The sequence below is a fragment of the Rhodococcus sp. CH91 genome, assembly GCF_022554085.1.
Lineage (GTDB): Bacteria > Actinomycetota > Actinomycetes > Mycobacteriales > Mycobacteriaceae > Rhodococcus.
In genome coordinates, this window is the sequence record NZ_JAKFYR010000012.1 from 1 (window position 1) to 115,343 (window position 115,343).

Annotated in this window: 106 protein-coding genes and 1 tRNA gene (1 of these 107 running past the window's edge); 44 read left to right on the top strand and 63 right to left on the bottom strand. The window is 68.2% G+C overall.

Going from position 1 to position 115,343, the window contains the following annotated elements; all coding sequences use genetic code 11:
• Positions 1 to 427 precede the first annotated feature (427 nt).
• Positions 428 to 1,708, bottom strand: coding sequence for a UDP-N-acetylglucosamine 1-carboxyvinyltransferase (murA, locus tag MOM01_RS19620; protein ID WP_241387117.1), 1,281 nt, complete (start codon positions 1,706 to 1,708; stop codon positions 428 to 430).
• Positions 1,709 to 1,765: 57 nt separating this feature from the next.
• Here murA and MOM01_RS19625 point away from each other — a divergent pair, with 57 nt between their 5' ends.
• Positions 1,766 to 2,338 carry a cob(I)yrinic acid a,c-diamide adenosyltransferase gene (locus tag MOM01_RS19625; RefSeq protein WP_241387118.1) on the top strand — a complete coding sequence of 191 codons (573 nt, stop codon included), beginning with the start codon at positions 1,766 to 1,768 and terminating at the stop codon, positions 2,336 to 2,338.
• Positions 2,339 to 2,348: 10 nt separating this feature from the next.
• On the opposite strand, the gene MOM01_RS19630 is transcribed toward MOM01_RS19625, so the two are convergent.
• The 21 genes from MOM01_RS19630 to argS form a co-directional block, all read right to left on the bottom strand.
• Complete coding sequence (locus tag MOM01_RS19630; protein ID WP_241387119.1) at positions 2,349 to 2,783, bottom strand: DUF2550 domain-containing protein; 435 nt, start codon at positions 2,781 to 2,783, stop codon at positions 2,349 to 2,351.
• Between the two features lie 39 nt (positions 2,784 to 2,822).
• Positions 2,823 to 3,191 carry a F0F1 ATP synthase subunit epsilon gene (locus MOM01_RS19635; RefSeq protein WP_241387120.1) on the bottom strand — a complete coding sequence of 123 codons (369 nt, stop codon included), beginning with the start codon at positions 3,189 to 3,191 and terminating at the stop codon, positions 2,823 to 2,825.
• A 6-nt stretch (positions 3,192 to 3,197) separates the two neighbouring features.
• Positions 3,198 to 4,646: a F0F1 ATP synthase subunit beta gene (atpD, locus tag MOM01_RS19640; protein WP_241387121.1), complete on the bottom strand. Its 1,449-nt coding sequence runs from the start codon at positions 4,644 to 4,646 to the stop codon at positions 3,198 to 3,200.
• A 6-nt stretch (positions 4,647 to 4,652) separates the two neighbouring features.
• A complete protein-coding gene (locus MOM01_RS19645; protein ID WP_241387122.1) occupies positions 4,653 to 5,627 on the bottom strand; it encodes a F0F1 ATP synthase subunit gamma in 975 nt (324 codons plus the stop codon).
• A 48-nt stretch (positions 5,628 to 5,675) separates the two neighbouring features.
• A complete protein-coding gene (gene atpA, locus MOM01_RS19650) occupies positions 5,676 to 7,319 on the bottom strand; it encodes a F0F1 ATP synthase subunit alpha (protein WP_241387123.1) in 1,644 nt (547 codons plus the stop codon).
• 60 nt (positions 7,320 to 7,379) lie between these two features.
• A complete protein-coding gene (locus MOM01_RS19655; RefSeq protein ID WP_241387124.1) occupies positions 7,380 to 8,195 on the bottom strand; it encodes a F0F1 ATP synthase subunit delta in 816 nt (271 codons plus the stop codon).
• Positions 8,196 to 8,200: 5 nt separating this feature from the next.
• Complete coding sequence (locus MOM01_RS19660; RefSeq protein WP_241387125.1) at positions 8,201 to 8,764, bottom strand: F0F1 ATP synthase subunit B; 564 nt, start codon at positions 8,762 to 8,764, stop codon at positions 8,201 to 8,203.
• A gap of 13 nt (positions 8,765 to 8,777) precedes the next feature.
• Positions 8,778 to 9,026 (bottom strand): ATP synthase F0 subunit C, encoded by a 249-nt coding sequence (locus tag MOM01_RS19665; RefSeq protein ID WP_006552591.1) that lies wholly within the window; start codon positions 9,024 to 9,026, stop codon positions 8,778 to 8,780.
• Between the two features lie 90 nt (positions 9,027 to 9,116).
• A complete protein-coding gene (gene atpB / locus MOM01_RS19670) occupies positions 9,117 to 9,815 on the bottom strand; it encodes a F0F1 ATP synthase subunit A (RefSeq protein WP_241387222.1) in 699 nt (232 codons plus the stop codon).
• Between the two features lie 408 nt (positions 9,816 to 10,223).
• Positions 10,224 to 10,703 carry a hypothetical protein gene (locus MOM01_RS19675; RefSeq protein WP_241387126.1) on the bottom strand — a complete coding sequence of 160 codons (480 nt, stop codon included), beginning with the start codon at positions 10,701 to 10,703 and terminating at the stop codon, positions 10,224 to 10,226.
• A 10-nt stretch (positions 10,704 to 10,713) separates the two neighbouring features.
• Positions 10,714 to 11,919, bottom strand: a complete 1,206-nt coding sequence (locus tag MOM01_RS19680) for a glycosyltransferase family 4 protein (protein ID WP_241387127.1) — start codon at positions 11,917 to 11,919, stop codon at positions 10,714 to 10,716.
• A 19-nt stretch (positions 11,920 to 11,938) separates the two neighbouring features.
• Positions 11,939 to 12,601, bottom strand: coding sequence for an L-threonylcarbamoyladenylate synthase (locus MOM01_RS19685; protein ID WP_241387128.1), 663 nt, complete (start codon positions 12,599 to 12,601; stop codon positions 11,939 to 11,941).
• A gap of 51 nt (positions 12,602 to 12,652) precedes the next feature.
• Positions 12,653 to 13,576 carry a peptide chain release factor N(5)-glutamine methyltransferase gene (gene prmC / locus MOM01_RS19690; RefSeq protein WP_241387129.1) on the bottom strand — a complete coding sequence of 308 codons (924 nt, stop codon included), beginning with the start codon at positions 13,574 to 13,576 and terminating at the stop codon, positions 12,653 to 12,655.
• 235 nt (positions 13,577 to 13,811) lie between these two features.
• Positions 13,812 to 14,891, bottom strand: coding sequence for a peptide chain release factor 1 (gene prfA, locus MOM01_RS19695; protein WP_241387130.1), 1,080 nt, complete (start codon positions 14,889 to 14,891; stop codon positions 13,812 to 13,814).
• A gap of 89 nt (positions 14,892 to 14,980) precedes the next feature.
• A complete protein-coding gene (rpmE, locus tag MOM01_RS19700) occupies positions 14,981 to 15,214 on the bottom strand; it encodes a 50S ribosomal protein L31 (protein WP_241387131.1) in 234 nt (77 codons plus the stop codon).
• A gap of 121 nt (positions 15,215 to 15,335) precedes the next feature.
• Positions 15,336 to 17,273, bottom strand: a complete 1,938-nt coding sequence (gene rho, locus MOM01_RS19705; RefSeq protein ID WP_241387223.1) for a transcription termination factor Rho — start codon at positions 17,271 to 17,273, stop codon at positions 15,336 to 15,338.
• A gap of 472 nt (positions 17,274 to 17,745) precedes the next feature.
• Entirely contained in the window at positions 17,746 to 18,675 is a 930-nt protein-coding gene (thrB, locus tag MOM01_RS19710) for a homoserine kinase (RefSeq protein ID WP_241387132.1), read from the bottom strand.
• 37 nt (positions 18,676 to 18,712) lie between these two features.
• Complete coding sequence (thrC, locus tag MOM01_RS19715) at positions 18,713 to 19,804, bottom strand: threonine synthase (protein ID WP_241387133.1); 1,092 nt, start codon at positions 19,802 to 19,804, stop codon at positions 18,713 to 18,715.
• Positions 19,801 to 21,087: a homoserine dehydrogenase gene (locus MOM01_RS19720; protein WP_241387224.1), complete on the bottom strand. Its 1,287-nt coding sequence runs from the start codon at positions 21,085 to 21,087 to the stop codon at positions 19,801 to 19,803. The genes thrC and MOM01_RS19720 overlap by 4 nt, the downstream gene beginning before the upstream one ends.
• Before the next feature lie 38 nt (positions 21,088 to 21,125).
• Entirely contained in the window at positions 21,126 to 22,547 is a 1,422-nt protein-coding gene (lysA, locus tag MOM01_RS19725) for a diaminopimelate decarboxylase (RefSeq protein WP_241387134.1), read from the bottom strand.
• On the bottom strand, positions 22,544 to 24,196 hold the full coding sequence (gene argS, locus MOM01_RS19730) for an arginine--tRNA ligase (RefSeq protein WP_241387135.1): 1,653 nt from the start codon (positions 24,194 to 24,196) through the stop codon (positions 22,544 to 22,546). Before argS ends, lysA begins: the two co-directional genes overlap by 4 nt.
• 157 nt (positions 24,197 to 24,353) lie before the next feature.
• On the opposite strand from argS, the gene MOM01_RS19735 reads away from it, so the two are divergent.
• The 3 genes from MOM01_RS19735 to MOM01_RS19745 all read left to right on the top strand — a co-directional run bounded on the left by MOM01_RS19735 (position 24,354) and on the right by MOM01_RS19745 (position 26,088).
• Complete coding sequence (locus MOM01_RS19735; RefSeq protein ID WP_241387136.1) at positions 24,354 to 25,172, top strand: DUF3105 domain-containing protein; 819 nt, start codon at positions 24,354 to 24,356, stop codon at positions 25,170 to 25,172.
• A 2-nt stretch (positions 25,173 to 25,174) separates the two neighbouring features.
• Positions 25,175 to 25,891, top strand: coding sequence for a DUF305 domain-containing protein (locus MOM01_RS19740; RefSeq protein WP_374112339.1), 717 nt, complete (start codon positions 25,175 to 25,177; stop codon positions 25,889 to 25,891).
• A gap of 121 nt (positions 25,892 to 26,012) precedes the next feature.
• A tRNA-Arg gene (locus MOM01_RS19745) sits at positions 26,013 to 26,088 on the top strand.
• 62 nt (positions 26,089 to 26,150) lie between these two features.
• Here MOM01_RS19745 and MOM01_RS19750 read toward each other — a convergent pair.
• From MOM01_RS19750 to MOM01_RS19775, 6 genes are all read right to left on the bottom strand, one after another.
• A complete protein-coding gene (locus MOM01_RS19750) occupies positions 26,151 to 26,510 on the bottom strand; it encodes a nuclear transport factor 2 family protein (protein ID WP_241387137.1) in 360 nt (119 codons plus the stop codon).
• Positions 26,507 to 27,505, bottom strand: a complete 999-nt coding sequence (locus tag MOM01_RS19755) for an MBL fold metallo-hydrolase (protein ID WP_241387138.1) — start codon at positions 27,503 to 27,505, stop codon at positions 26,507 to 26,509. The genes MOM01_RS19750 and MOM01_RS19755 overlap by 4 nt, the downstream gene beginning before the upstream one ends.
• A gap of 53 nt (positions 27,506 to 27,558) precedes the next feature.
• The gene (locus MOM01_RS19760; RefSeq protein ID WP_241387139.1) at positions 27,559 to 28,704 is read right to left on the bottom strand and encodes a 3'(2'),5'-bisphosphate nucleotidase CysQ; all 1,146 of its coding nucleotides are present in this window, start codon (positions 28,702 to 28,704) and stop codon (positions 27,559 to 27,561) included.
• Complete coding sequence (gene cysC, locus MOM01_RS19765; protein ID WP_241387140.1) at positions 28,701 to 30,539, bottom strand: adenylyl-sulfate kinase; 1,839 nt, start codon at positions 30,537 to 30,539, stop codon at positions 28,701 to 28,703. The genes MOM01_RS19760 and cysC overlap by 4 nt, the downstream gene beginning before the upstream one ends.
• Entirely contained in the window at positions 30,539 to 31,462 is a 924-nt protein-coding gene (gene cysD, locus MOM01_RS19770) for a sulfate adenylyltransferase subunit CysD (RefSeq protein ID WP_374112344.1), read from the bottom strand. Before cysD ends, cysC begins: the two co-directional genes overlap by 1 nt.
• Positions 31,463 to 31,549: 87 nt before the next feature.
• Complete coding sequence (locus MOM01_RS19775; RefSeq protein ID WP_241387142.1) at positions 31,550 to 32,485, bottom strand: helix-turn-helix domain-containing protein; 936 nt, start codon at positions 32,483 to 32,485, stop codon at positions 31,550 to 31,552.
• A gap of 82 nt (positions 32,486 to 32,567) precedes the next feature.
• Here MOM01_RS19775 and MOM01_RS19780 point away from each other — a divergent pair, with 82 nt between their 5' ends.
• The 4 genes from MOM01_RS19780 to MOM01_RS19795 all read left to right on the top strand — a co-directional run bounded on the left by MOM01_RS19780 (position 32,568) and on the right by MOM01_RS19795 (position 36,284).
• Entirely contained in the window at positions 32,568 to 33,734 is a 1,167-nt protein-coding gene (locus MOM01_RS19780; protein WP_241387143.1) for a hypothetical protein, read from the top strand.
• On the top strand, positions 33,731 to 34,522 hold the full coding sequence (locus tag MOM01_RS19785) for an SDR family oxidoreductase (RefSeq protein WP_241387144.1): 792 nt from the start codon (positions 33,731 to 33,733) through the stop codon (positions 34,520 to 34,522). Before MOM01_RS19780 ends, MOM01_RS19785 begins: the two co-directional genes overlap by 4 nt.
• Before the next feature lie 11 nt (positions 34,523 to 34,533).
• Complete coding sequence (locus MOM01_RS19790) at positions 34,534 to 35,682, top strand: sulfotransferase family protein (protein WP_241387145.1); 1,149 nt, start codon at positions 34,534 to 34,536, stop codon at positions 35,680 to 35,682.
• 74 nt (positions 35,683 to 35,756) lie between these two features.
• Positions 35,757 to 36,284, top strand: a complete 528-nt coding sequence (locus tag MOM01_RS19795) for a MarR family winged helix-turn-helix transcriptional regulator (RefSeq protein WP_241387146.1) — start codon at positions 35,757 to 35,759, stop codon at positions 36,282 to 36,284.
• Positions 36,285 to 36,350: 66 nt separating this feature from the next.
• Here the strand turns inward: MOM01_RS19795 and MOM01_RS19800 are convergent, their stop codons facing one another.
• From MOM01_RS19800 to MOM01_RS19835, 8 genes are all read right to left on the bottom strand, one after another.
• Entirely contained in the window at positions 36,351 to 37,127 is a 777-nt protein-coding gene (locus tag MOM01_RS19800) for an enoyl-CoA hydratase (RefSeq protein WP_241387147.1), read from the bottom strand.
• Positions 37,124 to 38,032 (bottom strand): 3-hydroxyisobutyrate dehydrogenase, encoded by a 909-nt coding sequence (gene mmsB / locus MOM01_RS19805; RefSeq protein ID WP_241387148.1) that lies wholly within the window; start codon positions 38,030 to 38,032, stop codon positions 37,124 to 37,126. Before mmsB ends, MOM01_RS19800 begins: the two co-directional genes overlap by 4 nt.
• Positions 38,029 to 39,093, bottom strand: a complete 1,065-nt coding sequence (locus MOM01_RS19810) for an enoyl-CoA hydratase/isomerase family protein (RefSeq protein ID WP_241387149.1) — start codon at positions 39,091 to 39,093, stop codon at positions 38,029 to 38,031. The genes mmsB and MOM01_RS19810 overlap by 4 nt, the downstream gene beginning before the upstream one ends.
• Positions 39,090 to 40,244 (bottom strand): isobutyryl-CoA dehydrogenase, encoded by a 1,155-nt coding sequence (locus MOM01_RS19815; protein WP_241387150.1) that lies wholly within the window; start codon positions 40,242 to 40,244, stop codon positions 39,090 to 39,092. The genes MOM01_RS19810 and MOM01_RS19815 overlap by 4 nt, the downstream gene beginning before the upstream one ends.
• 9 nt (positions 40,245 to 40,253) lie before the next feature.
• The gene (locus tag MOM01_RS19820; RefSeq protein WP_241387151.1) at positions 40,254 to 41,786 is read right to left on the bottom strand and encodes a CoA-acylating methylmalonate-semialdehyde dehydrogenase; all 1,533 of its coding nucleotides are present in this window, start codon (positions 41,784 to 41,786) and stop codon (positions 40,254 to 40,256) included.
• A gap of 167 nt (positions 41,787 to 41,953) precedes the next feature.
• Positions 41,954 to 42,502: a DUF1360 domain-containing protein gene (locus tag MOM01_RS19825; RefSeq protein ID WP_241387152.1), complete on the bottom strand. Its 549-nt coding sequence runs from the start codon at positions 42,500 to 42,502 to the stop codon at positions 41,954 to 41,956.
• A gap of 122 nt (positions 42,503 to 42,624) precedes the next feature.
• The gene (locus tag MOM01_RS19830; protein ID WP_241387153.1) at positions 42,625 to 43,395 is read right to left on the bottom strand and encodes an SWIM zinc finger family protein; all 771 of its coding nucleotides are present in this window, start codon (positions 43,393 to 43,395) and stop codon (positions 42,625 to 42,627) included.
• Positions 43,396 to 46,203: a DEAD/DEAH box helicase gene (locus MOM01_RS19835; RefSeq protein ID WP_241387154.1), complete on the bottom strand. Its 2,808-nt coding sequence runs from the start codon at positions 46,201 to 46,203 to the stop codon at positions 43,396 to 43,398. It abuts the gene before it with no gap.
• Positions 46,204 to 46,251: 48 nt separating this feature from the next.
• Here MOM01_RS19835 and MOM01_RS19840 point away from each other — a divergent pair, with 48 nt between their 5' ends.
• Positions 46,252 to 47,181 carry an NADP-dependent oxidoreductase gene (locus MOM01_RS19840; RefSeq protein ID WP_241387155.1) on the top strand — a complete coding sequence of 310 codons (930 nt, stop codon included), beginning with the start codon at positions 46,252 to 46,254 and terminating at the stop codon, positions 47,179 to 47,181.
• 49 nt (positions 47,182 to 47,230) lie between these two features.
• Positions 47,231 to 47,938, top strand: a complete 708-nt coding sequence (locus MOM01_RS19845; RefSeq protein ID WP_374112340.1) for an HNH endonuclease family protein — start codon at positions 47,231 to 47,233, stop codon at positions 47,936 to 47,938.
• Positions 47,939 to 47,967: 29 nt separating this feature from the next.
• On the opposite strand, the gene MOM01_RS19850 is transcribed toward MOM01_RS19845, so the two are convergent.
• A complete protein-coding gene (locus MOM01_RS19850; RefSeq protein WP_241387156.1) occupies positions 47,968 to 48,750 on the bottom strand; it encodes an enoyl-CoA hydratase/isomerase family protein in 783 nt (260 codons plus the stop codon).
• A 92-nt stretch (positions 48,751 to 48,842) separates the two neighbouring features.
• Here MOM01_RS19850 and MOM01_RS19855 point away from each other — a divergent pair, with 92 nt between their 5' ends.
• Positions 48,843 to 49,661: a shikimate 5-dehydrogenase gene (locus tag MOM01_RS19855; RefSeq protein ID WP_241387227.1), complete on the top strand. Its 819-nt coding sequence runs from the start codon at positions 48,843 to 48,845 to the stop codon at positions 49,659 to 49,661.
• A gap of 28 nt (positions 49,662 to 49,689) precedes the next feature.
• Here the strand turns inward: MOM01_RS19855 and MOM01_RS19860 are convergent, their stop codons facing one another.
• The gene (locus MOM01_RS19860) at positions 49,690 to 50,541 is read right to left on the bottom strand and encodes a DUF5995 family protein (protein WP_241387157.1); all 852 of its coding nucleotides are present in this window, start codon (positions 50,539 to 50,541) and stop codon (positions 49,690 to 49,692) included.
• A gap of 39 nt (positions 50,542 to 50,580) precedes the next feature.
• Entirely contained in the window at positions 50,581 to 51,441 is an 861-nt protein-coding gene (locus tag MOM01_RS19865) for a sulfurtransferase (RefSeq protein WP_241387158.1), read from the bottom strand.
• 183 nt (positions 51,442 to 51,624) lie between these two features.
• Here MOM01_RS19865 and MOM01_RS19870 point away from each other — a divergent pair, with 183 nt between their 5' ends.
• Positions 51,625 to 52,098 carry an acyl-CoA thioesterase gene (locus MOM01_RS19870; protein WP_241387159.1) on the top strand — a complete coding sequence of 158 codons (474 nt, stop codon included), beginning with the start codon at positions 51,625 to 51,627 and terminating at the stop codon, positions 52,096 to 52,098.
• A 29-nt stretch (positions 52,099 to 52,127) separates the two neighbouring features.
• Here the strand turns inward: MOM01_RS19870 and MOM01_RS19875 are convergent, their stop codons facing one another.
• Positions 52,128 to 52,601, bottom strand: a complete 474-nt coding sequence (locus tag MOM01_RS19875; protein WP_241387160.1) for an Lrp/AsnC family transcriptional regulator — start codon at positions 52,599 to 52,601, stop codon at positions 52,128 to 52,130.
• Positions 52,602 to 52,767: 166 nt separating this feature from the next.
• On the opposite strand from MOM01_RS19875, the gene pdhA reads away from it, so the two are divergent.
• The 5 genes from pdhA to MOM01_RS19895 all read left to right on the top strand — a co-directional run bounded on the left by pdhA (position 52,768) and on the right by MOM01_RS19895 (position 57,523).
• A complete protein-coding gene (gene pdhA / locus MOM01_RS19880) occupies positions 52,768 to 53,868 on the top strand; it encodes a pyruvate dehydrogenase (acetyl-transferring) E1 component subunit alpha (protein ID WP_241387161.1) in 1,101 nt (366 codons plus the stop codon).
• Positions 53,865 to 54,848 (top strand): alpha-ketoacid dehydrogenase subunit beta, encoded by a 984-nt coding sequence (locus MOM01_RS19885; RefSeq protein ID WP_241387162.1) that lies wholly within the window; start codon positions 53,865 to 53,867, stop codon positions 54,846 to 54,848. The genes pdhA and MOM01_RS19885 overlap by 4 nt, the downstream gene beginning before the upstream one ends.
• A gap of 9 nt (positions 54,849 to 54,857) precedes the next feature.
• Complete coding sequence (locus MOM01_RS19890; protein ID WP_241387163.1) at positions 54,858 to 56,150, top strand: dihydrolipoamide acetyltransferase family protein; 1,293 nt, start codon at positions 54,858 to 54,860, stop codon at positions 56,148 to 56,150.
• Positions 56,151 to 56,231: 81 nt separating this feature from the next.
• Positions 56,232 to 56,366 carry a hypothetical protein gene (locus tag MOM01_RS23205; protein ID WP_277610009.1) on the top strand — a complete coding sequence of 45 codons (135 nt, stop codon included), beginning with the start codon at positions 56,232 to 56,234 and terminating at the stop codon, positions 56,364 to 56,366.
• Positions 56,363 to 57,523: a YeiH family protein gene (locus MOM01_RS19895; protein ID WP_241387164.1), complete on the top strand. Its 1,161-nt coding sequence runs from the start codon at positions 56,363 to 56,365 to the stop codon at positions 57,521 to 57,523. The genes MOM01_RS23205 and MOM01_RS19895 overlap by 4 nt, the downstream gene beginning before the upstream one ends.
• 106 nt (positions 57,524 to 57,629) lie before the next feature.
• Here the strand turns inward: MOM01_RS19895 and MOM01_RS19900 are convergent, their stop codons facing one another.
• From MOM01_RS19900 to MOM01_RS19910, 3 genes are read right to left on the bottom strand one after another with little or no spacing between them, the layout of a single operon-like run.
• On the bottom strand, positions 57,630 to 59,054 hold the full coding sequence (locus MOM01_RS19900) for an NAD(P)(+) transhydrogenase (Re/Si-specific) subunit beta (RefSeq protein ID WP_241387165.1): 1,425 nt from the start codon (positions 59,052 to 59,054) through the stop codon (positions 57,630 to 57,632).
• A complete protein-coding gene (locus MOM01_RS19905) occupies positions 59,054 to 59,383 on the bottom strand; it encodes an NAD(P) transhydrogenase subunit alpha (RefSeq protein WP_241387166.1) in 330 nt (109 codons plus the stop codon). Before MOM01_RS19905 ends, MOM01_RS19900 begins: the two co-directional genes overlap by 1 nt.
• Positions 59,384 to 60,511, bottom strand: coding sequence for a Re/Si-specific NAD(P)(+) transhydrogenase subunit alpha (locus MOM01_RS19910; RefSeq protein ID WP_241387167.1), 1,128 nt, complete (start codon positions 60,509 to 60,511; stop codon positions 59,384 to 59,386).
• 451 nt (positions 60,512 to 60,962) lie between these two features.
• Here MOM01_RS19910 and MOM01_RS19915 point away from each other — a divergent pair, with 451 nt between their 5' ends.
• Genes MOM01_RS19915 through MOM01_RS19935 form a run of 5 tightly spaced genes read left to right on the top strand, consistent with a single transcriptional unit; the run spans position 60,963 to position 63,975 of the window.
• Positions 60,963 to 61,718 carry an SIR2 family NAD-dependent protein deacylase gene (locus tag MOM01_RS19915; RefSeq protein ID WP_241387168.1) on the top strand — a complete coding sequence of 252 codons (756 nt, stop codon included), beginning with the start codon at positions 60,963 to 60,965 and terminating at the stop codon, positions 61,716 to 61,718.
• A 33-nt stretch (positions 61,719 to 61,751) separates the two neighbouring features.
• Entirely contained in the window at positions 61,752 to 62,192 is a 441-nt protein-coding gene (locus MOM01_RS19920; RefSeq protein WP_241387169.1) for an HIT family protein, read from the top strand.
• Positions 62,193 to 62,236: 44 nt separating this feature from the next.
• Positions 62,237 to 63,031 (top strand): maleylpyruvate isomerase family mycothiol-dependent enzyme, encoded by a 795-nt coding sequence (locus MOM01_RS19925; RefSeq protein ID WP_374112345.1) that lies wholly within the window; start codon positions 62,237 to 62,239, stop codon positions 63,029 to 63,031.
• Between the two features lie 3 nt (positions 63,032 to 63,034).
• A complete protein-coding gene (locus MOM01_RS19930) occupies positions 63,035 to 63,688 on the top strand; it encodes a Type 1 glutamine amidotransferase-like domain-containing protein (protein ID WP_241387171.1) in 654 nt (217 codons plus the stop codon).
• Positions 63,685 to 63,975 carry a GNAT family N-acetyltransferase gene (locus tag MOM01_RS19935; RefSeq protein ID WP_241387172.1) on the top strand — a complete coding sequence of 97 codons (291 nt, stop codon included), beginning with the start codon at positions 63,685 to 63,687 and terminating at the stop codon, positions 63,973 to 63,975. Before MOM01_RS19930 ends, MOM01_RS19935 begins: the two co-directional genes overlap by 4 nt.
• Before the next feature lie 25 nt (positions 63,976 to 64,000).
• On the opposite strand, the gene MOM01_RS19940 is transcribed toward MOM01_RS19935, so the two are convergent.
• Positions 64,001 to 65,539 carry a carboxylesterase/lipase family protein gene (locus MOM01_RS19940; RefSeq protein ID WP_241387173.1) on the bottom strand — a complete coding sequence of 513 codons (1,539 nt, stop codon included), beginning with the start codon at positions 65,537 to 65,539 and terminating at the stop codon, positions 64,001 to 64,003.
• Positions 65,540 to 65,629: 90 nt separating this feature from the next.
• Entirely contained in the window at positions 65,630 to 66,028 is a 399-nt protein-coding gene (locus tag MOM01_RS19945) for a non-ribosomal peptide synthetase (protein WP_241387174.1), read from the bottom strand.
• Between the two features lie 257 nt (positions 66,029 to 66,285).
• On the opposite strand from MOM01_RS19945, the gene MOM01_RS19950 reads away from it, so the two are divergent.
• Together MOM01_RS19950 and MOM01_RS19955 are read left to right on the top strand one after the other, a co-directional pair.
• Positions 66,286 to 67,293: an alpha/beta hydrolase gene (locus tag MOM01_RS19950; protein WP_374112341.1), complete on the top strand. Its 1,008-nt coding sequence runs from the start codon at positions 66,286 to 66,288 to the stop codon at positions 67,291 to 67,293.
• Between the two features lie 113 nt (positions 67,294 to 67,406).
• The gene (locus MOM01_RS19955; RefSeq protein ID WP_241387176.1) at positions 67,407 to 68,864 is read left to right on the top strand and encodes a T3SS (YopN, CesT) and YbjN peptide-binding chaperone 1; all 1,458 of its coding nucleotides are present in this window, start codon (positions 67,407 to 67,409) and stop codon (positions 68,862 to 68,864) included.
• On the opposite strand, the gene MOM01_RS19960 is transcribed toward MOM01_RS19955, so the two are convergent.
• Positions 68,855 to 69,370, bottom strand: coding sequence for an O-acetyl-ADP-ribose deacetylase (locus MOM01_RS19960; RefSeq protein WP_241387177.1), 516 nt, complete (start codon positions 69,368 to 69,370; stop codon positions 68,855 to 68,857). The two genes, MOM01_RS19955 and MOM01_RS19960, sit on opposite strands and share 10 nt — an antisense overlap.
• Before the next feature lie 60 nt (positions 69,371 to 69,430).
• Here MOM01_RS19960 and malQ point away from each other — a divergent pair, with 60 nt between their 5' ends.
• A complete protein-coding gene (malQ, locus tag MOM01_RS19965; protein ID WP_241387178.1) occupies positions 69,431 to 71,554 on the top strand; it encodes a 4-alpha-glucanotransferase in 2,124 nt (707 codons plus the stop codon).
• A gap of 61 nt (positions 71,555 to 71,615) precedes the next feature.
• On the opposite strand, the gene MOM01_RS19970 is transcribed toward malQ, so the two are convergent.
• Both MOM01_RS19970 and MOM01_RS19975 read right to left on the bottom strand, forming a co-directional pair.
• On the bottom strand, positions 71,616 to 73,406 hold the full coding sequence (locus MOM01_RS19970; RefSeq protein ID WP_241387179.1) for an AMP-dependent synthetase/ligase: 1,791 nt from the start codon (positions 73,404 to 73,406) through the stop codon (positions 71,616 to 71,618).
• Entirely contained in the window at positions 73,399 to 73,875 is a 477-nt protein-coding gene (locus MOM01_RS19975) for a MarR family winged helix-turn-helix transcriptional regulator (RefSeq protein ID WP_241387180.1), read from the bottom strand. Before MOM01_RS19975 ends, MOM01_RS19970 begins: the two co-directional genes overlap by 8 nt.
• A 139-nt stretch (positions 73,876 to 74,014) precedes the next feature.
• Between MOM01_RS19975 and MOM01_RS19980 the strand changes: the two genes are divergently transcribed.
• The 3 genes from MOM01_RS19980 to MOM01_RS19990 are packed head-to-tail and all read left to right on the top strand — an operon-like array spanning position 74,015 to position 80,813.
• Positions 74,015 to 75,502 (top strand): DUF2397 domain-containing protein, encoded by a 1,488-nt coding sequence (locus MOM01_RS19980; RefSeq protein ID WP_241387181.1) that lies wholly within the window; start codon positions 74,015 to 74,017, stop codon positions 75,500 to 75,502.
• Positions 75,499 to 76,632, top strand: a complete 1,134-nt coding sequence (locus MOM01_RS19985; protein WP_241387182.1) for a TIGR02678 family protein — start codon at positions 75,499 to 75,501, stop codon at positions 76,630 to 76,632. The genes MOM01_RS19980 and MOM01_RS19985 overlap by 4 nt, the downstream gene beginning before the upstream one ends.
• The gene (locus MOM01_RS19990) at positions 76,629 to 80,813 is read left to right on the top strand and encodes a TIGR02680 family protein (protein ID WP_241387183.1); all 4,185 of its coding nucleotides are present in this window, start codon (positions 76,629 to 76,631) and stop codon (positions 80,811 to 80,813) included. The genes MOM01_RS19985 and MOM01_RS19990 overlap by 4 nt, the downstream gene beginning before the upstream one ends.
• A 56-nt stretch (positions 80,814 to 80,869) precedes the next feature.
• On the opposite strand, the gene MOM01_RS19995 is transcribed toward MOM01_RS19990, so the two are convergent.
• On the bottom strand, positions 80,870 to 82,054 hold the full coding sequence (locus tag MOM01_RS19995) for a thiolase family protein (protein ID WP_241387184.1): 1,185 nt from the start codon (positions 82,052 to 82,054) through the stop codon (positions 80,870 to 80,872).
• 166 nt (positions 82,055 to 82,220) lie between these two features.
• Entirely contained in the window at positions 82,221 to 83,111 is an 891-nt protein-coding gene (locus MOM01_RS20000) for a hypothetical protein (protein ID WP_241387185.1), read from the bottom strand.
• Between the two features lie 317 nt (positions 83,112 to 83,428).
• Between MOM01_RS20000 and MOM01_RS20005 the strand changes: the two genes are divergently transcribed.
• Positions 83,429 to 83,725, top strand: coding sequence for a chorismate mutase (locus MOM01_RS20005; RefSeq protein ID WP_241387186.1), 297 nt, complete (start codon positions 83,429 to 83,431; stop codon positions 83,723 to 83,725).
• Positions 83,726 to 83,799: 74 nt separating this feature from the next.
• Here MOM01_RS20005 and MOM01_RS20010 read toward each other — a convergent pair whose 3' ends face one another.
• A complete protein-coding gene (locus MOM01_RS20010) occupies positions 83,800 to 85,224 on the bottom strand; it encodes an aldehyde dehydrogenase family protein (RefSeq protein WP_241387187.1) in 1,425 nt (474 codons plus the stop codon).
• A 313-nt stretch (positions 85,225 to 85,537) separates the two neighbouring features.
• Between MOM01_RS20010 and MOM01_RS20015 the strand changes: the two genes are divergently transcribed.
• From MOM01_RS20015 to MOM01_RS20040, 6 genes are all read left to right on the top strand, one after another.
• Complete coding sequence (locus tag MOM01_RS20015; RefSeq protein WP_241387188.1) at positions 85,538 to 91,033, top strand: glutamate synthase-related protein; 5,496 nt, start codon at positions 85,538 to 85,540, stop codon at positions 91,031 to 91,033.
• Positions 91,030 to 92,793, top strand: a complete 1,764-nt coding sequence (locus MOM01_RS20020) for a sulfite reductase subunit alpha (protein WP_241387189.1) — start codon at positions 91,030 to 91,032, stop codon at positions 92,791 to 92,793. The genes MOM01_RS20015 and MOM01_RS20020 overlap by 4 nt, the downstream gene beginning before the upstream one ends.
• 185 nt (positions 92,794 to 92,978) lie before the next feature.
• Entirely contained in the window at positions 92,979 to 93,653 is a 675-nt protein-coding gene (locus tag MOM01_RS20025; protein ID WP_241387228.1) for an energy-coupling factor ABC transporter permease, read from the top strand.
• Positions 93,650 to 94,018 (top strand): PDGLE domain-containing protein, encoded by a 369-nt coding sequence (locus tag MOM01_RS20030; protein WP_241387190.1) that lies wholly within the window; start codon positions 93,650 to 93,652, stop codon positions 94,016 to 94,018. Before MOM01_RS20025 ends, MOM01_RS20030 begins: the two co-directional genes overlap by 4 nt.
• Positions 94,015 to 94,773, top strand: a complete 759-nt coding sequence (gene cbiQ / locus MOM01_RS20035; RefSeq protein ID WP_241387191.1) for a cobalt ECF transporter T component CbiQ — start codon at positions 94,015 to 94,017, stop codon at positions 94,771 to 94,773. Before MOM01_RS20030 ends, cbiQ begins: the two co-directional genes overlap by 4 nt.
• The gene (locus MOM01_RS20040; protein WP_241387192.1) at positions 94,770 to 95,522 is read left to right on the top strand and encodes an energy-coupling factor ABC transporter ATP-binding protein; all 753 of its coding nucleotides are present in this window, start codon (positions 94,770 to 94,772) and stop codon (positions 95,520 to 95,522) included. The genes cbiQ and MOM01_RS20040 overlap by 4 nt, the downstream gene beginning before the upstream one ends.
• Before the next feature lie 22 nt (positions 95,523 to 95,544).
• On the opposite strand, the gene MOM01_RS20045 is transcribed toward MOM01_RS20040, so the two are convergent.
• Positions 95,545 to 95,919, bottom strand: coding sequence for an ArsR/SmtB family transcription factor (locus MOM01_RS20045; protein ID WP_241387193.1), 375 nt, complete (start codon positions 95,917 to 95,919; stop codon positions 95,545 to 95,547).
• 100 nt (positions 95,920 to 96,019) lie between these two features.
• Here MOM01_RS20045 and MOM01_RS20050 point away from each other — a divergent pair, with 100 nt between their 5' ends.
• Together MOM01_RS20050 and MOM01_RS20055 are read left to right on the top strand one after the other, a co-directional pair.
• Entirely contained in the window at positions 96,020 to 98,062 is a 2,043-nt protein-coding gene (locus MOM01_RS20050) for an elongation factor G-like protein EF-G2 (protein WP_241387194.1), read from the top strand.
• Positions 98,063 to 98,083: 21 nt separating this feature from the next.
• Complete coding sequence (locus MOM01_RS20055) at positions 98,084 to 98,872, top strand: PIG-L family deacetylase (protein ID WP_241387195.1); 789 nt, start codon at positions 98,084 to 98,086, stop codon at positions 98,870 to 98,872.
• 7 nt (positions 98,873 to 98,879) lie between these two features.
• Here the strand turns inward: MOM01_RS20055 and MOM01_RS20060 are convergent, their stop codons facing one another.
• On the bottom strand, positions 98,880 to 99,377 hold the full coding sequence (locus tag MOM01_RS20060; RefSeq protein WP_241387196.1) for a beta-class carbonic anhydrase: 498 nt from the start codon (positions 99,375 to 99,377) through the stop codon (positions 98,880 to 98,882).
• A gap of 192 nt (positions 99,378 to 99,569) precedes the next feature.
• On the opposite strand from MOM01_RS20060, the gene MOM01_RS20065 reads away from it, so the two are divergent.
• Complete coding sequence (locus tag MOM01_RS20065) at positions 99,570 to 99,764, top strand: hypothetical protein (RefSeq protein WP_241387197.1); 195 nt, start codon at positions 99,570 to 99,572, stop codon at positions 99,762 to 99,764.
• Positions 99,765 to 99,771: 7 nt separating this feature from the next.
• On the opposite strand, the gene MOM01_RS20070 is transcribed toward MOM01_RS20065, so the two are convergent.
• Positions 99,772 to 100,932 (bottom strand): iron-containing alcohol dehydrogenase, encoded by a 1,161-nt coding sequence (locus tag MOM01_RS20070; RefSeq protein WP_241387198.1) that lies wholly within the window; start codon positions 100,930 to 100,932, stop codon positions 99,772 to 99,774.
• A gap of 89 nt (positions 100,933 to 101,021) precedes the next feature.
• Complete coding sequence (locus MOM01_RS20075) at positions 101,022 to 102,428, bottom strand: ADP-ribosylglycohydrolase family protein (protein WP_241387199.1); 1,407 nt, start codon at positions 102,426 to 102,428, stop codon at positions 101,022 to 101,024.
• Between the two features lie 62 nt (positions 102,429 to 102,490).
• Between MOM01_RS20075 and MOM01_RS20080 the strand changes: the two genes are divergently transcribed.
• Complete coding sequence (locus MOM01_RS20080; protein ID WP_241387200.1) at positions 102,491 to 103,156, top strand: NUDIX hydrolase; 666 nt, start codon at positions 102,491 to 102,493, stop codon at positions 103,154 to 103,156.
• 8 nt (positions 103,157 to 103,164) lie between these two features.
• On the opposite strand, the gene MOM01_RS20085 is transcribed toward MOM01_RS20080, so the two are convergent.
• Both MOM01_RS20085 and MOM01_RS20090 read right to left on the bottom strand, forming a co-directional pair.
• The gene (locus MOM01_RS20085) at positions 103,165 to 104,082 is read right to left on the bottom strand and encodes a pseudouridine-5'-phosphate glycosidase (protein WP_241387201.1); all 918 of its coding nucleotides are present in this window, start codon (positions 104,080 to 104,082) and stop codon (positions 103,165 to 103,167) included.
• 21 nt (positions 104,083 to 104,103) lie between these two features.
• The gene (locus MOM01_RS20090; RefSeq protein WP_241387202.1) at positions 104,104 to 104,661 is read right to left on the bottom strand and encodes a TIGR03086 family metal-binding protein; all 558 of its coding nucleotides are present in this window, start codon (positions 104,659 to 104,661) and stop codon (positions 104,104 to 104,106) included.
• A 37-nt stretch (positions 104,662 to 104,698) separates the two neighbouring features.
• Here MOM01_RS20090 and MOM01_RS20095 point away from each other — a divergent pair, with 37 nt between their 5' ends.
• Both MOM01_RS20095 and MOM01_RS20100 read left to right on the top strand, forming a co-directional pair.
• Positions 104,699 to 105,529 (top strand): helix-turn-helix domain-containing protein, encoded by an 831-nt coding sequence (locus tag MOM01_RS20095; protein ID WP_241387203.1) that lies wholly within the window; start codon positions 104,699 to 104,701, stop codon positions 105,527 to 105,529.
• Between the two features lie 156 nt (positions 105,530 to 105,685).
• A complete protein-coding gene (locus MOM01_RS20100) occupies positions 105,686 to 105,961 on the top strand; it encodes a hypothetical protein (protein ID WP_241387204.1) in 276 nt (91 codons plus the stop codon).
• Between the two features lie 88 nt (positions 105,962 to 106,049).
• On the opposite strand, the gene MOM01_RS20105 is transcribed toward MOM01_RS20100, so the two are convergent.
• Positions 106,050 to 106,829, bottom strand: coding sequence for a maleylpyruvate isomerase family mycothiol-dependent enzyme (locus MOM01_RS20105; RefSeq protein ID WP_241387205.1), 780 nt, complete (start codon positions 106,827 to 106,829; stop codon positions 106,050 to 106,052).
• A 67-nt stretch (positions 106,830 to 106,896) separates the two neighbouring features.
• Between MOM01_RS20105 and MOM01_RS20110 the strand changes: the two genes are divergently transcribed.
• The gene (locus MOM01_RS20110; RefSeq protein WP_241387206.1) at positions 106,897 to 107,325 is read left to right on the top strand and encodes a PPOX class F420-dependent oxidoreductase; all 429 of its coding nucleotides are present in this window, start codon (positions 106,897 to 106,899) and stop codon (positions 107,323 to 107,325) included.
• Positions 107,326 to 107,576: 251 nt separating this feature from the next.
• The gene (locus MOM01_RS20115) at positions 107,577 to 109,181 is read left to right on the top strand and encodes an MFS transporter (RefSeq protein ID WP_241387207.1); all 1,605 of its coding nucleotides are present in this window, start codon (positions 107,577 to 107,579) and stop codon (positions 109,179 to 109,181) included.
• A gap of 12 nt (positions 109,182 to 109,193) precedes the next feature.
• Here MOM01_RS20115 and MOM01_RS20120 read toward each other — a convergent pair whose 3' ends face one another.
• Positions 109,194 to 109,676, bottom strand: a complete 483-nt coding sequence (locus MOM01_RS20120; protein WP_241387208.1) for a flavin reductase family protein — start codon at positions 109,674 to 109,676, stop codon at positions 109,194 to 109,196.
• A gap of 290 nt (positions 109,677 to 109,966) precedes the next feature.
• On the opposite strand from MOM01_RS20120, the gene MOM01_RS20125 reads away from it, so the two are divergent.
• A complete protein-coding gene (locus MOM01_RS20125) occupies positions 109,967 to 110,617 on the top strand; it encodes a DedA family protein (RefSeq protein ID WP_241387209.1) in 651 nt (216 codons plus the stop codon).
• Positions 110,618 to 110,621: 4 nt separating this feature from the next.
• Here the strand turns inward: MOM01_RS20125 and MOM01_RS20130 are convergent, their stop codons facing one another.
• The 4 genes from MOM01_RS20130 to ribB all read right to left on the bottom strand — a co-directional run.
• On the bottom strand, positions 110,622 to 111,371 hold the full coding sequence (locus tag MOM01_RS20130) for an energy-coupling factor transporter transmembrane component T family protein (RefSeq protein ID WP_241387210.1): 750 nt from the start codon (positions 111,369 to 111,371) through the stop codon (positions 110,622 to 110,624).
• Complete coding sequence (locus tag MOM01_RS20135; RefSeq protein WP_241387211.1) at positions 111,368 to 113,365, bottom strand: ABC transporter ATP-binding protein; 1,998 nt, start codon at positions 113,363 to 113,365, stop codon at positions 111,368 to 111,370. Before MOM01_RS20135 ends, MOM01_RS20130 begins: the two co-directional genes overlap by 4 nt.
• Before the next feature lie 29 nt (positions 113,366 to 113,394).
• A complete protein-coding gene (locus tag MOM01_RS20140) occupies positions 113,395 to 114,456 on the bottom strand; it encodes a DNA polymerase IV (protein ID WP_241387212.1) in 1,062 nt (353 codons plus the stop codon).
• 73 nt (positions 114,457 to 114,529) lie between these two features.
• On the bottom strand, positions 114,530 to 115,343 hold the 3' portion of the coding sequence (gene ribB, locus MOM01_RS20145; protein WP_308197017.1) for a 3,4-dihydroxy-2-butanone-4-phosphate synthase. It continues 407 nt past the right edge of the window; only the last 814 of its 1,221 coding nucleotides appear in the window; the start codon falls outside the window, past its right edge; its stop codon occupies positions 114,530 to 114,532.

A 115,343-nucleotide genomic window follows, 5' to 3' on the forward strand; every position in this document is an offset into this window, starting at 1 on the left:
TGACGGCCCGTTCACTCCGGGGTTTGATGTTCATCCGGAAGTTGTCACAACTTCCGGGGCGGCCACCGACCTTACCAGAAGAATCGGGGACTCGTAAACACGTTCAGGCGCCTTCGTCCAACCTCGTTGTCCCGTTCCTTTCGGCCCGGGTCGGTGTCCGTGTCGCTCTGACCTGGATTAAGTTACGCGAGGATCAACTGCTCGACAAATCGCCTGGTCAGTGCGGGTGGACGGGAAGGAACCCGCAGGTGAACGTGGTTGCGCACTTCCGCTCGAGCCCGCGCCGNGGATCAACTGCTCGACAAATCGCCTGGTCAGTGCGGGTGGACGGGAAGGAACCCGCAGGTGAACGTGGTTGCGCACTTCCGCTCGAGCCCGCGCCGGTAAACGTGACGCCCGACACAGCTCTGTTCGACCCGCACCGCGGCTATCGGGGCAGCAGCCGGCCTTCGTCGACGCCCACCCGTTCGATACTTCCGCCCAGCTCCTGAAGGATCTCGACGAACCGGGGATAACCCCGATCGATGTGGTAGACGTCGTGGACTTCGGTCACCCCGTCGGCGCACAGACCGGCGAGCACCAGTCCGGCGCCCGCCCGGATGTCCGACGCCCATACCGGCGCACTCGACAACTGCTCCACACCCCGCACGACGGCGTGGTGTCCATCCGTGCGAGCGTCCGCTCCGAGACGCACCATCTCCTCCACGAAGCGGAACCGGGCTTCGAAGACGTTCTCGGTGATCATGGAGGTTCCGTCCGCCACCGCCGCCAGGCCGATGGCCATGGGCTGCAGATCCGTCGGGAAGCCCGGGTACGGCAGCGTCGCGAAGTTCACCGCACGCGGACGTTCCTCCTGTACCACATGGAATCCGTCCGGCAGAGGCGTGACCTCGGCTCCGGCGCTACGCAACTTGTCGAGCACCAATCCGAGATGCTTCGGGTTCACTCCGCGAACCGCCAGGTCTCCCCTGGTCATCACCGCTGCGATCCCCCACGTCGCCGCGACGATCCGGTCGCCGATGCAGCGGTGCTCGGTCGGTCGCAGCGCAGGCACGCCCGATACACGCAGAGTCGTGCTGCCTGCGCCCGTGATCCGGGCACCCATCCGGACCAGCATGGTGCACAGGTCGACGATCTCGGGTTCACGAGCAGCGTTGTCGATCGTCGTGTCCCCCTCGGCGAGGACCGCCGCCATCAGGATGTTCTCGGTGGCACCGACGGAGGGGAAGGCGAGGCGGATCGTCGCTCCGTGCAGATCGTCCGCCTCCGCGACGACACAGCCGTGTTCGATCGTCGAGTGCGCACCGAGCAGTCGCAGCCCGGCCTGGTGCATGTCGAGTGGCCGAGAACCGATGGCATCGCCACCCGGAAGCGCCACGATCGCCTTACGGCATCGAGCGACCAGGGGGCCGAGTACGCACACCGATGCGCGGAACTGACGCACCGCCGCGAAGTCGGCGCGGTACTCCGGTTCCGCGGGGGTGGTGATGCGGACCGCGTCACCCTCGATCACGACCTCGCAGCCCAGGCCACGCAGTACTTCCGCCATCAACGGCACATCGAGGATGTCCGGGCAATTGGTGATGGTGGTGGTGCCCTCGGCGAGCAAGGCCGCGGCCATCAGTTTGAGCACACTGTTCTTGGCACCCCCGACGACCACGTCGCCGGCAAGGCGGTTCCCACCCGTGACAAGAAAGCGTTCACTCACAACGACACAGCGTAACGGCGTGTCCCGAGGAAGAGCAGAGCCGGTACCGTGACGCCCATGGCAGTCCACCTCACACGGATCTATACGCGCACCGGAGACGACGGAACGACGGGGCTCAGCGACTTCTCGCGGGTCTCGAAGAACGACCCTCGTCTGGTCGCCTACGCCGATTGCGACGAGACCAACGCGGCCATCGGAGTTGCACTGGCACTGGGCGCTCTCCCCGATCGGCTCGTTCCCGTCCTCCGGCAGATCCAGAACGATCTGTTCGACGCCGGCGCCGATCTGTCGACGCCTGTGGTCGAGAACCCGAAATACCCACCGCTGCGCATCACCGAGCAGTACATCGAACGGCTCGAGGCGTGGTGCGACGAGTACAACGAAGAGCTGAAACCGCTCGATTCGTTCATTCTTCCGGGTGGGACGCCGGCTGCCGCACTGTTGCATACCGCACGGACGGTGGCGCGTCGCGCCGAGCGTTCTGCGTGGGCGGCCGTCGCGGCGGCGCCCGAGGGCACCAGCGTGCTGCCGGCGAAGTATCTGAATCGGCTTTCGGATCTGCTCTTCATTCTGAGCCGGATCGCGAATCCGGAGGGTGACGTGCTGTGGCAGCCCGGAGCGGGCGCGTGAGGAGAATCCTCTAGAGGGGACGGCGGCGCTGCGAACGGCCGTCCGGCCTGGACTCGAGCCAGGACATGAAGGCCATCAAGGCGCCGCTGTCGAACGCGATCTCGTACGAGTTTCCGCGATCGACCATGTCGAGGATCACGATGTCCTCGGTCATGATGTCGAATTCGCTACCCGTCGGCGACCGGCGCGACTGCACGTCGATGCCTTGTCGGGTCAGACGCGTATCGGGGCCCGGTCGAAGGCTCGACAGCTTGTAGAACGCGAGTGAATCGTCTCCGTACCGTACGATTCCGTGCCTCCAGCCGGAACCGTCGTTCTGAGGCATCACTCGAAGAATGGCGGCGGTACCTCCGCCGCGAAGGGTGAACAGACGGTACGACAAAGCCGCGACGGAGACCGCGAGCAGCACCACAAGGATCGTGAGAATCAGAAATCCAGGTGACACTGCTCGTCGGCTCCGTCGCGGCTTCTCGTTGTTCGACGATCAGGCTCGCTCGACAGCCCGCAGGCGGCCTCGGGCCGCTGCGATCTCCGACTCGTCACGATTCTCATCGTTCAGAGCCGACTTGGCTGCCTCGACGTCGATGTCCTCCACGCGGTCGGCGGCTTCGGCGAGCACCGTCACCGTCGTCGCGGTCACCGAGAGGAATCCGCCGTGGACGGCCAGGACGATCCGCTCACCGTCCGCAGTCCTGAGGGAGACGACGCCACCCTCGACGAGCTGGCCGAGCACGGGCTCGTGACCGGACATGATGCCGATCTCGCCCTCGGTGGTCTGGGCGGTCACGAGAGTCGCCGATCCGGACCACACGCGTTCCTCGACGGCGACGATGTCCACGCTCATTTCAGCCACGGTGGCCTACTTTCCGGCGATCTTCTTGGCTGCGGCCTCGACGTCGTCGAGTCCACCGCAGCTGTTGAACGCCTGCTCGGGCAGGTGATCGAACTCGCCCTTGCACACGCGGTCGAAGGCTTCGATGGTGTCGCTGAGCGGCACGACCGAACCCGGCTGACCCGTGAACTTCTCGGCGACGATGAAGTTCTGGCCGAGGAACTTCTGGAGACGACGGGCACGGGCGACCGTGACCTTGTCCTCTTCGGAGAGCTCGTCCATACCGAGGATGGCGATGATGTCCTGCAGTTCCTTGTACTTCTGCAGGATGCGCTTGACCTCGTTGGCCACCCGGAAGTGGTCGGCACCGACGATGCCCGGCTCGAGGATCCGCGAGGTCGACGTCAGCGGATCCACAGCGGGGTAGATACCCATCTGCGAAATCGGACGCGAGAGCTCGGTGGTCGCATCGAGGTGCGCGAACGTGGTGGCCGGCGCCGGGTCGGTGTAGTCGTCGGCGGGAACGTAGATCGCCTGGAGCGAGGTGATCGAGCGACCACGCGTCGAGGTGATGCGCTCCTGCAGCTCACCCATCTCGTCGGCCAGCGTCGGCTGGTAACCCACGGCCGAAGGCATACGGCCGAGAAGGGTCGAAACCTCGGAGCCGGCCTGGGTGAACCGGAAGATGTTGTCGATGAACAGGAGCACGTCCTGTCCCTGGACGTCGCGGAAGTACTCCGCCATCGTCAGGGCCGACAGGGCGACGCGCATACGCGTTCCCGGCGGCTCGTCCATCTGGCCGAAGACGAGGGCAGTGTCCTGGAGGACGCCCATCTCTTCCATCTCCAGGTGGAGGTCGGTGCCCTCACGGGTGCGCTCACCGACGCCGGCGAAGACCGACGTGCCGGAGAACTCACGAGCGATACGGGTGATCATCTCCTGGATCAGAACGGTCTTGCCGACACCGGCACCACCGAACAGACCGATCTTGCCGCCCTTGACGTACGGGGTCAGCAGGTCGATGACCTTGATGCCGGTCTCGAGGATCTCGGTCTTGCCCTCGAGCTGATCGAAGGCCGGGGGCTTGCGGTGGATGCCCCACTGCTCGCCGTCACGGCCGGTGCCCGGCGCGTCGAGGCAGTCGCCCAGCGCGTTGAACACGTGGCCCTTGACGACGTCGCCGACGGGCACCGAGATCGGCTTGCCGGTGTCGGAGACGGGAGCTCCGCGCACCAGGCCGTCGGTCGGCTGCATCGAGATCGTGCGGACCAGGTTGTCACCCAGGTGCTGCGCGACCTCGAGGGTCAGGGTCTTCGCCACGGACGGCAGAGTGACCTCTGCGTGCAGGGCGTTGAACAGCTCGGGCACGGCGCCACGCGGGAACTCCACGTCGACGACGGCGCCGATGACGCGGACGACGCGCCCGGCAAGGGCCGACGCCGCACCGGCGTTGTTGTCGGTAACTGCTGCGGTCATTGTGGTTCAGTCACTTCCTGCACTCGAGGCGAGCGCACCGGCACCGCCGACGATCTCGCTGATTTCCTGGGTGATCTGGGCCTGGCGGGCCTGGTTCGCCTGACGGCTGAGCGTGTTCACCAGTTCCGTGGCATTGTCCGTCGCCGCCTTCATGGCGGTGCGACGGGCTGCCGACTCGGAGGCCGCGGCGTCCAGCAGCGACGCATAGATACGCGTGCTGATGTACTTCGGCAGGAGCGCCTCGAGCAGAGTTCCGGCCTCCGGCTCGAAGTTGTACACCGCCTGCGGTCCCTCTGCACGTCGCCCGTCGGAGAGCATGTCCTCACCGAGGTCGATCTCGTCCTCGGTGACGCTCACCTCGAGCGGAGCCATCCGTCGCACCTGGGGGGTCTGCGTCAGCATCGACACGAACCGGGTGTAGACGATGTGCAGTTCGTCGACACCCTCGATGGTGCCTTCGCCGTTGGGAGCCGGAACCTCGTTGCCGGATCCCGCCATGAACAGCTCGACCAGGTGGCGGCTCGCCTTGGCGGCGTCCGTGTAACGCGGCTCCTGCGAGAAGCCCGTCCACGCACCGGCCACCTCGCGCTCACGGAAGGTGTAGTAGCCGAGGCCTTTGCCACCCATCACGTACAGCACAGGCTCCTTGCCCTCGCTGAGGAGCAGCTGACGCAGCTCCTCGGCTTCCTTGAGGACGTTGGAGTTGTAACCGCCGGCCATACCGCGATCGCTGGTCACGACCAGCACCGCAGCACGCTTGGGGTTCTCACGCTCGTTGAGCAGGGGGTGATCCAACGACGCCGACGCACTGGCCAGCTCGGAGAGCACCTTGGTGATCTCCTCGGCGTACGGCTTGGACGCTGCCACTCGGGCCTGAGCCTTCGTGATACGCGACGTCGCGATCAGTTCCTGCGCCTTGGTGATCTTCTTGGTCGAGTTGACCGACTTGATCCGCGAACGCAATTCGCGCAAGTTCGCCATTCGTCGATCACACTCCCTTCACTGGACGCTGGGTCATGGACTCCCCGCTCACTTGCGAACGGTGGTGCGCTTGACGGAGACCTGCTCCTGCTCGACCTCGTCGGCACCGAGTGCCTCGGCGTCGGCCTCGTTCACGACTCGGCTGCCGTCGGAGGCGATGAAGCCCTCCTTGAACTTGGCGGTCGCGGCGGTCAGGGCCTCGATCGACTCGTCGGTCAGGGCCTTGCCACCGGCGATCTGCTCGAAGACGCCTGCGGCGTTGCGGTGCAGATCCTCGAGAAGCTCCGCCTCGAAGCGACGCACGTCGTCGACGGGGACCGAGTCGAAGACACCTTCACCGGCGAGGAAGATCGACACGATCTGGTCCTCGACCGCGATGGGCGAGTACTGATCCTGCTTGAGCAGCTCGACGAGACGCTGGCCACGCTCGAGCTGGGCCTTCGACGCGGCGTCGAGGTCGGATGCGAAGGCGGCGAAGCCTTCGAGCTCACGGAACTGCGCGAGCTCGAGACGCAGCGAACCGGAGACCTTCTTCATGCCCTTGGTCTGGGCGGCGCCACCGACTCGGGAAACCGAGATACCGACGTTGATCGCGGGACGGACACCCTTGTTGAACAGGTCGGACTCGAGGAAGACCTGGCCGTCGGTGATGGAGATGACGTTGGTCGGGATGTAGGCCGACACGTCGTTCGCCTTGGTCTCGATGATCGGCAGAGCGGTCAGTGAACCGCCACCGAGCTCGTCGGAGAGCTTGGCGGAGCGCTCCAGCAGACGCGAGTGCAGGTAGAAGACGTCGCCGGGGTATGCCTCGCGGCCCGGCGGACGACGCAGCAGCAGGGAGATGGCACGGTACGCCTCGGCCTGCTTGGTCAGATCGTCGAACACGATGAGGACGTGCTTGCCCTGGTACATCCAGTGCTGGCCGAGGGCCGAACCGGTGTAGGGGGCGAGCCACTTGAAGCCGGCGGAGTCGGAGGCGGGAGCCGCGACGATGGTGGTGTACTCCATCGCGCCGTTCTCCTCGAGTGCCTGCTTGACACCCGCGATGGTCGAGCCCTTCTGGCCGATCGCGACGTAGATGCAACGGACCTGCTGCTTCGGGTCGCCGGTCTCCCAGTTCGCCTTCTGGTTCAGGATCGCGTCGATGCAGACCGCGGTCTTGCCCGTCTTGCGGTCGCCGATCACGAGCTGACGCTGGCCACGGCCGATCGGGGTCATCGCGTCGATGGCCTTGATGCCGGTCTGCAGCGGCTCCTCGACGGGCTGACGCTCCAGCACGGTCGCGGCCTGCAGCTCGAGGGCGCGGGTCTCGTCGGCCTGGATGTCGCCGAGTCCGTCGATCGGCTGACCGAGGGGGTTCACGACGCGGCCGAGGAAGTTGTCGCTCACCGGCACCGACAGAACGTCGCCGGTCCGCTTGACTTCCTGGCCTTCCTCGATCGTCTGGTAATCGCCCAGGATCACGGCACCGATCTCGGTCGCCTCGAGGTTGAGGGCCACGCCGAGGACGCCACCGGGGAACTCCAGCAGCTCGTTGGCCATCGCCGACGGCAGACCGCTGATGTGCGCGATGCCGTCACTGGTGTCGACGACCACGCCGACCTCCTCGCGGGAGGCCTCCGGGGAGTAGCTCGCGGTGTAGTTGTCAATCGCGCTACGGATCTCGTCGGAGGAGATCGTCAGCTCCGCCATGTTCTTCCTGCTCTCGGTATCTGGTCTTCGAAAAGATCTATGTGTGTGTTCGGTAGTGGACTACGTGAGGCTCTTGCGCACTGCTGCGAGTCGACCCGCGGCACTACCGTCGATGACCTCGTCGCCCACCCGGACGACCAATCCACTGAGAAGCTCGGGATCGACCTCGACGTGCACCGTCACAGGCTTCCCGTAGACGCGGGACAGAATCACGGTGAGCCGCTCTTCCTGCCTCGCATCGAGCGGTGCCGCGCTGCGAACATGAGCAACGGCACGGTCCCGCTGGGCCGCTGCGAGCGTCGACAACTCGTCGAACGTGTCGGCCGGGGGCTGGGTGAGCCGTCCGACCGCGTGAACCGCCAACGCTTCGGTGACAGCCGTCACCTTGCCGTAGAGCAGACGCGACAGCAGCTCTCGCTTGGCCGAAGCCGGAGCGCTGCGATCCGAGAGCGTCTGCTCGAGGGCGGGGTCGCCGGCCACGATGCGACCGAGACGGAACAGTTCGTCCTCGACGGCGTCGAGTTGGTCCTGGTCCGCTGCCGCTTTCAACAGCGCCTCACGACCGAGCCGGACGAGAGAGTTGGTCAGATCGGACTGGGCCGACCAGTCCTGTCCCGCTGCGGCCGTGACGGTCGCGAGGGTCTGAGCCGAAACCTTGCCGGCGAAGACCTGCTCGGCCAGCCGTTCGCGAACGGCAGCCGGGGCCGAGGCGTCGGCCAGCGCGGTCCGAAGAGCCCGCTGGCTGTCGAGCGCCTCGACCACCGAGAACAGCTCGGAACCGGCCTGAGCCGCAGCGGCAGTCGCGGCACCCGAGCCCAGGGCGGACTGCAACGCGGAACGCGTATGAGCGAGTGCCTCACGGCTTGCTGCGTACATTGTGCTCACTTTCCGGATGCAGAGTCAGCGCTGAGGGAGTCGAGTTCGTCGAGGAACCGATCGATCGAGCCGGCACGCTTCACGTCGTCCGTGAGCGCCTCACCGAGGATCTTCTCGGCGAGATCCACGGAGCTACGTCCGAGATCGCTACGCAGCTCGGCCACGATCTGCTGGCGCTGGGCCTGCAGCTGGCTGTGGCCGGCGGCGACGATGCGGTCGCTCTCCTCCTGTGCCTGCGCCTTCATGTCGGCGATGATCTGCTGGCCCTGTGCACGGGCCTCTTCACGGATCTGCGCCGCCTCGGTGCGGGCTTCGGCGAGCTGGCTCCGGTACTGCTCGAGCGCGGCCGCAGCCTCCGCCTGAGCTTCCTCTGCCTTCTTGATGCCGCCTTCGATCAGCTCCGAACGCTCGTCGAGCACCTTCTGGAACATCGGAAGCACGAACTTCCAGAAGACGAATCCGACGAGGATCAGGGCGACCAGCGACCAGACGATGTCGTATGTCGCGGGGAGGAGGGGATTGGGAGTCTCCCCTTCCCCTGCCGCGAGAATCAGGATGCTGTCAGCCATGGTGATCGTCGGATCAGAAGATGAAGCCGGCGACGATGCCGATCAGCGCCAGGGCCTCGGTGAACGCGATACCGAGGAACATCGTGGTGCGCAGCTGGCCTGCCATCTCGGGCTGACGAGCCATGCCCTCGATCGCCTTGCCGACAACGATGCCGATGCCGATGCCGGGGCCGATGGCGGCGAGGCCGTAGCCGATGGCGCCTGCACCCGAGATGGTGGTCTCCTGGGCGAGGACGTCTGCTGCCTGAAGCGCAACGCTCATTGGTGTTCCATTCCCTTTCTTGTGGCTCGGCCCCGGGAGTGGGCGACCGAGTCAGTCTGTGTGTAGATGTGGGTCGTGCCGTTCGGCGAGCTAATGCTCTTCGGCGTGCAGCGCCAGATCGATGTACACCGCGGTGAGCAGCGCGAAGATGTAGGCCTGCAGGACGATCACCAGGAGCTCGAAGAAGGTGAACGCGATTCCGCCGATGAGAGAACCGATACCGAACACCTTCATGAAGCCGTCGGAATCGAAGAAGAAGAACTGCGTGGCACTGAAGAACAGCACGAGCATGATGTGACCGGCCAGCATGTTGGCCATGAGACGAATGGTCAGGGTGAACGGCCGCAGAATGAACGTCGAGACGAACTCGATCGGGATCACCAGCACGTGGAGAGCGGGCGGCAGGTTCGGGATGACGATGCTGCTCTTGACGTAGCGGAAGAATCCGTACTTCTTGATGCCCACATAGTTGAAGACGATGTAGGCGAGTGCCGCGAGCACGATCGGCATACCGATTCGTGCGTTCGAGGAGATGTTGAGGAACGGGATGATCGAGGTCAGGTTGAGCCCGGCCACCAGGAAGAAGATGGTGACGATCACCGGGAGGAACCGGCGTCCCTGTTCCTTGCCGAGGATGTCCTCGGCGATGTGGATACGAACAAAGTCGAGCATGATCTCGGCGACGTTCTGGACGCCCCGCGGCACGATCTTCGGACTCCGCAGCGCGAAGAAGAAGAACAGTGCGACGATCAGGGCGACGGCGACGCGAATGAGCATCAGCCGGTCCAACTCGAAGGGTGTGCCTTCGAACAGGATTGCCGGTGGGAAAAAATCAGCTAGTGACGGCGCGTGGAATTCTCCGGCTGCCAAGGTGGTGACGCTCAGCGCTCTCTCCCGTAGTCGGCCGCAGGCATGCCGTCTGCGGTTCGATCGGACATTGACGATCCAGAAGTCGACCAGGTCGGCTCGCGTATTCGCCAGTGGTCCGAACCGCGTGAACGGTCCCGCTTCCTGCCGGTGTCGGCGACTCTCGTCGACTCGGCGGCCATTTGAACACGACCGCCTACGAAGTCACAACTGCACGCCGTTTCCAAACCTGACGCGTGCAATGTCACTCTCGTGGAATTCACCCTACCAACTGCTCTACGACAGCGCGTAGGTGGGTTCCTACCTGAAGGGTTATGGACTCCGCCACTACTACCGATCGTCGTTGCCGGTCGAGGAGGAGGGCTGCGGTTCGACGTAGAGCGCACGCTGCGACAGCACTCCGTAGGTCTCCGCCCCCAGCACGATGACCAGCGCCAAGACGATCGTCAGGACGAGCGCGTTCCGATCGTAGAAGTCGAGCGAGTCGAGCGAAGCCATCACGACGATGGCGAGGATCAGCTTGAGCAACCACGTACCGAGCAGGACGGCCCCGGCCGTCATCGCCGGCATCTTCGAGGTCAGGAGCACGCCGAGCGCGGTGAAGAGGATGAACCCGCCGCCGACGGCCGCACCGATCAGCGCTCCCCACAGACCGGGCGTTCCCGCGACGAGTACGGAGATCACCGACGCCACGACGGCGAGGGCGAGCAATCCGAGCGCGCCGTACCGCACCGCTGCTCGCATCGGCGCGATCGGGTCGGGCAGCGAAGGCAGCACGGGGTCGGGTTGGGGATGATCCGGGTTCGTCACGGTATCGAGCCTAACGGACCTCGCGCGGACGTTCCGGTGGCGTCTCCCCCGGCTCGTCGTGGCGACGGAGGGACGGCACCGCGGTGACCACGAGTGCGAAGACGAGGCCCCCGGCGAGAAGCAGCACGACGCCCCGGCGGTCGAGAAGGGACGAGCCGACCGCGCCGAACGCGAGGATGCCGACCCATAGATACAGCAGAAGCACCACGCGGCGGTGCGAGTGTCCGATCTGCAGGAGACGATGGTGCAGGTGCATCTTGTCCGGGCTGAACGGACTCACCCCGGCCCGGGTACGCCGCACGATCGCGAGGAGCAGGTCGAGGATCGGGATGAACATCACAGCGCCGACGAGGATCAACGGCGAGAGCAGGCCCAGCAGGTCGCGCGATCCATACGCGCTGAGCGGGATCAGACCCGAGGCGCTCGTCGAGATCGCGGCCAGCATGAGGCCGATGAGCATCGATCCCGAGTCGCCCATGAAGATCTTCGCCGGCTGAAAGTTGTGCGGCAGGAAGCCGAGACACGCGCCCGCCAGAGCAGCGGCCATCAGTGCCGGCGGATAAGCGGAGACATCGCCACCCTGGTCGAGCAGCAACCCGACGGAGAACGCACAGATCGCCAATGCGGCGATCAAACCGAGGCCGGCGGCGAGCCCGTCGAGACCGTCGACGAAGTTCATCGCATTGATCATCACCGCCGCCACCGCGACGGTGATGAGACCGCCCTGCAGCTGGTCGAGCACGAGGGTCGAAGCACTGAACGGGTCGTAGATCACGATCCAGCTCACGCCCATGACGACGAGCACACCCGCCGCCGTGACCTGGCCTACGAATTTGGTGAGGGCGTCGAGCCCCCAACGGTCGTCGACGATACCGACGACGACGATGATCGAAGCCGCGACGAGGGCGGCACCCATGTCGGGCGTGTACTCGAAACCTCGTGTCAGAGCAGGTAATTGCTGCGCGAAGACGATTCCCGCGACGAGCCCGATGTACATCCCCACCCCGCCCATCCGCGGGGTGGGAGTCACGTGGACATCGCGATCGCGCGGAACGGCGACCGCGCCGAACTTCAGCGCGAGGATGCGGACCACACCGGTGGCGAGGAAGGTCACCACCGCAGAGGTCAGCAGGACGAGAAGAAGCTCCCTGATGGGAACGCCGGCGCCGCGCCCGGCCTGAGCGAGCAATACGGCGGTCGTGTCGGCTGCAGTCACGTGCTCCGTTCCTCCGCCGTTACTCCCCGCCGGCGCGCAGGCGTTCGGGATCGTCGCCCAGCACCTCTGCGAGCGCGTCGATCGTGACCGCACCCTCGCGCAGGACACGCGGACGGTCTCCGGTGAGATCGACGATCGTCGAGGCCACGCCGTGCTCGGCAGGACCGCCGTCGAGGTAGACGCTCGCCGACGCTCCGAGCTGCTCGCGCGCCTCGGTGACATTCGTCGCCGGCGGCCTACCGGAGACGTTGGCGCTCGACACCGCGAGCGGGCCGACCTCGCGCAACAGTTCCAGGATGACCGGATGCAGCGGCATGCGGAGCATGACCGTTCCACGCGTGTCGCCGAGATCCCAGGCGAGGGACGGTGCCTGATGCACCACCAGGCTCAGTCCCCCCGGCCAGAACGCCCGGATCAACTCCCTCGCCTCGGGCCGCACGGAGGTGACGAGCCCGTCGATGGTGGTCCACGAACCGACCAGCACCGGCACCGGCATGTCGCGCCCCCGGCCCTTCGCACGCAGCAGGGCGGACACGGCCTCCGAATCGAATGCGTCGGCCGCGATCCCGTAGACCGTATCGGTGGGTACGACGACGAGTCGTCCGGCCTTGAGCGCGCCGCGCGCCGCGTTCAGGCCGGCAGCGCGCGAAGCTTCGTTGTTGCAGTCGTACACGGTGCTCACGCGCTCATCCTTCCACTCCGGCGGGAATCGGTGTCCGACGGGTCCTGCCCGTCAGTCCTGCGCCCCGGACCGCAGCGACTTCCCACGGCCGGCTTCCACATCGGTCGGAACACGATGCGCCGTGACGAAGCGGGATTTCCCGGCGAGGTCCGGATGCCGCACGACATCGCCGAAGACGCGCCGCTGTTCGAACAGTTCCGCGACGAGCAGGCTGTGGGTGTCGTCGTGCTCGACCGCCACCGCTCCCCCTATCCGGAGCCACCGCGCGATGTTCGACACCATCGGCCTGATGACGGAGAGCCCGTCGGCGCCCCCGAACAGTGCCGAGTGCGGATCGTGGTCGATCACCTCGGGTTCGAGGACGGCCCCTTCGGGGATGTAGGGCGGGTTGGCCACCACGAGATCGACCGTGCCTTCGAGATCGGTCAGGAGGGTGCGGTCGGTGACGTCGCCCTGATGCAGCCGGATGGGGGTGTCCCCTTCTGCGGCACGCGTCTCGGCATTGCGTCTCGCCCAGGTGAGGGCCTTCGGTTCGAGTTCGACGGCGTGGACTTCCGCGTCGGGCCTGGCGTGCGCGATCGCGAGAGCGAGTGCGCCCGAGCCCGTGCACAGGTCGAGGACGACGGGGTTGCGGGTGCCGTGGCGTTCCAGGAAGGCCAGCGCCCATCCCAGCAGCAGTTCGGTCTCGGGACGAGGAACGAACACGCCGGGGCCCACCGCGAGATCGATCTCCCCCATCGGCGATGTGCCGATGATGTACTGCAGCGGGATCCGCTTCGCCCGCTGCTCGACCATCGAGCGGTAGGCGTCGATGGTCGCCGGGTCGACGAGCGGGACGAGGCCGAGCCGGCCTCGTTCGATGCCGAGCAGGTGCGCAGCGAGCAGTTCGGCGTCGACCCGCGGACTCGGGACACCCGCTTGCTCGAGTACCGACGCTGCTTCGATGACGGCCAGGCGCAGAGGTTGACGGCTCACGGGTACAGGGTGCCACGCCGTCCGGGCAGCTCGTACGCAGAGGTGGTACCTCTCATATCGAACAGACGGGACGAAACGGGCAGCTGCGCGAAAGACGCTCCGGGAGTGCGGGTTCGAATCCGAGATCGCGAGACTCGACGACGGGCGCATCTCCCGGCCGGTTTCGCGGTAGACGCCTACCGCAACGCCGGCTGCCGGAACTGCGTCCGGACGACATCGAACCCGGTTCCCGCGATTACTCCGCCGCGAGCCGGGCTTCGCGGTCCGCCGCGCCGAGTGCGTCGAGCAGGGCGTCGAGCTCTCCGTCGAGCACGGCGTCGAGGTTGTGGGACTTGAATCCGATGCGGTGATCGGTGATCCGGTTCTCCGGGAAGTTGTAGGTCCGGATCCGTTCGGAACGGTCGACCGTGCGCACCTGGCTCGCACGTCCGGCCGAAGCCTCCGCATCGGCTGCCTCTTCGGCCGCCGCCTGCAGACGTGCAGCGAGCACCTGCATCGCACGGGCCTTGTTCTGCAGCTGGGAGCGCTCGTTCTGGCACGTGACGACGATGCCGGTGGGGAGGTGCGTGATGCGGACGGCCGAGTCGGTGGTATTGACGCCCTGACCGCCCTTGCCCGACGACCGGTAGACGTCGATCCGCAGGTCGCCCTCGTCGATCTGAACCTGTTCGACCTCGTCGGGTTCGGGATAGACGAACACCCCGGCCGCCGAGGTGTGCACGCGGCCCTGCGACTCGGTGACGGGCACACGTTGCACGCGGTGCACGCCGCCTTCGAACTTCAACCGGGACCAGACACCGTCGCGCACATCGGTCCGCGACTTGATCGACAGGGTGACGTCCTTGTAGCCGCCGAGATCGGAGTAGGTGGCCCCGAGGACCTCCACGCGCCAGCCCGCACGCTCGGCGTAGCGCGTGTACATACGCGCCAGATCGGAGGCGAAGAGGGCGGACTCCTCGCCACCCTCACCGGACTTGACCTCGAGAACGACGTCGTCGCCGTCGTGAGGATCGCGGGGCGCGAGGAGATCGGTCAGGGACCGGTCGAGTTCGGCGATCCGGGCTTCGAGCTCGTCGACCTCGGACGCGAAGGAGGCATCGTCGGCCGCGAGTTCGCGGGCCGCCTCGAGATCCTCGCGAGCCTGCTTCAGAGCGTTGTAGGTCGACATCACAGGAGCGAGTTCTGCGAAGCGTTTGCCCACCCGGCGAGCGGCAGCCGGATCGTCGTGCAGCGACGGATCGGACAGCTGCTGTTCCAGGCCTGCGTGTTCGGCCAGGATGTCGTCGATGGCCGACGGCTTGGTCTGCCCCGCCATATGAGTGTGCTCCGCTCTGGTTCGGTCCCTGCAATGAAAAAGCCGACGCCCGGCCTGCACAAGGGCAGTACCGGGCGTCGGCGTGACAGCTAGCTGTCGGAAGCGGCCTTCTTCGACGCGCGCTTGCCGTAGCGAGCCTCGAAGCGCGCGACCCGACCACCGGTGTCGAGAATCTTCTGCTTGCCGGTGTAGAAGGGGTGGCAGTTGGAGCAGACTTCGACGGTGATCCGTCCCGACTCCTTGGTGCTGCGCGTCTCGAACGTGTTACCGCAACCGCAGACGACGGTCGTCGTCACGTAGTTGGGGTGGATTCCTGCCTTCATGGTGTCCCTTTCGTGGCCGCCGGGTCGCCTTCGCGGGTCGAAGACGTGAACCGGAGCCGGACTGAGCCTGTCGATTATGCCAAACGTAGGGCCCCGGGAAGAAATTCCCGGGGCACCGACGTCAGTCCTCGAGCGCCCCCGGTGCGGTCTTCGCCACATTCATGAGGAACTCGATGTTCGTCTTGGACTTCTTGAGCCGGTCGATGAGCAGATCGATCGCCTGGTGCGAATCGAGACCCGACAGCACGCGGCGCAGCTTGTGCACCACGGCGAACTCGTCGGGGCTCATGAGCAACTCGTCCTTGCGTGTACCCGACGGATTGACATCGACCGCGGGGAACACGCGACGCTCCGCGATCTTGCGATCGAGCTTGAGCTCCGCGTTACCGGTGCCCTTGAACTCCTCGAAGATCACGGTGTCGCCGGTCGAACCGGTCTCGACCATCGCGGTGGCGATGATCGTGAGCGAGCCGCCGTTCTCGATGTTGCGCGCCGCACCCAGGAAACGCTTCGGCGGATACAGCGCGGTCGAGTCCACACCACCGGAGAGGATGCGTCCCGAAGCCGGCGACGAGTTGTTGTAGGCACGGCCGAGACGGGTGATCGAGTCGAGGAGCACCACGACGTCCTGCCCCATCTCCACCAGGCGCTTCGCACGCTCGATGGCGAGCTCGGCGACCGAGGTGTGGTCCGACGGCGGCCGGTCGAAGGTCGAGGCGATGACCTCACCCTTCACCGAACGCTGCATGTCGGTGACCTCTTCGGGACGCTCGTCGACGAGCACGACCATCAGGTAGCACTCGGGGTTGTTGACGGCGATGGCGTTGGCGATGTCCTGCAGGACGGTCGTCTTACCGGCCTTCGGAGGCGACACGATCAGCGCGCGCTGCCCCTTGCCGATCGGCATGACCAGATCGATCACACGCGTGGTGAGGATGTTCGGCTGGGTCTCGAGACGCAGTCGCTGGTTGGGATACAGCGGGGTGAGCTTGTTGAACTCGGGGCGGCGCTTGGCCGATTCGACGTCGCGACCGTTGACGGTGTCGAGGCGGACCAGCGGGTTGAACTTCTGGCGCTGGTTGCTCTGCTCACCTTCGCGGGGAACACGCACGGCACCGGTGATCGCGTCGCCGCGGCGCAGACCGTTCTTGCGCACCATGTTCATCGACACGTACACATCGTTCGGACCGGCGAGATATCCCGAGGTGCGGACGAACGCGTAGTTGTCGAGGACGTCGAGGATGCCGGCGACCGGCTGCAGAACGTCGTCCTCGCGGATCTCGGGGTCGCGCGAATCGGAGCCGCCCTCGTTGCGATCGCGACCACGGCGACGCTCACGGAAGCGACGGCCCCGGCGACCGCGGCCGCCTTCCTCGTCGTCTCCTCCGCGGTTGTCCTGGCCCTGCCGCGGACCCTGGTTGCCGCTCTCGCGGTCGCCACCGTCCTGGTTGCGATCACCCTGGTTGCGGTCACCCTGGTTGCGGTCACCCTGGTTGCGCTCGCCGCGGCGCGCGGACCCGTCACCCGAGGTGCGGTCCTGGTTCTTCTCGCGCTGCGAGTCCCGGTCCTGCCGGCCTTCGCCGGCCGAGTCGGCGTTGTCGGCCTGCTGGTTCTGATCGGCATGATCGGACTGGTCGGCGCCACGACGGCCCCGACGTCCACGGCCCCGGCGGTTCCCGTCGGATTCGCCGTCGCCACTGGGATTCTGGCCACTCTGGGCCTTGTCCTGCGAGCCGGCCTCGACCGGCTTCGCGTCGGCCTTCTGCTCGGACGCGGGGGCTTCGGGCGCGGCGTTCTCGTCTACCGCGGCACGGGTACGACGACCACGAGCCGGACGCGCGGGCGAGTCCTCGGTCTTGTCGGCAGCGCCGGCCTTCTCGGAGGCAACCGGCTTCTCGGCGCCGGCGGTCGGCGTGGCTGCAGGCTGCTCCGCGGCGGGGGCGGCCGAGCCGCCTCCCTGCCGCTCCTTGATCGCAGCGATGAGATCGCCCTTACGCATTCCGGAGGTGCCCTTGATGCCGAGCTCGGCGGCAAGAGTGCGCAACTCGGCCAGCACCATGCCCGACAGGCCTGCTCCGCGGCGACCGCGCGTGGTCGTCCGGCTACCGGCGTCCTCGGGAATGTCCAGAGCAGGTGTAGCGATCAGGTCCGTATCTGTCACGGAGATCCTTCCTTCCCTCGCTCGCTCCATGCGCAGTCGAGGGTTCGTCCCGCAGATCAGTTCGTGCACTGAGCTGGGATTTGCCGTACGAGTTCAGGGAAAACGAACGGTCGGCACGTCCGCCACCACCGATGATCCGGTAGGTGCGGTCTGTCCCTCTCCCGGATCCGGGAGTAGGTGAGGATCGATCCAGGATCGACGCCCCGATGGAGCTGGAGTGATTGCCCTGGAGAATCCGGCGACTGATACGCACGACGTGCGGACACCCCACAGAATAGCGACGATCTGTACGTAGGGCAAGAATCGCCACGACGGATCGGGTGTGTGTGTTGCACCACCGTTCGACCCGCGAGCGGCGCGCGAACCGGCCTCAGTCGACCTGGACACCCTCGGCGATCTCGAGGTCGAGCACCGTCAGATCGTCCGCCTCCGCCGCGGCTCGCAGGTCTCCCGGCAACACCGAGGTCGTCAGTGCGAGTGCCGTGGGTCCTGCCCCCGACACGACGGCCGGGATACCCGCCTCACGCAGTGCTCCCACCCACTTGGTCGTGAGCGGGAGCGCCGGTGCGCGCTGGGCCTGGTGGAGCAGATCCTGAGTCGCCGGCATCAGCAACTCGGGACGCTCGGTGAGGGCGACGACCGCCAGAGCGGCCCGGCTGACGTTGAACGCCGCATCCCGGTGCGGGACCAGATCCGGCAGCAGTCCGCGGGTGTGGGCGGTGGACGAGCGGACCGACGGGACGAAGGCGTAGGCCTTGATGTCGGGGTGGACGCGCAACGACACCGCGCGATAGGTGCGCTGCCCGGAATCGACGTCGACCTCCGTCCACGACACCACCGCACCGCCGAGAACACTCGCAGCGGCGTTGTCGGGATGTCCTTCGAACTCGGAGGCCAGCTGCACGAGCTGCTCGTCGTCGAGAACGCGCTCCGGAGCGACCTTACGGATGAGACCGTTGGCGGCGGCCAGGCCGCCGACCGCCGCCGAAGCGGACGATCCCAGCCCCCGCGAGTGCGGGATGACGTTGCGGCACATCACGTCCAATCCGTCGGCCCACACTCCGGCGGCTTCGAGTCCCCGCTCGACGGCGCGGACGACCAGATGGGACGGCCCCCAGGGGACCTCCTGTGCCCCTTCCCCCTCCACACGCACGTCGAGCCCGGAAGCTGTTGTCGTGACGGTGATCTCGTCGTACAACCCGACGGCGAGACCCAGGCAGTCGAAGCCGGGCCCGAGGTTCGCGCTCGAGGCGGGCACCCGTGCCGTCACCGAAAGCCCCACGGGCAACGTCTGCGTCATGTCCTGATTCCCAACGAAGGAAGGGGTGGCGGTCAACTCAGGCCAACTCGAGCGCGGAGGCGACCGCGACCGGGTCGACCGGGATGGGCTCGACGACGGGCACGTCGCGCAGGGCCGTGTCGGGATCCTTGAGACCGTTTCCGGTCACGGTGCACACGACCTTCAGGCCACGCTCGAGCCAGCCCTCCTTGCTCGCGGCGAGCAGGCCCGCGATCGACGCTGCCGAAGCCGGTTCGACGAAGATCGACTCGGACTTGGCGAGCAGCCGGTACGCCTCGAGGATCTCCTCGTCGGTCGCCGCACGGAACGCACCGTTCGACTCCTCCTTCGCGGCCACCGCACCGTTCCACGACGCGGGGGCGCCGATCCGGATGGCGGTCGCAATCGTCTCGGGGTCCTTCACCGGATGGCCGAGAACGAGCGGAGCGGCACCGGCAGCCTGGACACCGAGCATCCGGGGGCGGCGCGTGCTGAGCCCGTCCGCCGCGTACTCGCTGTAGCCCTTCCAGTAGGCGGTGATGTTGCCGGCATTCCCCACCGGGAGCACGTGCACGTCGGGGGCGTCACCGAGCGCGTCGACGATCTCGAAAGCCGCGGTCTTCTGACCTTCGATGCGGACCGGGTTCACCGAGTTCACGAGACCGATGGTGGAGAACTCCGCCGTGGTCTTGCGCGCCAGCTCGAGGCAGTCGTCGAAGTTGCCCTCGACCTGCACGATCTTGGCGCCGTGCATGACGGCCTGGGCGAGCTTGCCCATCGCGATCTTGCCCTGCGGCACGAGCACCGCGCAGCCGATGCCGGCGCGGGCGGCGTAGGCGGCCGCAGAGGCCGAGGTGTTGCCGGTGGACGCGCACAGCACGGCCTGCTTGCCGGTCGCGAGGGCTTCGGTGACGGCCATCGTCATGCCGCGGTCCTTGAACGAACCGGTGGGGTTGAGACCCTCGACCTTGACGTGGACCTCGCAGCCGGTGATCTCCGACAGTCGAGGAGCGGGAATCAGCGGCGTACCGCCTTCGCGCAGCGTCACCGTCTTCCAGTCGGCGCCGATCGGCAGGCGCGAACGGTATGCCTCGATCAGGCCCGGCCACGGGGTGTGGACGGCGGTGGTGTTCTTCTCGGCCGCGCTCATTCGGCGGATCCCTCCAGTCTCAGGACGCTGGTCACAGCGATCACGGATTCGAGTTTGTCGAGCGCTGCGACGGTGTCCGCCAGCGCACGGTCGGTGGCCTGATGGGTCAGGACGACCAGTCGGGCCGCCTCGCCGGCGCCTTCCTGGCGAACGGCTGCGATGCTCACGTCGCGTGTGGCGAACTCGGCGGCCACCGCGGAGAGCACGCCGGCGCGGTCGGCGACCTTCAGGTTGACGTAGTAGCGCGTGAGGATGTCGCTCATGGGCGCGATCTCGAGCTGCGCGTACTTCGATTCGCGCGGACCGCGCCCACCCTGCACGCGGTTGCGGGCGGCCATCACCAGATCGCCCATCACCGCCGAGGCGGTGGGCGCGCCACCGGCACCCTGGCCGTAGAACATGAGCCGTCCGGCGGACTCCGCTTCGACGACGACGGCATTGAACGCGCCGTTGACCGAGGCCAACGGGTGTTCGCGGGGCACGAGCGCCGGGTAGACGCGGGCGGACACCCGGTCCTTACCGTCGGCCGACGGCACGCGCTCGCACAGGGCGAGCAGCTTGATCGTGCAGTTGAGCGCGCGAGCGGAGGTCAGGTCTGCGGCGGTGATCGTCGAGATGCCCTCGCGGTAGACGTCCGCGGCGGTCACCCGGGTGTGGAAGGCGATCGACGCGAGGATCGCCGCCTTGGCGGCCGCATCGAAGCCTTCGACGTCGGCGGTCGGGTCGGCTTCGGCGTAGCCGAGCCGGCTCGCCTCGGCGAGCGTCTCGGCGTAGTCCGCGCCGGTCTCGTCCATGGCCGAGAGGATGTAGTTGGTGGTGCCGTTGACGATGCCGACGACACGGTCGACCCGATCACCCGCCAGCGACTGCGTGAGCGGCCGGATCACCGGGATCGCGCCGGCCACGGACGCCTCGAAGTACAGGTCGACGTTGCGGGCCTCGGCCGCTTCGGCCAGTTCACCGGTGTAGGCGGCGAGCAGTGCCTTGTTCGCGGTGACCACGGACTTGCCCGCGTCCAGCGCCGCCCGCACGAGGGTGCGGGGAAGCTCGATGCCTCCGATGAGCTCGACGACGATGTCGACGTCGTCCCGGCGGATCAGAGACTCGGCATCCGTCGTGACCAGGTCTGTGGGAAGCCCCCGGTCGCGGGTGTCGTCGCGAACAGCGACGCCACGCAACTCCAGGGGTGCGCCGATACGGGCCTCGAGGTCGGTGGCGTCGTCACGGATGATCCGTACGACCTCGGCACCGACGGTGCCGTGTCCGAGAACCGCCACACCCACCGGACGCCGGCCCGAAGCATCGGTCGCCGTTGCACTGGTCACTCCGAAACCTCCAAGTTGAGCAGATCTTCGACGGTCTCGCGGCGCAACAGGACGCGCGAGCATCCGTCCTTGACCGCCACGACGGCGGGGCGAGGCAGCAGGTTGTACCTGCTCGACATCGAGTAGCAGTATGCACCCGTCGCCGCGACCGCCAGTAAATCACCGGCGGCGAGGTCGTCGGGCATCCAGGCGTCGCGGATCACGATGTCGCCGCTCTCACAGTGTTTGCCGACGACTCGCGAGACCACCGGGGCACCGTCGCTCACGCGGGAGACGAGACGCGATTCGTACTCGGCCTGATACAGCGACGTGCGGATGTTGTCGCTCATGCCGCCGTCGACGCTGATGTAGCGGCGGATGTTGCCGGCACCGACCTCGACGTCCTTGATCGTTCCGACCTCGTAGAGCGTCACCGTGCCCGGTCCGGCGATCGCGCGGCCCGGTTCGACGGCCAGCGTGGGCGCCGGCAGCCCGGCGAGGGCCGACTCGTTGCGCACGATGTCCGTCAGTTTGGCGGCGAGGTCGGCGACTGGCGGCGGATCGTCGCTGGGCACGTACGAGATACCCAGACCACCACCGAGGTCGACGATGTTCATCTGCGCCGTCTTGTCGACACCGAACTCGGCGACGATGTCGCGCAGCAGCCCGATCACGCGGTGCGCGGCGAGCTCGAAGCCGTCGACGTCGAAGATCTGCGAGCCGATGTGGCTGTGCAGGCCCACGAGGCGGAGGTTGTCGGCGGCGAAGACGCGCCGCACGGCCTCCATGGCGTGACCACCGGCCAGCGAGAGACCGAACTTCTGGTCCTCGTGCGCTGTGGAGATGAATTCGTGCGTGTGCGCCTCGACACCCACGGTCACCCGGATGAGCACGTCCTGCACGGCACCGGCTTCACCGGCGATCGTGTCGAGCCGGTCGATCTCGGCGAGCGAGTCGAGGACGATGTGGCCGACTCCCGCGGTGACGGCGGTGCGCAACTCGGCGACGGACTTGTTGTTGCCGTGCATCGCGATCTTCCCGGCGGGGAAACCCGCGTGCAGGGCGATGGCAAGCTCGCCACCGGAGGAGACGTCGAGCGAGAGCCCTTCCTGATGGACCCACCGCGCGATCTCGCTGCACAGGAATGCCTTCGACGCGTAGTGCACCGTCGCCGACGGGCCGAAAGCCTCGGCGATCTCCCGGCAGCGGGAGCGGAAGTCGTCTTCGTCGACGACGAACAGGGGTGTGCCGTACTTCTCGGCGAGCTCGGTGACCGGGATACCGGCGATCGTCATGACCCCGTCCTCGCCTCGTGCGGCGTTGCGCGGCCACACGTGTGGGACGAGCGCATTGAGTGCCGCGGCGTCGACGGGGCGCTCGGGCAGGTTCGGGGCGTGCGGGATCTGGGCGTGGCGCGGGCCCGCGGGGTGCGCGTTCACATCCGCTCCGGGGCGCTGACGCCGAGCACGCCGAGACCGTTGGCGAGGACCTGGCGGGTCGCCGCGCACAACGCGAGCCGCGCGGTGTGCAGAGGTCCTGCTTCCTCGTCACCCTGCGGCAGGATGCGGCAGGCGTCGTAGAAGCGGTGGTAGGTGCCCGCCAGCTCTTCGAGATAGCGCGCGACCCGGTGCGGTTCACGCAGCTCGGCGGCCTTCGCCAGCACCCGGGGGTACTCGCCGATGGTGCGGATGAGCTCTCCTTCGCGCTCGTGGGTGAGCAGCGAGAAGTCGGCACCGTCGGTGGTCAGTCCCAGATCGGCGGCGTTGCGTGCGATGGACGACAGTCGCGCGTGGGCGTACTGCACGTAGTAGACCGGGTTCTCGTTGGTGGTGCCGGCCCACAGTTCGAGATCGATGTCGATGCTCTGGTCCACCGAGGACCGCACCAGCGAGTAGCGCGCGGCGTCGACGCCGATCGCTTCGACGAGGTCGTCGAGGGTGATCACGGTGCCGGCCCGCTTGCTCATCTTCACGGTTTCGCCACCGCGGACGAGGTTGACCATCTGGCCGATCATCACCTCGACGGTGTCGGGATCGTCGCCGAACGCCGCGGCGGCGGCCTTCAGGCGTGCGATGTAACCGTGGTGGTCCGCGCCGAGCATGTAGATGCACAGGTCGAATCCGCGTGCGCGCTTGTCCTGGAAGTACGCGATGTCACCGGCGATGTAGGCCGCGTTGCCGTCGGACTTGATGACGACCCGGTCCTTGTCGTCGCCGTAATCGGTGCTCTTGAGCCACCACGCGCCGTCCTCGAAGTACAGATTGCCCGACGCCTTGAGCGTCTCGACGGCCTTCTCCACCGCTCCGCTCTCGAACAGGGAGTTCTCGTGGAAGTAGACGTCGAAGTCGACGCCGAACTCGTGGAGGGTGCGCTTGATGTGCGCGAACATCAGCTCCACACCGATCGAGCGGAACGTCTCGTGGCGCTCGTCCTCGGGAAGGTCGAGCGCGTCGGGCCGCTGCTCGAGCACCGCGGAGGCGATGTCGACGATATAGGCGCCGGCGTAACCGTCCTCCGGAGCGGGCTGCCCGAGCGCCGAGGCGATGAGCGATCGGGTGAAACGGTCGATCTGCGCACCGTGGTCGTTGAAGTAGTACTCGCGGGTGACCTCGGCGCCCTGAGCGCTGAGGATGCGTCCGAGCGCGTCGCCGACCGCAGCCCACCGGGTGCCGCCGAGATGGATCGGCCCGGTGGGGTTGGCGGAGACGAACTCGAGATTGATCCGGGTATCCGCGAGGTCGCGGCCGTTGCCGTAACCGGCCCCCTCGGTGAGCACCTTCGCCACGATCGCGCCCTGCGCGTCGGCGGCGAGACGGATGTTGAGGAATCCGGGGCCTGCGACCTCGGCGGAGTCGATGCCGTCGGCCGCGGTCAGGGCCTCGGCCAGCCAGGTGGCGAGTTCTCGGGGATTGACACCGACCTTCTTCGCGACCTGCATCGCGACGTTGGTCGCGTAGTCGCCGTGCTCCGGATTGCGCGGGCGCTCGACGGTGAGGGTCTCGGGGAGAACGGACGCGTCCAGACCACGGTCGGTGAGAACGCCGGCAGCGGTTCCGCGGAGCAGTTGGGCAAGGTCGGAGGGAGTCACAGGTGTCCATCCTATTGGCTGGTGGATCGGGCCGCCGACGGTCCCCCTACCGGCCGCTCCGGGCGCCGTGCGCGAGGACGCCCGTAGAGTTGTGTGTGTTTGTGCGCCCCGGGGCGCGCTCCCCCCGTCTGTCCACCCGTCGAAAGAGCACTCAGCGATGCCCAGCGGTTCGGTTAGTGGCGGCTCCGGTAACAAGAAGACCGGAGCCAAGTCGTCGAAGGCCATCCAGGCCGCCAAGAAGAAGAGCGGTGGCGCTCGCGGCGTTCCCGCGCAGCGGCAGATCCCGTGGCTGACGATCGGCGGCGTGGCCGTCGTCGTCGTGCTGGTCGCCGTGATCGCTGTGAGCCTGATTCCGAAGTATCAGGATCAGCAGGAGATGTCGGCGTGGACTCCGTCGGAGTCCAACCAGGACCCCTCGGACGACATCGAGGGTGTCCTGAAGATCGAGTACCCGGCGGGTGTGCACGTCGCGGCGAATCAGCGTGTCGCCTACGACCAGTCGCCGCCGTTCGGTGGTCCCCACGACTCGGTGTGGGCGACCTGCACCGGAACCGTCTACGAGCAGGCCGTGCGGTCCGAGAACATGGTCCACTCGCTCGAGCACGGCGCGGTGTGGATCGCGTACAACCCCGATCTGCTCGACGACGCCGCGGTCGACACGCTCCGCGCGAAGGTCGACGGCCGCACGTACATGGTGATGTCCCCCTATCCGGGCCTGGACTCCCCCATCTCGCTGCAGTCGTGGGGACGTCAGCTCAAGGTCGACAGCGTGGACGACGAACGCATCGACCAGTTCGTCAGCGCGCTGCGCCTGAACCAGTACACCTACCCCGAGGTGGGTGCCAGCTGCTCGACGATCCCCGGTTCGTTCGATCCGGCGAATCCGCCGGCCTTCGACGCCTCCGAGCCCGGTCCCGACGCGGTGCCGATGAACGCGGAGACCGCCGGCGACATGCAGGCACCGGCCGGGAGCTGACGATGAGCGAAACCCCCTCGGATACGTCCTCCCCGCAGCGCACACGCGGGGAACATTCCCGGATGCTGTTCGCGCTGCTCACCGTCGCAGCGGTCGCGGTGGGTTTCCTCGCGGGTTTCCTCGCCCGGGTTCCCTTCGAGGACTCGGCGCCTGCCGCCCCGGAGGCGGGCTCGGTGGACGTCGGTTTCGCGCAGGACATGATCGTGCACCACGATCAGGGTGTCGAGATGGCTGCCGTCGCGATCGCCAATTCGGGCGACGATCGCATCCGCAACATCGCGTACGACATCCTGACCACGCAGCAGAACCAGATCGGCCAGATGCAGGGCTGGCTGTCGCTGTGGGGACAGCCGCTGCTGCCGACCGGTGAGTACATGACGTGGATGACCGAGTCCGGTGGCCACGACCACGGCGGTCACGGCACGGCCACGAATGCGGAGGGTGCGAGCGACTCGCATCTGATGCCGGGCATGGCCACTTCCGAGGATCTCGCGAATCTCCGGGCCGCCCGCGGACCCGAACTGGACGTGCTCTTCCTCCAATTGATGCTGCGACATCACGAGGGCGGTCTGCCGATGATGGAGTACGGCGAGCAGTATGCGAGCACGGCGGCGGTGCGCAATCTGGCGGGCACGATGGTTGCGACGCAGCAGGGCGAATCGGATCTGATGAGGACCCTGCTCGCCGAGCGTGGCGCCGAACCGCTGCCGCTCAACTGAGCCGTCCGACCGCACGAAACCGGAACTCCGGCCGAAAACCGGCTCTGACCTGCCGATGTGGAGTTGAGCGCTCGATGCGCTAGGCTAACTCCCGCACCTCCGGTCATCCGGCGGTCCGGATGCCCTCGTAGCTCAGGGGATAGAGCGCTTGCCTCCGGAGCAAGAAGTCGCAGGTTCGAATCCTGCCGAGGGCACCACGAAGGCCCCGCTTCTCACGAAGCGGGGCCTTCGGTGTTCATCGGGTCGGTTCCGGTGTCGGTCAGTTGCCGGTGAACGGCGTCGGGTCGAAGTAGTCCCGGCAGGCCGCGATCTTTCCGTCGACGATCTCGAACACGCCCGTGACGGGGAGTTCGATCGTCCTACCGTTCATGGTGAACACATCGGTGCGTTCGTTGAGCACGACGCTGCCCGAGACTGCCTGGTGGTGGATGCGATAGTCGATGGCCCCGAACGACGTCACGAAGCCCGCGATGTACTCCTCGATGGCCGCCCTGCCGCGGATCGGTTCCATCGGGATGTTGTGAAAGACCGCGTCCTCGGCGAAGAAGCCGGCGAGCTCGGCCGGATCGGGATCGGCCCAGCGCCGGCAGAACTCGGTGACGACCTCGTCGGGGCTCATCGGCTCTGCACGCGCGCGAAGCGGGCGGGTTCGGTTCCCGCCACTCGACGGACCCGTCCTCGTTCGATGAGCTGCCGCACGTGCGCCGACCCCTCGGCGAGCGCCATTCTCTTACCGTGCAAGGGGGTCTCGTCCCACGGCCGGTACCAGCGCATGCGGGCGGTGGCCTCCCACAGCGTGAGTTCCTCGTCGCCGAATGCGTCGTAGAGATCGTCGAGGCGCTGGTCGTGGTGGTCGATCAGTTCGCCGACGCGGTGCGGCAGGTCGTCGATCTGCTGCCGGTGTGCGGGCAGTGCGCGCCGCACGGGCAGATCGGCGACCACGCGTAGCGACTCGAGATACTCCCCCAGCGCGTCGCGTTGCGGCAGCGGGAAATCGAACTCGCCGACGTGCGGGGTCGTGGTCGCGAGGACGTGGTCGCCGCTGAACAGCACGCCGTGTTCCTCGAGCAGGAAGCACGCGTGACCGGCCGTGTGGCCGGGGGTCAGCACGGTGCGCAGGGAGCGGCCCGCCAGCGGGATCGTCTCGTCGGCACCGAGTTTGCGGTCGGGCAGCGAGTCGGGACGGCCCACCGCCGGCACGGCGGTGGCGAGCGATTCCTCGATCGCATCCTCGGGTGCGCCGGCACGGCGCAACAGTTCGGCTTCCTGGGGACGGCGATCGACGTCGGAGAGCATGACCTCGAGGTGCGCGAAATCGGCCTCGTTCATGGCCACCCAGCATCCGGAGGCCTCGCGGATGCGTCCGGTGAGGCCGACATGGTCGGGATGGAAATGGGTGACGACGACGCCCTCGACGTCGGTCACCGACAGGCCCGCCGTCGCCAGTCCGTCCTGCAGGGCCGCCCACGACCTGTCGTCGTTCCAGCCGACGTCCACGAGGACGACACCGCGTGGGGATTCCATCACGTAGACCTGGGTATCACCGACGGGCAGGTCTGCCACCGGGACGGGGACGACATGGATGCCGTCTCCGATATCACACGCTCGGGCCATCGGTCATACCTCTCGATCATGGTGACTTTCGCTCGAAAGCTACCGTAATAAGTTCAACTATTCTGCGGATGGGGCTCGATGACTGCGACGATGGACCGGATCTCCCCCGCCGGGATGTCGAAATGCTCGGTCACCGCGACCGACATCTCCGATGCCGGCTTCCCTCCACCCGGAACCGTCGCGATGTCCAGCACGAAGCGCGCGACCACGCTGTGATGCCATTCGTGGAACTGCAGGTCGCGGATCCTGCGGATCGGCCGGTATTCCGGGCCGTGCTCGAGCCGGTCACGGATCTCGACGCCACTGTCTCCGGTGCGCTCCCCGTTCTCGACCCGCCAGGCATCGGCGGCGAGCCGCACATGGGACGCGTCGTGGCTCACCAGGGAACGGATGTAGGCGCGCGCCATCGCCACCCGAGGACTGTCACCCGGACCGACCGCATGGCGGGCCAGTGCCGCCATCACCTCCGGAGCCCATTCCGCACGGCAGATCACCAGGTCGGGAAGATATGGATGCGGCCGGTTGTATTCCAGTTCGCTGCCGTCGATCCGGCTGCAGTGCAGGCCGGCGGCCCGGGCCACCGCGACCGGCGCCGCCGAATCCCACTCCCACTGTCCGCCGGCGTGGATATAAGCGTCGGCCTCACCCCGGACCACCGCCATCGCCTTGGCGCCGGCCGAGCCCATCCGGATCAGGTCGGCACCGAGCTCGCCTGCGAGATCGAACACGAATGACGGCGGCCTGCTCCCGCTGATGACGATGCGCGGACGACGCCGCGAGACCGGAGGCGGAGGCGGTACGTCGCCGGTACTGTGCACCACGCCGATCGCGGGCTGGGCCACCGCACCCGCGGTCAGGCCCTTGCCCGCCTCCCACAGTGCGACGTGGACCGCCCAGTCGACGTGCGAGGGCATCCCGTACTCCTTCGATCCGTCCAGCGGATCGATGATCCAGACCCGGTCGGCCTCGACCCGCGACGGATCGTCGGCGGACTCCTCCGAGAGCACCGCGTCCCCGGGTCGTGCCGCGGCCAGGCGTTCGAGGATGTAGGTATCGGCGGCGCGGTCACCGCGCCGGCCCAGCTCGCGGCCGGTGAGGGCATCTCCCTCGATGGCACGGACGGTCAGTAACAGTTCCCCTGCGGCGGAGGCTGTCTCGGCGGCGAGTCGGGCATCGTCGAGCTGGGAGTCGTCGGTCATGCGGTCAACAATTGCACGATCAGCGCGGCCTTCGCCGCAGGAGTGCCGTCTCGTGGACGAAGCACCATCTCGGGCTCGCGTGGCGGCTCGTACGGATCGTCGACGCCGGTGAAGCGGGTGATCTCGCCGGCGCGGGCCCGTGCGTACATGCCCTTGGGGTCGCGCGCCTCGCACTCCGCGAGCGGCGTGTCGACGAACACCTCGTAGAACGGTATGCCCGCCTCCTCGTGATGCCGGCGCACGCGGTCGCGGTCCTCCCGGTACGGGCTGATCAATGCGCAGATCGCGACCAGACCGGCGTCGGCCATCAGCTGGGCCACCGCACCGACACGCCGGACGTTCTCGGCGCGATCCTCCGGGCCGAAACCTAGATCGGCGTTGAGCCCGTGCCGCAGGTTGTCGCCGTCGAGGCGGTAAGCGGGAATTCCCTCGGCGATCAGTTTCCGCTCGAGCTCGACAGCGACGGTGGATTTGCCGGAGGCCGACAAGCCGGTGAGCCAGACCGTCGCGCCCGCCCTCCCCCGCTCGGTACGTGCGACCTCGGCCGAGTGCCACACCACCGGAACATCCGCCAGCGTCGGTCCGAGGATCGTTCCCGCGGCGACGGTGTTGCCCGTGTGCTCGTCCACGAGGACGAAACCGCCGGTGGTGCGATTACGGCGATACGGGTCGAACAGCAGTGGCTTGTGCGTGCGGATCCGTACACGACCGATCTCGTTGAGGCGCAGCGAGCCGGCGGTCTCGTCGCGGTGCAGGGAATCGATGTCGAGCCGATAGTCGACGCGCGCCACCCGGGCGGTGACGGCCTGAGTCGTGTGCAGCAGGACGTACCGAGCATCCTCGTCGAGGGAGGAGCGCTCGTCGAACCAGCACACCATGGCGTCGATCTCCCGGCCGACGAGCGGACGGTTATTGGGGCGGCACACCATGTCGCCGCGACCGACGTCGAGGTCGTGCCCGAGTTCGACGCATACCGCCGCACCGGCGAAGGCGTGGTCGAGTGTGACCCCGCCGGGTCCGCGGAGCGCCCGCACGTGCGTCGCGAACCCCGAAGGCAGAACGACCACCTCGTCGCCCGGCGCGAATCCTCCCCCGGCGATCGTGCCGGCGACCCCACGGAAGTCACGGTGCGGTCCGTCGCCGCCCGGCCGGATCACGTACTGCACGGGAAGACGGGCGTCGATCAGATTGGCGTCGGACGCGACGTGCACCTGTTCGAGATGATGCAGGAGCGAGGTCCCCTCGTACCACGGCATGTTCGCGGTCCGGGAGACGACGTTGTCGCCGTGCAGAGCGGAGACCGGGACGAAGGCGAGGTCGGGGATGTCGAGTTTCGCCGCGAACGCGCGGAATTCGTCGCACAGCTCGTCGAATCGTTGCTGCGACCAGTCCACGAGGTCCATCTTGTTGATACAGAGCACCACGTGTCGGACACCGAGGAGGGACGCCAGGAAGGCGTGCCTGCGGGTCTGTTCGACGATCCCCTTGCGGGCGTCGACGAGGACGAGTGCGAGGTCCGCGGTCGACGCGCCCGTGACCATGTTCCGCGTGTACTGCTCGTGGCCGGGGGTGTCGGCGATGACGAAGGTCCGATGAGCGGTGGCGAAATAGCGGTAGGCGACGTCGATCGTGATGCCCTGCTCACGTTCGGCACGAAGACCGTCGGTGAGCAGCGCCAGGTCGGCCCGGTCGGCGCCGCGGGCGCGACTGACGCGGTCCACGGCCTCGAACTGGTCCTCGAAGACCGCCTTGGAATCGAACAGCAGGCGGCCGATGAGGGTGGACTTGCCGTCGTCCACGCTTCCCGCGGTGGAGATGCGCAGCAGACTCGACATCAGAAGTATCCCTCCCGCTTGCGGTCTTCCATCCCGGCGTCCGAGATGCGGTCGTCCGCCCGGGTCGCCCCGCGTTCGGTGACCCGGCTCGCGGCGACCTCGGCGACGACCTCGGCTGCGGTGGCCGCAGCCGATTCGACACAGCCCGTACACGTGGCGTCGCCGACGGTGCGGAACCGCACGAGCACCTCGCGGGGCGTCTCGTCCGGCAGCAGGGTGAGAAAGCGGTTGTGCGCGAGCATCATTCCGTCGCGTTCGATCACGGGGCGCCGGTGAGCGTAGTACAGGGAGGGCAGATCGACGTGCTCGTCGCGGATGTATCGCCAGATGTCGAGTTCGGTCCAGTTGGAGAGAGGGAACACCCGGACGTGCTCGCCCTTGCGGTGGCGGCCGTTGTACAGGCGCCACAATTCCGGACGCTGCGCTTTCGGGTCCCACTGCCCGAATTCGTCGCGCAGGCTGAAGATGCGTTCCTTGGCCCGGGCCTTCTCCTCGTCCCGGCGGGCACCCCCGAAGACCGCATCGAAGCCGCCTTCGGTCACCGCCCGCAACAGGGTGCCGGTCTGCAGACGATTGCGGGTGGCCCGAGGCCCGTGATCCTCGACCGCGCGTCCGGCATCGAGATCGTCCTGGACCGACGCCGTGAGCAACCGCACGCCCCGTTCCGCCACCGTGCGGTCGCGGAACTCGATCACTTCGTCGAAGTTGTGCCCGGTATCGATGTGCAGCACCGGAAACGGCAGCGGAGCCGGCCAGAACGCCTTCGCCGCCAGGTGGAGCATGACAGCGGAGTCCTTGCCTCCGGAGAAGAGCAGCACCGGGCGGGCGAAGGTGGCGGCGACCTCCCGGAAGATGTGGACGGACTCCGCCTCGAGCGCGTCGAGCAGCGAGAGTTCGTAGGTGGGTGGTCGTCGTGAAGACACCGCAGTCACATGCCCTTTCCGGGCGAGCGCCGTTCCGAATGTGTACCGGCGCGGTCGACGTTCGATGCGTTCACGATAGAACGAGTTTCAATTCTCGGTCAACGACCGGCCCTCCGGCTGCCGGCGGCGGACCGGCCGGCGACCCCCGAGTTCGGTGGTGATCGCATCCGCTGCCGCCACGAGCGCCTGCCCGTAGCGCTCGAGTGCGGCGGCATCGAGCTCGCGTTCGACGTGCATCGCGAGCACGAGCGACTGGTGCCCGTCCGCATCGAAGGCGGGCGCCGCCACGAGATTGACCGCATGCGACGCCCCCGAGGCGAAGGCATCGGGGAGAAGCACGCGCTCACCGGGACTCGACACGAGCTCCGCGAGCATCTCCCGCATCTCGGGCGCCAGGTCGTGCGAGATCACCCCGGCCATGAGGGCATAGAGACGCCGGCCGCCCCGGGTCAGGGATTCGGCCAGATAACCGGTGCGACGACATTCGGCCACCACGCGGCGCAGGTGTTCGCGGTCGACGTCCACCGGCAGCGTGGGTTCACGACGCAGCCACTCCTCCATCCGTTCGTCGGTGTCCCACAGCACGTACATCAACCCGACGGGCGGAGCGAACGGATAGACCTCCCCCACGCGGGCGGCGGCCGCGGCACCGCGCGCGTGGCCCTCACCGGCGACCTCGAGCACCACGATGCGATCCCCGACCACCGCCGAGGCCGTGCACAGCACGTGGAACTGCGCCGCGAGCGGTCCGAGATGCCGGTGCGCGACCGCTCCCGACGAGAATCCCTGCTGCGCCGCGCGCCCCGCGACGACCAGGGCGGGCCCGAGCCCGTACGTCTTGCCGACCGGGTCGCGAACGAGATATCCGGCCTCGGTCAGCACGGTGAGGATTCCCAAGCAGGTGGGCTTGCTCAGGCCGAGTTCCCGCGCCAGCTCGGACAAGCCGTAGCGGCATCCGGGACGGGCGACGAAGTGATCGAGGATCTCCACCACGCGTTCGGTGGGGGGCGAGCGGCGGACCATTGACCCTCCCTGTAACACGTTCTATCGTCTGCCCCACGAGACTTTACCGCAGCGGTACACATATGGACCACAGGAGATCGCAGTGCTCACCGATCCACTCACCGCGGCGATCGCCGAGGCCGAGAAACTCGTCGCCACCGCCCCCCATATCCGCACCGACCAGGACCTCACCGAGGGCTACGGCTACCTCGCGGGCGGGATCGCCGCATGCGTGCACGCCACCTGGGCCCACAGCAGCACGCATCCGGTCTTCATCACCGGCACCGGCCCTTATACCAAGATGGGTCTCGACAATCCGGACACGCTGTACTGGGGAGCCGCGGTACGCGACGACGCGGAGTACGTCGTCACCGGCCGCCGCGGCACGACCTGCGACCTGAGCTTCCAGGTACTCGCGGGCAACTACACCGATGCCGAGGTGCCGGGCAATGTCACGGCGTTCGACGACCGCGCCGTCCGCATCGACCCCGACGGCACCTTCGAGATCCGGTTCGGGCCCGGCCCCGCCGACCCCGAGCGCAACTACTTCACCCTCGCGCCCGGCTCGTCCCAACTCGTCGTGCGGGAGGTCTACAGCGACTGGTCACAACGACGCGGCACGCTGCGCATCGATCGACTGGACAGCCTCGGCGTCCCCGCACCCGAGCCGACCCGCGAAGACGTCGTGAAACGCTACGAACGCGCGGGGCGTGCACTCGTCACGCGGGTCAAGACGTGGCTGCAGTTCCCCGAATGGTTCTATCTCCGCCTGCCGGTGAACACCGTCACCGAGCCACGCCGGACACCCGGTGGACTCGATACGCAGTATTCCTCGGTCGGGCACTTCGACCTCGGCGACGACGAGGCCATGATCCTGACCCTCCCCGCGAGCGACGCCCCCTATCTGGGATTCCAGATAGGCAGTCTCTGGTATATCTCCCTGGACTACGTCCACCACCAGACATCGCTGAACAACACGCAGGCACAGGTCGATCCGGACGGCATGGTCCGGATCGTCGTCTCGGCCCGCAATCCCGGACTGACCAACTGGGTGGAGACCCTCGGCCGCGGTCGCGGCATCCTGCAGTTCCGCTGGCAACGCCTCGACCGCGAACTCACCGCTGCCGACGGCCCGACCGCCGAGGTGGTCCCGTTCGATCGGCTCGCCGAGAGTCTGCCCTTCCACGAATCGAACCGCATCACTCCCGAGGCCTGGGCCGATCGCATCGCGGCACGCCAGCAGGCCGTCGCCGATCGGATGCTCGGATGAACCCCGGAGGCGGACTGCTCCACGACCGGGTCGCGGTGATCTCCGGTGTCGGTCCGGGCCTGGGCCGCACGCTCGCCCTGCGCTGTGCGATGCAGGGTGCCGACGTGGTACTCGCCGCCCGCACCCGGGACCGCCTCGAGAAGGTGGCCGCGGAAGTCGAGAGCACGGGCCGTCGGGCGCTGGCCGTCCCGACCGACATCACCGACGACGAGTCCGTGGCCGCACTCGTGGAGACCGCGACCGCGCAGTTCGGCCGCGTCGATCTCCTCGTCAACAACGCGTTCACCGTTCCGTCGATGAAACCGTTGGCACGCACCGAATTCCAGCAGGTCCGCGACAGTCTGGAACTGACGGTGCTGGGCGCTCTGCGGTTGACACAATCACTCACCCCCGCCCTCGCCGAATCCGGCGGATCGGTGGTCAACATCAACTCGATGGTGCTGCGGCATTCCCAGGAGCGTTACGGCAGTTACAAACTCGCCAAGTCGGCACTGCTGGCCATGTCCCGTTCCCTGGCGACGGAACTGGGACCTCAGGGAATTCGTGTCAACTCCGTTGCACCCGGATACATCTGGGGGCCGGTCCTGCAGGGGTACTTCGAGCACCAGGCCGGCAAGTACGGAATCACGGTCGAGCAGATCTACGAGCACACCGCTGCCGCCTCGGATCTGAAGCGTCTCCCGACCACCGAGGAGATCGCCGATGCGGTGATCTTCCTGGCCTCCCCGATGGCATCGGCGATCACCGGCCAATGCCTCGATGTCAACTGCGGCGAATACCACCACTGAACGGGACTCCCATGAGCGAACGCACCACCGTCGGCACCGTCGAGGACCTCCACGCCTCGGCGACCCGGTCGACCGGCCTGGACGATTTCGGCGACGACGACTACCGCGACGGCCTCGAAGTACTGCTCGAGTCCTACGCCCGCGACGAGTCCCTCACTCCTCTGGGCAGCAAGATGTCGCGCGTTTTCCTTCGAGGGGCCCTCATCGCGCGGTTGCTGTCCGAGGCCGCGTGGAGGAAACACCCCGAGCATGCCGACGTCCCGATCACCCGGCCGATCTTCGTCACCGGACTCCCCCGCACCGGCACCACCGCGCTGCATCGCCTCCTGGCCGCCGACCCCGCGCACCAGGGCCTGGAGATGTGGCTCACCGAGATGCCGCAACCCCGGCCCCCGCGCTCGGCATGGGCCGCCGATCCCGTCTTCTCCGCCATCGAAGCCGGTTTCGCCCGGCATCACGTGGAACACCCCGAGTTCATGGGGGTGCACTACATGTCGGCCGCAGAGGTCGAGGAGTGCTGGCAATTGCTGCGCCAGTCGTTCCGGTCGGTGTCCTACGAGTGCCTGGCACACCTGCCGAGCTACTCCCGCTGGCTCGCCGACCAGGACTGGACCGGCGCCTACACCCGCCATCGCAGAAACCTGCAGCTCATCGGGCTTCCCGATGCCGACAAGCGGTGGGTGCTGAAGAATCCCAGCCACCTGTTCGCCCTCGACGAGCTGCTGACCGTCTATCCCGACGCGCTGGTGGTGGTGACACACCGCGATCCTCGCACGGTGATCCCGTCGGTGTGCAGCCTCGCGGCACACGCCACCGAAGGCTGGTCCGAGACCTTCGTCGGCGAGACCATCGGCCGCACTCAGCTCGATCTGTGGGCGCGTGGTTTCGAGCACTTCACGCAGGCACGCGCCCGGCACGATCCCGCGCAGTTCGTCGACGTCGACTACCGGGATTTCGTCGCCGACCCGCTCGGCAGTGTCGGTGCCCTGTACGACCGGTTCGGCCTGCCGTTCACCGCGGACGCGGAACGCGCGATGACGGACCTGCACGAGGAAAGCCGGAGCGGGGCACGGAAACCCGCGCACCGCTACACGCTCGAGGAGTTCGGTCTGTCCGCGCGTGAGGTCGACGAGCGGTTCCCCGACCACGCGTACCGCTGACGCCGGTGGACACGGCACCTCCGAACCGGTGTGCCCTGTCTACCTGCACGTTCGTACATGGGATGATCGAAGGTATGCCCGCACCACTGCCGCTCGATCCCATCGCCGAAGCCCACCGCCAGTGGACCGATCACGGGTGGGGTGACGTCGCCGACGGCATGGCGGCCGTGACGTCGGTGATGCGTGCGCAGCAGATCATGATGGCGCGTGTCGAGGAAGTGCTCAAACCGTTCGGTCTGACCTTCGCGCGCTACGAACTGCTCACGCTGTTGCACTTCACCAGGTCCGGCGCGCTGCCGATGGCCAAGGCCAGCGCGCGCCTGCAGGTTCATCCGACCAGCGTGACCAACGCCGTCGACCGGCTCGAGAAGGCCGGACTCGTCCGCCGCACACCGCATCCGACCGATCGGCGTGCCACCCTCGTCGAACTCACCGACGAGGGGCGGGACCTGGCGATCCAGGCCACCGAGAAACTCAACACCGAGGTCTTCGCGCGGCCGGGTATCCCCGACGAGCACCTCGACAGCCTGCTGCGCATTCTCGCCGGCATGCGGCACGATGCGGGTGATTTCGACACCGGGGACGCACCCACCAAGTGGTGAGGGCCGGACACGACGGTGGGCCGCCCCGATTCGGGGCGGCCCACCGCTGTGTCCGGGTGTCGCGGATCAGGCGTGCTTGAACTCCGGCGCGCGCTTCTCGACGAAGGCGGCCATGCCTTCCTTCTGATCGGCGGTGGCGAACGTCGAATGGAACACGCGGCGCTCGAACTTCACGCCTTCGGCCAGCGTGGTCTCGAAGGAGCGGTTGACGGCTTCCTTCGCCATGATCGCGACCGGCAGTGACATCGACGCGATGGTCGCCGCCGTCTCGAGAGCCACATCGAACAATTCCGCGGCGGGAACGATGCGCGAGACGAGTCCGGCGCGCTCGGCCTCCTCGGCGTCCATATTGCGTCCGGTCAGGCACATGTCCATGGCCTTGGCCTTGCCCACGGCGCGGGTGAGGCGCTGCGATCCACCGATACCCGGGATCACGCCGAGCTTGATCTCGGGCTGACCGAACTTGGCGGTGTCGGACGCGATGATGAAGTCGCACAGCATCGCCAGCTCGCAGCCGCCACCGAGCGCGTAACCCGACACCGCGGCGACGATCGGCTTGCGGACGGACGAGAGCCGATCCCACTGCGAGAACAGATCTTCCGCGTACGCCTCGGCGAAGGTCTTCGGCGCCATCTCCTTGATGTCGGCGCCGGCGGCGAACGCCTTCTCCGACCCGGTGAGCAGGATCGCACCGATCTCGCCGTCCGCGTCGAGTTCCTCGACGGCAGCGACGACCTCGCGCATCAACTGGCTGTTGAGCGCGTTGAGTGCCTTCGGCCGGTTGAGGGTGACGATGCCGACGCGGCCCTTGCGGTCGAGCAGGATGGTCTCGAAATCTGTCACTTGCTGTCCTTCGCGGTCGAGCGGTCTCGGATGTCGGTGATGATGGCGGAGAAGTCGAGTCCTCCACCACCCTCGGTGTTGAAACGATGGTAGAGCTCGGCTGCGCGCAATCCGAGTTCGGCCTCGACACCGTTGGCCCGCACCGCGTTCGCGGCCAGTCCGAGATCCTTGTCCATGAGCGCGGCCGCGAAACCCGGCTGGTAGTCGTTGTTCGCGGGCGTGGTCGGGACCGGACCCGGCACCGGGCAGTTGCTCGTCAGCGCCCAGCACTGACCGGACGCGTTGGACGCGACGTCGAACAGCGCCTGGTTGTCGAGGCCGAGCTTCTCACCGAGCACGAACGCCTCGCTGATCGCGATCATCGAGATGCCCAGGATCATGTTGTTGCAGATCTTCGCGGCCTGGCCGTTGCCCGATCCACCGCAGTGGACGATCTTGCGGCCCATCGCCTCGAGCAGCGGCTGCGCCGTCGCGAAATCCTCTTCGCTGCCGCCGACCATGAACGCGAGGGTGCCGGCGGACGCCCCGGCGACACCGCCCGAGACGGGCGCGTCGACGGCGCGGTGACCGGCCCGCTGCGCCTTCTCCGCTGCCGCGCGGGCATCGGCGACGTCGATGGTCGAACTGTCGACGAACAGCGTGTTCGACTCGGCCGCGGGCAGGATCTCGTCGTACAGGTCGAGGACGAGCTTGCCGTTCGGCAGCATGGTGATCACGACCTCGGCGCCACGCACCGCGTCGACCGCGGCCTCGGCGACGGTGATGCCGTTCTTCGTGGCCTCTTCCTGCGCAGCGGGAACCGGGTCGTAACCCGTGACGGTGTACCCGGCGCGGACCAGGTTCGCGGCCATCGGTCCGCCCATGTGTCCGAGGCCCAGGAAGGCGACGGCGGGAAGTGCACTCATCGGTCGTTCTCCTTGGGAGCGGCGAGCCCGAGTTCGAGATCGCCGAGCGGCTGGAAGTAGGCGTCGACGTCGGCCTCGGTGACGTCGGCGAGGGTGGCCGGCGACCACTGCGGGTTGCGGTCCTTGTCGACGACCTGCGCGCGGATCCCCTCGACGAGGTCGTGCGACTTCAGTGAAGCGGTCGAGACCCGGAACTCTTCGTTCAGCACCTCTTCGAGGCTGCCGAGCTGCCGGGCGTGCCGCAACGACCGCAGGGTCACCTTCAGCGCGACAGGCGATTTCGCGAGCACCTGATCGGCGGTCTCGCGCGCCTCCGGCACGTCCGAGGACCGGAGTCGCTCCACGATCTCGTCGACGGTATCGGCGGAGTACGCCGCGTCGATCCACTCGCGCTGGGCGAGGAGCGCCGATTCGGGTGCGGACTGCGAATATTCGGCGAGTGCGTCCTCGACCGAGCCGGATTCGAGTGCGCCGACGAACTTGTCGAGCGACTCGGACGGCAGGTAGTGGTCGGCGAAACCGAGGGCGATGGCGTCGCCGGCCTTCATCCGCCCGGTGGTCAGCGCGATGTGGGTACCGATCTCGCCGGGTGTGCGCGAGAGCAGGTAGGTGCCGCCGACATCGGGAACGAATCCGATTCCGGTCTCGGGCATGGCGATGCTCGAACGTTCGGTGACGATCCGGACGTTGCCGTGCGCCGAGATCCCGACGCCGCCGCCCATGACGATCCCGTCCATGATCGCGATGTACGGCTTCGGGTAGCGGCCGATGGCAGCGTTGAGGATGTACTCGTCACGCCAGAAGTCCTGTGATCCCGTGCCGCCGTCCTTGGCGTCGTGGTAGATCGAGACGATGTCGCCGCCGGCGCACAGGCCGCGTTCACCGGCGCCGCGTACCAGCACGGCACGCACCGAGTCGTCGTTCTCCCACGCGTTCAGGGCCTTCGACATCTCGAGGACCATGGCGTGATTGAGGGCGTTGATGGCCTTGGGCCGGTTGAGCGTGATACGGCCGATGCCGTCCTTCACGTCGATGAGGATCTCGGGTTCCTGCCCGGTCATGCTGCTCCGTTCTGTGCTGCGGCCACCACGCTCCGCGCGACGACCATCCGCATGATCTCGTTGGTTCCTTCGAGGATCTGATGCACGCGCAGATCGCGCACGATCTTCTCGATCCCGTACTCGGCAAGGTAACCGTAGCCACCGTGCAGTTGCAGTGCTTCGTTGGCGACCTCGAATCCCGTGTCGGTCGCGAACCGCTTGGCCATCGCGCACAACTCGACGACGTCCTCGCTCCCTCGGTCGAGAGCGTCGGCGGCGCGCCACAGCAGGGTGCGGGCGGCTTCGAGTTCGATACGCATGTCGGCCAGGCGGAACTGCAGTGCCTGCGAGTCGAGCAGACGTTCCCCGAAGGCCCTGCGCTCGGCGAGATAGGCGACCGTCCGGTCCAGAGCGGTCTGCGCTCCGCCGACGGAGCATGCGGCGATGTTGATCCGGCCACCGTTGAGTCCGTGCATGGCGATACGGAATCCACCGCCCTCGGTACCGAGCAGGTTATCCGCGGGCACGCGGGCACCGTCGAGGATCACCTGCCGGGTGGGCTGCGCGTTCCAGCCCATCTTCTTCTCGTTGGCACCGAAGGACAGGCCCGGGGTGTCCTTCGGGACGATGAACGCCGAGATCCCGCGCGCACCGGTGTCCCCGGTGCGCGCCATTACCACGTACACGTCGGAGGTGCCGGCGCCGGAGATGAACTGCTTGACGCCGGTGAGCACGTAATCGTCACTGTCGCGAACGGCCTTGGTGCTCAAGGCCGCCGCATCGGAACCGGCGCCGGGCTCGGTGAGGCAGTAGCTGGCGAGGTGCTCCATCGTGCACAGGTCCGGGATCCACTGCCGGCGCTGCTCGTCGTTGCCGAAGCGGTCGATCATCCAGGTGACCATGTTGTGGATGGAGATGTACGCCGCGACGGACGGGCAGCCCTTCGCCAGTTCTTCGAAGATCCGGACGGAATCGAGGCGTCGCAGCCCCGATCCGCCGACATCCTCGCGGACGTAGATTCCGCCCATACCCAGTTCGGCGGCCTTGCGCAGCACGTCCACCGGAAAATGCTTGTCCTGATCCCACTCGACCGCGTTCGGGGCCAGGTACTCGGTGGCGAAGTCCCGGGCGGTGTCGCGGATGGCCCGGTCGTCGTCGTCGAGGATGAACACGGCGACCGCCTAGTTCATCGTCGGGATGACGAAGTGGTCGGTGTCGGCCACGTGGGCACCGGCGATGTCGCCTTCCTTGACACCGGAGGGCCAGCGCTGCGTGACCGTCTTCGTCTTGGTGTAGAAGCGGAAGGCGTCGGGGCCGTGCTGGTTGAGGTCGCCGAAGCCGGAGGCCTTCCATCCACCGAAGGTGTAGTAGGCGATCGGCACCGGGATCGGGACGTTGACGCCCACCATGCCGACCTGGACACGGGCGACGAAGTCGCGTGCGGTGTCGCCGTCGCGGGTGAAGATCGCGACGCCGTTGCCGTACTCGTGCTCGGTGGGCAGGGCGAGGGCGTGCTCGTAATCGCGGGCACGCACGACCGTGAGCACCGGTCCGAAGATCTCTTCCTTGTAGATCGACATGTCGGTGGTGACCTTGTCGAACAGGGTGGCACCGGAGAAGAAGCCGTTCTCGTGCCCTTCGAGGACGAAGTCGCGGCCGTCGACGACCAGTTCGGCGCCTTCCTCGACGCCCTGGGCGATGTAACCGTGGACGCGTTCCCGTGCGGCAGCGGTCACGAGCGGACCGAAATCGGCCTTCTCGTCGAAACTGGTGCCGATGCGCAGGTCGGCGATGCGCTCGGTGAGCTTGGCGACGAGACGATCGGCGGTCTCCTCCCCGACCGGAACGGCGACCGACAGTGCCATGCAGCGCTCGCCGGCCGAACCGTATGCGGCGCCGACGAGGGCGTCGGCCACCTGGTCGAGGTCGGCGTCGGGCATGATGATCGCGTGGTTCTTCGCGCCGCCGAAGCACTGCGCGCGCTTGCCGTTCCTGGCGGCCGTCTCGTAGATGTACTGCGCGATCGGCGTCGAGCCGACGAAGCCGACGGCCTTGATGCGCTTGTCGTTCAGCAGGACGTCGACAGCTTCCTTGTCGCCGTTGACGACGTTGAAGACACCCGCAGGCAGACCGGCCTCGAGAAACAGTTCGGCCAGCCGCAGCGGAACCGAGGGATCACGCTCGGAAGGCTTGAGCACGAAGGCATTGCCGGAGACGAGCGCGGGAGCGGCCTTCCACAGCGGGATCATGGCCGGGAAATTGAACGGGGTGATGCCGGCGACGACACCGAGCGGCTGGCGCATCGAGTACACGTCGATGCCGGTACCGGCGGATTCGGTGTATTCACCCTTGAGCAGGTGCGGAGCACCGAGCGCGACCTCGACGACCTCGAGTCCGCGCTGGATGTCGCCCTTCGCGTCGGGGATGGTCTTGCCGTGCTCGCTCGACAGCAGGCGGGCGAGTTCGTCCATGTTGTCCTGGGCGAGTTGCAGGAATCGCATGAGCACGCGGGCCCGCTTCTGCGGGTTCCACGACGCCCATTCCTTCTGAGCCACTTCGGCATCGGCGATCGCGGCTTCGACTTCGCTCACGGCGGCGAGCGGCACGCGGGCCTGGACCTCGCCGGTGTTGGGGTCGAAGACGTCGGCGTAGCGGCCGGAGGTGCCGGCGACATGCTGTCCGCCGACGAAGTGGGTCAGTTCTCGAACGCTCATGTCCGATCCCGTCCTTTACTGGTGTGCGATGACATTAGGATGTGCGATTTTCGGCGCGAACGGGCGCAGGCCCGAAGTCTTCGCTGATCCTATAGTTGGAAGTCCACGTATGTCTACCGTCACACCCCGCCGATCACGTCCGGTGACACTCGGCGAGCGTTCGCGCGTCAGCCCTCGGCGATCTGCTGCGCCTTCGCATACGCGAGGTGCAGGAAATCCGCCCCGGCGAGCGCCGCGAACGAGCCTGCCACCAGTCGCGTGAGCCCGGGCGCGTAGACGAGACCGAACACCAGCGCCGTCACCGTCCACAGGTCGAGGCAGAACGGGCAGGCCAGCAATTCGCCCACCGCGTGACGCACCCGCGACGACTTTCGCGGCTGTTCCATCACCTCGGCCGGCCCACCCGGGCCGTCGAATCGGGTGAACGGCGCGCGCACCGGACTCGTGACGGCGGCCTTGCTCAGGATGCGGGAGAACTTGTGGCTGGCGAGGGCGGTGACCACGAGATCGCCGGCACCCGGTTTCGGCAGCGGGCGGCCACGTCTCGCCGCGATCGCCGCCAGCACACCGACGAGCGTGAGATAGATCGACATCAGAACCGCGTACCCGCCGAGCGGGCGATCCTCGCCCCCGCGATAGGTCTCGGCTTCCTCCTTCACTGCGTGGACCGCGCTTTCTGCGTGCTCCTTGATCGACGACTCGTCCGATGTCCCCATGAATCCTCCACTCGGGCAGTTCTCGTACCGCGGTGGACCGTGTCCACCCGCGACCTCACCCGGGCAGACATACCCCCGCGCCCGCCGCCGCAACCCGGATCCCCGGATCCCCGGATCGGAGGTCATCGCATACGCCGGTACAGATCCTCGAGATCGTTGATACCGCGGATCACCACTGCCTCGTCGGTTCCGCCCGCCCGCAGCGCCCGGCGCAGCAACATGGGGTCGAGATCCTCGAGCGCGGGCCGGAACCGTTCCGCCGGCAGCTCGGGCAACTCCGTCCCGTCGCCGTAGAAATCCTGTTCCGCGGTCGCGTCGTCCGGGTTGTCCGCCTCGTCGACGCCACCGATCAAGGTCGCGACATCGACACCACGCAGGGTCAGCACCGCGAGCGGCTGCTCGTCGACATGCTCGGCAAGGAGATAGGCGACGGCCGCCGAATGCTTGCAGGGCCACCCGTCGTCGGGACAGGTGCAGTCGAAATCGAGCTCGCCCGCACGTCGCGGAAGCAGCGACGAGCCCAGCTCCTCGGGAAGGATGCCCGCCGCGAGGCGCGCGAGCATGCCCGGCGACGACCGGACGAGCGCCACGAGTTCGCCCACCGCGTCCTCGTCGAGCGTCCGCACACGCACCGCCGCGGTGAACGGGGTGAGCTGACTTCCCTGCACCTCACCCACCGCCGCACCGGGTTCGAGACGCACGGAGACCACCTGGCCTGCGCGCGCGTACGCGCGGCCCCGCGTCAGGCGCGCCTTGTCGGCGACCTCCTCCATTGCCGAGATCAATTCCTTCGACCACCAGCTCCGCCCGATGGCGCCGCGCTTGGTGCGCGCCTCGATACCACCGTCGATCCGACGCGCCGTGCCGTAACGGCGTACCTCACCTCGCGCCATCTAGTCACCCACCGCTTCGTCACCGAGGGTGAGCAGGGACTGCAACTGGTCGGTGGACAGCTCGGTGATCCAGTTCTCCCCCGCACCCACCGCGATCTCGGCCAGTTCCTTCTTTCCGGTGAGCATTTCGTCGATACGCTCCTCCACCGTCCCCACACAGACGAGCTTGCGGACCTGCACGTCACGGCGTTGCCCGATCCGGAACGCGCGGTCCGTCGCCTGGTTCTCGACGGCGGGATTCCACCACCGGTCGAGATGGACGACGTGGTTGGCGGCGGTGAGATTCAGTCCGGTCCCGCCCGCCTTGAGCGAGAGCATCATGATCGACGGCCCGCCGTCGCCCTGGAAGGCCGCGACCATCGCGTCGCGCTTACCCTTGGGCACGCCTCCGTGGAGGAACGGCACCGAAGTCGCGAACCGCTCCTCGAGATAGGGAACGACGAGTTCACCGAACTCCCGGAACTGCGTGAACAGCAGCACTTTCTCACCGTCTGCCAATACGGACTCGACGATGTCCTCGACCAGGCCGAGCTTGCCCGACCGATGGCGCCCGCGGCGCAGGACCGGCGAGCCGTCGCTCAGATAGTGCGCCGGATGGTTGCACACCTGCTTGAGCCGGGTCAGCGCCGCGAGCACCGCCCCCTTGCGTGCCATGCCCTCCTTGTCGCGGATCCGACGCATCATGTCGTCCACGACCGCCCGGTAGAGCGCAGCCTGCTCCGCCGTCAGATTCGCCCGCACGGTCTGCTCGAACTTCTCGGGCAGATCGGAGATGACGTCGGGGTCGGTCTTGACGCGGCGCATCACGAACGGTGCGGACAACGCCCGCAGCCGCGCCGCGGCGACCGCGTCGTGGTCGCGTTCGATCGGTACCGCGAACCGCGCACGGAAGGACGCCGCGCTGCCGAGCAGGGACGGATTCGCGAAGTCCAGGATCGCCCGCAGTTCCTCGAGCCGGTTCTCCACGGGTGTACCGGTGAGCGCGATCCGGTGCCCGGCGGGCACCGCACGCGTGGCACGGGACTGCGCTGTCGCGGTGTTCTTCACGTGCTGCGCCTCGTCGAGGACCACGCGGCGCCACGACAACGCCGCGAGTTGGGTGACGTCCCGAGCGGCGATGGCGTAGGTCGTCACCACGAGATCGTGGTCGGCGGCGGTCGCGGCGAGCGCACCGCCGCTCAGCCGCTGCGCGCCGTGGTGGACGTGCACCCTCAGATCGGGCACGAACCGTTCGGCTTCGCGTTGCCAGTTGCCGACGACCGACATCGGGCACACGAGCAGCGTCGGCGCGTCCCGCAGCCCCGCTTCGCGTTCGTGCGCGAGCAGCGCGAGCACCTGGATGGTCTTGCCCAGGCCCATGTCGTCGGCGAGGACCGCGCCGAGGCCGAGCCGGCTCATGAACGCGAGCCAGTCGAGACCACGCTGCTGATAGGGCCGCAGTTCGGCGGTCAGTCCCGCGGGTGCGGGTACCGGCTCGGGCCGGGCCTGCCCGTCGAGCAGCATCTCCACCCAGCCGGTCGCGGAGATCTCGGTGACCTCCGCCGGTGGCGCGTCGTCGCCGGTGAACTGGGCGAACAACGAGCCGAGCGTGGCGCCTTCCGTGGAATGCGCGGTCACATAGCGGGCGGCGCGGGTCAGGGCCTCGTTGTCGGCACGCACCCATTTGCCGCGCAGCTTCACCAGATCGCTGTTCGCCGCGACGAGTTCTTCCATCTCCGTCGGTGTGAGCAGCATGTCGCCGACGGCGAGTTGCCATTCGTACGAGACGATCGCGTTCATCCCGACCACGCTGTCGTCGGCGCTGACGGGTGCGACGGGCGAGTCGACCTGCAGGCGCAGGGACGGCTCGACCGTCGCCCATGCCCGTGGCAGCAACACCGCGATCCCGGCGGCGTCGAGCGCACGTGCCCCGTGCTCGACGAGATCGACGACGACCGGGGTGGGCAGCAGCAGATCGAGGGTGTCCGGATCGCGGGGAACGTCCTGGAGCCGGGGATAGGTCTGGAGGGCGACGCCGAGTTTGCGCACCCCGATCTGCAGCAGATGCGGATCGGTGTCCTGCACCGGCAGCGGCATCGGCGCCTGCCCCTCCGCGCGCAGGCAGACCTCCAGACGCCAGAAGGAGTCGGCACCCACCCCGTCGTCGACGTCGTCCGGTTCGACGAGCCGCAGCACCAGATCCGGTTCGTATCCGGCCAGGCTGGCACGCCATTCCTCGAGCGCGTCGGCCATGCGCTGGGTGCCGCGGGGATGGGCGGTGCCCTCCGCCAGGGCAGCGACGAGGGGATGCAGTGAAGTCGACGAGCCGTGCAAGGTCCGCACGATCGGATCGGTCAGTTCGCGGCACAGGTCGTCGAGCAGATCGATCGGGCGCCCGAGTTGTCGCTGCACGGGAGGCATCGCAGCGGCCAGTTCCGCGGACCAGGCGCGCGTCTTCTCCCCGCCGAGCAACTGCCATCGCGCCCACCACTGCTTCTCTGCGCGCACGAGTTCCGGCGCGACGCGCCCGGCCTGCGCCCATCTCTCGATGCCCCGTGCCAGGTGCGCGAGATACCGCAGGTCGCCACCCACTCCCCCGGGCCGGCGGGGTATGTCCAGCAGCAGTTCTGCCGCATCGGGAGGCGCGACCGCGACGGCGGGCACCACCTGCGGCTCGGTCTCGCCCGGAAAGGTGATCGTGACCCGATGGCGGAACGGGCGGTCGACCCACCGGCGCAGCGCCGAGGGCAGCGCGTCGGGATCGGGCTCTGCGGCAGGCTCCCACCACAGCATCAGGCCGGATCCCGGTGACCACAGCCCGTGCAACATGCCCACTATCGTGCCAGCCGTACCCGGACGCGATGGCAGGCTGGGTCCATGGCGCGCGCATACGGCTTCGTGGAGTACGGCGGTCCGGAGACACAACAGCTTCTCGACGTGGATGTTCCGGTACCCGGTCCCGGGCAGCTTCTCGTGGCGGTCCGGGCCGCCGGTGTGAATCCGGCCGACTGGAAGGTGCGCTCCGGCACACGCAGAAACAGCATCGCGGTGCACTTTCCGGCTGTGCTCGGCCGCGAGGTCGCAGGCGTGGTGCAGGCGGCGGGCGGCAACACGGTCGCCGACTTCGCGGTGGGTGACGCCGTGTTCGGAGCCACGGCGACCGGCTTCGGCGGTTACGCCGAGTACACGCTCGTCGACGCGGCCGCCGCCGCACACAAACCCGAGGCGGTCTCGTACGAGGTGGCGGCCACACTCCCTGTCGCGGCCGGAACCGCCCTCGACATCGCCGAGCATCTCGGCATCGTCGACGCCGACACCGTGCTCGTGCTGGGGGCGGGCGGCGGTGTGGGATCGGCTCTCACTCAGCTCGCGCACGCTGCAGGAGCGGCCGTACTCGGCGTGGCGAGTGCGGGGAAACGGGATGCGGTCGAGTCCTGCGGGGGCGTGTGGATCGAGTCCGGACCGGGCTTCGACATGCGCGTGGCGGCAGCCACGGAACGCTGCGGCGCGGTGACCGCGATCGTCGACCTCGTCGGTGGTGAGGTGCTGGAACGGGCGGTCGCGCTGACCCGGGCTCCGGAGCGGGTGGTGAGCGTCGCGGATCCCGCCCGTGCCGAAGCCCTGGGAGGGTCCGGGATCACCCGGCGTCGCACCCGGGAGGTCTTCGACCGGATCGCCTCGCTCGTGGTACGCGGAATCCTCGACCCACGCGTCGAACGGGCCTTCCCGCTCTCCGACGCCGGTAGCGCGCTCGCCCTGGTCGAGTCCGGGCACGCGGGCGGGAAGGTCGTCGTGACCGTCCCCTGACCCGGCCGGCCCGACTCGGTGTGTCGGGGAACTGTGCCAGGATCACCGCGTGCGTGGGGGGAACACGACGTGGTGGGTGACGGCCGTAGTGGCGGCGGTGCTGGTGTCCTGGCTCTGGGACCGCACCGGACCGGAATCCGAGCCCGTGCCGGGCAGCCCGGCCCGGGCCGAGGTGCACGAGCTGCTCGGCCGGGTGACCGTCGTCGACGAGCGGCGGAGAGCACCGGGATACGAGCGGGGTTGCGGTCCCGATGAGGGATGCGTGTTCGGACCGGCCTGGTCGGACGACCATCCCGGTCCCGGTGGCCACGACGGCTGCGACACCCGCAACAACGTCCTCGCCCGCGACCTCCGCTCCCCCACCTTCCGGGCCGGCAGCGACGACTGCGTCGTGACGTCCGGTCTCCTGCACGACCCGTACACCGGAGTGCGCGTGGAGTTCCGGCGGGCCGAGGCGAACAGCGTGCACATCGATCACATCTATCCGCTCGCCGCGGCCTGGGATCTCGGAGCGGCCCGATGGCCCGCCGAGCGCAGACGCCGGTTCGCCAACGACATCACGTACAACCTCGTCGCCGTGGGCGGACAGGCCAATCTCGACAAGCGCGACGACACGCCCGCACAATGGCTGCCGCCGGCGGCGGGTTACCGCTGTTGGTTCGCCGGCCGGTACCTCACGGTCGCGGTGCGCTACGCCCTGCCGGTCACGGCCGACGACCATCGGGCACTGGCCGCGGCTGCCCGGTCCTGCCCGTGATGCGACCGGTCGTGCCCCCTTGATCCGGGTCAGACCGGCAGATTCTGCGGGATCCAGTCCGGATCGCGCTTCTCCATGAAGGCCCGCATGCCCTCGCGGGGTTCGGGTGAGGTCTCCAGTGCCCCGAACATCGTCTGGTAGTCGATCTGTCCGTAGCGCTCGTTGAGCATCCGCTTGACCTGTGCCCGTGCGAGAGGCGCAGTGCGCAGGACCTGCCGGGCGGCCTCCAGCGCCGCTTCCCTCAACTGCTCGTGCGGGACGACCCGCGAGATGACACCCAGGCGCAATGCTTCGTCCGCGTCGAACACGCGCGCCGACAGGAGCAGGTCGCGGGCGGCCGCGAGGCCGACATGGGCCGGCAGCGCGGCGGCGAACGTCGCGTCGGGGATACCGCGGAGAAGCTCGGGGACACGGAAGGTCGCGCGGTCGCTGGCCACCGCGATGTCGGACATCATGGCCACGAGCAGCCCTCCGGCCTGGCAGATGCCGTTGACGGCGGAGATCACCGGTGCGCGGCTGTCGCGGATGGTGAGGAAGGGCACCACGTCGTTGCCGGCGAGGCCGTCGGGCAGATCGTCACCGGGCTCGGCGCGACCGCCGAGATCCCCTCCGGGCGCGAAGACGTCGTCCACCCCGGTGATGACGAGTGCCGCCAGGTCGGGATCGGAGTTGACCAGTCGTACCGCGCGTTTGAGCCCGTAGTACATCGCGGGTGTGAAGGCGTTGCGGGCCGCGGGCCGGTCGATGATGCACCAGCCGATCGCGCCCTCTCGTTCGAATCTCAGTCCACCGGCACCCAGATCGTCTCCCATGCACCGGACAGTATCGCATTCTGAATAAAGAGAACAATATGCTCACCGAAGTGAATCGCCATTTTCGCGAGAGGCGGGTCTACGGTGAGGAGATGCTCGAGCGCATCTCCAAGGACACCCGTCTGTGCATCTCGATGTCCGGCCGCCCCAGCAACATCGGCACGCGGTTCCACAACTACCTCTACGAGGAACTCGGACTCGACTTCGTCTACAAGGCCTTCGCGCCCGCGAATATCGAGGACGCGGTGAGGGGGATTCGTGGTCTGGGCATCCGCGGGGCCGGCGTGTCGATGCCGTTCAAAGAAGCGGTATTGCCCCTCGTCGATGTACTGCACGACTCCGCGCGAGCCATCGAATCGGTGAACACGATCGTCAACGACGACGGCGTCCTGCACGCCTACAACACCGACTACCAGGCGGTCAGCGATCTGCTCGTCGCCCACGAGGTCGACACCGCACTGCCGGTCACGGTGGTCGGAAGCGGCGGGATGGCGAAGGCCGCGACAGCGGCGCTGCGGCACAACGGATTCACCCGGGGGACGATCCTCGCCCGCAACGAGGACACCGGGCGGTCCCTCGCCCGTAAATACGGTTACCGATGGTGCCCGGACACACGTGAGATCACGCCCGGGCTCGTCGTCAACGCCACTCCGATCGGTATGGCCGGCGGACCGGAAGCGGCCGACCTGCCTGTCCCGCACGACTTCGCCGCGGCGGCGGCCACCGTCTTCGACGTCGTGGCCGTGCCTCCGGACACTCCTCTCGTCCGCTTCGCGCGTGAACGCGGCATCCCCGTGATCACCGGCGACGAGGTGATCGCATTGCAAGCGGCACTGCAGTTCGAGCTCTACACCGGTGTGGCTCCGACACGCGAGCAGGTGCGCCGCGCATCGGAGTACTCCCGGTCCTGAGCCACGGACGATCGGGGCGGGCGAGCCGTCAGATCGTGCCGGCCTGTTCGAGTCCGTCGAGGACGAGGGTGGCGGCATCGACCGCGACGTTCATCTCGAGGCGGGTGATGTCGTGGGTGGCAGGATCCTGCAGACCGAAGTTGTTCACCCACGCGGCCGTTCGCGCCGACTGGAACATGAACGTGGTGGTTTCGGTCTCGCCCGCGAGGTCTCCGACGAACCAGCCGGTGAAGAACGGGCCGAGGTCGACGCCGTAGACCGCCTCGAACTCGTCCGCGATCACCGGCGCGGCGTCGACGAGTGCTTCACCGAAGGTGTAGAAGTCGCGCGTGTGCGTGGGGGTCGAGCCGATCGCCACGAGAGCTTCCGGGAAGTCGACCACCAGGTGCGCGACGATCGCACCGAGCAGCACCCTGCCGGGGCTGCGATCGCACTGCTCGGTCAGCGCCAGCGCGTCCGCCCAGTGCGGCGCGGGCGTTCCGCCGGTCACATATTCGTGCAGATTCGACAGGTACAGCCGCACGACCTCGACCGCGAGCGCGGACGCCCATTCCGGATCGTCGTAGATCCCGGAGTCGAGGGTCGGGCCGGTCAGTTCGAGGATCTCGTCGAAGGCGAGCACGAAGGTGCCGCGATAGTCGTCGCTGCGGGTGAGGAGATCACGCAGATCGGCGATACGAGTGCGGGCGTCGTCGAAGGTGTCGATCCCCGCGGGGTCCGTGAGCGCGGCGATCTCGGCCTCCGGTACGGCCGACACACACTGTGACGGCACGGGATCGGACGGTATCGGCACTGCCGAGACCGGCGACGCGACGAGCAGCGTCGCGAGGCCCGTCATCCCCGCAGCGAACGCGATTCGTGCTCCGGCGAAATGTTTCATTCATGTGAACTTACCGACCGGTGTGTCCGGAATGCACGTTCACGTCCCATCACCCTGCGGGCTGCCGCCGGTCGCGACCCTCCTCTTCGGATCGGCGCTCCACTGCGACCACGAACCCGGATACAGCGCGGCCTCGATCCCGGCGATCTCGAGCGCAGCGATCTCGTGTGCGGCGTTGATACCCGACCCGCAGTACACGGCGACGTCGGTCCCGTTCACTCCCAGCCGCGAGAAGCGATACGCGAGTTGATCCGCCGGCAGGAAGGATCCGTCCTGGCGCAGATTCTCCGTGGTCGGCGCGCTGATCGCGCCGGGAATGTGCCCGGCACGCCGGTCCACCGGCTCCTCGTCCCCGCGGTATCGCGCATAGGCCCGCGCATCGAGCAGGACCCCGTGGGTGGAGAACTCCGCGGCCTCGTCCGGGCCGATCGTCGGCAGGTGGCCGGGACTCAGCGTCACGGTACCCGGTCGCGTCTCGTCGCCCGGGCCCGCCGCGAGCAGATGGCCACCGGCCGTCCACGCCTGCAGCCCGCCGTCGAGCAGCCGGACCTCGGGGTGCCCCGCCCACCGCAGCAACCACCACGCGCGGGCGGCAGCGAGACCACCGCTGCCGTCGTAGGCGACGACGAGATCTCCCTCGTCGATGCCCCATCGACGCGCCGCGGCCTGGAGGCGATCGATATCGGGCAGCGGATGCCGGCCGTGCTCGAGAGTCGGCGGGTCGGCGAGTTCCTCGTCCATGTCGACGTAGACCGCACCGCTGATATGACCTTCGTGGAAGCGCTCCCGGCCGTGCGGGTCGCCGAGCGTCCAGCGGACGTCGAGTATCACCGGAGATCGGCCGTGCTCGATCATCTCGGCCAGTTCGAGGGTCGTGAGGAGGACGGAGTTCCCGGACATGATCCGATCCTGGCACGAACGGCACATCCGTTCCGGGTTTGTGTGCGATACGCCGTCGGCGAGGCGACGACCGGCCGCCGCGGCCTCCCCCACAGGCGTCCGATTCGGCGCTTTTCTCCGGCGGATCGGGATTCCCGTGGCTGTTGATCTGATTTGCCGTGCGGAGAGCACTATCGTCGAGACGTGAGCAACCGCCGACCGACGAGCCCCGCCGCCCCGCCCGAGCCGGAGCAGTTCCCGGTGTTGTGGCCCATGCAGACACGCTGGGCCGACAACGACCATTACGGCCACGTCAACAACGTCACGTACTACTCGTACTTCGACTCAGCGGTCAACGGGTGGCTCATCTCCACCACCGGGGTCGACATCCGCGAACTCGATGCGATCGGGGTCGTGGCGGAGACCTCCTGCCGCTATCTCGCCGAGCTGTCCTTCCCGGATCGCCTGCAGGTGGGCCTGGCGGTCGAACGACTGGGCACACAGTCGATCACCTATTCGCTCGCGATCTTCCGTGAATCCGACGACGCGCTGCTACCCGCCGCGACCGGCCGCTTCGTTCACGTCTACGTCGATCCGCAGACCCGTCGCCCCGTCCCGATTCCCGACCAGATCCGCAAGGCCGCCGCTCAGCTGGCGACGCCGAATCCCACCCCGTAGACCGCCGGGGGCGCCCGTCGAGAGGGTTCTCAGGCTCGTTCCGTAGCGCGGGCGAGCAGTGGAGTGGTGCGCTGGGAAACGAGTTCCTGCATGACCAGCGACATGTCGGTGCGTTCGACGCCGCGGATCTTCAGGATCCGGCCGGCGAGCCGGTAGAGATCGTCGGCGTCCCGCGCGACGACCTTGACCGACAGGTCGACCGGCCCCGTCAGCCCGTACACCTCGGTGACCTCGGGGATCTGTGCCAGTTCGTCGACCACCTCGTCGAGCCGGTGCTGGTCGACGCGCGTGGCGACATAGGCCGAGAGCGGATATCCCAGCGTGGCGGGGTCGACCCGCCGGTCGAAGGAGGAGAGGACCCCCTCGTTCTCCCACCGCGACAGTCGTGCCTGGACGGTGTTGCGGGAGAGCCCGAGCCGCTGCGCCAGTTCCACCCCCGTGGCTCTCGGCGTCCGGGCGAGTTCGAGGAGCAGACGCGCGTCGGTGGCATCCAGACTGGTCATTCTTCGCAGTCTGCCACCGTGGGACGCGTCGAAACCGTGCTTTCTGCGCAGTGCGAGGCGGATCGATTGCGCACGCGCACGGGACGCGGATGATGTGGTGTACACCACACATCATCCGGTCGCGCCTCACGAGGGCACACCGGATCCGCACCGACGAGGTGATCCGATGGTTGAACCGACCGCATATCCGGTCCAGTTGATCCAACCCGACGGACGACGCGTCCTCGACACCGGGTACGCCCCACTGGTCGCCGATATCGGCCCTGATCAGCTGCGCGAACTCTATCGCGACATGGTCGTCGTGCGACGTCTCGACAGTGAGGCGACCGCACTGCAACGCCAGGGCGAACTCGGACTGTGGGCGCCGCTCACCGGCCAGGAGGCCGCTCAGGTCGGTTCGGCCCGGGCGCTCGGGCCCGACGACTACGCCTTCACCAGCTACCGCGAACACGCCGTCGCGTGGTGCCGGGGTGTCGATCCCGCCGACATGACCCGCTTGTGGCGTGGCTGCGCCCTGTCGGGATGGGATCCACGACCGGTCGCCACCACCAACCCCGCAATCGTGGTCGGGGCCCAGGGGCTGCACGCGACCGGCTACGCGATGGGGGCGAAACTCGACGGGGCCGACATCGCGACGATCGCGTACTTCGGTGACGGCGCCACCAGCCAGGGCGATCTGTCCGAAGCGCTCGTGTTCTCCGTCAGCTGGGGGGCCGGGGTGGTCTTCTTCTGCCAGAACAACCAGTGGGCGATCAGCGTGCCCACCCACGTCCAGAGTCCGGTTCCGCTCGCCCGGCGCGCCGCCGGCTTCGGGATGCCGGCCGTACAGGTGGACGGCAACGACGTCCTCGCCGTCCTCGCCGTGACCCGCCGGGCGGTCCGCCACGCCCGCGAGGGTGCCGGGCCGTTCTTCGTCGAAGCGCTCACCTACCGGATGGGTCCGCACACGACCTCCGACGACCCCACCCGTTATCGCGCCCCTGCCGACCTCGAGGAGTGGAAGGCGCGCGACCCTCTCGACCGGGTCGGCCGGCTCCTCGAACGTGAGGGCCACATCGACGAGACCTTCCTCGACGAGGTTCGAGCAGAAGCGGACGACGCCGCCGCGCGACTGCGGCGCGGCACCCTCGGGATGCCGGAACCCGAACCGGCCACATTGTTCGACCACGTCTACGCCACAGGCCATCCGCTCGTGACCGAGGAACGCGCCGCCCACGCCGACTATCTCGCGAGTTTCGGCCCGGCCGGTGAGGAGGCACGACGATGACCACCACGACGATGACACTCGCCGGTGCCCTCAACGCAGGGCTGCGCCGCGCACTCGAGAAGGATCCCCGGGTCGTCGTCATGGGCGAGGACGTCGGCACTCTCGGCGGGGTCTTCCGCATCACCGACAGCCTGCAGAAGGACTTCGGCGAAGGGCGCGTGATCGACACGCCTCTCGCCGAATCCGGAATCGTGGGAACCGCGTTCGGGATGGCACTGCGGGGCTACCGGCCGGTGTGCGAGATCCAGTTCGACGGTTTCGTCTATCCGGCCTTCGACCAGATCGTCTCGCAGGTCGCGAAGATCCACTACCGCACCGCGGGGGCGGTGACGGCACCACTGACCATCCGGATTCCCTACGGCGGTGGCATCGGTGCGGTCGAACACCACTCGGAATCACCGGAGGTGTATTTCACGCACACCGCGGGTCTGCGCGTCGTCAGCCCGAGCACTCCGTCCGACGCCTACTGGATGATCCAGCAGGCGATCGCCCTCGACGATCCGGTGATCTTCCTCGAACCCAAACATCGTTACTGGGAACGCGGCGAGGTGGAGATCGATAGGGCACCGGAGATCGTCCTGGAGTCGGCACGAGTCGTCCGGTCGGGTTCCGACGCGACGGTCGTGACCTTCGGCGCTCTGGTGGGCACGGCGCTGCGGGCTGCGGAGATCGCCGAACAGGAGGGGCATTCGCTCGAAGTCATCGATCTGCGGTCGTTGTCCCCGCTCGACTTCGACATCGTCGAGGCGTCGGTGCGGCGGACCGGGCGTCTCGTCGTCGTACAGGAAGCACCGGTGTTCTGCGGCATCGGTGCGGAGATCGCGGCCCGCACGAGCGAACGATGCTTCTACCAGCTCGAGGCACCGGTGCTGCGGGTCGGGGGATTCGACATCCCCTATCCCCCGGCCAAACTCGAATCGCACCATCGCCCCGACCCGGATCGCATCCTCGACGCGGTCGACCGCGCGCTGGCGGCGTGAGGAGAATCGATGCCGGATCCGACACGCGAAGTACAGGAATTCCGTCTCCCCGATCTGGGTGAAGGACTCACCGAGGCGGACTGGGTGCACTGGTCCGTCGCGGTCGGTGATCACGTCGCACTCAACCAGATCATCGGGGAGGTCGAAAGCGCCAAGGCCACCGTGGAATTGCCTTCCCCCTATGCAGGTACCGTCGCCGAACTGCTCGTCGAACCGGGGCAAACGGTTCCCGTCGGGACACCTCTGCTGCGGATTGCCACCGACGCCGGAACCACCGGCGGGCCGGAAGGCGACGGTGCGCCGGCACGCCCATCGGTGCTCGTCGGCTACGGTCCCGGCGACGCCCCACCGAGCAGACGAACGAACCGCCCTGTCCCGGACGATCCTGTTCCGGACGAGACCCTCCCGTCCCGGGGCACCGAGGCGGTACCGGCGCGGCCGGACGCGAAACCCGCCGCACGCAAACTCGCGGCTGTCCTCGACGTCGACCTGCGTACCGTGGCGGGCACCGGACGCGACGGAGTGATCACGTGCGACGACGTGCGCCGTACCGCCGGCGACGGACACGGCTCCCCAGAAAGCCCGGTTCAGGCTTCCGGCCGGATCACCCGGGTGCCCGTCGCCGGAGTGCGGAAACGCACGGCCGACGCCGTGACCCGCAGCGCCTTCACCGCCCCGCACGCCACGGTCTTCCTCACCTGCGACGTGACCCCCACGGTCGACCTGGTGACCACACTGCGTGCGTCCCCCTCCTTCGAGGGCGTCCATCTCACGGCACTGACCGTCGTGTCCCGCGCGCTGATGCAGGCGATCGTCGGCGAGCCGTCCCTGAATTCGCGCTGGGACGACGAGAGCGGTGACATCGTGCTCCATCACGATGTGCATCTCGGGATCGCCACGGCGACGCCCGACGGGCTCAAGGTCCCGGTCGTCCGTGAGGCACAGGCACTGTCGTTGCCGCAGCTGGCCGGTGCGATCACCGACGTCGCCGAGCGGGCGCGGACGGGGCGGTCCTCCCCGAGCGAGCTCGCCGGCTCGACGGTCTCGATCACGAACGTCGGGGTCTTCGGCGTCGATGCGGGCACCCCGATCCTCAATCCGGGTGAATCGGCGATCCTCGCCGTCGGCGCGATCTCCGACCGTCCGTGGGTCAGGGACGACGCGCTCGCGATCCGGAAGGTGGTCACCCTGTCGCTCTCGTTCGACCACCGGCTCGTCGACGGAGAACAAGCGGGTCGTGCTCTCGCGACGATCGGAGCCGTCCTCGGCGATCCCGTGGGTGCCCTCCTGTCCGGTCCGTGACCCATCGACCCGTGTACACGGTTGTGATCAGCCCGATCCGAATTCGTGACGCTGCGGACAGCGGTTGGTTGGCTGCGAGCCATGACCAACGAACCCCCGCCCGCAGGAACCTCGCGTCCCCGCCGTCTCGGTGAGGACTGGGCCGCCGTCGTGGCCGGCCTCGCGCTCATCGCTGCCGTACTCACCGGCATCCTCCCCGGAGGTCTGGTGCCGTGAGCGCGCGCGACACCGACGGGATCGCACCCGAGGAGACCGGCAGTACCGCGCTCGGTGCCGAACCCGCTCGGCAGAGACCGTCGCGGGCACTCGCCGTCGCCGGTGTCCTCGTCGTGGTGGTGCTCGGTGCCCTCGTCCGTTTCCTCGAGCAGACCGTGCCCGAACTCGCCGAAGGCAGTTCGTTCGAGCGGGTCGCGTCGTCGATCGAGTTCCCGGTCTACGCCATCGCTCTCGGTCTGCTCGGCAATCTGGTCCTCTCCCGTACCGGCCTACGGGACAGGATCTCCGGTGGATTCCGCACGGAGTTCTTCATCAAGACCGGCCTGGTGCTGCTCGGGGCGTCGATCAATCTCACGGTCCTCGCCACCGCCGCCGGGCCCGCGATCGTGCAGGGCGTGCTGCTCATCACCGCCGTGTTCTCGTTCAGCTGGTGGCTGGGCGGCAAGCTCGGCCTCGACGAGAAACTGAGGGCACTGCTGTCGGCCGCGGTGTCGATCTGCGGTGTCAGCGCCGCGATCGCGGCGGCAGGAGCCGTGCAGGCGAAGCGGGAACAGCTCGCCTACGCCGCCTCATTGGTGATCGTGTTCGCTCTGCCGTCGATCTTCCTGCTGCCCTGGCTGGCCGGACTGTTCGGGCTGTCCGACGCCGTGGCGGGGGCGTGGATCGGCGGCAACATCGACACCACCGCGGCGGTAGCGGCGTCCGGAGCGATCGTGGGCGAGGACGCCCTCCAGATCGCCACGATCGTCAAGACCACCCAGAACGCTCTCATCGGCTTCGTGGCCGTGGCGTTGACGGCCTACTTCGCGTTGCGGGTGGAGCGCCGACCGGGTTCGGCACGTCCGAGCATCGGCGACTTCTGGCAGCGATTCCCGAAGTTCGTCCTCGGATTCGTGGCGGCCTCGGTGATCGGCACACTGTGGGTGAAATTCGCCGACGACGGCAAGGCCGACATCTCCACGATCAACGACCTGCGCACCTGGTTCCTGATCTTCGCGTTCGTCTCGATCGGCCTGGAGTTCTCTGCGAGGGGACTGCGCGAGGCCGGATGGCGCCCGATCGTCGTCTTCGGGTCCGCAACGGTGGTCAACATCGTCGTGGCGCTGGGCCTGGCGACCGTGCTGTTCGGCAACTTCGAGTTGCCGTCCCAGGGGTGATGTCCGGCGAGGTCGTCCTCCCTGCGCGGTGAGGCGAGCCGAGCACGGACGCCGACGGCGCCCACGCGGTGATCCGCGTGGGCGCCGTGACGGAGAACGGAAGGGCCTACAGTGCCTTCAGTTCCTCGGTGACCTCCGAGACCATCTTCTTCGCGTCGCCGAACAGCATCGACGTGTTGTCGGCGGTGAACAGCGGGTTGTCGATACCGGCGTAACCGGAGCTCATCGAACGCTTGAGGACGATGACCGACTTCGACTGGTCGACATTGAGGATCGGCATGCCGTAGATCGGGCTCGTCGAGTCCAGCCGGGCCGCCGGGTTGGTGACGTCGTTGGCGCCGATGACGATGGTGACATCGGTGCGGCTGAACTCACCGTTGATGTCGTCCATCTCCTTCATGGCGTCGTACTCGACGTCGGCCTCGGCGAGCAGGACGTTCATGTGGCCGGGCATACGACCGGCGACCGGATGGATCGCGTACTTGACCTCGACACCGCGGTCTTCGAGCAGCGCTGCCATCTCCTTGACGGCGTGCTGCGCCTGAGCGACGGCCAGACCGTAGCCGGGGACGACGATGACCTGGTTGGCGTACGCCATCTGGATCGCCGCGTCCGAGGCCGAGGTGGCCTTGACCGTGCCACCGGACGCCGATGCCACGCCACCGGCCGCTTCGCTGCCGCCGAAGGCACCGAAGACGATCGCCGGGATGGACCGGTTCATGGCCTTGGCCATGAGATTGGTCAGGATCGTGCCGGACGCACCGACGATCATGCCGGCGACGATCATCGCCTGGTTGTTCAGCGCGAGGCCCGCCGCGGCGGCCGACAGACCGGTCAGCGCGTTGAGCAGCGAGATCACCACGGGCATATCGGCGCCGCCGATCGGCAGCACCACGAACAGACCCATCAGGCCGGCCGCGACGAGCAGCGCGAGGATCCACCACGAGGCCAGCGGCTCACCGTCGGCGCTGATCCCGATGTAGACCGCGATCGCGATCGACGCGAGCACCAGCACGATGTTGGCCAGCTGGAACAGTTTCGCCGACGCGACCAGCTTCTTCTCGAGGTTCTTGTTCAGCAGCTCCTGCAGCTTCGCGAACGCGACGAGCGAACCCCAGAAGGAGATCGAGCCGATGATCGCCGCGAACAGCGAACCGACGATCATGACCACGGTCGGGTCGTCGTCGAGAGCGGTGAAGCTGCTGGATTCGAGATATTCCGCCCAGGCGATGAGTGCGACGGTGCCACCACCGACGCCGTTGAACAGCGCGACCAGCTGCGGCATGGCCGTCATCTTGGTCTTCAGCGCCGGCGGGACACCGAGGATGATGCCCACGGCCAGACCGCCGATGATCAGGCCCCAGTTGTCGGTGTCGCGGATGTCGATGAGCACGGCGACGACCGCGACGAACATGCCGACCGCGGCGATGTAGTTGCCGCGCACGGCGGTCTTCGGGCCGGTCAGGCCCGACAGACCGTAGATGAACATCGCGAAGGCGATGATGTACAGGACCGAGACGAGGTAGCTCATCAGGAGTCAGCCCCCTTCTTCTGTGCGACCGGGGCGTCCTTGCGCTGCTTGAACATCCCCAGCATGCGGTCGGTGACGACGAAGCCACCGACGACGTTCAGGGTGCCGAACACCAGAGCGACGAACAGGATGATCTTGATACCCCAGGGGGCGTCTCCGGGGAGGTGGCCGAGCACGACCAGCGCACCGAGCACGACGATGCCGTGGATGGCGTTGGTGCCCGACATCAGCGGCGTGTGCAGCGTGTTCGGCACCTTCGAGATGACGGCGAAACCGACGAATCCGGCCAGGACCAGAATCGCGATGTTCGCGAGTAGTTCGTTGTACATCTAGGAGTTCTCCTTCGAGCGTGTCACGCAGGCAGCCGCGAGGATCTCGTCCGAGAAATCCGGGGCGAGAGCACCGGACTCGTCGAGCAGCAGCTCGATCAGCGCGTACACGTTCTTCGAGTAGAGCTCGGAGGCATGCTCCGGCATCGTCGCGGGCAGGTTGAGCGGCGAGCAGATCGTGACGTCGTGCTTGACGACCGTCTGTCCCGGCTCGGTGAGTTCGCAGTTGCCACCGGTCTCACCGGCGAGGTCGACGATCACCGAACCGGGCTTCATACCCTCGACCGCGGCGGCGGTCACCAGGCGCGGTGCCGGGCGGCCCGGCACGAGCGCGGTGGTGATGACGACGTCGAAGCCCTTGATGGCGTCTTCGAGCGCCTGCTGCTGCTGCGCCCGCTCGGCGTCGGTGAGTTCACGCGCGTAGCCGCCCTCACCGGCAGCGTCGATGCCGAGGTCGAGCCACTGGGCGCCGACCGAGCGCACCTGGTCGGCGACCTCGGGCCGTACGTCGTAACCGGTGGTGCGGCCACCGAGCCGCTTCGCCGTGGCCAGTGCCTGCAGACCCGCGACACCCACACCGAGCACCAGCACGGTCGCCGGCTTCACGGTGCCGGCCGCGGTGGTGAGCATAGGGAAGAACCGCGTGGATTCACTCGCCGCGACCAGCACGGCCTTGTACCCGGCGACGTTCGCCTGCGACGACAGGGCGTCCATGACCTGTGCGCGGGAGATACGCGGAATGGCTTCGACGGCATATGCCTCGACGCCGGCCTGCGTCAGGGCACCGATCTGGTTGTCGGCATTGCGCGGGGCGAGGAACCCGATCAGTCGCTGGCCCGACTTCAGGCGGGCGATCTCGGCGTCACTCGGCGGCGCGACCTTGACGACGATGTCGGCGGCCCAGGCGTCACCGACGGTCGCGCCGGCCTCCTTGTATGCGCCGTCGGGAATCAGCGCGCCCTGACCGGCACCGGCCTCGACGACCACGTCGAGACCCTTCCCGACCAGCGCGGGCACGATCTTCGGCACGAGCGCGACCCGCCGTTCCCCGTCGTTCGTCTCACGAACGACGCCGACGGTCGGACGGCGGTGCGCTCCGCTCCCCGTATTCGATCCTTCGGTACTCAATTCTTGACTCCTGCGTCGATGAAAGTGCGCGTCGCGCCACGGTCGGTGGCGGAATATGCGAAATCGGAGGCCATGTGACGGCCTCTTGTGCACTGAAAGGCTTATGCAGACCTACCGTGCCCTCCTGCGAACCCGCAACCTGTTCGGTTCATCTGAATCGAGTCCGAACAGCAAGATGACGAAAGTTTGTGAGGCAGCTCACCTACCCGAGGCTATTTTCCTCCCCCGAACGACGAGGCGGGGAAGTATCGGAATCGGCGGCGGAAACCGGCCCACCGACCCCCTCCGGAACGAAAGCGTGCGGAAGGCAAACAGATTCGCCTACCACCTCGCGCCCACTCACGTGCATCGATTCATGACACTTCGGAATCGATTCAGACACCCGGAGGACGGACACGAACTTTGCGCTCGTCCCCTGCTCGGAGTAATGGAGCACCTCTAATCTGGCGTCATGGGTGTGCCGCCCCCGATCCTCGATCTCGCCCGCACCGCCCGTCGCGTCGCCGTTCTGACCGGCGCCGGCATGTCCGCGGAGAGCGGGGTACCCACCTTCCGCGACGCACAGACCGGCCTGTGGGAGAACGTCGACGCGACGGCCCTCGCGACGCCGGAAGCGTGGGAGGACGATCCCGCGAAGGTGTGGGCGTGGTACCAGTGGCGGGTCGCCCTCGTGCGAGGGGTCCACCCGAATGCCGGTCATCGTGCCCTTGCGGACTGGGGACACACCGCCCGCGTGCAGATAGTCACCCAGAACGTCGACGACCTCCACGAGCGTGCCGGCAGCGAGGAGGTCGTCCATCTGCACGGAAGCCTGTTCTCGCCGCGCTGTACCCGATGCGGCCGTCCCGTCGAACTCCCCGACCCGCCACGTGACGCCCTCGCCCGGCTCGAGCCACCGTCCTGTCCCGCCTGCGGAGACGACGTCCGGCCCGGTGTCGTGTGGTTCGGCGAGATGCTGCCGCAGGAACCCTGGGAGATCGCCACCGGATCCGTGCGGGACGCCGAGCTGCTCGTCGTGGTCGGCACGTCGGGCGTGGTGTATCCCGCGGCGGGATTGCCCGCTCTCGCCCGGAGCCACGGTGTGCCGGTCGTGGAGATCGATCCCCGCGAGACCGATCTCGGCGATCGGGTGGACCACAGCTGGCGCACGACGGCAGCTGTGGGGCTGCCCGCTCTCGTCGAGGCACTGGAGCACGGACGGCCGTGAACCGAGAAGGACGGCCCGGGTTAGGGTGGCCCGGTGAGCTCCTGTGTGTTCTGCGCCATAGCCGAGGGTGGCGCTCCGGCATCGCGGGTGTACGAGGACGACGACGTGGTGGCCTTCCTCGACATCCGGCCGATCGCGCGCGGACACACGCTCGTGGTCCCGCGCATCCACGCGGCCCGCCTCGAGGATCTCGATCCGGCCTCGGGCGCCGCGGTCTTCCGCGCGGGGCAACGAATCGCGCGGGCGATGTCCCGGTCCGAGCTCGCCACCGACGGAACCAATCTCGTCCTCAACGACGGACGGGCAGCCTTCCAGACCGTCTTCCACACCCATCTGCACGTGCTGCCCCGCTGGACGGGCGACCGTGTACGGATGGGCATCGGCCTGCTCCGCCGTCGCCCCCACGATCCCGAGACCACAGCCGCACTCATCCGCGCCGGTCTCGACCGGCTCACTTCCGAGGAGCATCCGTGACATCGCACTCCGGCACGCCCAGCGTCGAGTTCCCCGTCGATACGATCCGGCCGCTGCTGATCGAGCAGTTCGGCGCCCTCGACGACGTGCTCTCGGGGCTGACGGACGACGAGTGGGACGCCTCGACGACGCTGCCGGGATGGACGGTCAAGGACATCGCCGCGCATCTCATCGGCACCGAGTCGATGCTCGCGGGTATCGACGCTCCGGGTGTGGACCGGGACGTGCGGTCGCTCCCCCATGTACGCAACGACATCGCGGCGTTCAACGAACTGTGGGTGGAATCGCTGCGCCCCGTCCCCGGCCCGGAGGTCCTGTCGCGATACCGCGAGATCGTCGCGCGTCGCACCGACGAACTTTCCGCGATGAGCCAGGAGGATTTCGAGAAGGAGTCGACCACACCCGTGGGCCCGGCGCCGTACGGACGTTTCATGCGTATCCGCGTGTTCGACTGCTGGCTGCACGAACTGGACATCTGCGACGCGCTCGGCAGGAGCGGCACCGAGGGCGGTCCGCGAGCCGAACTCGCGTCCACCGAAATCTTCGGCGCGGTGCCCTTCGTCGTGGGCAAACGCGGCAAGGCTCCGGAGGGGGCACGCATCACGATCGAGCTCTCCGGCCCCCTCGCGCGCACGATCCACCTCGAGGTACACGGGCGGGCCACCGTGGTGCCCGAACTCTCGCAGCCGGCCACGTCGACGATCGCGATGGACTCGTCGTTGTTCGTGCGCCTCGCCGGCGGACGCCTCCGGGCGGAGGACCGACTCGGCGACATCGTCCTCCACGACGACACCGAGGTCGGTCGTCGCATCGTGGACAACCTCGCGTTCACGATCTGAATCGTGCGACTGTTCCTGTCCTCCTACAGGTTCGTTGGCGAACCCGAGGTGTTCGCCCGGCTGGTGCGGAAGCCCGGCCGGATCGCGGTGATCGCGAACGCCGCGGACGCGTGGCCTGCCACGGCTCGCGCGGCAGCGGTCACGAGCGAACTGGGACCGCTCCGGTCGCTCGGGTTCTCCCCGGAGGAGGTGGATCTGCGGACACATCTCGACGACCCCGGCTCGCTGCGGGCGCGCCTCGACGGGTTCGGCGCGGTGTGGGTCCGAGGCGGCAACACCTTCGTGTTGCGAGCACAGCTCGCGCGCAGCGGCGCCGACGCGGTGCTGACCGAGCTGGTACGCGAGGACCGGCTGGTCTACGGCGGGTACAGCGCGGGCGCATGTGTCGTGACGCCGTCGCTGCGCGGACTCGAATTCTCCGACGACCCGGGAGAAGTCGACACCGCCTGCGGCACATCGGCTCTCTGGGACGGACTCGGATGGATCGACCACGCGATCGTTCCCCACGCCGGAGGGTCGGTGCTCGCCGACGACGGGGTGATCGAGAGCCTGCGCTATCTGCGCGAGCACGGCATCGCGCACGTGGCGTTGACCGACGACGACGTACTCGTCGTCGACACCGCGCAGGGCGGCGCCCCGGGTACGGTGAATCCATGACGCAGAACACCGACAGCACCGAGACCCGCCTCGAGCACGAGACCGGAAAGTCGCGCTTCGCCCTCTATCTCGGCGACGATCTCGCGGCCTACGCGGACTACACGCAGCGCGGAGAACTGCGCGACTTCGACCACACCGTCACCGACCCGCAGTTCCGCGGACGAGGGCTCGCCGGAGTCGTCGTGCAGTACGCGCTCGACGAGACCCGCAAGGAAGGTCTGAAGATCGGCACGTCGTGCTGGTACGTCGAGAAGTACGTCGCGGAGCACCCGGAATACCGCAACTGACCTGCCGCACCCCGCACCGGCGTGCTCAGTTGAAACCCATCACGTCGGTACCCCAGACCCGGCGCATCTCCCCTTCGGGATCGGGCACGACGGTGTCGGTGGAGTCGATCAGGAGGGTCGACCGCTCCTCCGGCTCGTATCGAGGCCAGTGCTTCGACCCGTCCAGCGCCGCGGGTACGCCGTGATGGGCGAACGCCACCCATCGTCGCTGCACGCGCCCGGACACCTCTCCGGCCACCTTGCGGCCCCCGAGCCAGAAGGTCGGATCTCGGCCGAGGGTCCCGAAATTGCCGAAGACGTAAGGTAGTTCGGTCGCGTGCCCGGCACCGATCCGGGCTGTCTTGAGCATGGGCGTCGCATGGTCGAAGCGATACACCCAGGTGGGCGAGTGCGCGCTGTGTGCTTCGGCGACCCACAGCACCGGCATCCGGAAACCCGCATCACGGGAGAGGGCCATCGCGCCGATCGGCTTGGGCAGATCCGGATAGGCGGCGACGATCTCGGCGATGCGTGCGGGATCGAGATCGGGGCGATCTTCGGCCAGTGCTGCGAACATCCCCTGCACCGCGGTGTCGTCGACGGGCATCAGTGGGGACTTCATGAAGCGGAAGATCGAGGGCTCGTCCTTGTTCGAACCGATGATCAGCGGGATCCGGTGCGACAAGCCCTTCTGGAACGCCGCGACGGGATACTTCGGCACCAGGTCACGGTCGACGACCGGCGTCATGGACAGTGTGCCGGGCACCTTGGTGGGCGTCTCGGCGACGAGCACCTCCGAGGCCTCGATGAGCCTGTCGACCGGCATCGACAGCAGGTCCGCGACGCGGGATCGCGGCAGATCCAGGATCTCGAGGAAGCGCTCGGCGACCTTCGCGGCACGTTCGCGGCCGTACACCGAGGTCGCGGGAGGCGATTGGGCGACGGCCCGGTGGAACAGGCCTTCGGCCTTGGGGACGGTCATCAGTGTCGTGATCGATCCACCACCGGACGATTCTCCGAAGACCGTCACGCAGTCCGGATCGCCGCCGAAGTCGGCGATGCAGTCGCGAACCCATTCGAGAGCGGTGATCTGATCCCGCAGACCGACATTGGACTCGAAGACGGCCTCGGACGTGGAGAACGACGACAGATCGAGGAAACCGAGCGCGCCGAGCCGGTAGTTGATCGTCACGACCACGACATCGCCGTTCTCGCTGAGTATCCGGCCGTCGTAGATCTTCTGGCCGGAATAGCCGAGCACGTAGGCGCCGCCGTGTATCCACACCATCACCGGGCGCCGGCGTCCGTCCGGTGGAGGAGCCCAGATGTTGAGCGAGAGACAGTCCTCACCCACCGTCATCTCGGGCTCTATACCTATCGGGCTGTTCCGGCTCTGCGGTGCTATCGGACCGAACCGCGCACCGTCGAGGACTCCCTCCCAGGGCTCGGGCGGCAGAGCGGAACGAAAACGTCGAGGACCGGTCGGAGCTGCGTACGGGATGCCTTTCCAGGCGTAGACCTCGCCGTCGCGGTATCCGCGGACATCGCCGTACTTACAGGCGATGGTGAGCGTGTCGCTGTCCACGTGACCTCCCACGGGGCTCGCCACTGCGGCGCAGTATCGATCTCTTCGCTCGCCAACCTACCAACGATCGGCGACCGTCCGGCGAACTCGTCAGCCGGCGGCGGAGAGCGGTTCGGGCGCCACACAGTCCATCAGGTCGGCCACGAGGGCGTCGACCACGTCACGCAGATCGCCGCGCGCCGTGTCCGCCAATGCAGGGAAGACCGTCGCGAGCGCAATCGGCACCAGTGAGGCCTGGCCGAGCAGGACTCCCATGGCGGCGTCGAGTGCCACTACTTCGCGGTGCAATCGGGCGTAGGTCGTGGCGTCCGCACCGTGCGTCACGGCGATCCGATGGGGTTCACATTCCGCGGCCGCCGCCACCAACCGGGGCAGATCTCCGGCCGTGAGCTCGTCGGCACTCGATCCTGCAACGTCGAAATTACGCAACATCCCGCCTTTGCTCGCTTCCCCCGGAACGGCACCGGACCGCGCCGTACGTCGAAACATACAGTCAGTGTGGCCCGAAAAGTACGGAATGTGTAGATGGTCCGGAAAACTTTTTGCACTGCTGGTACCTGACAGAAGGTACTACTTCGAGGCCGGGTGTCCACCCGGAATGATCACCTCGAGAGGAGAGCCACACGACGCGCTCGAGACGCCCACGCGACCGGGACGAACCGGCGTATCCTCGTAAATCCGAGTCCGTGCAGCCACCCCGACCCGGGCCTGACCACGACTCGGCACAGACCGAGGAGGTGCCGGTCGTGAGTATCGCCCGCACCGAGTTGCCCCCTTCCCCCGCGCCGGCCGTGCCGACTCGCGAGTTCGCAGGAGTCAGTAGACAGTCCCGTGCCCTGTCCCTCTCCGTGCGCCGTACGATCCGTCCTTTCATCGAGGCGTGGTCCTACGCACCCACACTTCCCTGGCCTGCCGCCCTGGTCGACCGCGCGGCGTTCCCACTCGTCCCGGTGGCCGGCACCCACCGCCATCGGGTCGATCTCCCCGCATGCCGCGCGGAGTTCCTGTGGGCGCCCGGTGCGGCGCCTCCCTCCACCTCGGGTGGCCTGCGCCGGATCGCCGTCCTGTACCTGCACGGCGGAGCATTTCTGTGCTGCGGCCTCGCCACCCATCGGCAGCTGGTCTCCCGCGTGTCCGCCGCGACCGGCGCACCGGTTCTGGCGGTCGACTACCGCATGCTGCCGCGGCATCCGATCCGGCGGGCGGTGGAGGACGGACTCGACGGGCTGCGATGGCTGACGACACACGGTTACCCGGCCGAGCGCGTGGTGATCGCCGGAGACTCGGCGGGAGGATTCCTCACCTTCGCCGTCGCCCACGAAGCGGTCCGCCGCGGTCTCGGGCGCCCCGCGGGCACCGTCGCACTGTCGCCGTTGACCGAGATCGACCCCGGCCACAAACTCGAGCACCCCAATTCGCACCGATGTGCCCTGTTCCCCCGCCGTGCCGTACGCGTGCTGCCGGCCCTCGTCGAGCGCGCCGAACGCCTCGGCGGCCGGCGCTGTGGTCCTGTCGTCTCCCCCGTCGATCTCGACCTGGCGGACATGCCCCCGGCGCTGATCCAGGCCGGCTCCGAGGAGATGACGTACGTCGACGCCGAGTTGATGGCCCGCCGTCTCCACCTGGCCGGCGTCCCGACCGAACTGCAGGTGTGGGAGAAGCAGGTGCACGTCTTCCAGGCCGCGGCGGGGGTCGTCCCGGAAGGCCGCCGTGCGCTCGACGAGATCGGTCGTTTCGTCCGGGCTCTGCGCTGACTCCGCCGCGCGGCGCGGACTCACCGCTCGGGGACCTGCGCGGGCGTGGGCCTGTCGGTGCCGGCGACTAGTCTTCTTCTCGGCTCGACCGGCACAGAGAAGGGGGTCCGATCATGGCCGAGGTGCAGAACCGGTTCGACCAGGACGTCGACACGGCCTGGCGTGGATTCCGCACGCGCCTGGCCGACCACGTCGCAGCGATGAGCAACGGCGACGGACTGGTCCTCGAACCGCATACCGACGAAGCCGGTGGCCCCGCCGGGCCGTGCGTGCAGTTCTACGCGTGGGGTGAGGACCTGGTCCGGTGCGAGGTCCCCTCCAACGCCCACCTCGCCCCCGACCGGCACCTCACCGAGGTCGACGAAGCGATGTTGCTCGAACTCGGCTTGCAGGCGCCCTCCCGCGGCCCCGACGACCCCGAGGACGGCGGATCGCCGGCCTTCTGGATCGATCGGCCCGGAAGCTGGGCGGATCAGCTCGCGGAGATCGCGGTGCGGGCGCTGCGCTCGGTGTGGGGTGTCCCCCACCCCCTCTTCCTGCGTGCCGAGACGTTCGGAACCGATCGTCCCGTCGCCGACCTCGTCTCCTTCCCCGCGCCGCCGCTTCCCGGGGAAGCCCGCTCACGCGGCACGAGCGCTCCTCTCGCGGTCGTACCTGCCGGAGACGATCACATCCGCGAACTCATCGAGTCCACGCTGCACGAACGCATCGACGAGGTCCCGGCCTGGGACGAGGACGGCGATCTCGTCCTGCGTATCGCCGGGGTGCTGGTCTTCGTCGGAGTCGGGCCCGGGGGCGGCACCGTCGACCTGTTCGCCCCGATCGTCCACTCGATCACCGGCCGCACCCGCGCGGCCGAGATCTGTGTCGATCTCAACCGCCGGTGGCCGCACCTGAAGTTCGTGCTGATCGACGACCGGCTCGCGATCGTGGATCACGTCCCCGCCTCGCCGTTCGCCCCGGCTCATCTGCTCGGCGCGATCGACACGATCACGCAGTTCCTCGAGTCGCTCGACGGTTCGTTCGCAGCGCATCTCGGTGGCTCACTGTTGTGCGATCACGGTTTCGGCAGCGGCGAGGGATCCCCCGAGTCCTCGTCCGAGCCGCCCTGGGCGGCGGACGTGTCGCAGTTGCCCGATGCCGAGGAGGATCTGCCCATCGCGTTGCTCGCGGTGCGCGATTTCCACCTCGACGGACAGTCCGACGTGGCGGCAAGCACCGTCGCGGCCATCGGCGACCGGAATGCAGAACAGCTGCGTCGCTTCCTGACCATCAGTACCGAACTGCAGGTGTGGTGGGACGGCGAGTCCCGAACCCGCGCGAAGGCCCTCGACACGAACGGCGCCCAGGAAGCGCGTGCGCGGGCTCTCGAGTGGGAACTGACGAGCCGTTCGCTCTCCGAGGCGCTCGACTTCCTCGAACAGGTCGACAACTCCGGGTCCTCCGCCTCGTCGCACGCGGCCGGATCGACTGCGTCGAAGTCGGGGCGCGAGGCCGCACCGGAACAGCCGGCCCTGTTCGACAATCCCGACGAACCGACCCTGTTCGACGGTTTCGGCGACTACAACTGAGCGACCGCGCGTCGCAGCGCCTCGACGGCGGCCGGGTCGAAGCCGACGAGTACCGCGGTTTCCACCGAGGTCCCCGTCTCCCGGATCGTGGAGACCGCGTGTTTCGCGGCGTCGTCGAGCGGCCAGCCGTAGATTCCGGCCGAGATCAGTGGGAAGGACACCGTCCGGACACCGAGTTCCTGCGCCGTGAGCATGCTGTTGCGGTACGCCGAGCGCAACACCCGCGAACGGTCCTCGCGCGGCGAGAAGACGGGGCCGACGGTGTGGATCACCCAGCGTGCCGGCAGCCTGCCCGCGGTGGTCGCCACAGCGTGCCCCGGTTCGAGTCCCTCGGGTAACGAGGTCGACCTGAGTTCCCGGCAGGCTGCGAGGATCTCCGGACCGCCGGCCCGGTGGATCGCACCGTCCACACCGCCACCTCCGAGCAGCGAGGAGTTCGCGGCGTTGACGATCGCATCCACCGCGATGGTGGTGATGTCGCCGTGCGCGATATCGAGAACGGTCACCTCTCGACCATATGTTCCGCTCCCTGCCCCCGAGTCGATTTGCTGGCATGATTCAGGACCGTGACGTCCACGGCGAAACTGCGCGAACTGGCCGGAAGGCACGGGGTCTCCCCCACATACACAGGATGGGACGGACTCGAACACGAGGTTTCGGAGGAAACACTCCGGCGGGTGCTCGCCGCGCTCGACGTCCCGGCCGGGAACGCCGAGGACGTCGACGCCTCGCTCGCCGAGTTCGCTCTCCGTCCGTGGCGCAGCATGCTGCCACCCTCGCTCGTGGTCGTCGACGGAGACGAGCAGACGTTTCCGGTGCACGTCCCGCACGGCGATCCGGTGTCGGTGTGGGTGGTGACCGAGGACGGTGACGAGGTCGACGTCGAACAGCTGAACGTGTGGGTCGATCCGTGGCCGGTCGACGGCCGGCTCGTGGGGCGCGCGACTTTCGCCGTACCGCGCCTACCGCTCGGCTGGCACGTGCTGCACGCACGCAGCAACGACGTCGAGGCCACCGCCGGGCTGGTCGTGACGCCCCGCCGGTTGTCCACCGCCGACAGGTTGCTCGGCAAGCAGCGATGGGGTCTTGCGGCCCAGGTGTATTCAGTTCGCTCCCGCAGATCCTGGGGCACAGGCGATTTCGCCGATCTGGCCGACCTCGCCGCCGTCACCGCAGGTTACGGCGGCGACTTCGTGCTGATCAATCCCGTACATGCGGCGGAACCGGTACCGCCGCACGAACCGTCGCCCTATCTCCCCTCCTCACGCCGTTTCGTCGATCCGCTCTACCTGCGGATCGAGGACATCCCGGAGGTCGCATATCTGCCGAGGAAGCACCGCAAGCTCCTCTACGAGTACGCCGAGAGCTTCGCGAAGGCGAACCGGAAAGCGCGCCGCCTCGACCGGGACTCGAGCTTCCGCGCGAAGCTCGACATCCTCGAACACATCCACCGCGTGCCCCTCGGTCCCGCACGACGAGCACGCTACGCCGCGTTCTGCGCCGAGGGTGGGCAGGCGCTGGACGACTTCGCCCTGTGGTGCGCGCTGTACGAGAAGTTCGGCGACCGCCTCGACCGGTGGGAGTCGCGCGCCCCCGGCCCGGACGATCCGAAGACGGACCGGTTACGCGAGCAACTGGCGTCCCGCATCGATTTCCACCGGTGGCTGCAGTGGCTCTGCGACGAGCAACTCGCGGCCGTGCAGACCGCCGCTCTCGCCGCCGGGTCCGACATCGGCATCGTGCACGATCTCGCGGTGGGCGTCGGACCGCACGGCGCCGACGCGTGGACCCTGGGCGACGCACTCGCCACCGGCGTCACGGTGGGTGCTCCGCCGGACGATTTCAACCGCAACGGCCAGAACTGGAACCAGCCACCGTGGCGCCCCGACCGACTCGCCGAATTGGGGTACATCCCCTATCGCGACGTGGTGCGGTCGGCGCTGCGTCATGCGGGTGGTGTCCGAGCCGACCACATCCTGGGGCTGTTCCGCACGTGGTGGGTGCCGGAGGGGATGTCCCCGGCGGACGGCGCGTACGTCCGCAGCGACCACGAGGCACTCGTCGGCATCCTGGCACTCGAGGCGCATCGCGCCGGTGCCGTGGTCGTCGGGGAGGATCTCGGGGTGTTCGAGCAGTGGGTGCAGAAGTATCTCGCCGACCGGGGGATCGCGGGAACCTCGATCCTGTGGTTCGAACGGGACGAGAACGGCCCGCGTGCACCGGAGACCTATCGTTCCCTGTGCCTGACGTCGGTCACCACGCACGACCTCCCGCCCACCGCAGGCTATCTCGCGGGTGATCACGTCCGTCTGCGTTCGGAACTCGGTTTGCTCGAGCGGGATCTCGATGCCGAACTCGATGCCGCAGCAGCCGAACGGGATTCGGTCCTCGCACTGGCCCGCGAACGCGGCCTGCTCGGAGAAGGCGAGACGGACGTCGAGCGACAGGTGGAGGCACTGCACCGCCTGGTCGCCGCGAGTCCTTCCGCGCTTCTGGGCGTTTCCCTGGTCGACGTGACGGGTGAGCGTCGCAGCCAGAACCAGCCGGGCACCGTCGACGAGTACCCCAACTGGCGGGTTCCTCTCGCCGATGCGCACGGCAAGGCCGTCCTGATCGACGACCTCGTCGACCACCCCGGATTCGCGGCGCTCGCCCGCGCGGTGTCCGGGGAGACCCCACCGGAGAACTGACGCCGCGACCGCCGGCCCGATGCCCGGGCCGGCGGTCGCGGATGGTCCTCGCGCTACGGCGTCACTTGCGGTACAGCGCTTCGATCTCGTGCGCGAAACGTTCGGTGACGATGTTGCGCTTGATCTTCAGCGTCGGGGTCAGTTCCCCGGTCTCCTCGGTCAGATCGCGCTCGAGGATGACGAACTTCTTGATCGCCTCGGTGTGGGAGACGAGCTTGTTGGCGTCGTCCACGATCGACTGCACAGCGTCGCGCAGGGTCGGGTCGTGGCGCAGTTCCGCGATCGTCGCCGCGGGCGGCTTGCCGTTCTCGGCCTTCCAGTTCTCGAAGACGTCCGGGTCGACCGTCACGAGAGCGGTCACGAAGCTGCGTCCGTCACCGATGACCACGGCCTGGGAGACGAGGGTGTGCGACCGCATGCGGTCCTCGATCGGCCCGGGCGAGACGTTCTTGCCGCCCGCGGTGATGATGAGGTCCTTCTTGCGTCCGGTGATGGTCAGATAACCGTCCTCGTCCAGGGAACCGAGATCGCCGGTGCGGAACCACCCGTCGTCGAACACCTTCGCGGTGGCCTCCTCGTTCCGCCAGTAGCCGCCGAAGACGACCTGTCCGCGCAGTTCGATCTCACCGTCCTCCGCGATCCTGACGGAGTTGCCTCCCATGGGCCGGCCGACGGTTCCGATCTTCTGTGCACCCGGCGCGTTCACGCTGTGCGCGGCAGTGGTCTCGGTCAGGCCGTAGCCTTCGTAGATCGGTACGCCGACCCCGCGGAAGAAGTGGCCCAGGCGCGGGCTCAGAGCACCGCCCCCGGAGATCGCGTACCAGCACTCGTCCCCCATCGCCGCACGCAGCTTGGAGTAGACCAGCCGATCGGCGAGATTCCGCTTGATCTTGAGGACGGGTGAGGGACCGCCGTGATCGAGGGACTCGCTGTAGGCGACCGCCGTGTTCTCCGCGAACCGGAAGACCGCCGCCTTGAATGCTCCGCCGGCCGATGCCTTCGCCGCGGCCGCATCACGCACCTTCTCGAAGACGCGGGGCACGCCGAGGATGATGTTGGGCGAGTACCGGGCGAACTGGGCGGAAACGGTCGAGAAGTCCGACCAGTGCGCCTGCGCTGCACCGGCTTCGAACAGTGCAAGCGAGACCGCGCGGGCCAGCACGTGGGCGAGCGGCAGGAAGGTCAGGCCCCGGTTGCCCGGTTCGGCCACCACACCGACATCCGAGCAGAGGATCGAACGCACCTCGGCGAGGAAGTTGTGGTGGGTGAGCATGCATCCCTTGGGACGACCCGTGGTCCCCGAGGTGTAGACGAGCGAGGCCAGGTCGGCGGACCGGATCCGGGACAGGCGCAGATCGACCTCGGTGTCGTCGACCGCGGCCCCCTCGGCCGAGAGAGTGTTCACGGCTCCGCCCTCGATCTGCAGGATCCGCCTCAGAGTGGGGGGCATGTCCACGAACAGTGCTTCGTGTCGGGAAGTCTCGACGACGGCGAGGACGGCCTCGGAGTCCTGCAGGATCCAGCGGATCTGCTCGGTGGACGACGAGTCGTAGATCGGCACCGATACCGCGCCCGCCGCCCAGATCGCGTAGTCGAACAGGGACCACTCGTAGCGGGTGGCCGACAGCAGGGCGACGCGGTCGCCGGGCTCGACACCGTTGGCGATCAGGCCCTTCGCGACGGCACGGACCTGATCGGCGAACTGCTGTGCGGTGACCGCGACCCAGTCGTCACCGTGAGGCCGTGAGTACATGACCCGATGCGGAGTCTTCTCCGCATGGGTGAACACCGTATGGACGACCGATTCGTCGTCACCGATGGTGAACGGGGCCGGTGTCGAGTACTCACGCACTGCAATCTCCATCGTTCTGGTCGGGAGTCCGGTCATCGGAGTAGACGCCTGTACGGAAGCGGCGCAGAAGATGCACGAAACGGTCGAGATCGTCCTGATCCCACCTGTCGATCCCGGACCGCACGTCGTCGAGGCGACGCATGACCGCACCTTCGAGAACCGCCGCTCCGTGGTCGGTGAGCCGGAGCGGGTGACCGGCACGAGCCGGGCCGGATTCCGCCTCGACCCAGCCCGCGTCGACAGCGTGGCGCAACTGGCGCGACACGGTCGAGCGGTGGACCCCGAAGACCTCGGATATATCGGTGGCTCGGCAGCCCGGATTGCGGGAGATGAACCCGAGAAGCGAGTGCTGGACGAGCGAGAGACCGCTGTCCTGCGCTCGGGCCCCGGACGTCAGGAAGCGTACGAGGAGTACGAACTCCTCGTAGACGCGGGCAACGCCGTCCGCGGACTGCCGATTGTGTTGCACGAGGCAACTATAAACCCGAGTGAAGAAGGACATGAATCTGCGCGGCCCTGCGGGAGCGGTGGAACTCGCGCACCCCGGCCCGCGTCCGCACGGCTAGCCTGTCTGTCCGTAGGACGACGGCACTCGGCGAAGGGGACGGATGGGCGAACACACCGGTCGCGACCTGTTCCGTTATCTCGTCGCCGAGGAATCGGACGACTACCTCGCCGTCATGGATTGCTTCACCGATGCCCTGCTCACCGACCTGTCCGCCGCCGATATCGCAGCTCTGTGTACCGCGCGGGACGCGCAGGCAGGTACCGCGCGGGACGTGCTGCTCGACGTGTCCGTCGTAGAGACACGCTGTCGCCGCTTGGCCGGCTGGGGCAATCTCGCCCGCGTCGGGGGCGGGGAGTCGCGGAGCGACCTCGCGGCCCCCGCGCGGTATCGGGCGACACCCGCCGGGCTGCGGGTGCATCGGGAGAGCGTCAGGCTGCTCACCACCTCCGATGGGGTACGCGAGGTGGCCCGCGAGTCGCTCCGGTGCATCGCCGCCGAACTCGGTCGTCTCGGCGACCGGCTCGCCGTCACCGTCGCCCCGCTCGACCCGGACGACCTGGCCGAAGGCGTGACCACCCTCTTCACCCACCACCGTGCGTTCACCGACAGTGTCGACGACTTCTGTTCGCATCTGGCCGAGATCCTGGACGGGCTCGAACGCTCCGACAGCGGCGGCGACCATGCCGAGCTCGAGCGCGTGCTTCTCGACTACGTCGACGTCGTCGGCTCGGATGTCGCACGGTATGCCCCTCTCGTCGTCAGCCGACTCGGCCGGGTGGTGCCCCATCTCGACACGGTGCTCGCGGCCCTCCCCGAAAGCGGCCTGCGGGCCGCCGTACCGGTCCGCTCCCCCGGCCGCAGCCGCGACGACTGGGAAGAACTCGCACGGTGGTACGACGAGAACTCCGGTCCGCGGCGCATGCGCGAGACCGCAGCCACCGCATTGAACCGCCTGCTCGCACGAACCCGGCGGCTCGCCTCCGGAGCGCCGGCCTGCTCGCAGCGAGCGGACCTGCTCCGACTGGCGCGATGGTTCGCCGAATCCTCGGACGAGCAGGCTCACCGCCTGTTCACGGCGACATTCGGCGCTTACCCGAGCCGGCATCTGCTGCTCGGCCCCGAGGAAGCGGACCCGCGTATCGGTGCGGGCACCTCGTGGTGGCATGCCGATCCCGTGACCGTTCCCCTGTCCCTGCGCGAACGCGGCGACCGTTCGTCCCGGGGCCGGGTCGCCCGCCTCCCCGATTCCGGACCCGACCGCGCCCGGGCGGAGGAGCTCGCCCGGCACGAATCGCGCCGACGTGCGGACGCCGTCGCCGAATTGTGCGCGGCAGGTGAGCTGAACGGCGCACACCTGTCGGAAGGTGCACGTGACGTGCTGCTCGACGTCCTCGCGACCGCTTTGGCCGGCTACCGCAGCACCGACGGGCCGCTGCAGATGCACGATCCCGATCTGGGATTGTCGCTGACGGCCGAACCGGGTCGGGACACCCTGGTCCACTGCCCCGACGGGGATCTCACCGTGCACGCGTTCGTGGTGCGTGCCTCGGCGACGACGTCACCCGAGCACGGCGTCGTAGTCCCGTGAGCACATCACGGTCGGACACGACAGGGCAGGATCTCTCGGGCCGACGGGATGCGGCCCGGGCCCTGCTGCAGCAACCCATCGTCACCGCGACCGCCGACCGTGAGACGTTCGATCTCGTGCGACGCCATGCGGCGCCGCTGAAGTCGATGTTCGCGGAGCGGCTCGGATACCGGCTCGTCGTGGAGTCCACCTTCGCCCGCCTTCTCAAGGCACCGCTCGACTCTGCGGCGCCCCACCGGGGCGTCCGCCATCCCGACGGCACCGAGTTCGGCGCCACCACCTACACCTGTCTCGCGCTCGCCTGCGCGGCACTGCTCGAACCGCGCGCCGGCAGGCGGGTGTCCGTTCCCGGCCTGCTCGCTCAGGTCCGCGCGGACGCGCGCGAACACGGGATCGAATTCGCCGGGGACGTCTCGATCGAGCGAGGTTTCGCTGCCGCACTGCGGCTCCTCGAGGACTGGGGCGTCGTCACCGAATCGGATCCCGGACCGGACGAGGACGTCGCCGGCGGGGCCCGCCTCGACGTGAACCGCGACCTGCTGCCTCATCTGCTCGCCACGGCCGTGCACGAGACGGCCGACTCCGCCGCGGTACTCGCGCGTGCCGAGCAGGCACCCGCTGCCCGTCGCCTGTATCGGCGACTCGTCGAGGATCCGTTCGTCGCACGAGACGAGATGGACGAGGAGATGGCGGACGTACTCGCCCGCGACCGGCACGAACTGTCGCGGAGGCTGGAGGACGATTTCGGTCTCGTCCTCGAGGTACGTGCCGAAGGGGCTCTCGCCTACGACCCGGCCGGCATGCTCACCGACGACGCTTTCCCGGGGCCCGGCACCGCGAAGCAGGCCTGCCTGCTTCTCGTCTCCGAACTCACCGAACGGTTCGGACACGACGCGGGGACCACCCTGCACATCGACGGGCGGACCCTGGACGCAGTGCTCGCCGAGCTCGTCGCTGCCCGGTCCCGCACGTGGAAGGGCACGTACGTGCGGGACCTCGCGTTGCTGCGCCGGGACGTCGTAGCCTTGCTCACCCGTCTCGGACTCGCGCGCCCGCACGAGAACGGACTCGTACTGACGGCCCCCGCCGCCCGATATCGCCCTGTTCCTGCCGAAAGTCACCCCCGATGACCCCCCTTCCCGATGTACCGGCTTCCGACCACCCTGCCCTCCGGTATCCCGATCGGTGGCGACTTCGCCGCGCCGGGATCGTGAACGTCTGGCACTACCTCGACGTCGAGTTCGTCCTGTCGGCCGGGCGCATGATCCTGCGTGGCACCAACGGCTCGGGGAAGTCCCGGGCGCTGGAGATGTTGCTGCCCTTCCTCCTCGACGGTGACCGCAGGCGAATGGATGCGACGGGGGCGGCGAAGGTCGATCTCGACGACCTCATGCGCACCGGAGATGCGGGAGGGACCGATCGCGTCGGATATCTGTGGATCGAACTGTCACGACCGAGTGGTCTGCTGACCGTCGGGGCCCGCATCCGGTACAGCGCCGAGGCGCATCGCAGCGAAGTGCACTTCTTCACCACGCCCCTTCGCGTCGGTAGCGATCTCCGACTCGTCGACGACGGCCGTGTGCCACTCTCGCGCGAGGAACTCGCGGCGCTGGTGGGAGCGGACAATCTCACGCGCGACCCGGAGCAACACCGCGAAACCGTCCGGCGTCTGGTCTTCGGCCTGCCCGGCGAGACCGGGCGTGAACGCTACGACGGTCTGCTGCAACTGCTGCACACCCTGCGCTCACCCGATGTCGGCAACCGCATCGACGAGGGCCGCCTGCCGCAGATCCTGTCCGACGCCCTGCCCCCGCTGGCCGAGAACATGCTCGCCGAAGCGGGCGGTCGCCTCGACCTGCTCGGCGAGACCCGGCAGGAGCAGGCCCGGCTCGAGTCCGCGCACGCCCAGGTGCGGCGCTTCCACGAGGTCTACCGGCAGTACGCCGCGGATCTGTTGCGTTCCGACGCCGAGGGTGCGGTGGACGCGGCGAACCGGGTCACCGAAACCCGTCGCGCGCTGGCCACCGCGGAGTCCGATGCGGCCGATCTCGACGCCCAGGTCGTCGCCGCCGACACGCGCCTGCAGGAACGCCGCGACCAGGTCGCCGAACTCGACCGCGCCATCCGCGGCCTCGAAACCCACGAGTTGTTCCGTTCGGCAGACGATCTCGCGCAACGGCAGCTCGCCCTCGACGCGCTCGGCCACGCCGCCGAACACGCCGCGCTCGCCGCAGAGCGGGCCCGGCGGCAGGAGCGTCTCGACGCAGACCACGCGGCCCGCTGCGTCGACGATCTCACCTCTGCGGTGACGCAGGCCGCGTGGCGACTCGGAGCGGCAGGTCGCGAACTCGTGGCGGCCGGCCTTCCCCACGACACGGTCCCAGCGGCAGTGCGTGTCGAGATCGACTGTCCGACGCCGGTACTCGAACCCGTGAGATTCGGCCTGCACAACGCTCCCGAGCAACTCGCACGGCCGGTGGTCGCGAGGGTGTCTCTCGATTCCGAGAACGTCGAGGACGCGCGAGAGACCGCCCTGCGCGCCGTCGAGGCGGCGCGCCGCCGACGGGAACAGGTGGGCCGGCGACTTCTCGAAGCCCGTCGTCTCGGTGCGACCGCCCATACGGTCCGCGAGGCCGAGGAGGCCGCCGGCCACGCGGCGCGCGACGCCGAACACAGTGCCGTCGAGGCTGCCGAGGCGGATGCCGAAGTCGGTGCGGCCGCAGCCGGCCTGCAACACCGGTGGCGCGAGTGGATCACCGCCGACCGCACCGCGGCCCTGCTGCCTGAACTCGACCGGGATCGAGTGGCTCTGATGCGCCGGCTGTCCTCGCATCTCGACACGCTGATCGAGACCCCCTCGGAAGAGTCCGACATCGATCCTGCTCTCGCCGAACTGGATTCACTGGCCGGTGCGGCCGCCCGAGCGGCTCTGGCCGAGCTCGAGCGGCCGTCGGCGGAACGCCGAGGACGGGAACAGGAACTCCGGGCGGCGCGGGAGGCCCTCGTGCGCGAACAGGTCGCGCTCGACGCCGACACCGACGGGCCCGAGCAGGCACCCTGGCACCTGCGCACCGACGGTGTTCCCCTGTGGCAGGCGGTCGACTTCGTCGACACGCTCGGCGACGACGACCGCGCGGGCATCGAGGCCGCCCTGCTCGCCGCCGGCTTCCTCACCGCGACGGTCGACGGCGAAGGCCGGCTGCGCGCGCTCGCAGGCCAGGTGCTCGTATCCCCGCGCGGCGAGCCGCCGGCGCAGCCCCTGTCGACCGTCCTGCGGCCCGAACCCGACGCCGGTGTACCCCTCTCGGCGATCAATGCGGTACTGAACACGATCGGGTTCGAGGACGCCGCCGCCGTGGCATCGGTCTCGCGCGACGGACGATGGCACAACGGCGTCCTGCGTGGACGGCACACCGCCGAAACCGCTCGCCGCATCGGAAGAGCCGCACGTGAAGTCGCCACCGCGTCCCGGCGGGTGCGCCTCGACGAGATCCGGGCGGAACTCACCCGTATCGATCTCGCGGTGGAACAGCTCCGCGTCGATTTCCCCGACGCCGCACATCGGCGCACCGAGATCGAGGCACACCTCGCGACCGCGCCGGCATCCCACGCCCTCCGCAGCGCTCTCGAACGCCGTCGCGAGGCGTACGCACGGATGCGCTCCACTGCCGATGTCGCGATCGAACTCCGCGAACGCGCGATGACGGTACGTGCCCGCTGGACCGCCGATCTCGATACTCATCGTGCGACCTGTGCCCATTTCGCAGTGCCGGGCGACGTCCCGGAACTCGAGGCGCTCGATACGGCGTGCAGCTCGGCCGAGGCGACGTGCATCGAGCTGGCTCGCGATCTCGGGGACGTACTCGCCGCGTATTCCCGTGTCACGGCGGCGGCCGAACGGTGTGCGCAGGCCACGGTGACGAGGCTCGAGGCGGAGGAAGCCGCGGAGTCGTGCCGGTACGAATGGCACGCCAGAGCTTCGGTCGTGGCGGCGCAGACCCAGGCCTCGGACGTCGACGTCCGGGATCTCGCACAGGAGATACGCCACTCCGAGGCCGAGCGTGCCCGTGCCGACGAGCAGTGCCGGCGCACGGTGGCGCACCGGGAGCAGCTCGGCCGTGCCGCCGCCGAGGTGCTCCAGCGATGCGCGGCGGCACGGGAACGTCTCGACCGCGATCGTCGCGAGCTGATCACTGCCGCGGAACGACTTGCCGCGCACCTGCAGCTGCCCGAACTGCACACCGCCTTCGAGGAGCCGGATCAGGGCTCGGCTCCCCGGGGTCCGGTTCATCTCGGCGATCCCGACCACGTGCTGCAGGCGGCGCAGAACGTGCTGGCCACCTTGCTGCCCCGCACGGAGACGGACGACAATGCGATGCTCGCCGCGCTGCAACGATTCGACCGCGAGATCGCCGGCCGGTTCGACGTCGAACACACCGTGACCCACGGCGCCCATCTCGTGCGGATCGCCGGCATGGGCGATGCCCGCACTCCCGCAGGCGTGCTCGACGCACTCACCCGGCAGGTCGAGGACGGCCGTCGTGCCCTGTCCCAGCGGGAGCACGACGTGTTCACAGGATTCGTGCTCGGCGGGGTGGCCGACGAACTGCGTCGACGCATCGGTCAGGCGCAGCGGTTGATCACGGCGATGAACGACAGCCTCGCCGACAGCCGCACGACGCACGGGATCGGCGTGCGGATCACCTGGCGCACCAGGCGCGAGGATGCCGACGCGGCTCGGCTGACGCAGCTGCTCACCGCCTCCGAACGTTCCGCCGAGGAGGCCACCGAGTTGGTGGAGGCGCTGCGCGAACGAGTGGACGCCGCCTACGCGGCCGACCCGTCGGCCGGATACGCGCTGCACCTGTCCCAGGCGCTCGACTATCGGCGCTGGCATTCCGTGGAGGTGACGATCCTCGGCCCCGAGCCCGACCGGGAACGCCGGATATCCGCGCGCGCGAAGATCTCTCAGGGCGAGACCCGATTCGTGTCGTACGTCTCGCTGTTCGCGGCGGCCGACGGCTACCTCTCGGGCCTTCCCGACACCGGCACCGCGCTGCGTCTCGTGCTGCTCGACGACGCGTTCGCAAAGATCGACGACCCGACGATCGGCGAACTGATGGGCCTGCTCGTCCGGCAGGACATCGATTTCGTCCTGACGGGACACGCATTGTGGGGCTGCGTGCCCGAGGTTCCCGAACTCGACGTCTACGAGGTCCGCCGACTCGGTGACGGCGCGGCCGTGACGACTCGCGTGCACTGGGACGGGCGCGTGCGCCGGTTACGGCCGCGCGTCGACTCGCAGACATGAGAAGGGCGGGCGCGATACCGGATCGCGCCCGCCCTTTCCGTTCTCCGGAGTCCGGATCAGGACACGCGGCGCAGCAGCGCGGCGAGCGCCTGTCCGCCTCCGATGCACATCGTGACGACGCCGAGCTCGAGGTCGCGGCGGACGAGATCCTTGGCGACACGCAGCGTCAGGATCGCACCGGTCGCGCCGACGGGGTGGCCGAGCGCGATGGCACCGCCGTAGGGATTGGTCTTCTCCGGATCGAGCTTCACGTCGCGTGCCACGGCGACGGCCTGCGAGGCGAAGGCCTCGTTGAGCTCGACGGTGTCGATGTCTGCCGGCGACAGGCCGTTCTGTTCGAACAGCTTCACCAGGGCCAGCGTGGGTGCGTAGCCCATGAGGTCAGGTTCCATCGCCGCCGTGACGACGGATTCGAGCACGACGGAGCTGTCGAGACCGCGCTCACGCGCCACCGATTCGCCGGCGAGCACGAGCGCCGCGGCGCCGTCGTTGATGCCCGAGGCGTTGCCGGCGGTGACGGTGCCGTCCTTGACGAAGGCGGCACGCAGCTTGCCGAGGACCTCGAGGGTGGTGTCGGGCTTGGGATGCTCGTCCTCGGTGACGGTGAACGGTTTACGCCCACCCACCTCGACGGGCGTGATCTCCTCGGCGAACACGGCCTTCGCGGCATCGGTCGCGGCGCGGCGCTGGGATTCGAGGGCGAACTCGTCCTGCTGCTCGCGGCTGACGCCGTACTCGCGTGCGACGTTCTCGGCGGTCACGCCCATGTGCTTGCCGCTGAACGGGTCGGTGAGCATGCCGACGGTGCCGTCGACGAGCTCGCGATTGCCGAGCTTGTAGCCGCTGCGGGCACCGAAGTCGTAGAAGGGCATGCGCGACATGCTCTCGTCGCCACCGGCAACGGTGATCCGGGCGGCGCCCCAGCGGATTTCCTGGGCAGCGGACCACACCGCCTGCAGGCCGGAGCCGCAGAGCCGATTGACGGTCAGCGCCGGGGTGGAGACGGGCAGCCCGGCCGCGAGCGTCACGCGACGCGCGTTGTAGGCGTCGGCGCCGACCTGGCCGATGCAGCCCATGACGACCTCGTCGATGTCCTCACGTGCGACGCCGGCGCGCTCGAGCGCAGCCCGGACGGCCGTGGCACCGAGTTCGTGCGCGGGTACGTCCTTCAGTGTGCCGCCGAAACTTCCGACGGGAGTACGAGCGCCGTCGACGATGACGATGCGTTCCGGAGTGGTCATTTCTCGTCCAATCTGGTCGAACACCTGGGGTCCACGCGACGGCACCTGCCGAGTGCACGTCGTTTCGGGGAGAGCAACCACCCCGACATGTCTTCCTCGATGCTACGGCACCGAGTGCCGCGTCTTCGTCGGCACGAAGCCCTCTTCGCAGAGAGGTTCGGAAATGTCATTCTATCCCATCGGATACAGCATTCTCGTCCCCGTTCCGGTCGCCTGGATTCCCGTTCAGGAGACGGGTCGCCGCTGCGGGTGTGCCGAGTTCCCGGCGGCGCCGGGCATCCTCGACGTAGTCCTCCAGGAAGTGGAAGAGGTCCGTCGGGTCCACGGCGAACTTCCTGGAGTCCACCTCGATTCGAGGCGTCGGCGGCAGGCCCTCGAAGCGGAACAGGCGGGTCGTGCGTCGCCGCGCCCACGCAGCGGACTCGTCACCTTCGATCCAGATCTCGGGAAATCCGCGGTCGACCGCTCGCACCCCGCGCACCGAGATCCACGGCAGATACGACTCGACGAACCAGCTCCGCAATCTGATTCCGTCGGGTCCGAGAATCAGCGAACCTGCGCGGATGCGCCCCAGTGCCACCTCCACCAGGAAGGCCAGGCATCCACCGGCGACCAGCGCCAGACCCACCGCCACGGCAGGGACTCCCGAGTTCCCGAGCAGGATCTCCACGGCGGCGCCGAGCGACAGGAACGTTCCGCACGCCATCATCGTCACCAGCAGTCCGAAGACGAGGCCTCGTCCCCCGATCTCGGTGACGCCGCCGCCGGCCCGTTCGACGTATCTCACCCGGGTCCTACGTCTTCCGGGCCACCAATAGGCCGCCCCGAAGGCGGCCGTGAACAGCATCAGCACTGCCAGGATCGAGAAGAATCGGTCCTCACCCGTGGAATCGCTGCGCCACACGCCCGACCCCTGCGCGGCAGCGAACACCCCCACGGTCACAGCTGTACCGGCCGCCGCACACACCTGGACATTCCATGTGCGGTTCGGCCGGTCCGCGCCGGGCGTCGCGTCCTCGGTGTCGCGCCTGCCCCACGGGACAACAGTTCGTCGCATCGGTCTCCCCTCCCGGTGTGCCGGGGAGCCCCGACGCTCCCGGGCGTGCCGGTCGGCCGGAACGCTACCTCGAGCGGCCCGTCCGGTGCGGAGCCCGCAGCAGGCGCAGGCAGCGGCACCGCGAGTTGGCACAGAGCGCTGTGACCATTACCATACGCATCGATCAAATAGACGTTATTCCAGGTCACGGCCGTTTTCGAAGGGGTAGGACGAGCATGCGGGCGGTCGATGAGAATATTTCCCTACGTGTCGGTAACACCTACAGTTCGGAACGCGACACAATCTGTGACGATTCAGACGAGACCGGAGGAGTCTGCATGACTGTCCAGCTTGATTCGCCCGGCATCGCGTCCGTCGGCGAAGCTTCGGCGGCCGAGGCAGAACTCGAACAGCTGTACGAGAAGGTCAAGGAACTCGACGCCCAGCTGCTCGAAGTGATCAAGAAGCGTTCGGAGCTGGTTCGGCGTATCGGAGCCACGGCGAAGGGCACGGACGCGAGCCGCGAGGCGCAGGCCGAAGAGATGGCCGTACTCGGACGGTTCGACGAACTGGGCAGCGACGGCAGCAGTCTCGCGATGACCCTGCTGCGGCTCGGACGTACCCGCCAGGCCTGATACAGCCACCGACGGCCCCCGCACACGTGCGGGGGCCGTCGTCGTCTGTCGGCACCGGGACGAAACGTCCCGCCTCAGCGCAGGACGGACTTGATCTCGAGGAACTCTTCGAGGCCGAATACACCTGCTTCGCGACCGATACCCGACTGCTTGTACCCACCGAAGGGCGCGTCGGTGTTGAAGGCTCCGCCGTTGATGTAGACCTGGCCGGTACGCATGCGTCGGGCCACGGCCTCGGCGCGCGCGGGGTCGGCCGACCATACGCCACCGGACAGGCCGTAGTCACTGTCGTTGGCGATGCGCACGGCGTCGTCCTCGTCCTGGTAGCCCATGATCGACAGCACCGGCCCGAAGATCTCCTCACGCGCGATCGTCATCTCCGGGGTGACGTTCGTGAAGACCGTGGGGCCGACGAAGTAGCCCTTCTCGAACCCGGTGCGGCGGCCGTCGAGCACGAGTTCGGCGCCTTCCTCCACTCCCTTGTCGATGTACGACTTCACCCGGCCCTGCTGCGCGCCGCTGACCAGAGGACCGAGCTTCGACGACGGATCGTTCGGCAGACCGACCGTGTACGCCTGCGCGACCTGCTCGGCGATGGCAGCGGCCTCCGGCAGACGCTCGGCCGGGACCAGCATGCGCGTCAGCGCGGTGCACGTCTGACCGGAATTGAGGAAGCACTTGCCGACGCCCTCGGTCACCGCGGCCGCGAGATCCGCGTCGTCGAGAATGATGTTGGCCGACTTGCCGCCGAGTTCGAGCGCGACCTTCTTCACGGTCTCCGCGGCGACCACCGCGACCCGCTTGCCGGCGCGCGTGGATCCGGTGAACGAGACCATGTCGACATCCGGGTGGGCCGCGACGGCCTCGCCCACGACGGGTCCGTAACCGCTGACGACGTTGAGCACGCCCGGCGGCAGCCCGGCCTCGTCCACGATGTCGATGAGCGCGTAGGTCACCAGCGGCGCGACTTCGGTGGGCTTGAGCACCACGGTGCACCCCGCCGCGAGGGCGGCGAACACCTTCAGCACCACCTGGTGCAGCGGGTAGTTCCAGGGAGTGATCGCCCCCACGACCCCGATCGGCTCGCGGACGACCAGGGCGTTGCCGATCTCCTGGCCGTCGAAGTCGTACGTGCCGGCCAGCGACGCGTAGGCCGCGATGTTCTTCAACGGCATCCCGATCTGGATGACGCGTGCGAAGTGCGCGGGCATCCCCATGTCCTGCGAGACGACCGCCGTGAGTTCGTCGGCCCGCTCGTTCGCGAGGGCCGAGACCTTTTCGAGGTAGGCGGCGCGCGCGGCACCGCTGAGCGCGGACCAGGCGGGAAAGGCGGTCTTCGCCGCGGCGACCGCGCGGTCGACATCGGAGGCGACCCCTTCGGCCACCACGGCGATGACCTCCTCGGTCGCCGGGTTCACGACCTCGATCCGGCCGGTGCCGTCGGAATCGACCCATTGCCCGTCGATGTAGATCTTCGCGCGGTCGAGAATGTCCGTCATCTCGGTCTCCCTGCTCGTAGAACACCCTTGCGCGCGAGAGTAACGAAGACCACACCTCGATGACGCGTCGACTCCCGGTGAGCTGTGATCCACACCGCCGTCACCGGAGTTAACACGTGCGCTACACTTGCCCTTGCTGCTCGCGCGCTCCACCGTCGCAACGCACGGCGCATTCGGACAAAGACGTCTGCATTCATCACCACCGTCTCCGGCACACGTCTATGCGCCCACAGGAGCTGCGCTTTCCCACGCGTTCCCCCTTCGCATCGTCACTGCCGGCCGACGCCGACTTCGATGCCCGAGGAGGACGTCCGTGACGCACGCCAGTGACACCGGCCTGTACGACATCACGCTGGACAAGAGCAGTTGTGGTGTCGGTTTCATCACCCGCAAGGACGGGGTGCAGACCCACGACGTGCTCACCCGCGGCCACGAAGCACTGTGCGTCGTGCCGCACCGTGGCGGCATGTCCGCCGAGGGCGTCGGCGACGGAGCCGGCATCAACGTGGATCTGTCCGTCGCCTTCTTCTCGGAGATCACCGGAACGACCTTGCAGGCAGGGACCTTCGGTGTCGGCAACTTCTTCCTCCCCGACGAGCCCGCGGCACACGCCGAGGCCGGGGAACTCGTCTCGTCGGCACTTCGACGGGCCGGCGTCACCGTGCTCGCGGTGCGCGATGTGCCCGTCGACGACAGCGTGTTGCGTTCCGCCGCACTGAAATACCAGCTGCCGATCCGGCAGTGGATCTTCACGCGGCCGGACTCGTGCGAGTCCGTCGACGAATTCGACCGCCTCCTGCACGAGGTGCTCCTCGAGGTCGAGGCCCGCGCCTACACCGAACCCGCTCTCGGAGGGCTCTACCCCCTCTCCCTCAGCGCACGCACTCAGGTTCTCAAGAACCGCTTGAACTCTCACGAGGTCATCCCTTATTTCCGCGACCTCACCGATCCTCGGCACGCGGTGCATACGCTGTTCTTCCACACCCGCTTCTCGACGAACACCGACCCACACCCGACGATGGCCCAGCCGTTCCGCCTCATGGCGCACAACGGTGAGCTCAACACCGATCGCAAGAACCGGTTGTTCGAAGGCGCTCTCGCCCGGGCGATGGGCCGCGACATCATCCGCCCGCCGGGACAGTCCGACAGCTGCCGATTCGACCAGACCCTCGCCGCGCGCATCGCCCACAACGACCTCGACCTGGTCACCGCCGTCGTGCAGATGATGCCGCCGGCCTGGGAGAACGACACCGAACTGTCGCCGCAGGTCCGCGCCATGCTCGAGTTCTTCTCGCTGTACGAGGAGAAGAACGACGGCCCCGCGGCCCTGATCTTCGGCAACGGCACCGTCGTCGGCGCCCGCCTCGACCGCCTCGGCCTGCGTCCGTTGCGCACCGTGGAGACCGAGGAGTATCTCGCCGTCACCTCCGAGGCCGGCCAGTTCGACTTCGCCCCCGAGACAGTGTTACGCCGCGGGCGCATCGAGGCCGGCGGCATGCTGTACTTCGATCACCGCACGCGACGCTCCTACCGGACCGACGAGGCGCTGGAACTCCTTGCTGCCCAGCGCGATTACGCATCGCTCGTCGACGAGGCCCGTCGCGATCTCGATGCGCTGCCCGAGGTTCCCGCCGAACAGGCCGGATCCCCGCTGCGCTACAACGGAGATCTCGGGCGCTACCAGCGCTACGTGTCCTACAGCATCAACCAGGAGTCCTTCCGGTTCATGCTCGATCCGATGCTCGCCTCCGGCCAGGAGCGCATCTCCGCGATGGGCTACGGCAATGCCATCAACGCCCTGTCGGATCAGGAAGGCGGTGTGGCCAAGTACTTCTCGCAGCGTTTCGCTCAGGTCACCAACCCGTCGCTGGATTCGATCCGCGAGGCCGACGGCATGACCTTGCGCGTCGCACTCGGCGCACGCCCCGGCAGCGGAGCTCCCACCTCCTCGGCGACCCAGATCGTGGTACCCACACCGATCCTCACGCATCTCGACATGCTGCGTATCCGCGAGCAGGCCGACACACCGGTTCGCCGCTTCGAGATGCTGTACTCCCCCGTCTTCGACGATCCGAAGGCCAACGCGGCCGCACTCGCAGCCGCGATCGACGGCGTGGCCGAGAGCATCGCCGGTTTCGCCCGCGAGCCGGGGGGCATCGCCGTGCTCACCGACCGGCACGTGTCCACCGACCGTGCCGGGTTGCCGATGGTGCTCACCGTCGCCGCGGTCAATCAGCGGCTGATCGACGAGGGACTGCGCCTGCGCGTGTCCGTCATCGTCGAATCCGGACAGCTGTTCTCGTCGCACCACATCGCCGCGACCCTCGGTTTCGGTGCTGCCGCGGTGTATCCGCTCACGGTGCAGATGCGCGCCGAGGAGAAGTTCGGTGACGACGCCGACACCGCATTCCTGAAGTTCCGCAAGGCGGCCGAGAAGTCGCTCATGAAGACGATGGGGCGCGTCGGCCTGTGCACCGTCGAGTCCTACATCGGCGGTGAGTTCTTCGAGCCGAGCTATCTCGACACGAGCGACGAGGTACTCGCACGCTGGTTCCCCAACGTGAAGTCGCCGGTCGGTGGTGTCGGTTTCGAGACGGTCGCGCAGGCCGTCGCCGACTGGCACCGTCGCGCCCTGACCGTCGAGACGGAGAAGGACGTCCCGCTGCTCGGCCTGTTCAAGGAGCGTGCCGAGGGTGCCGGGCACTCGTTCGGCACGACCGCGGTGCGCGGCTTCGTCGACATGACCGAAGAGCCCGTCACGCTGCCGGCCGGGCGGGAGGCCGAGCCCGATCTGACCGATGCCCTGCGCCTGCTGCCGCTGCACCGGCTGTCCGACGCACACGGCCTCGACGACGCGGCCTACCGCTACGGCGGATTCCGCGCGCTCACACCCGGGGAGATCGACTCCTTCGAGATCACGCCGGGCTACCGAGCCTTCGCCCGCACCATCGCCGACGAGCGTGCGCAGCGCCCTGCCGCTCTGCGTGACGTGCTGGCGTTGCCCGCCGATGTCACCTACGCCGTCACCGCAGAGGACTTCACCAAGGAGATGGGTCGCTTCGCGCGGTTCGGCAACAACTCGATGCTCGTGCGAGGGGTCTCCGCCGCGCGGGTCGGTGAGAGCGAGTTCGTCCTGCGGCTGACCGGTCCGCTCGCGGACGATCACCGTCGGCCCGACGCGCTCGCGGCGTCGCTCGTCGCGCGTTTCGGCGACGCGGTGGTCTCCTACCGCTGCTACGGCGACACCCTGACCGTGCACGCGATCGGTCACGCCGCGCAGTATCTCCAGCAGGTCCGGCAGGCTCCGCTGAGCGTGCGCCTCGACCAGGTGCAGCCGGCCCACGAGATCACCCCGGCGCTGGCGTCCGGTGCGATGAGCCACGGTGCGCTCAACTCCAATGCGCACGAGGCGGTCGCCCACGGCACGAACATGGTCGGCGGCATGTCGAACTGCGGCGAGGGCGGAGAGCACATCTCCCGCTACGGCACGATCCGCGGGTCGCGCATCAAGCAGTTCGCCTCGGGCCGCTTCGGTGTGTGGGCGGGTTACCTCGCCGATCCGATGCTCGAGGAGATCGAGATCAAGATCGCGCAGGGCGCCAAGCCCGGCGAGGGCGGTCAGCTGCCCGCCAAGAAGGTCACCGTGGAGATCGCCGCCGCGCGCGGTGCGACCCCCGGCGTCGAACTGGTCTCGCCGCCGCCCCACCACGACACCTATTCGATCGAGGACCTCGCCCAGCTCATCCACGACGCCAAGGCGGCGCGGGTGCGGGTGATCGTCAAGCTCGTCTCGTCCGAGGGCATCGGCACGATCGCGGTGGGTGTCGCAAAAGCGGGTGCCGATGTCATCAACGTCGCCGGCAACACCGGCGGCACGGGCGCAGCCTCGGTGACCTCGCTCAAGTACGCGGGCCGCTCCGCCGAGATCGGCGTGGCCGAGGTCCACCAGGCCCTGACGGCCAACGGGCTGCGTGAGAAGGTCGTGTTGCGCTGTTCGGGCGCACACCAGACGGCCTCGGACGTCATCGTCTCCGCGCTGCTCGGCGCCGACAGCTTCGAGTTCGGCACCACCGCGCTGATGATGCTCGGTTGTGTCATGGCCAAGAACTGCAACGTCAAGTGCCCCGCCGGCCTGACCACGAATCCCGAAGTGTTCGACGGTGATCCTCGGGCGATGGCGCAATATCTCCTCAACATCGCGCACGAAACTCGTGAGCTGCTCGCCCGCCTCGGTCTGCGGTCGCTGCGCGATGCGCGCGGTCGCGCCGACCTGCTGCACCTGCTCGACCATCCGTCGAGCGTCGGACGGCTGGACCTGCGCGCGATGCTCGCGGTGCTGCCCGAGGTGCACATCGACAACCCCGTCTACATGGAGAAGGACTACTCACGCGACGACGAGTGGGTGCTCCGGCTCCGCGAGGCCCTGGTCGACGCGCGGGAACTCACCGTCTCGCTCGGGAACGGTGTGCGCCTGACGAACAACGACAAGAGTGTCGGCGCGCAGCTCGCGATCGACATCGAACGCATGCTCAACCACGAACAGCTCGGTGAGCTGCCCTCCGCGCTCACCGACGAGCGGGGACGCCGCTGGCTGCGCGACGGCACCGTCACGATCACCACCTCCGGCTCGGCCGGCCTGTCCTTCGGGGCGTTCTGCAACGACGGCATGCACATCGAGCACACCGGTACCGCCAACGACGGCGTCGGCAAGGGCCAGTGCGGCGGGCAGATCGTGCTGCGTTCGCCCGGCGGCGGAAGCGACCGCAGGGGTGGCAACGTCCTCATCGGCAACTTCGCGCTCTTCGGTGCGACCGGTGGACGTCTGTTCGTCGAGGGCGAGGCCGGCGACCGGTTCGCGGTGCGCAATTCCGGTGCCATGGCGGTCGTCGAGGGTGTCGGCGAGTTCGCCTGCGAGTACATGACCAACGGTGCGGTGCTCAACATCGGCGAGTTCGGCAAGGGCTTCGGCAACGGCATGTCGGGTGGATTCGTCTACCAGTACGACCCCGAGGGTCTGCTCCCCCGTAAGGCCAGCGCCGACTCGATCGTGCTCGGCTCGATCACCGGCGACGATCCGCAGGCCGCGATCCACAACGCCGCGGTGTTGCGGTTGCTGCACCTGCACGTCGAGGCGACCGGTTCGGCGAAAGCCCGGTTCCTGCTGGACAACTGGCAGGTCGAGCAGCATCACTTCGCGTACGGCATGCCGCGTGCGCTGCTGCAGTACCAGGACGCCGACGAGATCCTCGCCGCGGCCTCCCGCAAGGACCTCGCCTCCGAGGTGGCCTCCGCGCTCGTCGGCCATCAGGTGCGCAAGTTCAAGGAGAGCTACCGCTCCGGTGCGCCCGTCGCAGGTGGGGTGACCCCCGGTGGCGCCGACACCGAGGCGATGTACGCGCTGCTCAACAACTACACGGTGCTCGCCGCTGCGCAGGAGATGGCGCTGCAGAAGGTCCCCGGGGCCACCGACGTCTCCGATCCCGCGGTGCAGAAGGCTGCCCGCAACCTGCTGCTCACCGAGGACTTCTTCCTCGTCGCCAAACTCGAGCGGTACGCCCTCGCCGCGATCGCCGATCACACCGACGAGCAGCTCGCGGCGCTGGTCGCCGACAAGCGCCTGAACGACTACAAACAGGCCCTGGCCCTGCGCAACGTCCGCTCGGTCGATGCGCCCGGTACCTACGGCTGGATCCTCTTGCAGAGCCGCAAGAATCTCGACGCCGCAGGTCGCCTGCCCGGTTACGAAGAACTGTTCGCGCGCAACGCCGTGCCGAGCGTTCTCGCGTCCACGATGGGAGCCTCCGCGTGACCACCACCAGCCCGTTCATTCCCCTCGATGCTCCGTTCACCGCGGATCAGCGGTCGTGGCTCTCCGGCTTCGTCGCCGGGATGCAGACCCGCCTGTTCTCCGGTGGTCCCGCCGACGATGCCGGGACCACCGGTTCGGCACCCGCTCTGCACGTGCTGTACGGCTCGCAGACCGGCAATGCCGAAGCCGTGGCCGAGGATGCTGCCGCCGCGGCCCGCGCCCAGGGTTTCGCACCGGTCGTGTGCGCCCTCGACGACATGGACCTCGACCGGTTCGCCGGCCTGGGTCAGGTCCTGATCGTCACGTCCACCTACGGCGAGGGCGAGATGCCCGACAACGCCGAGTTGTTCTGGGAAGCCCTGTCGGCCGAGGGCGCCCCGCGCCTCGAGAGCATGCACTTCGCGGTGCTCGCCCTCGGCGACACCGGCTACGACGGTTTCTGCCAAGCCGGCAAGCTCATCGACATGCGCCTCGAGCAGCTCGGTGCGCAGCGCATCGTGCCGCGGGTGGACTGCGATGTCGAGTTCGAGGAGCTCGCCGCGGCGTGGATCGCCGAAACGCTGCCGCTCGTCGCCGCGGTCGAGGGGATCGTGGGCGACGGCACTCCCGCCCCGCCCGCACCGGCGGCACCGGCCCGGGCGAAGTCGCAGTGGACCCGCAAGAATCCCTACCCCGCGACCCTGACATCGAACGTCCTGCTGTCCGGCGAGCATTCGGCCAAGGAGATCCGCCACTACGAATTCGCGCTGGCGGATTCCGGTCTCGAATACGAGGCCGGTGATGCACTGAACGTCGTGCCCGTCAACGACTCCGAACTCGTCGAGGCGATCCTCACCCGGCTGGGTCTCGACGGCGCGGTGGTACCCGAGGGGCACGACGAGACCCTCGGGCACCTGCTCACCTACAACTACGAGATCACCGCGCCGTCCGTCGACCTGCTCGAGGAGATCGAGAAGCACACGGGCAACGAGGAACTCACCTACGTGCTGCGACACGGAGACAAGGCCGCGCTCGACGAATGGTTGTGGGGCCGCGACATTCTCGATGTGCTGCTGCTCGATCCCGCACCCGAACTGTCGGCCGAGCAGTTCCTCGCGCTGCTGCGTCCGCTCCAGCACCGCGCCTACTCGATCTCGTCGAGCCCGAAGGCGTGCGAGGGTTCCGTGCACCTGACGGTCGCGGCGGTGCGCTACGGCACCGACGGTCGCGAGCGGCGAGGTGTGTGCTCGACCTTCCTCGCCGATCGCGTGGGCGAGAGCACGGTCGGGATCTTCGTGTCGAAGAACAAGGCCTTCCGCGTCCCCGCCGACGACACCGCACCGATGATCATGGTGGGCCCCGGCACGGGCATCGCGCCGTTCCGGGGGTTCCTGCAGGAACGCAGCGCCCGCGGGGCGACGGGCAGGAACTGGCTGTTCTTCGGCGACCAGAAGCGCAGTTGCGACTTCATCTACGAGAACGAACTGGCCGAGTTCGTCGACTCGGGTGTGCTCACCCGTCTCGACCTGGCGTTCTCCCGCGACCAGTCGGAGAAGATCTACGTCCAGACCCGGATGAAGGAGAACGGCGCGGAACTGTTCGCCTGGCTCGAGGACGGCGGCCACTTCTACATCTGCGGCGACGCCTCGCGAATGGCGAAGGACGTCGACCGCGCGTTGCACGAGATCGTCGCCGAGCACGGCGGACTGAACGAGGATGGGGCCGCCGAGTACGTCACCGCACTCAAGCGCGAGAAGCGGTACGTACGCGACGTGTACTGATCGAGGCGCCGGGGCGGGCGTCCCCGGCGCTCGCGCGCGTCGAGCGCCGCGGCCGAATTCGATGATCTTGAAACGGAATTCACGCTGATCCGGCCTCCCGAATACTGCGTGACTGTTCAGACGATCAGGTAGTGTGCCGGACAAGCACTCCACGTCGAAGGGTAGTCCCCGTGGACGTTTCGGCAATGCACATGAGTGACGGCCTCATCGATATCCCCGCGTCGGTGGTCCTGTTCGTGATCGCCGCGGCCGGACTGGCTGTGGCTCTGCCCCGCGCCCGGAGAGAACTCGACGATCGCACCGCGCCCCTGGCCGGCCTCGTCGCCGCGTTCGTCTTCGCCCTCCAGATGATCAACTTCCCGGTCCTGCCCGGTGTCAGCGGCCATGTCCTCGGCGGAGCGCTCGCCGCCATCCTGGTCGGCCCGGCGACAGCGGTGATCTGCCTGACGGTCGTGCTCGTCGTGCAGGCACTTCTGTTCGCGGACGGCGGCCTGAGTGCGCTCGGCGCCAACATCACCAATCTGGCACTCGTGGGCGTCGCGGCAGGTTACGGCATCGCAGTGGCACTGCGACCCGTGCTGCGGCGCTATCGGGGTCTCGCTCCGCTCGGGGCCGTCTCGTTCGTGGCGGCCGCAGGCGCGACGGTCGTGGCGGCGAGTGCCTTCCTCGTCGAGTACGCACTGGGCGGCACGGCCGGCTCGCTCGGCACCATCGCCCCGTTCATGCTCGGAGTCCACCTCCTCATCGGTATCGGCGAAGGCGTGATCACCGCGGCCACGGTGATGGCGGTGGCCCGGGCACGCCCCGACCTCGTCTTCCTCCTCCGTCCACTGCGGCAGACCGAGCCGAGCACGATATGAGAACGTCCAGAATCCTCGTCGTCCTGGGGATCGCGGTCCTGCTGATCGCGGGCCTGATGTCCTATCTCGCGGATCCGGACCCGGACGGACTCGAAGCGGCGACCACCCGCGGATGCGAGGTCGTGCAGAACGAGGGAGAGGACGTCATAGCCGGGGACTGCCCCGCTGCCGTCGCGGAGGACCACGCGTTCGCCACGAGCCCGCTGGCCGACTACAGCGTCGGCGACCGTGACGGATCGACCGGCATCGCCGGTGTGGTCGGCGCCCTCATGACCCTGGCGGTCGCGATCGGAATGTTCCGGTTGCTCGCGCGGCGCCGGCGGGCACCGACCCGCGACCCGGCACCCGAGGAGGGCGGACCGTGAGCGCGGTCCTCGAGCAGGTCTCGGCCCCGGCACGGCTTCCCGCCCGCAGGCTTCCCGCCGAGGTGAAGATCGTGGCGGCGATCGCCTTCACGTTCGCGGTGGTGGCCACCCCTCGCGAGGTGCTCTGGGCATTCGCGCTCTACTTCTCGATCGTCGTCGCGGTCTGTGCTGCCGCACGGATCCGGTTGTCGTGGCTCCTGCCCCGGCTGTCGATCGAGGTGCCCTTCGTCGCGCTCGCGGTGCTCCTGCCGTTCGCCGAGTCCGGATCGCGGGTGGAGGTGCTCGGACTGTCGCTGTCGGTTCCCGGCCTGTACGCGGCGTGGGGAATCCTGGTCAAGGGCACCCTCGGCGTCCTGGCCTCCCTGGTGCTGGCCGCCACCACGCCGGTACAGGATCTTCCCGGTGGCCTCACGAGACTGCGCGTGCCGTCGCTGGTCACCACGGTGGTCCTGCTCATGCTCCGCTACGTGGGGCTGCTCACCGACGAGGCGAGACGCATGGATGTCGCGCGTCGCTCACGGGGTGACGATCCGAGGATGCTGTCGAGGATCGGAGCGACCGCGCGCGGGGTGGGGGTGCTGTTCGTCCGAGCCTACGAACGAGGTGAACGGGTCCACTCGGCGATGCTCTCGCGAGGGTTCACCGGCTCCGTGCCCACCACGGGCGCTGCGGCCGGCGCGACCGCCTGGATGCAAGGACTGACCCCTGCCGTGCTCGCCGCCGCGGTGTGCGCCGCTGCGTGGAGCACGGTATGAGCGGTCCTGCGAGCGTCGAACTCTCCGCGGTGCGGTACGTCTACCCCGACGGCCGGCATGCGCTGCGCGGAATCGACCTGCACGTGCCTGCCGGTGAGCGCGTGGCGGTCCTGGGCCCGAACGGTTCCGGGAAGACCACCTTGATGCTGCACCTGAACGGGGTGCTCTCCCCCACCTCCGGCAGTGTGCGGATCGACGGCACCGTCGTCGACCGGAGCACCGTGCGGGAGATCCGCAGCCGGGTCGGGCTCGTCTTCCAGGATCCGGACGACCAACTGTTCATGCCCACCGTGACGCAGGATGTCGCGTTCGGTCCCGCGAATTTCGGGGTGTCCGAACCGGAACTCGGCCACCGGGTGCGTTCCGCGCTCGACGCCGTGGCGATGACCGAACACGCCGACCGCACGACCATGCACCTGTCGGCCGGACAACGCCGACGCGTGGCTCTGGCCACGGCCCTGTCGTGTCTTCCCGGTGTACTCGTCCTCGACGAACCGTCCAACGACCTCGACCCCGTCTCGCGACGGGAACTCGCGGAGGTGCTGTTGCGGCTCACCGCCACGATGCTGGTGGTGACCCACGACCTGCCGTACGCCGCCCAGTTGTGTTCCCGGGCGGTGATCCTCGACGAGGGCCGGGTGGTCGCGGACGGTCCGATCTCCACGATCCTGGCGGACTCCGAGTTGCTCGCCCGGCACCGACTCGAATTGCCGTGGGGCTTCACCCCGGCGTCCACGACACCCCGGTGAGGGTCGTGTCGCCGGTTCGGTTTCAGTCCGGCGACTTCACCTGCGAATGAGAGTGGCCTGCGTGTTCGTGTGTCGCGCCGATGGAATGCAGGAGTTCGTGCACGGTCGCGTCGGCCAGCCGGTAACGCACCATGCGGCCTTCCCGTTCCGCCGTCACCCATCCGCGGCCCCGTAGCAGACGCAGCGCGTGGGAGACGGCGGTGCCGGTCATACCGAGCGCAATAGCGAGGTCCGTGACGCAGATGCCCGGAGCGTGATGCAGGCACAGCAGCAGCCGTAGCCGGTTCACGTCGGAGAGCAACTCGAATCGATCCGCCCATCGATCGATATCCGGTGTCCGGAGCGCGAGTGTCGCTCGGCGTACACCTTCGGAATCGAATTCCGCGTCACCGGTCATGCCACGAGTGTACGAACAACACGCCCTGTGCCGACGGATCATTCACTAGACTGTGGACCTGCCCCGTACCCCCGGACGGGCACAGTCGAGGAGCAGGTCGATGGCCGATCGCACCGCAGCACGCAGCCGACAGGCACCCACCGCAGACAGTCCCGACCGGATCCGCAACGTCGCACTCGTGGGCTCCGGCGGTGCCGGCAAGACCACCCTGGCCGAGTCCCTGGCGGTCGCCGCCGGCGCGGTGGGCCGGGCAGGCAGGGTCGCCGACGGTACGACGGTGTCCGACTACGAGGAGATCGAACAGAGCCATCACCGTTCGGTACAGCTCGCCGTGGTGCCCGTCGAATGGAAGGGCGTGAAGATCAATATCGTCGACACCCCCGGGCATCCCGATTTCGACGCGGAGGTCCGCGCCGGACTCCACGCCGCCGACGCCGCGGTCTTCGTCGTCTCCGCCACCGACCCCATCACCGCGGCGACGCGCGCGCTGTGGCGTGAGTGCGACGAGGAGAACATCCCCCGGGCGATCGTGGTGAACAAGCTCGACATCGCACGGCGCAGTTACGACGAGATGCTCACCGAATGCCACGACGCCTTCGGTCTCGGCCCCGACACGCTGCGGGCCCTGTTCTATCCCGTCTACGACGGCGACCGTCCCGTCGGTTCGATGGGCCTGCTCACCGGTCGCCACTACGGCGAGCCGGGACCGTCCCCGGTGTCGGCACAGGCACGGGAGAGCCTCGTCGAAGCGATCTCGGGTCAGGACGACACGCTCATGGAACGGTTCGTCGCGGGCGAGCAACTCGACCCCGAATCCCTGGAGGAAGGACTCACCCGGGAGATCCTCGCGTGCACCCTGCACCCGGCCGTACCCGCGGACGAGACCGGCATCGGCGCCGTCGAACTGCTCGAGCTGATCACCACCGGTTTTCCGGCGCCGACGCACCGTCTGCGCGGGGCACCGCCGTGCGACCCGGAGGGGCCGCTCGCGGGGCAGGTCGTGCGCGTCGCCGGCGACTCCTATGTCGGCCGGATCAGCCTGGTGCGGATGTACTCGGGCACCCTCCGCCCCGACACGGTCGTCGCGCTGACCGGCGGCGACCGCGACAGCCGTGAACGCATCCCCGCCTTGACCAGCCCGTTCGGCAAGCAACAACGGCCTGTGGGAGAAGCTGTCGCGGGAGACCTCGTGTCGGTCGGGAAGCTGGCCACCGCTCAGCCCGGCGACGTGCTGCACGACCCGGACCATCCGGTCTCCCTCGATGCATGGCCGACCCCGGCACCGCTGCTTCCCGTTGCGATCGAAGGGCATACACGCACCGACGACGACAAGCTGTCGCAGGCCCTGTCCCGGCTGGAAGCGGAGGATCCGGCGCTGCGCGTCGAGCAGAATCCCGACACGCACCAGCTCGTGCTGTGGTGCACCGGCGAGGCGCACGCCGAACTGGTCCTCGAACGATTGCGTACACGGCACGGAGTGCAGGTCGATCCCGTCGAACACCGCGTGCCGCTGCGCGAGACCTTCGCCGCCCCGGCGAAGGGGCACGGCCGGCTCGTCAAACAGTCGGGCGGACACGGACAGTACGCCGTCGTGGACGTCGAGGTCGAACCGCTTCCGGTGGGCAGTGGTGTCGTCTTCACCGAGAAGGTCGTCGGCGGTGCGGTGCCGCGTCAGTTCATCCCGTCGGTCGAGAAGGGCGTCCACGCCCAGGCCGGGAAGGGCGTGAAGACGGGATATCCGCTCGTCGACGTGCAGGTCACACTGGTCGACGGGAAGGCCCACTCGGTGGATTCCTCCGATGCCGCCTTCCAGGCCGCGGCCGGGCTCGCCCTGCGGGATGCCGCCGCACACAGCACCGTGCGCGTCCTCGAACCCGTCGCGGCCGTGCGGGTGATCGTGCCCGAGGAGTTCCTCGGCGCGGTTCTGGGCGATCTGTCCGCGAGACGCGGCAGGGTACTCGGCACCGAATCGCCGGAGCCGGGAATCGCGCTGTTGCGAGCGGAAGTCCCCGAACTCGAACTCGGGCGGTATCCGGTGGAGTTGCGGTCTATCACGCAGGGCACCGCCGAGTTCGCCCGCGGCTATCTCCGGCACGAGCCCATGCCCGAGGCTCTCGCCGCCCGCTACGCGGAGACGAACTAGTTCCTGTGTCAGCATGCAGGCATGAGCGTTCTCCTGTGCTTCCACGCGCATCCCGACGACGAGGTCTTCCTCACCGGCGGCGTGATGCGCCGGGCAGCCGATGCAGGGCACCGTGTCGTGCTCGTCGTCGCCACCGACGGTGCCCGCGGTGAATGCCCGGACGGGTTGCTCGCCCCCGGTGAATCCCTCGCCGCGCGACGACGGAAGGAACTCGAGCATTCCGCGGGGGTGCTGGGTGCTTCGAGGGTGGTCACCCTCGGCTACGGCGATTCGGGCATGGCCGGCACCTCCGGCAACCACGATCCGGCGGCGTTCGCGAACGCCGACCAGGCCGAGGCGGGTGCGCGACTGGCCGCCGTGATCGAGCAGGAGCGCGCCGACGTGATCACGATCTACGACGCGCACGGTGGTTACGGCCATCCCGACCACATCCAGGTCCACCGGGTCGGGGTGCACGCCGAACGAGCGACCGGGCACGACGCCGTCTACGAGGCCTCCCCGAACCGGGACCACCTCGTCCGGTTGTTCGCGGCGCTGCCGGAGGCCCCGGACGTGCGTCCGCCGGACCTCGAGACCTTCGGGCTGCCGGAGTCGGAACTGACCACCGCAGTGGATGTCTCGGCGGCGCTGGGCGCCAAGCGCGCGGCGATGATCGGCTACGAGTCGCAGATCGGTGATTTCGGTCCGATGCTGGCCATGCCCGGAGAACAACTGCAGGCCGCCTTCGGAACCGAGTGGTTCCGAAGGCGCGGCGGTGCACCCGGCCTCGAGGAGACCGCACTTCCGCTCCGAGCTACCGGGACGAACTGAGCGAACCTCAGGTGTCCCGCTCGACTTCCTCGAGCCTGCCGGTGGCCACGTCGAAGACGAACCCCCGCAGCGAGGTGGTCGCGGTGACGAACGGACTGGCCTCGACGCGTCGTAGCGACTGGCGTACGTCCGCAGCGGGGTCACGGAAGGAGTCCGGTGCCCACGGCGGACGGATACCGGTGTCCTCCTCGACCGCACGGGTGAATTCGTCGTCGGTGAACGTGAGCATCCCGCAGTCGGTGTGGTGGATCAGCACGATCTCGGTGGTGCCGAGCAGCCGCTGGCTGATCGTCAGCGAGCGGATCACATCGTCGGTCACGGCGCCGCCCGCATTGCGGATCACGTGCGCCTGGCCCTCCTCGATTCCGAGCGCCCGGTACACGTCGAGGCGGGCATCCATGCAGGCCACGATCGCGATGTGCTTGCTCGGGGGCAACGGCAGCGGACCGGAGAAACCGGCCGCGTACGCCTCGTTGTTGCGGAGGAAATCATCGGTGACGGTCACCCTCGTCCCCTTCGTCGTCGGACACGCCGCCTCGATGATCGCGCGGATCGCCCTCCCCGTACAGGGTGATGCTCGAGGCGAGCGGAAACGTCGGGGCCGCGGGACGGCCTGCGGGGTGGCCCGGTCGCCGTTTGACCGCTCCGGAGCCCGGGTAACGCTCACCTGCACCTACGAACGAAGGACGGATGTCGAATGGACAACGCTCCCAAGCGCGGCTCCGGTCGCCCCGAGGACAACGACGACCTCACAGGTCAGAAGATCAAGAACCTCGTCGACAAGCTCGAACAGAAGGTCGAGAACGAGCGCGAGCAGGAGGGTGCCCCCGGCAGCATTTCCGACCGGGTGAGAACCGAGAAGGTCGAGCCCGACGATCAGGCCCCGGAATGAGTGGCCGTCAGCCGTAGATCCGGCCGTAGAGTTCGCGGATCTCGTCGGCGGTGGGCACCCTCGGGTTGTTGTTCGGAGATCCCGACGCGAGGGCCTGCTCCGCCATGACGGCGATTCGCTCGTCCCATACCCGCCTGTCGATGCCGTACGACTTCGGTGTCGGCACCTCGACATCCCTGCACAATTCGGTCAGCGCGGTGACCAGATCGGCGGCAGCCGTCGCGTCGGAGGCCTCCGCGGTGGCCGCGCCGAGGGCACGGGAACAGTCCGCATAGCGAGATTCGGCGGCTCTCACCGAGAATTCGGTGACCGCCGGGAACAGCATCGCGTTCGACAATCCGTGCGCGACGTGGAAGTGCGCTCCGATCGGCCTGCTCATGCCGTGTACGAGCGCGACGCTGGAATTGGAGAACGCGATGCCGGCCTGCGTGGCCGCGAGCATCATCTGTTCGCGTGCCTCGAGGTCCTGCCCGTCGGCATAGACGCGGCGGAGTACCCGCCCGATCGTGCCGATCGCGACGAGCGCGAGGCTGTCGGAGAACGGGTTCGCTTTCCTGCTGACGTAGGCCTCGACGGCGTGGGTGAGCGCATCGACCCCGGTGTCCGCGGTCAGCCGCGGCGGCATCGTCACGGTGAGCCGGTAGTCCACGATCGCCGCGATCGGCAGGAAGGCGAGACCCGGGCACAGCATCTTCTCGTCGGTGTCGCTGTCACTGATGACCGTGAACTGTGTTGCTTCCGAACCGCTTCCTGCCGTGGTGGGTACGGCGATCACCGGTAATGCCGGGCCGGTGTTGTCGCGCGGCGCCTTGTAGTCGCGCATGTGCCCGCCCTGGAGGGCGAGCAGGCCCAGTGCCTTCGCCGTGTCCATCGGACTTCCCCCGCCGAAGCCGATCACGCAGTCGGCGTCGTGCTCGGCGACGGCCGCGATCCCGGCCTCGAGCGATGCCGTGGTGGGATCGGGAACGGTGTCGGCGAAGACCGCGGGTTCGAGTCCGGCAGCGCCGAGCTGCGCAACCATCCGCTCCACTGCCCCGGTCCCGACGAGGAACCGGTCGGTCACCACGAGGGGCCGTGCGAGTCCGAGACCGGCGACCACCTCACCGATCTCGTCGACGGCGCCCCCGCCGATGCGCATGATGCGTGGAAGTGCGATGGATGCAGCCACGTCCGGTCCCTTCTCGAATATCCGGTCGACGGCTCGTGTCTACCCCATCGCGCTTGCCGGTGGACGCATCCGGAGAGTGTCGTGGCGTGTCAGGTGCAGGCGGCCGGCCGGCCTTCGGTGGCCGCCCACCACAGCGCGGGCCGAGGCTCGGCCCAGGGCATCACGCGCAACACGTCGCCCGGGTCGCGGCCGAGCAGCATCGAGTACCGGGCCGCGACGGACGGGGTACGGCTCACGCCTTCCACGCAGTGCACCGCCACGGTCTTCCCCTCGCCGCGCAGCGCCCGGACGGTGCGGGCCGCGTCGTCGATCGTGAACACCAGGTGCTGGTTCCGGCTGTGGTCGGCGTCGACCATCCAGAATTCGACGTGCTCGGCCGCATGCGGGGCCGGTCCGACCCGGCACAGACTCACCACGGCGTCGAAACCCGGAGCGCGGAGCAGCTCGGCGCCGCCGAGAACCACGCCCTCGTCGTGCGGGTGGGTCGCGCGCCGATCGGTGCGGTAGCGGGAATAGTCCACCTCCGGTGCTGTGGGCCAGCCCCGGTCGTCGTCGCTCCCACCCCAGGCGGTGTGCAGTCCGAGCCGGACGAGATCGCGGGAGCGGTATCCCGGCCAGCCGTGCAGCATGCGACGCCACCGCGCCGGCACCGCGGACGCGCCCCAGCGCGCCCCCAGCAGTCCGCCCGCGATCGCGGCGACGGTGTCGGTGTCGTTGCCGGCCCGCACGGCGAGTTCGAGCGCTTCCTGCAGGTGCCCGGGCCCGTCGGCACGCGCGTGCGTGATCGCCCACCAGGCCGCCTGCAGGGCGTGGACCACCCAGCCGTTCTTGTCGAACACACGCGCATTCGTCGCGGTCTCGGCCTCGTCGAGCAGGGCCGCCCACCGCTGCGCAGCAGGTGGCGACAGGTGCCGCAGGGACACACGCACCCCGTCGAAGGTTCCGTGCAGGACGGCGTGCCGAACGGCGAACGACCACACCCGGCACGCCTCGGAGGCCTGCTCGTCGGCGTGTGTGAGGGTGCTGATCTCGTGGGCCGCGGCGAGACACCGCTCGGCGTCTTCGAGATACGCCAGGCCGACGGGGGCGGTGCGCATGAGCGAACCGTTACCGCCTGTGCGGCCCGGAAGGCTGCGGGCACGCGCCTGCATCGCGGTTGCGGTGGTTCCTGCCGCGCGGAGGACGGCTCTCGTCTGGTTGCCGATGTCCTTCGGGTCGGTGCCGTACCAGTGGCGGAACTGCGCCGCGACCGCGTCGAGGCCGGCGCCTCGCCCGATGTCCGCGCCGGTCGCGGAGATCTCGGCGATGGCCAGGGCCATGGACGTGTCGTCGGTCCACTCGCCGGGAGCGAACGGACCGAGACCACCGCCGATCATGTCGATCTTCGCATCTGCTGCCGGATAGGTGAATTCGTATCCGGCCCCGAGCGCGTCGCCGGCTGCGGTAGCGAGCAGGACGCCGGCGGCCCTGTCGTTCTGTACTGCGGTGAGCCTCATACCCCATCCTTATTCGATCAATGTTGCGCTAAAATTAGCGCATCAATGATTGAATGTCCACCATGGGCACACCCACCGACTCGACAGGAAAATCGCTCACCGACTACCCGCGGCCTTCGGTCGCCGTGGACGTCGCGGTCCTCACCGTCGACGAGGTCCTGAAAGTTCTGGTCGTCGAACGTCCCGACGGCAGTTACGCACTGCCGGGCACCTTCCTGCACCCCGGAGAGCGACTCGCCGACGCCGCGACCCGCGCGCTGCGCGACAAGGCAGGGTTGACCGATGTGGTGTTCCACCAGCTCGCGATGCTCGACGATCCCGAGCGCGACGACCGCGGGTGGGTGCTGTCGATGGCCCACAGCGCGGCCGTCCCCGCGGCCGACATACCTGCCGACGCGCAGCTCGTGCCCGTCACCGAGACCGCCGATCTCGCCTTCGACCACGCGGACATCGTCCGGTTCGCCGTCGACGACCTGCGTCGCCGCTGTGCCGCCGAGGTCGATCCCGGCGGGTTCGCCGGTGAGAGCTTCACGGTGCTCGACCTGCGGACCCTCTACGAGGTGATCTACGACCGGAGCTACCCGAAGGACACCTTCCGCCGCCACCTGCTGCACGGTCTCGAACCCACCGGTGAGCTACGACGGGAAGGCACGGGCCGGCCCGCGGAGATCTACCGCCGCCGCGCCGCTCCCCTCCCCTCGTCCACCGCCGCATTCCTCCTGCAATAACGGCCGGATCACCGCTGCCGGACCACCAGCGCGTGCGCGATCTCGGCCGCGACCGTCACATTTCCCCGGTACACCGCGACATTCGTGTCGAGCGTGCGACCTTCCGTCGCGCGGTGCATGTGCTCGAGGAGGAAAGGGGTGAGGGCCTTGCCGCGCATCCCCGCTCCGGCCGCCGCGTCTTCGGCCTCGGCGAGCACCCGGTCGTGCAGTTCCGGGTCGATCTGGTCCTCGGCCGCCACCGGATTCGCGACGAGCACCGCCGACCGCAGGCCGAGACCGTCGCGGGCCCGTGCCACCGCCGCCGCCTGCCCCGCCGAGTCGACATCGTCGACCACGCACCCGCTGTCCCGGACGTAGAAACCCGGGAATCGCGTGGTCCGGTAACCGACCACGATCACCCCGAGTGTCTCGAGCCGTTCGAGAGTCGCCGGGACGTCGAGGATGGACTTGACACCGCCGCTCACCACGACGATCGGAAGCGACGCCAGCGCAACGAGATCGGCGCTCTCGTCGAAGGTCGACGTGGCTCCGCGGTGTACTCCGCCGAGACCGCCGGTGGCGAAGACGGAGATGCCGGCGCGATACGCGAGCAGTGCCGTCGCCGAGACCGTCGTCCCGCCGTGCACGCCCTTCGCCGCGGCGACCGGCAGGTCGCGGATGCCGAGCTTGACCACCGGGAAGTCCTCGGCCCCGAGCATGCGGATCTGCTGTTCGGACAGGCCGACGGTCGGGACCCCGTCGATGACGCCGATGGTCGCGGGCACCACCCCGGAGTCGCGCAGGCGCTGCTCGACGTCGAGTGCGACGTCGATGTTGCGCGGACGGGTGAGACCGTGCGTGAAGATCGTCGATTCGAGTGCCACCACCGGCCGGTGCGCCGCAACCGCCTCGCTCACGAAATCCGCGACGCGGATCGGTTCGCTCATGCGACCGACGATAGCGGCCCTCTAGACGGACGAGGTGGTGCTGCGTCCCAGTCTGGCGAGCAGACGGCCGGATCGGTCCGCACCCTCGGGCACGGCAACCCCCGGCGCACAGACTCCGTCCATGTAGAGACTGTCACCGAAGCTGTCGGCGCCGGCCTCCATCCGGTCGAGTTCGGCATCCGAGAAGTCCGCGTCGATCCCGGCGCTGCGCGCGATGTCCCAACGGTGCACGAGCATGTCCCACAGGTAGAACTGCTCGAAGGTCGTGCCCACCGTCGTCGGCCCGAAGTAGCCGTCGTAGGAGGTGGACACGAGTGCGTCGTCGGCGAGAATCCCCGCGACGCGCGTGGTGTGTGCCGACCACGCCTCGGCGGGCCGGTCGAGAGCGGGCCGGTCACCCATGTCGAGACCGCGACCGGCGAAGAACTCCCGCTGGGTGTCGATGACGTGTGCCAGCACGTCGCGGGCCGTCCACCCCTCGCATGGTGACGGCCGGTCCCACTCCGTGTCGCGCAGAGACGAGATCACTTCGGTGAGAGGCCGGTCGGCCTCCGCGTGTCGTATCGCTGTTGTATTCATGACGGGGACGCTAACGAGCACCGACGGTGAGGTATTGATGAAACCCGACGACGCTCACGACCCCATCGCGAAAGCCCATCTGAAGGATCCGCACGACACCTCGCACCGGATCCACCGCTACCCCGCCGCTGCGGACCTGACCGACCTGATGCAGCGCTACTGGATTCCGGTCTGGTCGGTCCCGCCCGGCCGGGAGGCACCCCAGCACGTACTGCGATATCCGGTGTGCCAACTGGTGGTCGCGCACGACTACGCCCGCTTCTACGGTGTCGAGCACGGACTGTCCACGGTCACCCTCACCGGTGAGGGATGGGCGGTCGGCTGCATGCTCACCCCCGCGGCGGGTGCGCTGTTCGCCGGCACCTCACTCGCAGCATTCACCGACCGCGCCGTCGACCTCACCGACGTCCTGGGCTCGGCCGGTGCGCGTCTGATCACACGCGTCCGCGCGGCGATGAGACCGGATCCCGGCTCACCGTCTTCGCACCGTGCGGCGGCAGACGCCTTCGACGACGTCCTGCGCGCGCGTCTGCCGGTCGACGAGGAGGGCCGGCTCGTCAACCGTGTGGTCGCCTTCGTCGAGGAGAATTCCGATGTGCTGCGCGTCGAGCAGGTCCGTGCCGAATTCGGCCTCACCGAGCGCGCCCTGCAGCGGTTGGTGCAGCGGCGGATCGGATTGACCCCGAAGTGGCTCATCCAGCGGCGGCGACTGCAGGAGGCGGCCGGGCGACTGCGCGACCGCCCCGGGTCGTTGTCGGAGGTTGCCGCCGTCCTCGGTTATGCCGACCAGCCACATTTCGTGCGTGACTTCGCGAAGGTCGTCGGGATGACTCCCGGCGCGTTCGCAGAGCGCTACGGGGCCCGGTGAAGCCCGTCCGCCGTGCGAGTACAACGGATCGGGACGCGTGTATCACGTAGTGGAACGTCGTCACCCCACAAGGCTTCGTGATCAGGTAAATGTAACGAATCACACAGGGAGGGCGACCTACCTGGCGAAGCACGACGAAGGACAAAGGGGTTCATCGTGGGACACGACCGTCTACTGTTCATCGGACGTCCGGACGCGGACGAAGTCGCGCATTGGAGCACACTGCGCGAACTCGCACCTCAGCGAGGATGGAAACCGACCCGCACTTTCGAGCCCGGTGAAGTCGCCTGGGCCGTCGCAGCCGGCAGCGCATTCGAGCAGACCGGGGCGGCCGCCGAGGTGATCCACTCCCTGCGCGAAGCGGACATCCCCTGCACGAGCGCGCTCGACGCGATCCGCCACGCGTACTCGGCGTCGCACCTGTCGTTCTGACACCTCCGGCCGGCCGCGCCTCGACGATGCGGCGCAGCCGGCCGGTTCGGCCGCGTGGTGCGGCAGCTCGGATACGTCGCTGTGGGGGCTAGCCGAATGCACTGGCGTCGAGCCACGACGCCAGGAATTCGGTGTCGCCGAAGACGTCCACATCGGCGGTGTCCACCGCGCGCCGCCGGTAGAGCACCAGTAGCAGTTCGGTCAGCGGACCTCGTACCGCGACGGCGCTCTTCTCGTGCGCATGTCGCCACACGAACTCGTCTCCGGTCAGGTCCACGACCCACTCGGCGGACGTGTCCGTCGCGTGGAAGTGCAGTGTCCGATCCGGTCCGTGCAGTGCACGATGCCGGTCCTCGTCACGTCTCGGCCACGTGACCGTTGCCAGTTCGAACCACTCGTCCACGCCGTCCACCGCGAGGTCGTGCGCGACCTCGAACGGCGTGCCCAGCGCGAGCGCGGCGTCGGCGCGATGCACGACGGTCTCGTGAGTGAATCGCCGAGCGAAGAATTCCGGTGTCTTCTTCCCTCCGGGGATCGGGGTCCACACCCTCATGTTCGGACCGACCTCACGAAGCGCGGTGTCGAGTTCGCGCGCACCCTCCCGCAGCCAGGGGACCAGCTCCTCCGGCTTCTCGTCGACGTACGCCGACAACTCCCGCATCGCCCGGTCGGTGCGGGGCATCGCGCCGAGTCCGCGCACCGCCTCGGTCGCCCATCGGTGCCCGTAGCCGACGTGCCGGGCCAGTCCACCGATGTTCCATCCGGGGCACGACGGCACCGGTGTGCCCATGTCCTGCCCCGCCAGAGATGCGACGAGCAGTTCCGTCTGCTCGGTGATCTCTCCGCAGTAACGCGCATAGTCCAGCATTCACTGTCCTTCGTCCTCGGCTCGATACTCGCTCCGATTCTGCATCGCCGGCCGTAATCTGAGCACCATGCCGGCCGAGGAGACCCCACTCGAAGCACTGTTCCCGCCCACCGGTGTGGCGACGCTAGTGACGCTCAAACGCGACGGGCGACCACAACTGTCGAACATCACCTACCGGTACGAGCCCGGCACCCGTACGTTCTCCGTCTCCGTCACCGACGACCGGGCGAAGACACGGAACATGCGCCGCGACCCGCGTGTGAGCCTGTTCGTCGAGTCCGGCGACAAGTGGTCCTATGCCGTCGCGGAAGGTGACGCCGAGCTGTCGCCGGTCGCCGTCGATCCACACGACCACACCGTCGAGCAGCTCGTCGAGCTCTACCGCGCCGTGCAGGGCGAGCACCCGGATTGGGACGAGTTCCGCGCCGCGATGGTCGCCGATCGCAGATTGCTCCTCCGCGTGCGTGTCTCACGCTTCTACGGTTCGGCGCGCTGACCCCGGCCGTGAAGCAAGCCTCGGGCCGTCCTTTCCGGAGGCTGCGATCGGACTGCCCGGGAATCCGGGAGATCGGACGGACGCATGTGGTCCAATGTGGTGATGTGCGGTTGGACGACTCACTGCACCGGGTCGATCCCCCTCGGGAGATCGGTCACCGGTAGTCCGGCGTCGTGGAAGAGTTCGGCACGCATCGTCGACGGCAGCGGCCTCTCCCGGCCGTGCCCGGCCTGAGCGCGAAGGGCGGGGCCGTGGCACCACAGCCCGAGGTCCGATCCGGTTCGGCACTGGTCCTCGGCGTGCTGGCGTCGGGTCAGTTCCTCATGACGCTCGACAGTTCCGTGATGAACGTATCGATGGCGACGGTCGCACAGGACGTCGACACCACGATCACCGGCATCCAAACGGCGATCACTCTCTACACCCTGGTGATGGCGTCGTTGATGATCACAGGCGGGAAGGTCGGGACGCTCCTCGGACGGCGGCGCGCATTCGGAATCGGACTGGTGATCTACGGGATCGGCTCGTTCACCACCGGACTGGCCCCGAACCTCACGGTCCTGCTGGTGGGCTGGTCGCTACTCGAAGGCGTCGGTGCGGCCCTGATCATGCCGGCGATCGTCTCCCTCGTCGCGGCGAACTTCGCTCCCGAACGGCGGGCCGCGGCCTACGGGCTGGTCGCGGCGGCCGGCGCCTCGGCTGTCGCCGTGGGGCCACTGCTGGGCGGAGCCGTCACGACGTTCGCCTCCTGGCGCTACGTCTTTTTCGGCGAGGTCGTCCTCGTGGTGGCGATCCTGCTCGTGTTGCGCCGCATCGAGGACGTCCCGCCACAGCGGGTCCACCTCGACCTCGTGGGATCGGCACTGTCCGTTCTCGGTCTGGGTTCCGTCGTGTACGGCGTCCTGCGCTCGAGCGAGTGGGGCTGGGTGCGAGCCGAACCCGGAGGGCCCGCCGTACTGGGCCTGTCCCCGGTCATCTGGCTCATCGTCGCGGGCTCGCTGGTGCTCTATGCGTTCATGCGATGGCAGAACGCTCTCATCGGCAGAGGACGCGACCCGCTGGTCGATCCGGAACTGTTCGCCAACCGGCAACTCGTCGGTGGTCTGACGATGTTCTTCGCCCAGTTCGCGGTCCAGGCCGGGGTGTTCTTCTCCGTCCCGCTCTTCCTGTCGGTGGTGCTCGAACTCACCGCCGTCGAGACCGGTGTGCGTCTCCTCCCGCTGTCGATCGCCCTCGTGCTGGCCGCGACGTCGATTCCGAAGGTGCGGCCCCACGCCGATCCTCGACGTGTGGTGCGGACAGGACTGGGCTCGATGATCGTGGGGATCCTGATCCTCGTCGCCGGGATGGATCCGGGCGCCGACGCGGCGGTGGTGGCCGTACCCATGTTGTTCATGGGCTTCGGGTTGGGAGCACTCGCGTCGCAACTCGGAGCGGTCACGGTCTCGTCGGTGCCCGATTCCGAGAGTGCGGAGGTCGGCGGCCTGCAGAACACCGCGACCAATCTCGGCGCCTCGCTGGGCACCGCGCTGATCGGATCGATCCTGATCGCCACCCTCACCTCGTCCGTCGTCGCCGGGATCGAGAACAATCCCGCGATCCCGCCCTCGGTACGAGAGCAGGCGACCACCGAGATGGCCACAGGTGTGCCCTTCCTGTCCACGACCCAATTGCAGGACGGGCTCGACAGCGCCGGTGTCGACCCGGCGACGGCCGATGCTCTCGTCGCGGTCAACGCCGACGCCCGGCTCGACGCGCTGCGCGTCGCCTTCGCCGTGACCGCCCTGCTCGCGATAGCGGCCCTGTTCGGCACCGGCCGGTTGCCCCGAGAATCCGTCGGGTCGCAGCCGCCCTAGGATGCCCGTGGTTCAGGACACGAGCAGGCGGCGAAACGAGCTGCGGTGGAACACGATCGGCTCCACGTCGGCGGTCGTGAGCAGTTCGTTGATCCGCAGCACCACGATCGCGTGATCGCCCGCCGGAACCTCCTGCTCGACGGTCACATCCATGCGCACGCTCGTCCCCGAGACGAACAGAGCGCCGCCCTCGCGGCTCTCGATGTCGATACCGGCGAAGCGGTCGCCGTTCTTCGCGGCGAGGACCCGCGCGGCGCCGTCGTGCTCTTCGCTCAGCACGCTGATACCGAGATGCGGGAGCGACGCCAGACGCGGCCAGGTGGCCGACGTGTTCTGCACGCAGAACGCGACGAGCGGCGGGTCGAGCGACACCGGCACGAAAGTGCTCGCCGCCATGCCGATCCGCTCCCCGTCCACCTCCGCACAGATCGCGACGACACCCGAGGGGACGTGCGCGAAGGCCTGCCGCAGGGACGGTCCGTCGAGAGTGGTCATCGGGCCTCACTTCAGATTGTGGACGTCGATCGTGAAGATACAGGTCGGGCCCCGGGGTGGGAGCGACCAGTTCCCCGGAGAACGCGCGGCGCAGCGTGCGAGCCGCCGCACGCCGACTGTGATCACCTCCACATTGTGACAAGGCTCTCGCTCCGTGATCGCCCCGGCGCGGTGCCTTCCCGCGTCGGGGGTGGAGAACCTCCGTCATCCTTCTCGTCCCGCATTCGGAGCGGAACCGTTCCGATCCGTACGAGCGGAAGCCTTCACCGGGCGTCGGTACTGTCTGGTGGATGAGTGTTGCGGATTCTCCATCAGTTCCCACCGACGGTCTCGCAGCATGGGCGCTCGATCTCATGGATCGACTCGGCGGTGTCGGTGCCGGCATCGCCATCGCGCTCGAGAACTTCTTTCCTCCGCTCCCGAGCGAGGTCATTCTGCCGCTCGCCGGGTTCGCTGCGAGTCTGGGCAGTTTCACGCTGTTCGGAGCACTGTTCTGGACGACCCTCGGCTCGGTTCTCGGCGCGCTCGGTCTGTACGCGATCGGACGCTGGGTGGGTGAGGACCGCATCCGCACTGTGGTGAAGAAGTTGCCGCTCGTCGACATCGAGGACCTCGAACGGTCGACCGAGTGGTTCCAGCGACACGGCCGCAAAGCCGTCTTCTTCGGTCGGATGGTGCCACTCTTCCGCAGTCTCATCTCGGTTCCGGCGGGCGTCACACGGATGCCGATCTGGCAGTTCCTCGCATTCACCACCGCCGGCAGTCTCATCTGGAATTCGATCTTCGTGTTGGCCGGCTACCAGCTCGGCGAGAACTGGAGTGCTGTCGAACCGTATGCCGAGGTCATGCAGTACGTGGTGATCGCCGGTGTCGTCGGGGTGATCGCGTACGGGCTGGTGCGCCGCATCCGTTCGCGCAGGCGGGTGAAGGACGGCAGCTGAGAGGTCAGCCCCACACGATCATCGCGGCGCACGCCCCCACCACGACCAGCACGGTCACGAGATCGCCCAGGCGCAGTCGTACCCGAGGTCGTACGGCCGGTCGTTGTCCTCGCACCGACAACGCATCGCCGAGGTCGCGGATCTGCCGCATCGACACCGAGGCGACCGCGCCGACGGCGTCGACGACCTCCTGCCACCAGCCCGCAGGATTACGGATGCCGGGCCGGCCCCGCACCTTGCGTGCGGCGAACAGCACGCGCATCTCCGCACGAACGGTCGGCAGCATCCGTAGTCCCAGGGCACACACCGTCACCCATTCGTCGACCGGCAGGCGCAGCAACCGCAGCGGCGCGAACAGCACCGGCAGCGCATCGACGAGATCGGACAGCCGCGTCGTCCATCCGACGAGCGAGGCGACGAACAGCAGTCCGACCCCGAGCAGAATCGAGCGCACATAGGCCGCCCACCCCCCGCCGGCGGCGTTGAGCACCAGGCCGACGGCCAGGACCGCGAACACCCACCACGGAACGGTCGGCAGCGCACCGCGAGGAATACGCGCGACCAGCACCCCCACGCCCAGCACGGCGAGCAGGATGCCGAGCCCCGTCCAGCTCGGAGCGAAGCTCACCGCCACCGACAACGCGGCGGCCGACAGCACCTTGGTGCCCGCCCAGACGCGATGCAGCGGTGTCTCCCGGGGCACCGGCCGCAGAAGGACGAGCGGACGCCTCTGCCGGCTCCGTGTGCGAGTCATGCGATCACCGCTCCGGTCTGCTCCACGATGCGTCCGTCCTCGAGCACCACGGTGCGTGAACACACTTCTTCCATTCCGTGCAGGTCGTGCGAGATGACGACGACGGTGACGTGTTCGACCGCGCGCAGGTGAGCCAGAATCGACACGATCTCGCGTCGTCCGCTCAGGTCCAGACCGGCCAACGGTTCGTCGAGCACCAGGACCCGGGGGGTGCGGGCGAGCTGCGCGGCGATCGCCACGCGCCGCATCTCCCCTCCGCTGAGACGGTCGACGGGCCGGTCGATCAGCTCGGGACGCAGGCCCACGCGGTGCAGGACGGCGGCGACGTACCCGCGATCGGTGTGCGGCAGTCCCGCCACCTCGGAGATCTCCTGCGCGACGGTGGGCCGCTGCAATTGCAACCGGGCCTGCTGGAAGACCATCGCGACCTCACCGTGCAGGTCGGCGGTGGGCGTGTCGTGCAGGACGGCCGTTCCGTAGGTGGGCCGGGTCAGACCGGCCATGATCCACGCGAGGGTCGACTTGCCCGAACCGTTCTCCCCCACCACCAGCACCCCCTCTCCTCGGCAGACCGTCAGGGAGACGTCGCGCAGCGCCGTGTGCGCCCACGGCGTGCCGGCGGCGTAGACATGGGTGACCCCGCGCACTTCGAGGACCGGCTGCGGGAAGGCTGGGGCGGTCGCCGTGACCGGCACCGGCAGGGGTGGGGACGCGACGTGCGGGACGATCCGCCCGTCGGCGAGGTGCACGATGCGGTCGGCGGCGCGGGCTTCGTCGTCGAGGTGGGTGACGAGCACGACCGCGGTGCCTTCCCGGGCCACGCTCACGAGCAAGCGGATCAGCTCCGTGCGACTGTCCGTATCGACCATCGCGGTGATCTCGTCGGCGATGAGCAGTGCCGGTCGCCTGGCCAGCGCGCCGGCCAGCGCCAGTCGCTGCAACTGTCCGCCGGACAGCTCCTCCGTCGCCCGGTCCGCCGTTCCGGTGAGACCGACGCGGGCGAGCATCGCCTCGACGTCCACGTCGCCGGCTCCCCATCGGAGATCCTCGGCGACCGTGCGGCCGAGCACCTGACTCTCGGGATGCTGGAACACCATCACCGTCCCGCCGGGACGTCCGAGCCCGACGGGCCCGGGCCGGTCGACGAGGCCGACGGTCGGCTCGAGACCTGCGAGCATCCGCACGAGCGTCGACTTCCCCGAGCCGTTGCCACCGACGATCGCGACGAACTCCCCCGGTTCGATCGTGAGGTCGATGTCGGACAGGGCGTCGCGGTCGGCTCCCGGATAGCGGTAACCGGCGAGACGCAAGGCGACGGGCAGCGGAGCCGGCTCGGCGGAGGGGTCCTGCTCGGGCCAGTCGACCGAGCGCGTCGCCCAGGTACTGCGCCTCTCCACCACACTGAAGATGCCGAAACACAGCAGTGCGGTGCCCACGGTGGCGACGAAGACGGCACCGCCGATCCACACCCACCACAGCCGCACCATGATCTCGAGGGTCCGTTCCCAGGTGTCGACGAACTGTTCGCCCGCCCCGGCGGCTTCGAAGGCGCGGAGTGTGCCGCGCATCGACGATTCGAGTGCCTCCAGCAGCAGGATCCGGGTCCGGTCGAACAACAGCAGCATGCCGTCGGCGATCGCCCCGAGCAGCAGACCCGCGGGGACGGCTCCTGCGGTCACCGCGAACACGGCGGCCCGGCCCCACCGGCGATGTGCGAAACCCACGAGAGTGCCGACACCGGAGAGAACGACGACCGCCCCGACCGCGAACGGCCCCCCGGCCACCAGCGCCACCACACCGGCGGCGACCGTCGCGGCGACGATCGCACGGAGTCGACCGGTGGCGGCGAGGAAGGCGACGGGCAACGCCACGAGAACCTGGGCGACACCGACGGGGATCAGTCCGGCCACCACCGACAGCACTGCGGTCAACGTCCCGAACACCGCCGCCGCAGCAGCTTCGGGTGGTCGAAGTGGTCCGCGTCGCCTGGTCACCGAGTGCACCGGTCCCAGTGTGCCAGTCGTCAGTGCGGCCGTTGCCGATCCGCCGGGGGCGTCATCTCCACCCGTACTCCCACGAGCCGGACCTCGCGATCGTGGTCGAACCGGTCGAGCAGTCCGACGGCGGTGTCGGTGACGACGCCGACGTCCGTGCTCGGTGCCGCAAGGGCGACACTCGCGGTGTGGGTGACGAACGGCGCGTAGCGGATCTTCAGTCCGACCCGCACCCCGGCTCGTCCCTCCCCTCGCACGTCGTCGACGGCTCGAGCCGCGAGACGGCGCACGCAATCGGCGATCTCCGTCCAGTCCCCGACGTTGTGCTGGAAGGTCGTCTCGCGGCTGCGTGAGCGGGCCACCCACGGCTCGGCCGAGACCTCCGTGGTGGCGGCGCCGGCGCCGAGCCCGACGAGCCACGGACCTGTCTTCGGGCCGAACCGGCTCGCCATCTCGTCGACCGGGGCCCGGGCGAGATCACGAACAGTGCGGATACCGATCGCGTCGAGTTTCTTCGCCGTGCGGGAACCGATCCCCCACAGGGAGTCCGGTGATCGATCCCCCATCACCTCGAACCAGTTGTCCCGGGTCAGCCGGAACATGCCTGCGGGCTTCCCGAAGCTCGTCGCGATCTTCGCGCGGAGGATGTTGTCGCCGATCCCGACGGAGCAGTGCAGACCGGTCGTCTCGAGCACCGCGAACTGGGCCCTCCGGGCGAACGCTTCCGGATCGCCGGTCTCCACACCCAGGAACGCCTCGTCCCAGCCCAGCACGTCGACGACCGCCCCGAGTCCGCGCAGCGTGTCCATCACGACCTGCGACACCTCGTTGTAGGTGTCGGCGTCGACGGGCAGGAAGATCGCGTCGGGGATCTTGCGTGCCGCGACCCGCAGCGGCATTCCCGACCCCACTCCGTGTGCCCGGGCCTCGTACGACGCGGTGGAGACGACGCCGCGTTCGGTGGGATCACCCCGGCCACCGACCACCACCGGTCTCCCGGCCAACTCGGGGTTGCGCAGCACTTCGACCGCGGCGATGAACTGATCGAGGTCGACGTGGAGGACCCAGTGCGCAGTGCCCGGTGTACCCATGCCGACAACCGTAGAGCGCCCGGAGTCTCACCGTCCGGTGATCACAGGGGATGTGCGCAGGTCGTCGGAACGGTCAGCTCTTCGCGACCGGCAGCATGTGTCCCATCCTCCGCCGCTTCGTCTCGAGATAGCGCACGTTCGCCGGTACGACGCCGACGTGCAGCGGCTCCCGGGCCGCGACGGCGATTCCGTTGGCCTCGAGCCCCGAGATCTTGGCGGGATTGTTGGTGAGCAGCCGCACCGCACGGATGCCGAGATCGTGGAGTATCGCCGCGGCACCGCCGTACTCGCGTCCGTCGGCCGGTTCGTCGAGTTCGAGGTTGGCCGCGACCGTGTCGAAGCCACCGTCCTGCAGTCGGTAGGCCGCGAGCTTCTTGAGCAGGCCGATCCCCCGGCCCTCGTGGCCGCGCAAGTAGACGAGGACGCCGCCTTCCTGCGCGATCCGTTCCAGCGCGGCGTCGAGCTGGGGACCGCACTCGCAGCGCTCCGACGCGAACGACTCCCCCGTCAGACACTCCGAATGCACCCGTACCAGCGGTGCGTCACCCGGATGCCCGGCGATCAGCGCCATGTGATCGGCACCGGAGTGGCGGTCGAGATAGCCGACGGCACGGAAGGTTCCGAAGCGGGTCGGCATGGATGCCTCGTCGGCCCTCACGACCCGTCCCGACGGCACCACCGGTGACGGAAACGGATGCGCCGCGCGGTAGCGGATCAACTCCTCGATCGTGAGTACGGGCAGGTCGTGACGGGCGCCCAACTCTTCGATCTCCGGCATGCGCATCATCGATCCGTCGTCGGAGACGAGCTCGGCGATCACACCGACCTGCGGCAGACCCGCGAGTGCACACAGGTCGACGGCGGCCTCGGTGTGACCGGGACGCTCG

Coding starts and splice junctions, on each gene's coding strand:
- MOM01_RS20050 (WP_241387194.1), top strand. CDS start 96,020: ATGGCCGATCGCACCGCAGCACGCAGCCGACAGGCACCCACCGCAGAC.
- MOM01_RS19785 (WP_241387144.1), top strand. CDS start 33,731: ATGAACCCCGGAGGCGGACTGCTCCACGACCGGGTCGCGGTGATCTCC.
- MOM01_RS23205 (WP_277610009.1), top strand. CDS start 56,232: ATGACCAACGAACCCCCGCCCGCAGGAACCTCGCGTCCCCGCCGTCTC.
- MOM01_RS19625 (WP_241387118.1), top strand. CDS start 1,766: ATGGCAGTCCACCTCACACGGATCTATACGCGCACCGGAGACGACGGA.
- MOM01_RS20110 (WP_241387206.1), top strand. CDS start 106,897: ATGCCGGCCGAGGAGACCCCACTCGAAGCACTGTTCCCGCCCACCGGT.
- MOM01_RS19900 (WP_241387165.1), bottom strand. CDS start 59,054: ATGAGCTACCTCGTCTCGGTCCTGTACATCATCGCCTTCGCGATGTTC.
- MOM01_RS20140 (WP_241387212.1), bottom strand. CDS start 114,456: ATGGGTACACCGGGCACTGCGCACTGGGTCCTCCACGTCGACCTCGAT.
- MOM01_RS19850 (WP_241387156.1), bottom strand. CDS start 48,750: ATGGGAGACGATCTGGGTGCCGGTGGACTGAGATTCGAACGAGAGGGC.
- MOM01_RS19875 (WP_241387160.1), bottom strand. CDS start 52,601: ATGACCAGTCTGGATGCCACCGACGCGCGTCTGCTCCTCGAACTCGCC.
- MOM01_RS20120 (WP_241387208.1), bottom strand. CDS start 109,676: ATGACCACTCTCGACGGACCGTCCCTGCGGCAGGCCTTCGCGCACGTC.
- MOM01_RS19810 (WP_241387149.1), bottom strand. CDS start 39,093: ATGACCGGGCAGGAACCCGAGATCCTCATCGACGTGAAGGACGGCATC.
- MOM01_RS19840 (WP_241387155.1), top strand. CDS start 46,252: ATGGCGCGCGCATACGGCTTCGTGGAGTACGGCGGTCCGGAGACACAA.
- MOM01_RS20045 (WP_241387193.1), bottom strand. CDS start 95,919: ATGACCGGTGACGCGGAATTCGATTCCGAAGGTGTACGCCGAGCGACA.
- MOM01_RS20005 (WP_241387186.1), top strand. CDS start 83,429: ATGACTGTCCAGCTTGATTCGCCCGGCATCGCGTCCGTCGGCGAAGCT.
- MOM01_RS19655 (WP_241387124.1), bottom strand. CDS start 8,195: ATGTACGCAGCAAGCCGTGAGGCACTCGCTCATACGCGTTCCGCGTTG.
- MOM01_RS20090 (WP_241387202.1), bottom strand. CDS start 104,661: ATGAATACAACAGCGATACGACACGCGGAGGCCGACCGGCCTCTCACC.
- MOM01_RS19860 (WP_241387157.1), bottom strand. CDS start 50,541: ATGAAACATTTCGCCGGAGCACGAATCGCGTTCGCTGCGGGGATGACG.
- MOM01_RS19890 (WP_241387163.1), top strand. CDS start 54,858: ATGCCGGATCCGACACGCGAAGTACAGGAATTCCGTCTCCCCGATCTG.
- prfA (WP_241387130.1), bottom strand. CDS start 14,891: ATGGCGGGGCAGACCAAGCCGTCGGCCATCGACGACATCCTGGCCGAA.
- pdhA (WP_241387161.1), top strand. CDS start 52,768: ATGGTTGAACCGACCGCATATCCGGTCCAGTTGATCCAACCCGACGGA.
- MOM01_RS20080 (WP_241387200.1), top strand. CDS start 102,491: ATGGGCACACCCACCGACTCGACAGGAAAATCGCTCACCGACTACCCG.
- MOM01_RS19760 (WP_241387139.1), bottom strand. CDS start 28,704: ATGACCGACGACTCCCAGCTCGACGATGCCCGACTCGCCGCCGAGACA.
- MOM01_RS19830 (WP_241387153.1), bottom strand. CDS start 43,395: ATGGCGCGAGGTGAGGTACGCCGTTACGGCACGGCGCGTCGGATCGAC.
- MOM01_RS19755 (WP_241387138.1), bottom strand. CDS start 27,505: ATGGCCCGAGCGTGTGATATCGGAGACGGCATCCATGTCGTCCCCGTC.
- atpA (WP_241387123.1), bottom strand. CDS start 7,319: ATGGCGGAGCTGACGATCTCCTCCGACGAGATCCGTAGCGCGATTGAC.
- MOM01_RS20095 (WP_241387203.1), top strand. CDS start 104,699: ATGAAACCCGACGACGCTCACGACCCCATCGCGAAAGCCCATCTGAAG.
- MOM01_RS20075 (WP_241387199.1), bottom strand. CDS start 102,428: ATGAGGCTCACCGCAGTACAGAACGACAGGGCCGCCGGCGTCCTGCTC.
- MOM01_RS19905 (WP_241387166.1), bottom strand. CDS start 59,383: ATGTACAACGAACTACTCGCGAACATCGCGATTCTGGTCCTGGCCGGA.
- mmsB (WP_241387148.1), bottom strand. CDS start 38,032: ATGAGTGCACTTCCCGCCGTCGCCTTCCTGGGCCTCGGACACATGGGC.
- MOM01_RS19835 (WP_241387154.1), bottom strand. CDS start 46,203: ATGTTGCACGGGCTGTGGTCACCGGGATCCGGCCTGATGCTGTGGTGG.
- MOM01_RS19825 (WP_241387152.1), bottom strand. CDS start 42,502: ATGGGGACATCGGACGAGTCGTCGATCAAGGAGCACGCAGAAAGCGCG.
- MOM01_RS19980 (WP_241387181.1), top strand. CDS start 74,015: ATGGGCGAACACACCGGTCGCGACCTGTTCCGTTATCTCGTCGCCGAG.
- MOM01_RS19795 (WP_241387146.1), top strand. CDS start 35,757: ATGCCCGCACCACTGCCGCTCGATCCCATCGCCGAAGCCCACCGCCAG.
- MOM01_RS19995 (WP_241387184.1), bottom strand. CDS start 82,054: ATGACCACTCCGGAACGCATCGTCATCGTCGACGGCGCTCGTACTCCC.
- MOM01_RS19855 (WP_241387227.1), top strand. CDS start 48,843: ATGCTCGAGCGCATCTCCAAGGACACCCGTCTGTGCATCTCGATGTCC.
- MOM01_RS20010 (WP_241387187.1), bottom strand. CDS start 85,224: ATGACGGACATTCTCGACCGCGCGAAGATCTACATCGACGGGCAATGG.
- thrC (WP_241387133.1), bottom strand. CDS start 19,804: ATGAGCGCGGCCGAGAAGAACACCACCGCCGTCCACACCCCGTGGCCG.
- MOM01_RS19865 (WP_241387158.1), bottom strand. CDS start 51,441: ATGTCCGGGAACTCCGTCCTCCTCACGACCCTCGAACTGGCCGAGATG.
- MOM01_RS19645 (WP_241387122.1), bottom strand. CDS start 5,627: ATGGCGAACTTGCGCGAATTGCGTTCGCGGATCAAGTCGGTCAACTCG.
- MOM01_RS20105 (WP_241387205.1), bottom strand. CDS start 106,829: ATGCTGGACTATGCGCGTTACTGCGGAGAGATCACCGAGCAGACGGAA.
- MOM01_RS20130 (WP_241387210.1), bottom strand. CDS start 111,371: ATGACTCGCACACGGAGCCGGCAGAGGCGTCCGCTCGTCCTTCTGCGG.
- thrB (WP_241387132.1), bottom strand. CDS start 18,675: ATGACGCAGACGTTGCCCGTGGGGCTTTCGGTGACGGCACGGGTGCCC.
- MOM01_RS19665 (WP_006552591.1), bottom strand. CDS start 9,026: ATGAGCGTTGCGCTTCAGGCAGCAGACGTCCTCGCCCAGGAGACCACC.
- MOM01_RS19790 (WP_241387145.1), top strand. CDS start 34,534: ATGAGCGAACGCACCACCGTCGGCACCGTCGAGGACCTCCACGCCTCG.
- cysC (WP_241387140.1), bottom strand. CDS start 30,539: ATGTCGAGTCTGCTGCGCATCTCCACCGCGGGAAGCGTGGACGACGGC.
- MOM01_RS20085 (WP_241387201.1), bottom strand. CDS start 104,082: ATGAGCGAACCGATCCGCGTCGCGGATTTCGTGAGCGAGGCGGTTGCG.
- rpmE (WP_241387131.1), bottom strand. CDS start 15,214: ATGAAGGCAGGAATCCACCCCAACTACGTGACGACGACCGTCGTCTGC.
- MOM01_RS19735 (WP_241387136.1), top strand. CDS start 24,354: ATGCCCAGCGGTTCGGTTAGTGGCGGCTCCGGTAACAAGAAGACCGGA.
- rho (WP_241387223.1), bottom strand. CDS start 17,273: ATGGTGCTGGCCGAGTTGCGCACTCTTGCCGCCGAGCTCGGCATCAAG.
- MOM01_RS20055 (WP_241387195.1), top strand. CDS start 98,084: ATGAGCGTTCTCCTGTGCTTCCACGCGCATCCCGACGACGAGGTCTTC.
- MOM01_RS20030 (WP_241387190.1), top strand. CDS start 93,650: ATGAGAACGTCCAGAATCCTCGTCGTCCTGGGGATCGCGGTCCTGCTG.
- MOM01_RS20000 (WP_241387185.1), bottom strand. CDS start 83,111: ATGCGACGAACTGTTGTCCCGTGGGGCAGGCGCGACACCGAGGACGCG.
- MOM01_RS19990 (WP_241387183.1), top strand. CDS start 76,629: ATGACCCCCCTTCCCGATGTACCGGCTTCCGACCACCCTGCCCTCCGG.
- MOM01_RS19775 (WP_241387142.1), bottom strand. CDS start 32,485: ATGGTCCGCCGCTCGCCCCCCACCGAACGCGTGGTGGAGATCCTCGAT.
- MOM01_RS19820 (WP_241387151.1), bottom strand. CDS start 41,786: ATGAGCGTTCGAGAACTGACCCACTTCGTCGGCGGACAGCATGTCGCC.
- MOM01_RS20040 (WP_241387192.1), top strand. CDS start 94,770: ATGAGCGGTCCTGCGAGCGTCGAACTCTCCGCGGTGCGGTACGTCTAC.
- MOM01_RS20125 (WP_241387209.1), top strand. CDS start 109,967: ATGAGTGTTGCGGATTCTCCATCAGTTCCCACCGACGGTCTCGCAGCA.
- atpD (WP_241387121.1), bottom strand. CDS start 4,646: ATGACCGCAGCAGTTACCGACAACAACGCCGGTGCGGCGTCGGCCCTT.
- MOM01_RS19740 (WP_374112339.1), top strand. CDS start 25,175: ATGAGCGAAACCCCCTCGGATACGTCCTCCCCGCAGCGCACACGCGGG.
- MOM01_RS19750 (WP_241387137.1), bottom strand. CDS start 26,510: ATGAGCCCCGACGAGGTCGTCACCGAGTTCTGCCGGCGCTGGGCCGAT.
- MOM01_RS19660 (WP_241387125.1), bottom strand. CDS start 8,764: ATGGCTGACAGCATCCTGATTCTCGCGGCAGGGGAAGGGGAGACTCCC.
- MOM01_RS19945 (WP_241387174.1), bottom strand. CDS start 66,028: ATGTTTCGACGTACGGCGCGGTCCGGTGCCGTTCCGGGGGAAGCGAGC.
- MOM01_RS19955 (WP_241387176.1), top strand. CDS start 67,407: ATGGCCGAGGTGCAGAACCGGTTCGACCAGGACGTCGACACGGCCTGG.
- MOM01_RS20025 (WP_241387228.1), top strand. CDS start 92,979: ATGCACATGAGTGACGGCCTCATCGATATCCCCGCGTCGGTGGTCCTG.
- MOM01_RS19915 (WP_241387168.1), top strand. CDS start 60,963: ATGGGTGTGCCGCCCCCGATCCTCGATCTCGCCCGCACCGCCCGTCGC.
- MOM01_RS20065 (WP_241387197.1), top strand. CDS start 99,570: ATGGACAACGCTCCCAAGCGCGGCTCCGGTCGCCCCGAGGACAACGAC.
- MOM01_RS19935 (WP_241387172.1), top strand. CDS start 63,685: ATGACGCAGAACACCGACAGCACCGAGACCCGCCTCGAGCACGAGACC.
- MOM01_RS19885 (WP_241387162.1), top strand. CDS start 53,865: ATGACCACCACGACGATGACACTCGCCGGTGCCCTCAACGCAGGGCTG.